At 69.8% G+C, this 86,618-nt stretch carries 81 protein-coding genes, 1 tRNA gene and 1 rRNA gene; 23 read left to right on the top strand and 60 right to left on the bottom strand.

From position 1 onward, the window contains the following. Positions 1 to 522 (bottom strand): winged helix-turn-helix domain-containing protein (locus AW272_RS39345; RefSeq protein ID WP_066376189.1); only part of this gene is annotated, 522 nt, incomplete at its 3' end. 355 nt (positions 523 to 877) lie between these two features. On the opposite strand from AW272_RS39345, the gene AW272_RS42900 reads away from it, so the two are divergent. Continuing rightward, positions 878 to 1,102: a hypothetical protein gene (locus AW272_RS42900; RefSeq protein ID WP_157519309.1), complete on the top strand. Its 225-nt coding sequence runs from the start codon at positions 878 to 880 to the stop codon at positions 1,100 to 1,102. Here AW272_RS42900 and AW272_RS39340 read toward each other — a convergent pair. Next, the gene (locus AW272_RS39340) at positions 1,020 to 2,012 is read right to left on the bottom strand and encodes an ADP-ribosylglycohydrolase family protein (RefSeq protein ID WP_083959162.1); all 993 of its coding nucleotides are present in this window, start codon (positions 2,010 to 2,012) and stop codon (positions 1,020 to 1,022) included. The genes AW272_RS42900 and AW272_RS39340 overlap by 83 nt on opposite strands. Before the next feature lie 104 nt (positions 2,013 to 2,116). On the opposite strand from AW272_RS39340, the gene AW272_RS39335 reads away from it, so the two are divergent. Next, the gene (locus AW272_RS39335) at positions 2,117 to 2,881 is read left to right on the top strand and encodes a DUF817 domain-containing protein (RefSeq protein WP_066376188.1); all 765 of its coding nucleotides are present in this window, start codon (positions 2,117 to 2,119) and stop codon (positions 2,879 to 2,881) included. Here AW272_RS39335 and AW272_RS39330 read toward each other — a convergent pair. Together AW272_RS39330 and AW272_RS41520 are read right to left on the bottom strand one after the other, a co-directional pair. Further along, positions 2,868 to 3,782 (bottom strand): WD40 repeat domain-containing protein, encoded by a 915-nt coding sequence (locus tag AW272_RS39330; protein ID WP_157519307.1) that lies wholly within the window; start codon positions 3,780 to 3,782, stop codon positions 2,868 to 2,870. The two genes, AW272_RS39335 and AW272_RS39330, sit on opposite strands and share 14 nt — an antisense overlap. A 54-nt stretch (positions 3,783 to 3,836) precedes the next feature. After that, positions 3,837 to 4,118, bottom strand: coding sequence for a tyrosine-protein phosphatase (locus AW272_RS41520; protein ID WP_245657964.1), 282 nt, complete (start codon positions 4,116 to 4,118; stop codon positions 3,837 to 3,839). A gap of 208 nt (positions 4,119 to 4,326) precedes the next feature. Here AW272_RS41520 and AW272_RS39325 point away from each other — a divergent pair, with 208 nt between their 5' ends. The 5 genes from AW272_RS39325 to AW272_RS39305 all read left to right on the top strand — a co-directional run bounded on the left by AW272_RS39325 (position 4,327) and on the right by AW272_RS39305 (position 9,668). After that, entirely contained in the window at positions 4,327 to 4,995 is a 669-nt protein-coding gene (locus AW272_RS39325) for a class I SAM-dependent methyltransferase (protein ID WP_218011223.1), read from the top strand. 1 nt (position 4,996) lies between these two features. After that, positions 4,997 to 6,463, top strand: coding sequence for an ATP-binding SpoIIE family protein phosphatase (locus tag AW272_RS39320; RefSeq protein WP_066376185.1), 1,467 nt, complete (start codon positions 4,997 to 4,999; stop codon positions 6,461 to 6,463). A 28-nt stretch (positions 6,464 to 6,491) separates the two neighbouring features. Further along, the gene (locus AW272_RS39315) at positions 6,492 to 7,211 is read left to right on the top strand and encodes a hypothetical protein (RefSeq protein WP_218011222.1); all 720 of its coding nucleotides are present in this window, start codon (positions 6,492 to 6,494) and stop codon (positions 7,209 to 7,211) included. Between the two features lie 96 nt (positions 7,212 to 7,307). Then, on the top strand, positions 7,308 to 8,792 hold the full coding sequence (locus AW272_RS39310; RefSeq protein ID WP_083959161.1) for a ricin-type beta-trefoil lectin domain protein: 1,485 nt from the start codon (positions 7,308 to 7,310) through the stop codon (positions 8,790 to 8,792). A 135-nt stretch (positions 8,793 to 8,927) separates the two neighbouring features. Next, entirely contained in the window at positions 8,928 to 9,668 is a 741-nt protein-coding gene (locus tag AW272_RS39305) for a hypothetical protein (RefSeq protein ID WP_066376176.1), read from the top strand. Here the strand turns inward: AW272_RS39305 and AW272_RS39300 are convergent. The 3 genes from AW272_RS39300 to AW272_RS39290 form a co-directional block, all read right to left on the bottom strand. Next, positions 9,665 to 10,729 (bottom strand): SMP-30/gluconolactonase/LRE family protein, encoded by a 1,065-nt coding sequence (locus tag AW272_RS39300; RefSeq protein WP_157519303.1) that lies wholly within the window; start codon positions 10,727 to 10,729, stop codon positions 9,665 to 9,667. The genes AW272_RS39305 and AW272_RS39300 overlap by 4 nt on opposite strands. A 69-nt stretch (positions 10,730 to 10,798) precedes the next feature. Further along, a complete protein-coding gene (locus AW272_RS39295) occupies positions 10,799 to 11,446 on the bottom strand; it encodes a response regulator transcription factor (RefSeq protein ID WP_066376169.1) in 648 nt (215 codons plus the stop codon). Continuing rightward, the gene (locus tag AW272_RS39290; protein ID WP_066376166.1) at positions 11,437 to 12,831 is read right to left on the bottom strand and encodes a sensor histidine kinase; all 1,395 of its coding nucleotides are present in this window, start codon (positions 12,829 to 12,831) and stop codon (positions 11,437 to 11,439) included. The genes AW272_RS39295 and AW272_RS39290 overlap by 10 nt, the downstream gene beginning before the upstream one ends. Positions 12,832 to 12,916: 85 nt before the next feature. Between AW272_RS39290 and AW272_RS39285 the strand changes: the two genes are divergently transcribed. Then, positions 12,917 to 14,731 (top strand): HelD family protein, encoded by a 1,815-nt coding sequence (locus AW272_RS39285; RefSeq protein ID WP_245657962.1) that lies wholly within the window; start codon positions 12,917 to 12,919, stop codon positions 14,729 to 14,731. Here the strand turns inward: AW272_RS39285 and AW272_RS39280 are convergent. After that, positions 14,718 to 15,326: a TetR/AcrR family transcriptional regulator gene (locus tag AW272_RS39280; RefSeq protein WP_066376161.1), complete on the bottom strand. Its 609-nt coding sequence runs from the start codon at positions 15,324 to 15,326 to the stop codon at positions 14,718 to 14,720. The two genes, AW272_RS39285 and AW272_RS39280, sit on opposite strands and share 14 nt — an antisense overlap. A gap of 63 nt (positions 15,327 to 15,389) precedes the next feature. On the opposite strand from AW272_RS39280, the gene AW272_RS39275 reads away from it, so the two are divergent. Further along, positions 15,390 to 16,736 (top strand): FAD-dependent oxidoreductase, encoded by a 1,347-nt coding sequence (locus AW272_RS39275; RefSeq protein ID WP_066376159.1) that lies wholly within the window; start codon positions 15,390 to 15,392, stop codon positions 16,734 to 16,736. Here AW272_RS39275 and AW272_RS39270 read toward each other — a convergent pair. Together AW272_RS39270 and AW272_RS39265 are read right to left on the bottom strand one after the other, a co-directional pair. After that, positions 16,720 to 16,920, bottom strand: coding sequence for a ferredoxin (locus tag AW272_RS39270; RefSeq protein WP_066376156.1), 201 nt, complete (start codon positions 16,918 to 16,920; stop codon positions 16,720 to 16,722). The genes AW272_RS39275 and AW272_RS39270 overlap by 17 nt on opposite strands. Beyond that, positions 16,920 to 18,131 (bottom strand): cytochrome P450 family protein, encoded by a 1,212-nt coding sequence (locus AW272_RS39265; RefSeq protein WP_066376151.1) that lies wholly within the window; start codon positions 18,129 to 18,131, stop codon positions 16,920 to 16,922. The genes AW272_RS39270 and AW272_RS39265 overlap by 1 nt, the downstream gene beginning before the upstream one ends. Positions 18,132 to 18,232: 101 nt before the next feature. Here AW272_RS39265 and AW272_RS39260 point away from each other — a divergent pair, with 101 nt between their 5' ends. From AW272_RS39260 to AW272_RS39240, 5 genes are read left to right on the top strand one after another with little or no spacing between them, the layout of a single operon-like run. Then, positions 18,233 to 18,757 (top strand): RNA polymerase sigma factor, encoded by a 525-nt coding sequence (locus tag AW272_RS39260; protein ID WP_066376149.1) that lies wholly within the window; start codon positions 18,233 to 18,235, stop codon positions 18,755 to 18,757. Then, positions 18,750 to 19,460 carry a hypothetical protein gene (locus AW272_RS39255; protein ID WP_066376147.1) on the top strand — a complete coding sequence of 237 codons (711 nt, stop codon included), beginning with the start codon at positions 18,750 to 18,752 and terminating at the stop codon, positions 19,458 to 19,460. The genes AW272_RS39260 and AW272_RS39255 overlap by 8 nt, the downstream gene beginning before the upstream one ends. Before the next feature lie 33 nt (positions 19,461 to 19,493). Further along, complete coding sequence (locus AW272_RS39250) at positions 19,494 to 20,159, top strand: hypothetical protein (protein ID WP_066376145.1); 666 nt, start codon at positions 19,494 to 19,496, stop codon at positions 20,157 to 20,159. Further along, positions 20,156 to 20,944, top strand: coding sequence for a hypothetical protein (locus AW272_RS39245; protein WP_066376140.1), 789 nt, complete (start codon positions 20,156 to 20,158; stop codon positions 20,942 to 20,944). The genes AW272_RS39250 and AW272_RS39245 overlap by 4 nt, the downstream gene beginning before the upstream one ends. A 3-nt stretch (positions 20,945 to 20,947) precedes the next feature. After that, positions 20,948 to 21,817 (top strand): ABC transporter ATP-binding protein, encoded by an 870-nt coding sequence (locus AW272_RS39240; protein ID WP_066376138.1) that lies wholly within the window; start codon positions 20,948 to 20,950, stop codon positions 21,815 to 21,817. Positions 21,818 to 21,820: 3 nt separating this feature from the next. Here the strand turns inward: AW272_RS39240 and AW272_RS39235 are convergent, their stop codons facing one another. The 6 genes from AW272_RS39235 to AW272_RS39210 form a co-directional block, all read right to left on the bottom strand. Then, on the bottom strand, positions 21,821 to 22,555 hold the full coding sequence (locus AW272_RS39235) for a DUF899 domain-containing protein (RefSeq protein ID WP_066376135.1): 735 nt from the start codon (positions 22,553 to 22,555) through the stop codon (positions 21,821 to 21,823). A 54-nt stretch (positions 22,556 to 22,609) separates the two neighbouring features. Next, a complete protein-coding gene (locus AW272_RS39230) occupies positions 22,610 to 26,392 on the bottom strand; it encodes a type I polyketide synthase (RefSeq protein WP_066376132.1) in 3,783 nt (1,260 codons plus the stop codon). A gap of 20 nt (positions 26,393 to 26,412) precedes the next feature. Beyond that, positions 26,413 to 27,456, bottom strand: a complete 1,044-nt coding sequence (locus AW272_RS39225; RefSeq protein WP_066376126.1) for a ketoacyl-ACP synthase III family protein — start codon at positions 27,454 to 27,456, stop codon at positions 26,413 to 26,415. Continuing rightward, on the bottom strand, positions 27,457 to 27,708 hold the full coding sequence (locus AW272_RS39220; protein ID WP_066376124.1) for a phosphopantetheine-binding protein: 252 nt from the start codon (positions 27,706 to 27,708) through the stop codon (positions 27,457 to 27,459). It lies immediately after the preceding gene. Beyond that, positions 27,705 to 28,703 (bottom strand): ketoacyl-ACP synthase III family protein, encoded by a 999-nt coding sequence (locus tag AW272_RS39215; RefSeq protein ID WP_245657960.1) that lies wholly within the window; start codon positions 28,701 to 28,703, stop codon positions 27,705 to 27,707. The genes AW272_RS39220 and AW272_RS39215 overlap by 4 nt, the downstream gene beginning before the upstream one ends. 373 nt (positions 28,704 to 29,076) lie before the next feature. After that, complete coding sequence (locus AW272_RS39210; RefSeq protein ID WP_066376120.1) at positions 29,077 to 30,375, bottom strand: cellulose binding domain-containing protein; 1,299 nt, start codon at positions 30,373 to 30,375, stop codon at positions 29,077 to 29,079. 542 nt (positions 30,376 to 30,917) lie between these two features. Between AW272_RS39210 and AW272_RS39205 the strand changes: the two genes are divergently transcribed. Next, positions 30,918 to 31,136, top strand: a complete 219-nt coding sequence (locus AW272_RS39205) for a hypothetical protein (RefSeq protein WP_066376116.1) — start codon at positions 30,918 to 30,920, stop codon at positions 31,134 to 31,136. A 105-nt stretch (positions 31,137 to 31,241) separates the two neighbouring features. Here the strand turns inward: AW272_RS39205 and AW272_RS42895 are convergent, their stop codons facing one another. The 3 genes from AW272_RS42895 to AW272_RS39190 all read right to left on the bottom strand — a co-directional run bounded on the left by AW272_RS42895 (position 31,242) and on the right by AW272_RS39190 (position 34,030). Then, positions 31,242 to 31,724 carry a flavin reductase family protein gene (locus AW272_RS42895; protein ID WP_066376113.1) on the bottom strand — a complete coding sequence of 161 codons (483 nt, stop codon included), beginning with the start codon at positions 31,722 to 31,724 and terminating at the stop codon, positions 31,242 to 31,244. Beyond that, entirely contained in the window at positions 31,721 to 32,944 is a 1,224-nt protein-coding gene (locus AW272_RS39195) for a styrene monooxygenase/indole monooxygenase family protein (RefSeq protein WP_066376111.1), read from the bottom strand. The genes AW272_RS42895 and AW272_RS39195 overlap by 4 nt, the downstream gene beginning before the upstream one ends. A 102-nt stretch (positions 32,945 to 33,046) precedes the next feature. After that, entirely contained in the window at positions 33,047 to 34,030 is a 984-nt protein-coding gene (locus AW272_RS39190) for an AraC family transcriptional regulator (protein WP_245657958.1), read from the bottom strand. 341 nt (positions 34,031 to 34,371) lie between these two features. On the opposite strand from AW272_RS39190, the gene AW272_RS39185 reads away from it, so the two are divergent. Next, positions 34,372 to 37,065, top strand: a complete 2,694-nt coding sequence (locus AW272_RS39185) for an RICIN domain-containing protein (protein WP_066376106.1) — start codon at positions 34,372 to 34,374, stop codon at positions 37,063 to 37,065. 65 nt (positions 37,066 to 37,130) lie between these two features. Here AW272_RS39185 and AW272_RS39180 read toward each other — a convergent pair whose 3' ends face one another. Together AW272_RS39180 and abc-f are read right to left on the bottom strand one after the other, a co-directional pair. Next, entirely contained in the window at positions 37,131 to 38,765 is a 1,635-nt protein-coding gene (locus AW272_RS39180; RefSeq protein WP_245657956.1) for an ABC-F family ATP-binding cassette domain-containing protein, read from the bottom strand. Continuing rightward, positions 38,762 to 40,396 (bottom strand): ribosomal protection-like ABC-F family protein, encoded by a 1,635-nt coding sequence (gene abc-f, locus AW272_RS39175; protein ID WP_066376103.1) that lies wholly within the window; start codon positions 40,394 to 40,396, stop codon positions 38,762 to 38,764. The genes AW272_RS39180 and abc-f overlap by 4 nt, the downstream gene beginning before the upstream one ends. 815 nt (positions 40,397 to 41,211) lie before the next feature. Here abc-f and AW272_RS39170 point away from each other — a divergent pair. Next, a complete protein-coding gene (locus AW272_RS39170) occupies positions 41,212 to 41,472 on the top strand; it encodes a MafI family immunity protein (protein ID WP_066376093.1) in 261 nt (86 codons plus the stop codon). A 482-nt stretch (positions 41,473 to 41,954) separates the two neighbouring features. Here AW272_RS39170 and AW272_RS45835 read toward each other — a convergent pair whose 3' ends face one another. Both AW272_RS45835 and AW272_RS39160 read right to left on the bottom strand, forming a co-directional pair. Continuing rightward, the gene (locus tag AW272_RS45835) at positions 41,955 to 42,506 is read right to left on the bottom strand and encodes a hypothetical protein (RefSeq protein WP_066376092.1); all 552 of its coding nucleotides are present in this window, start codon (positions 42,504 to 42,506) and stop codon (positions 41,955 to 41,957) included. Between the two features lie 598 nt (positions 42,507 to 43,104). Continuing rightward, positions 43,105 to 43,177: transfer RNA gene (locus AW272_RS39160), tRNA-Ala, on the bottom strand. 367 nt (positions 43,178 to 43,544) lie between these two features. Between AW272_RS39160 and AW272_RS39155 the strand changes: the two genes are divergently transcribed. Continuing rightward, positions 43,545 to 44,195, top strand: coding sequence for a slipin family protein (locus AW272_RS39155; RefSeq protein WP_066376089.1), 651 nt, complete (start codon positions 43,545 to 43,547; stop codon positions 44,193 to 44,195). Here the strand turns inward: AW272_RS39155 and AW272_RS39150 are convergent. Together AW272_RS39150 and AW272_RS39145 are read right to left on the bottom strand one after the other, a co-directional pair. Further along, positions 44,167 to 44,658 (bottom strand): DnaJ family domain-containing protein, encoded by a 492-nt coding sequence (locus AW272_RS39150; RefSeq protein ID WP_066376086.1) that lies wholly within the window; start codon positions 44,656 to 44,658, stop codon positions 44,167 to 44,169. The two genes, AW272_RS39155 and AW272_RS39150, sit on opposite strands and share 29 nt — an antisense overlap. Next, positions 44,655 to 45,437 carry a MarR family winged helix-turn-helix transcriptional regulator gene (locus tag AW272_RS39145; RefSeq protein ID WP_066376083.1) on the bottom strand — a complete coding sequence of 261 codons (783 nt, stop codon included), beginning with the start codon at positions 45,435 to 45,437 and terminating at the stop codon, positions 44,655 to 44,657. The genes AW272_RS39150 and AW272_RS39145 overlap by 4 nt, the downstream gene beginning before the upstream one ends. Before the next feature lie 62 nt (positions 45,438 to 45,499). Here AW272_RS39145 and AW272_RS39140 point away from each other — a divergent pair, with 62 nt between their 5' ends. Next, on the top strand, positions 45,500 to 46,099 hold the full coding sequence (locus AW272_RS39140) for a hemerythrin domain-containing protein (protein WP_066376078.1): 600 nt from the start codon (positions 45,500 to 45,502) through the stop codon (positions 46,097 to 46,099). A gap of 45 nt (positions 46,100 to 46,144) precedes the next feature. After that, the gene (sigJ, locus tag AW272_RS39135) at positions 46,145 to 47,005 is read left to right on the top strand and encodes an RNA polymerase sigma factor SigJ (RefSeq protein WP_066376223.1); all 861 of its coding nucleotides are present in this window, start codon (positions 46,145 to 46,147) and stop codon (positions 47,003 to 47,005) included. A 710-nt stretch (positions 47,006 to 47,715) separates the two neighbouring features. Here the strand turns inward: sigJ and AW272_RS42890 are convergent. The 11 genes from AW272_RS42890 to nadD all read right to left on the bottom strand — a co-directional run bounded on the left by AW272_RS42890 (position 47,716) and on the right by nadD (position 57,693). Continuing rightward, positions 47,716 to 48,438, bottom strand: a complete 723-nt coding sequence (locus tag AW272_RS42890; RefSeq protein ID WP_245657950.1) for an alanyl-tRNA editing protein — start codon at positions 48,436 to 48,438, stop codon at positions 47,716 to 47,718. Further along, positions 48,329 to 49,681 carry a CynX/NimT family MFS transporter gene (locus tag AW272_RS41515; RefSeq protein WP_245657966.1) on the bottom strand — a complete coding sequence of 451 codons (1,353 nt, stop codon included), beginning with the start codon at positions 49,679 to 49,681 and terminating at the stop codon, positions 48,329 to 48,331. Before AW272_RS41515 ends, AW272_RS42890 begins: the two co-directional genes overlap by 110 nt. Positions 49,682 to 49,867: 186 nt before the next feature. Beyond that, positions 49,868 to 50,440 (bottom strand): SRPBCC family protein, encoded by a 573-nt coding sequence (locus tag AW272_RS39120; RefSeq protein ID WP_083959156.1) that lies wholly within the window; start codon positions 50,438 to 50,440, stop codon positions 49,868 to 49,870. A 31-nt stretch (positions 50,441 to 50,471) separates the two neighbouring features. Further along, on the bottom strand, positions 50,472 to 50,864 hold the full coding sequence (locus AW272_RS39115) for a hypothetical protein (protein ID WP_157519301.1): 393 nt from the start codon (positions 50,862 to 50,864) through the stop codon (positions 50,472 to 50,474). Next, positions 50,861 to 51,211 (bottom strand): hypothetical protein, encoded by a 351-nt coding sequence (locus tag AW272_RS39110; RefSeq protein ID WP_066376218.1) that lies wholly within the window; start codon positions 51,209 to 51,211, stop codon positions 50,861 to 50,863. Before AW272_RS39110 ends, AW272_RS39115 begins: the two co-directional genes overlap by 4 nt. A gap of 57 nt (positions 51,212 to 51,268) precedes the next feature. Then, positions 51,269 to 52,363 carry a carboxylate-amine ligase gene (locus AW272_RS39105; RefSeq protein WP_245657948.1) on the bottom strand — a complete coding sequence of 365 codons (1,095 nt, stop codon included), beginning with the start codon at positions 52,361 to 52,363 and terminating at the stop codon, positions 51,269 to 51,271. Positions 52,364 to 52,402: 39 nt separating this feature from the next. Then, entirely contained in the window at positions 52,403 to 54,211 is a 1,809-nt protein-coding gene (locus tag AW272_RS39100; RefSeq protein ID WP_066376069.1) for an ABC transporter ATP-binding protein, read from the bottom strand. After that, on the bottom strand, positions 54,208 to 55,932 hold the full coding sequence (locus AW272_RS39095) for an ABC transporter ATP-binding protein (RefSeq protein ID WP_066376067.1): 1,725 nt from the start codon (positions 55,930 to 55,932) through the stop codon (positions 54,208 to 54,210). The genes AW272_RS39100 and AW272_RS39095 overlap by 4 nt, the downstream gene beginning before the upstream one ends. 40 nt (positions 55,933 to 55,972) lie before the next feature. Beyond that, positions 55,973 to 56,614: a histidine phosphatase family protein gene (locus tag AW272_RS39090; protein WP_066376066.1), complete on the bottom strand. Its 642-nt coding sequence runs from the start codon at positions 56,612 to 56,614 to the stop codon at positions 55,973 to 55,975. Beyond that, complete coding sequence (rsfS, locus tag AW272_RS39085; protein WP_066376060.1) at positions 56,611 to 57,012, bottom strand: ribosome silencing factor; 402 nt, start codon at positions 57,010 to 57,012, stop codon at positions 56,611 to 56,613. Before rsfS ends, AW272_RS39090 begins: the two co-directional genes overlap by 4 nt. Before the next feature lie 81 nt (positions 57,013 to 57,093). Next, positions 57,094 to 57,693 carry a nicotinate-nucleotide adenylyltransferase gene (gene nadD / locus AW272_RS39080; protein WP_083959155.1) on the bottom strand — a complete coding sequence of 200 codons (600 nt, stop codon included), beginning with the start codon at positions 57,691 to 57,693 and terminating at the stop codon, positions 57,094 to 57,096. A 48-nt stretch (positions 57,694 to 57,741) separates the two neighbouring features. Between nadD and AW272_RS39075 the strand changes: the two genes are divergently transcribed. Then, positions 57,742 to 58,761 carry a M48 family metallopeptidase gene (locus tag AW272_RS39075; protein ID WP_083959154.1) on the top strand — a complete coding sequence of 340 codons (1,020 nt, stop codon included), beginning with the start codon at positions 57,742 to 57,744 and terminating at the stop codon, positions 58,759 to 58,761. Positions 58,762 to 58,797: 36 nt separating this feature from the next. Here the strand turns inward: AW272_RS39075 and AW272_RS39070 are convergent, their stop codons facing one another. Genes AW272_RS39070 through AW272_RS42885 form a run of 3 tightly spaced genes read right to left on the bottom strand, consistent with a single transcriptional unit; the run spans position 58,798 to position 61,533 of the window. Beyond that, a complete protein-coding gene (locus tag AW272_RS39070; RefSeq protein WP_066376055.1) occupies positions 58,798 to 60,945 on the bottom strand; it encodes a serine/threonine-protein kinase in 2,148 nt (715 codons plus the stop codon). A gap of 52 nt (positions 60,946 to 60,997) precedes the next feature. Continuing rightward, positions 60,998 to 61,381 (bottom strand): DoxX family protein, encoded by a 384-nt coding sequence (locus tag AW272_RS39065; RefSeq protein ID WP_066376053.1) that lies wholly within the window; start codon positions 61,379 to 61,381, stop codon positions 60,998 to 61,000. Further along, positions 61,378 to 61,533: a hypothetical protein gene (locus AW272_RS42885; protein ID WP_157519299.1), complete on the bottom strand. Its 156-nt coding sequence runs from the start codon at positions 61,531 to 61,533 to the stop codon at positions 61,378 to 61,380. Before AW272_RS42885 ends, AW272_RS39065 begins: the two co-directional genes overlap by 4 nt. Before the next feature lie 85 nt (positions 61,534 to 61,618). Between AW272_RS42885 and AW272_RS39060 the strand changes: the two genes are divergently transcribed. Beyond that, positions 61,619 to 62,263, top strand: a complete 645-nt coding sequence (locus AW272_RS39060) for a LuxR C-terminal-related transcriptional regulator (protein WP_066376050.1) — start codon at positions 61,619 to 61,621, stop codon at positions 62,261 to 62,263. Here AW272_RS39060 and AW272_RS39055 read toward each other — a convergent pair. From AW272_RS39055 to AW272_RS38960, 20 genes are all read right to left on the bottom strand, one after another. Next, the gene (locus tag AW272_RS39055; RefSeq protein ID WP_066376048.1) at positions 62,260 to 63,510 is read right to left on the bottom strand and encodes a glutamate-5-semialdehyde dehydrogenase; all 1,251 of its coding nucleotides are present in this window, start codon (positions 63,508 to 63,510) and stop codon (positions 62,260 to 62,262) included. The two genes, AW272_RS39060 and AW272_RS39055, sit on opposite strands and share 4 nt — an antisense overlap. Positions 63,511 to 63,518: 8 nt before the next feature. Continuing rightward, complete coding sequence (gene proB, locus AW272_RS39050) at positions 63,519 to 64,628, bottom strand: glutamate 5-kinase (RefSeq protein ID WP_218011220.1); 1,110 nt, start codon at positions 64,626 to 64,628, stop codon at positions 63,519 to 63,521. A gap of 23 nt (positions 64,629 to 64,651) precedes the next feature. Then, the gene (gene obgE, locus AW272_RS39045; protein WP_066376047.1) at positions 64,652 to 65,995 is read right to left on the bottom strand and encodes a GTPase ObgE; all 1,344 of its coding nucleotides are present in this window, start codon (positions 65,993 to 65,995) and stop codon (positions 64,652 to 64,654) included. An 81-nt stretch (positions 65,996 to 66,076) separates the two neighbouring features. Further along, positions 66,077 to 66,334: a 50S ribosomal protein L27 gene (rpmA, locus tag AW272_RS39040; protein WP_066376044.1), complete on the bottom strand. Its 258-nt coding sequence runs from the start codon at positions 66,332 to 66,334 to the stop codon at positions 66,077 to 66,079. 6 nt (positions 66,335 to 66,340) lie between these two features. Continuing rightward, positions 66,341 to 66,655, bottom strand: a complete 315-nt coding sequence (gene rplU / locus AW272_RS39035) for a 50S ribosomal protein L21 (protein ID WP_066376040.1) — start codon at positions 66,653 to 66,655, stop codon at positions 66,341 to 66,343. Positions 66,656 to 66,825: 170 nt separating this feature from the next. Then, the gene (locus AW272_RS39030; protein ID WP_439649183.1) at positions 66,826 to 69,669 is read right to left on the bottom strand and encodes an Rne/Rng family ribonuclease; all 2,844 of its coding nucleotides are present in this window, start codon (positions 69,667 to 69,669) and stop codon (positions 66,826 to 66,828) included. Positions 69,670 to 69,832: 163 nt separating this feature from the next. Then, on the bottom strand, positions 69,833 to 70,558 hold the full coding sequence (locus tag AW272_RS39025) for a TIGR03936 family radical SAM-associated protein (RefSeq protein ID WP_066376211.1): 726 nt from the start codon (positions 70,556 to 70,558) through the stop codon (positions 69,833 to 69,835). Between the two features lie 103 nt (positions 70,559 to 70,661). Further along, positions 70,662 to 72,587: a TIGR03960 family B12-binding radical SAM protein gene (locus AW272_RS39020; protein WP_066376038.1), complete on the bottom strand. Its 1,926-nt coding sequence runs from the start codon at positions 72,585 to 72,587 to the stop codon at positions 70,662 to 70,664. A 19-nt stretch (positions 72,588 to 72,606) separates the two neighbouring features. Next, positions 72,607 to 73,491 carry a phosphotransferase family protein gene (locus AW272_RS39015; protein WP_169807725.1) on the bottom strand — a complete coding sequence of 295 codons (885 nt, stop codon included), beginning with the start codon at positions 73,489 to 73,491 and terminating at the stop codon, positions 72,607 to 72,609. Then, a complete protein-coding gene (locus tag AW272_RS39010; RefSeq protein WP_066376036.1) occupies positions 73,488 to 74,903 on the bottom strand; it encodes an NsdA family TPR-like regulatory protein in 1,416 nt (471 codons plus the stop codon). Before AW272_RS39010 ends, AW272_RS39015 begins: the two co-directional genes overlap by 4 nt. A 54-nt stretch (positions 74,904 to 74,957) precedes the next feature. Beyond that, positions 74,958 to 75,209, bottom strand: a complete 252-nt coding sequence (locus tag AW272_RS39005; RefSeq protein WP_157519297.1) for a hypothetical protein — start codon at positions 75,207 to 75,209, stop codon at positions 74,958 to 74,960. Between the two features lie 108 nt (positions 75,210 to 75,317). Beyond that, entirely contained in the window at positions 75,318 to 76,481 is a 1,164-nt protein-coding gene (rodA, locus tag AW272_RS39000) for a rod shape-determining protein RodA (RefSeq protein WP_066376205.1), read from the bottom strand. A gap of 52 nt (positions 76,482 to 76,533) precedes the next feature. Further along, entirely contained in the window at positions 76,534 to 78,579 is a 2,046-nt protein-coding gene (gene mrdA / locus AW272_RS38995; protein WP_066376203.1) for a penicillin-binding protein 2, read from the bottom strand. Then, positions 78,576 to 79,085, bottom strand: a complete 510-nt coding sequence (gene mreD / locus AW272_RS38990; RefSeq protein ID WP_066376201.1) for a rod shape-determining protein MreD — start codon at positions 79,083 to 79,085, stop codon at positions 78,576 to 78,578. Before mreD ends, mrdA begins: the two co-directional genes overlap by 4 nt. 5 nt (positions 79,086 to 79,090) lie before the next feature. Beyond that, positions 79,091 to 80,260: a rod shape-determining protein MreC gene (mreC, locus tag AW272_RS38985; protein WP_066376030.1), complete on the bottom strand. Its 1,170-nt coding sequence runs from the start codon at positions 80,258 to 80,260 to the stop codon at positions 79,091 to 79,093. A gap of 5 nt (positions 80,261 to 80,265) precedes the next feature. Further along, positions 80,266 to 81,294 carry a rod shape-determining protein gene (locus tag AW272_RS38980; RefSeq protein WP_066376028.1) on the bottom strand — a complete coding sequence of 343 codons (1,029 nt, stop codon included), beginning with the start codon at positions 81,292 to 81,294 and terminating at the stop codon, positions 80,266 to 80,268. Positions 81,295 to 81,476: 182 nt separating this feature from the next. After that, positions 81,477 to 81,887, bottom strand: a complete 411-nt coding sequence (ndk, locus tag AW272_RS38975) for a nucleoside-diphosphate kinase (RefSeq protein WP_066376026.1) — start codon at positions 81,885 to 81,887, stop codon at positions 81,477 to 81,479. Positions 81,888 to 81,891: 4 nt separating this feature from the next. Further along, entirely contained in the window at positions 81,892 to 83,415 is a 1,524-nt protein-coding gene (locus AW272_RS38970) for a hypothetical protein (protein ID WP_066376023.1), read from the bottom strand. A 38-nt stretch (positions 83,416 to 83,453) separates the two neighbouring features. Next, positions 83,454 to 83,795, bottom strand: coding sequence for a DUF4233 domain-containing protein (locus tag AW272_RS38965; protein WP_218011219.1), 342 nt, complete (start codon positions 83,793 to 83,795; stop codon positions 83,454 to 83,456). Then, on the bottom strand, positions 83,792 to 85,105 hold the full coding sequence (locus AW272_RS38960; RefSeq protein ID WP_066376016.1) for a bifunctional folylpolyglutamate synthase/dihydrofolate synthase: 1,314 nt from the start codon (positions 85,103 to 85,105) through the stop codon (positions 83,792 to 83,794). Before AW272_RS38960 ends, AW272_RS38965 begins: the two co-directional genes overlap by 4 nt. 36 nt (positions 85,106 to 85,141) lie before the next feature. On the opposite strand from AW272_RS38960, the gene AW272_RS38955 reads away from it, so the two are divergent. Continuing rightward, positions 85,142 to 86,287, top strand: coding sequence for a Mur ligase family protein (locus AW272_RS38955; RefSeq protein ID WP_066376014.1), 1,146 nt, complete (start codon positions 85,142 to 85,144; stop codon positions 86,285 to 86,287). Positions 86,288 to 86,508: 221 nt separating this feature from the next. On the opposite strand, the gene rrf is transcribed toward AW272_RS38955, so the two are convergent. Beyond that, a 5S ribosomal RNA gene (gene rrf / locus AW272_RS38950) occupies positions 86,509 to 86,618 on the bottom strand; the annotation flags it as partial.

Below are 86,618 nucleotides of genomic sequence, written 5' to 3'. Positions count from 1 at the left end.
CTTCGAAGCAGAGCCAGGCCCCCAACCGGGTCGCGGTCCTTTTATGATCGGCCACTGCTCGTCCTTCCAGGCGGCAATGGCCTGTTCATCGCGTTCGGCCGCCCTGCGGGAGGGCGCCTGCCAGGACCATCCCGCCCGCCGCAGCAGGTACCAGATCCCGGCCGGGGTGTAGCCGACCCCGAATCGGCGGCGCACCACCTCGGCGATCCGGGACAACGTCCAGCACTGATCGTCCCACCCGTGCACGGCCGGTCCGGCCTCCAGCGCTGTCTCCAGCTCCGCCACCTGGTCCGGGTCGAGCCGGCAGACCTCCCCGCCCGGCCCCTTGGACAGCAGTCCTTCACGGCCGGCGGACTCAAAGGCGTGCCGCCACCGGTTGGCCGACATTCGCGACACCCGGAACTCCCGCGCCACCTGTGCGTCGGTGGCGCCTTCGGCGAACCGGTCGGCCGCCCGTAACCGCACCACTTCCCGCTTCACACGCTGCTCGGCGGTCAGCCCGCCACTGTCGGGATACCTCATCCCACCTGCATAACCCCGCAACCAGTCGCGGTCAGCTCTCCCAGACCACCACAAGCCCGTAACCCAAGCCCTTAACGCTCTCTAGATGACCGCGCGCCGTTCGCCGACGATGAGCTGGCTGCACTGGGTGTGGCGCTCGGGCACCCCGTGCGGCAGGTCCTGGCTCACATCTGAGCTCACAGGACCACGGTCCGCGTCCGGACGCCAGAAACAGAGCCTGCGTCGGCCGCCGATGCGGATGCGCGGCGCAGGGTGGGTTCGCCGGCCGAGGCGATCTGTCGGTCCGGTTTGCCAAGATCTTCGGGACCCCCGCGAAGGGGACGCTCGTGGACGATTCGCGGCCGACGGTGAACTCGTGCTGAGGCTCGACGCGTTCGCCCCCTACCTCGCGGACGAGCACAGAGAGAGGTGGCCGGAGTTGAGCGCGATGACCGACTTCTTCGTCGACTTTGAGGAACGCGACGACGACTACGACTGGCGGGCCGCCTGGCTGGCGCTCATCGATCGGACCACAGGGGCGAGCCTGCCCCGCGAATGGCTGAACCAGGCCCAGCCCTATGTGGCGGTACGTCTCCCCTAGCGAGCGCCTCGGCGAGGTTCAGTAGTTGGGGCAGGCGGAGGACCCGGCCGCCACTGCCGGGGAGAGGAACGTGGAGGGGGTCTGTCCACCGGGCGGGGATCGCGGACAGACCATGGACGGCTCCGGCCAGGGCGCCGGTGACCGCGGCCACGGTGTCGGTGTCGCCGCCCAGGTCGATCGCGGCGCGGAGGGCCTCTTCGTAGTTGCCGGTGGTGCGCAACGCCCATACCGCCGAACCCAGGCAGGGCCAGACGGCGCCGTTGAACTCCGTCGCGTCGTCGGGGTGCCACGTGGGAGAGGTGACCGTGGCGTATCGCCCACGGTGGTCGGGGTGGACGGCGGCGAGGGTCTCCGTCAGGTCCTCCAGGGGATGGGCGCCGGTCAGGGCGGTGCGCAGGAGGTCGTGGAAGATCGCGACGCCCTCGCCCGCCGCCGGGTCGCCGTGGGTCAGGGCCGAGATGCGGCGAGCGGCGTCCACGGTCGTCTGGCGGCCCTCGGGGGCGAAGTGGACCGCCGCGGTGGTGGCCCGCATGAGGGAGCCGTTGCCCGCGGCGCGGTGGGTCGTTCTGTAGTGGGCGGCGGCTGCTTGGTCCCAGGGCAGGCCTCGGGTGAGGACGTCCTCGGTCTGCAGTCCGATGTCCTTGGGGTCGTCGGCCGCCCAGCGCTGGAAGCGGGCGAAGATGTCGGCCGGGTCCAGGCCGCCGCGCTCCAGCAGTGATTCGGCGACCTGGATGGCCATCTGGGTGTCGTCGGTGGCTTCGCCGGGGTCCCAGCCGCCGCCTCCGCGCATCTCGCCTCCGCCGTCGGAGGCGGAGAACATGCCTGCGGGGCCGAACTCGAACGGCGCGCCCAAAGCGTCGCCCACCGCCGAGCCGACGATCGCGCCGGCGACACGCTCCCTGCGGTTCACTCCGGCAGGCTAACCGGGATCGGCTCTAGTGATTCCAGAAATTCTTCACATGACCTCCCCACAATCCGGGGGACCTCCGGATCCCGGGCCAGATCGAATATGGCATGGGGTTATTCGTCGCGCAGGTGGTTCGATTCGCGTGGGCCGAGGCCAGGGCGTGTGCTTTCGCGGTCGCGCTGTTCGCGGGGCTGGCCGTCTCTTCGGTTGTGCCGCTGCCGATTCCTCGTTATGACGCGCTGCTCGTGTACGCCGTCACACTGACCGTCGCCTTTCGCGCGCTCCGGTGGGAGACGACCAGGGAAGTCGCCTTCATCGCCGGATTCCACCTGGTCGGGCTCGCCTTCGAGGTCGTCAAGGTGCGGCTCGGGTCGTGGAGTTATCCCGAGGACGCCTACACCAAAATCCTCGGGGTGCCCCTGTACAGCGGATTCCTCTACGCCGCCGTGGGGAGTTACGTGTGCGCCGCGTGGCGGATTCTGGAGTTGCGGCTGGTGAATTACCGGAAGGCGCCGGTGACCGCGGTGGCGGTGGCGATCTACGTCAATTTCGTCAGCCAGCACTGGTGGGTCGATCTGCGCGTTCCGCTGGCGATCCTGCTGGTTCTGGTCACCTGGGGAACGACGGTGCACTTCACCGTCGGTGAATATCGCCATCGGATGCCGCTGTCACTCGGGCTTCTGCTCACCGGGTTCTTCCTGTGGATAGCGGAGAACATCGCCACCTACCTCGGCGCGTGGGAGTACCCCTATCAGCAGGAGGCCTGGCGGCTCGTCCACGTCGGCAAGATCGGGGCCTGGGCGCTGCTGGTCAGCGTCACCTTCGTGATCGTCGCCTCCGCGCAGGCCAGGCGGCCCGTCATCGCTTCGTGAAGTCGAGGTCCAGGCGGTTCTTCGTGAAAGTGGACACCGAACCGTTCACGAGGACGCGGGTCACCTCTCCGGCCATGTCCACCTGCACGATCTCGTACTTCTTCCCGGACGCCCGCCCGATGATCAGGTGGCTGGAGTCCCACCAGCCGTACACGCCGTAAGAGCCCGTGTGCACCGTGCCGACCGCCTCGCCTGTCTTGACGGACCAGATGCAGATGCCGCCGCCGGGACACACGGTCAGGAAGCGGTCGCCCGACGGGGAGAAGGTGTGTTCCTCGCCGGCCAGCGAGCCCTTGCCGGTCAGGGTGCGCTTGAGTTTTCCGTCCGGGGAGAGGAAGCGGATGCTCTTGTTGTCGTAGGCGACGATCTGTTTCGCGTCGGGGGTCCAGATGAAGCGGGAGTTCTTGTACGACTTCGGCATCGCCACATATCGGGTCCTGCCACTGGCGGCGTCGACCGTCAGGTAACCCGTCGTTCCGCCTTTCACCGTGAAGGCCAGCTGAACGACCTTCTGGTTGTTCGGCGACCAGCTGAAATAGCCACCGGCGAGTTTTCCGCACAGGCCCGACACCGGGATCCGGCGGGTGGCGCCGGTGCGGCGGGTGATCAGGTCGAAGGTGGGGCAGCCCTTGGCGTCCACCAAAGATCTCGCGGCCATCGCGCGTTTGCCGTCCGGGGAGACCGCGACCCGCCAATGGTCGGGTTTCTTCGTGAACGAGTTACGCCCGCTCGCGCGCAGGTACGCCTGCGCGGTTTTCTTGAACTGGTAGTACGTCGACACGACCAGACGGTCCGACGGCCGTTCGTGCACGGTGAGGTCGGTGTCCGGGAGGCGGACGTCCGCGGCGGATCCCTGCAGGGCGATGACGCCGGCCAATGCCAGCGAGATGGTGCTCAACACCCGGGGAGGATAGAAGGCGTGACTTGATCAGGAGAAGCACGGGACGGTAACTGATCACAGCCGGACCCATCCCGGCTCCGAGGAGATACTTCCCCGCGTCGAAGCCCTCCAGAGCGTCGTACACAGCGGCCTTGAAGCCGGGTCGATGCGGATCGTGGTCAGGTCAGGGGACGCCGCCTCCCGGAGGTCGACCACGGTGCTCACCCCGTGGGCCGTCAGGTGTTCCGGGTTGTCCGAGCGGATCAGCGCCTCATGAGGAGTTCGGCCACCGTCGTGAAGTGGGAGACCTCCCAGGTCTCGGGTGTTGTGGCAGCCTTCCCACGCCAGATGGGACACGATGGGCCCTTTCGGGTTCGAGGGCAATGGTGAACATAAACCGACATTTACCTGACCCACAGCATTGACGTTCCCGACACGCCCAGTCAACACTGTTGTCGCAGGTCGCTTGCGTGAAATGTCAATTTAACGCAGAAATATCTTGACTTGTGAGCGCGGAGGGCCTATCACTTGGTGGGCAGAAGTCGGCGATCTCCCTTATGGCGGCATGATGACAACTGAATCCGGTTCGGCTCAAAGTCGCGACGAATACCGGGCTATGCAAGCCGAGGCGTTCAACCGCATCGGATCCCGGTACGACGACGCTTTTCCCCACAAGGAGGGGCAGGTCGCTGCCGGGGAGTGGCTGATCAAGCAGCTCCAGCCGGGTGCCCGCGTCCTTGACGTCGGGTGTGGCACCGGGGAGCCGACCGCCAAGCAGTTCGCCGAGGCGGGCTGTGAGCTGACCGGGATCGACATCTCGCCCGTCATGCTCGATCTGGCGCGCAAGAACGTGCCCGAGGGGACCTTCCTGGAGCGTGACGTCACCGAGATCGACACGTCGCTCGGACGGTTCGACGCGGTGGTGGCGTTCTTCTCGCTGCTCATGCTGCCCCGGGCGGACATCGCCACGGCGCTGCAGCGGATTCACGACGTGATCGTGCCCGGAGGGCTGCTGGCGCTGAGCATGGTCGAGATCGACCTCGACGACGTGCCGTTCCAGTTCCTCGGCGCGCCCGTGCGGGTCACCGGCTACCTGCGGGAGGACCTGCGGGCACTCGTCGAGGAGATCGGGTTCACCGTGGTCGTCGAGACCGACATCTCCTACGCCCCGGCCACCACGCAGGCGCCGCCGGAGATCCAGCTGTTCCTCAACTGCCGGCGTAACCAGTTCTGAAGTGATCGACACCGAGGGTCTGGCGTTTCTCGGTGACACGGCCCGGGCCATCGGTGACTGCCTCGATCCGGAGCAGGTCGCGCGCCTGCTCTGCGAGGCGGCCGTGCCCCGGCTGGCCGACGCCGCCGCCGTCTATCTCGACGGCGGTGCCGTGCACCGGCTCGACCCGCGGGGGCGGTTGCCCTCGCGCTGGTCGGGTGATCTTGCGGCCACGGTTCCCGAGCTGGTGGGCGGGCGGCTGCTGACCGTACCGCTGCGAGCCTACGGCGAGGCCGTGGGGTGCGCGGTGCTCGCCCGGGACCGTGAACGCGACGAGTTCGACCAGGACGACGTGCTGGTCGCCGGTCAGCTTGGGGTGCCGGCGGCGCTGACGATCTTCCACGGACGATTACATCGGCAACAGCTCGAGACACTCGAGATCCTGCAGCGCGGGATCCGGCCCGGACAGCCTCCCTCTCTGCCCGGTCTGGAGATCGCGTACCGCTACCAGCCCGCCGCCGCGCGCGTGGGCGGCGACTGGTTCGACGTGATCCCGCTGCCGGGGTCCCGGGTGGCGCTGGTCGTCGGTGACGTCATGGGCCACGGGCTGGACGCGGCAGCGATCATGGGGCAGCTGCGCATAGCCGTACAGACACTTGCTTCTCTGGATCTTCCGGCCGAGCAGGTGCTGCAGTCGCTCGACGAGATGGCGCAGCGCCTGGCCGCTCAGACGATCACGACCTGTGTCTACTGTGTGTACGACCCCGTCCTGCGCCGCTGCACCATCGCGAGCGCCGGTCATCTGCCCCCGATCCTGGTGAGCCCCGAAGGCAAGGCCGACGTGCTGGATCCGCCCGCGGGCACCCCCATCGGGCTCGGGCGCAACGCGTTCGAGACGGTGGAGATCGCGGCCGACGACGACAGCATGCTCGTCCTCTACACCGACGGCCTGGTCGAGGAGCGCGGCGAGGACATCGGCGTCGGGGTCGAACGCCTGCGGCGCGGGCTGATCGGTGTGCGGCCTCTCGAAGAGGTCTGCGAGAGCGTGGTCCCGAACAGGCCGATGCGCGACGACGTGACGATGATGGCGATCCGGTTCACCGGCATCCCGAGCGAGAACGTCGCGCAGTGGCTGCTGGAGCCGCAGGCGCAGACCCCCTCCCGGGTACGGGGGCTGGTGCGGCGCACGCTGGCGGCGTGGGGGCTGCACACCCTCATCCCGACGGCGGAGCTGCTGGCCTCCGAGCTGGTCACCAACGCGGTGCGGGCGACGGCCCGGCCGATCACGGTACGGCTGCTGCGCACCGACAGCCTGCTGTGCGAGGTCAGCGACGACGACCACCGCATGCCGAAGATGCGCGAGCCCGGACGCTACGACGAAGACGGGCGCGGCCTGTTCCTGGTGAACCACTTCGCCGAGCGGTGGGGGACGAGCCGGGTGGCGGGCGGCAAAACGGTCTGGTTCAGCCTTCCGGTAAAGGGGGTCTGACAGGGCGCCGGCCGCGAGGATGGGATTCGTGAAGCGCCTGGCGACGTTGGTCCGCGACGACAATCTCGACCTCTACCTGCTGGCGGTGGTCGCGCTGGTGTTCACCGTGCTCGGCAGTGTCGGCCTCGCCGACACCTCGGTGCTGATCTCGGTCACGCTGGCGGTGCTGGCGCTCCTGGCGTTCTCGCAGATCAAGTCGCGTAAGCAGGTCGCGGCCGTGGCCGCGGAGGCCGGCCTGCTGCGCGACGACTTCCCCGCCGACCTGCCCGCCCGCCGGGCGGGCGCCCGCGACTTCCTGTTCATCGGCCGGTCGATGGCGCGCACCGCCAACACGATGCGGGGTGACCTGCGGCGGATGCTGGCGGCCGGCGCGCGGGTGCGGGTGCTGGTCGTCGATCCCGGCGACGAGGTCATGGTCGCCTCGTCGGCCCGCCACAGCGGCGCCGACGTCGACCCCGCGCTGCTGGCCGGGCGCATCAGGTCGGTGCTCGCCGAACTCGCCCACCTGCGCGAGACGACCGGCGGCGACCTCCAGATCCGGGTCGCCGGATTCGTGCCCTCGATCGGGGTGAACGCGATCGACACCGCCACCCCCGGCGGGCTGATCTGCGTGCAGCACTTCGAGCACCGTCCGGAGATCGAGTCCGGCCCCATTCTCACCCTCCGTCCCCACGACGGCCTCTGGTATCAGCGCTTCGCCGCCGAGGCCGAGCGGATGTGGAATGACGGGACCCCTTGGCCCGAATAGTCAGGACCGCTTGACACCGCTCGTCACCAATGCAAAGTTTCTTTACTGAGAGCGCTCTCACGGTCTCGTCCATCCCGCTGCCCCCAAGGACCTGTCGTGAGAAGAACCATCCTGACCAGCGCCGTCTTAGTGCTGGGGGTGGCCTTCGGGCTGCCCTCCGGCCCTGCCTCCGCTGCCGCCCCAGAACCCGCTTCCCCGGAAAAGGCACTCCAGCGCGACCTCGGCCTGACCCCGGCCGAGGCGCGGATCCGGCAGGCCCACGAGGCCGCCGCGATTCTCGTCGAGAAGAGCGTCAAGTCGAAACTCGGCGACCGTTTCGGCGGCGCCTGGTACTCCCCCGGATCCGAACGGCTCCAGGTCGGCGTCCTCAACGAGACCGACGCCGCGTTGGTCACCCAGGCCGGTGGAGCCCCCGTACAGGTCGGGCGCAGTGAGAAGCAGCTCGCCACGATGAAGTCGGCCCTCGACCGGGTGAAGCCCGACGCGAAGGTCCACGCCTGGTACGTCGACCCCGCGACCAACTCGGTCGTCGTGGCCGCCGCCGACCAGGCCGGCGGCGCCGAGTTCGCCCGGAAGGCCGCCGTCGACGCGAAGATCGTCGTCACCCAGGCACCCAAGCCCCTCTACGACATCCGGGGCGGCGACCAGTACGTCATCAACGGCAACACGCTCTGCTCGGTCGGCTTCTCGGTGAACAACGGCGGCTTCGTCACCGCCGGCCACTGCGGCGGCACCGGCTCCCCGACCCTGGGCTACAACAACGTCTCCCAGGGCAACTTCGCGGGCAGTTCGTTCCCGACCAACGACTACGCGTGGGTCCGCACCAACGCCAACTGGACCCCGCGCCCGTGGGTCAACAACTACGGCGGTGGCAGCGCCTCGGTCGCCGGCTCGAACGAGGCCGCGAACGGCTCGTCGATCTGCCGGTCGGGTCGCACCACCGGGTGGCGGTGTGGCGTCGTTCAGGCCAAGAACGTGACCGTCAACTACGGCAACGGCCAGCTCGTGTACGGCCTCACCCAGACCACCGCCTGCGCCGAGGGCGGCGACTCGGGCGGCGCGTGGATCACCGGTGACCAGGCCCAGGGCGTCACGTCCGGCGGCTCGGGCAACTGCTCGACCGGAGGAACGACGTTCTTCCAGCCCGTCAACGAGATCCTCGGCGCCTACGGCCTCACGCTGACCACGACCGGCGGCGGCGGTGCCACGAGCCGCCTGATCGGCTGGCAGGACAAGTGCGTCGACGTGCCGAACAGCAACGGCGCCGACGGCCAGCGCCTCCAGCTCTGGGACTGCAACGGCACCAACGCCCAGAACTGGACCTTCCCCGGCGACGGCACCGTCCGGGCCTTCGGCCTCTGCATGGACGTCGCCTGGGGCTCGACCGCCAACGGCGCGGTGGTCCAGCTCGCGACCTGCAGCGGGAACGCGGCCCAGCAGTTCGTCCTGTCGGGCGCGGGTGACCTGGTCAACCCGCAGGCCAACAAGTGCGTGGACGTGACGGGCTGGGGCGGACCCGGCACCCCGCTGCAGCTCTGGGAGTGCAACGGCGGCGCCAACCAGAAGTGGCGCCGAGCCTGATGACCTGACGTGTCGCCGCCTCAGCCCCGGGGCGGCGGCACGTCTCGATTTCGCGACCGAACTAGTGCTGATTCCCCACTCAGTCTGAGTACGAAAGCGCTGCACCGACATGCCCAGATAGAAGATCCTTTGGGCATGAAATGGTGGATTTTCCTGGTTTCCCTGTCCTTTGCGATATTCGCCGCCTGGCTGACCTTCTCGACCGGCGTGGCCCCCAGCACCGTCCTGGCCATCGGGGTCGGCGCGCTCAGCCTGATCTGGCTGCTGGTCCTGCTGACCCTGCCGTGGAACCTGTATTTCTCGGCGCGGCGGGTCGTCCACGAGACCCAGCTGTCGCGTGAGCGGGGCATCGAGGTCCCGCAGGCCCGTGAGGACGAGGCCAGGGGGATCGCGAAGCGGATGCTGCGCCTGGCGGTGCTCGGGCATGTGGTCTCGGCGGCGGTGATCGCGGCGATCACCTACTTCTCGGGTGAGTACGTCGGGTACTACTTCGCCGGGTTCTACCTGCTGGCCACCTTGTTCCGGCCCACCGGGGCGTACCTGACGCATCTGAAGGAACGGGTCGGCACCCTCATGGAGGAGCTGCACTACCCGAGGCAGGACGTCGCGACGCTGCGGGGCGACGTCAAGAGCCTGGTCGAGGCCCGGACGGCCTTGGAGGCGTCTGTGCAGGAACTGACCGAGGACCTCCAGCGGGCCCGCGACGAACTCGCGGCGGCGCGGTCGGCCCTGGAGGACGCCGACCACGACCTGAACCGGCGGATCACCCTGATGACGCGGCGCTTCGACGAGACGGTCGACGGGCTGAGCGACAACCAGGAACTGATCACGGGGCTGAAGGCCTTCCTCCGGTTGGTACGTTCCGAAAGCGCCTAGCCGGGCGCGGGCATCGTCCGCAGGTGACGGCCCTGCAGCGACCCCAGCAACCATCCGCCCGGGTAGGGCACCACGTTGGCGGGCGCGGGGTCGAGGCCGGACAGACGGCGTTCGATCGTGCCGTTCCGGCTGAGCAGCAGGATCGAGCCGGCGGGCGGGTTCTCCTCGTCGGCCAGGAACGTGGCGGGCAGCCGCACCGCGAACTGGCGGGTCCACGTGCCGGGGAGGATCTGACTGTCGAGGAGTGACACCCGGTCGTACACGGCCAGGAGCAGTCTCCCGCCGGGCAGCAGGGTGAAGCCGTCGCCGATACCGGGGACGTGGTCGAGGAAGGTCGTGGTGGTTCCGTCGGCCAGTGAATATCGGGTGATGCGGTAGCGGGTCGACTCGACCACCAGCAGCGCTTTCTGGTCTTCGGTCACGACGATGCCGTTGGGGAAGTACAGGTCCTCGACCAGGGTGGTGGTCGACTTTTCCACTGGGTCGTAGCGGAGGAGCCTGCCTCGGGGGCGGCCCTCCAGGAAGTCGTACACAGAGAAGGCGGAGCCCTCCAGCGTCGAGTTGTTCCACCTGCTGTTGGAGTCGGAGAAGTAGACCATCCCGTCGTCGGCCACGGCGAGGTCGTTGGCGAACCTGATCGGCTCGCCGTCGGCGGTGCCGGTGAGCAGGGTGACGCTCCCGTCGGGGGCGACGGACTGGAGGCCGACGCCGTGGTTGGCGACGAGCAGGTTCCCGCGCGCGTCGAACGCCAGGCCCAGCGGACGCCCGCCGACCTGGGCGAACACCTCTGATCGCCCGGAAACCAGCCTGACGATGCGGCCGTCGATGACCCCCGTGTACACGCGGCCTCGGGCGTCGACGGCCATGTCCTCCGGACCGTGCAGGGTGCCGAGCGAGGTCACCCCGGCGGCGGGCGTGACCTCCGGAACTTCAACGGGCGGTCCGGGATCCCAGGCGACGGGGTCGAAGGGTTCGAGGGGCGGGCGGAGGAAGACGAAGAAGGCGCCGATCAGCAGCGCCACCGCACTTGCCCCGACAAGAGCTGATTTCCTGAGGTTCACCCGGCCGAGTCTCCGGCCGCTTTCAGAAGTGCGGAAGCGTGTCTGTACGCACCCGGGGTGCGGCTGGCCTCACCCGTTCAGGTAGCGCAGCACCGCCAGAACCCTCCGGTGGTCGTCGGGGTGGGCCGGCAGCGTGAGCTTGGTGAAGATGCCCGAGCAGTGTTTCTCGACGGTCCGTTCGGCGATGCCGAGGCGGGTGGCGATGGCCTGGTTGGTGCGGCCCTCGGCCATCAGCGACAGCACGGTCCGCTCGCGTTCGCTGAGGTCGCGGAGGGGGTCGTCGCGCCGGTCGCGGCGGCCGACGAGCTGGTCGATGACGACGGGATCGAACGCCGCCCCGCCGCTCCCGACCTGCCTGACCGCCGCGGCGAGCTCGGCCAGGTCGGTCACCCGGTCTTTCAGCAGATAACCGACGCCGCTGGCGCCGCCCTCAAGCAGTTCGGCCGTGTAGGTGACCCGGACATACTGGGAGAGCACGAGCACCCCCGTACCGGGATAGAGCCGTCGAATCTCCCCCGCCGCCCGCAGCCCTTCATCGGTCCGGGTCGGTGGCAGCCGGATGTCGACGACGGCGACGTCGGGACGGTGTTCGTCCACCGCTTTGAGCAGCCCGGCGGCGTCCTCGACCGCCCCGACGACCGAGAACCCGGCTTCGGCGAGCAGCCGGACCAGGCCCTCGCGCAGCAGCGCGCTGTCTTCGGCGATGGCTACCCGCACGGCAGCACCGCTTTCACGACGGTTCCCCCGTCGCCGGTCACGTGGAACGACCCGCCGCAGACGGCCACACGATCGGCCAGCCCGCGCAGCCCGCTGCCACGCGAGGGGTCCGCACCGCCGACTCCGTCGTCCCGGATCTCGACGGACAGCACACCGCCGGCCAGCACCACCCGAACGACGGCCTCGGTGGCGTCGGCGTGTTTGGTCACGTTGGCCAGCCCTTCGGCGACGACGTAGTAGGCGGCCGTCTCGACCTCGGGCGGCAGTCCGCCGACGTCGGCCGTGACCCGCACCGGCACGGGCGACAGCGCCGCCAGCTCCTTGACCGCCTCGGTGAGCCCCCGTTCGGTGAGCATCGGCGGGTGGATGCCCTGGGTCAGCGCCCGCAGATCGTCGAGCACCGCGAGCAGGGCGTGCCGGGCCTCCCTGATCAGCGGCACGGGATCGCGGGAGGCCTCGGCCAGCGAGAGCGTCATCGGGATCGCCAGCAACCGCTGCTGCACCCCGTCGTGGAGATCGCGCTCGATCCGCCGCCGCTCGGCCTCGGTCGCCCGACCGGCCTGCCTGATGCGTAATCGCAGGTCGGCGGCGAGCCGCTCGTTCCACAGCGCCAGCCCGGCGGCCGCGCACGCCGCCTCGATCAGCTCCGGCTCCGCGAAGAGAACAGGGTCGTGTACGAGCACCGCAAGCCGCTCCCCCGCCCGATCGACCCGCGTGGCCCTTCCTTCGGGAACGTCGATGGCCTTCCCGGTCATGTCGACATAGCGATCCGAAGCCCAGTAGCCGACTCTCAGCGTCGGATCCCGCAACGTCGCCGCCAGCTCGGCCTCGATCCCTCCGGCGGGAACGTCGCCCAGCCGGATGACGAGATCGGCGATCCTGCGGTGCCGCAACCCGGCCAGATAGCCGACGGGAACCAGCCCGACCGCGATCTGCAGAATGTCGGCGGCCAGCGGATCATCCGCGACCGGCTTCAACCCGAGCACCACCACAAGGGCCACCAGCCCTGACAGCGTGACCGGGTTGAACACCCGCCGCCGCGCCGCCGCACTCCCCCACCACCGGTGGACCTGAACCGCGATCACCGCCACCCCGCCGACCACCAGCCCCGCGAACGGCAACGCCCCATAGACGACCGCGACGCCCACGCGCTGCGCCGTGCTCTCGGCGCGCCCGGTGGGAAACGTGATCAGCCAGTGCCCCAGCACCGCCGCCCAGGCACTGCTGACCACCGGCACCGGCGGCCCCAGCTTGGCGAACAGCCAGAGCACCCCCACGGCGACGAGCAGCGGCCCCACCCGATATCGGGGCTGGACGAGCCATCCCACGACCCCGGCGAGGAGATATCCGGTCCCGACGAGCAGAGCCAGCTCTAAACCACCCACGAACCGAGTCTAGAAGTCGCCCGATCGACACCGGATAGTAAGTCAAGCCTTACTTTCCGTATGCCTCCTCCCCATACTTGGGCGGGTGGACGACGAACAGAAGATCGTTGACGGCCTGTACGACCGCCTCGACGCCGCCATCAGCGACACACTGGCCGCCCGTGACCAGGTGCTCTCCGCGTCCGACGATCCACACGCCCGCGACGTCGAACTGTCGCGCCTGACCCGCAGGCTCGGCGAACTCCGGGCCGCCGAACGCTCCCTCTGCTTCGGCCGCGTCGACACCGCCGCCGGCGAATCCCTGCACATCGGCCGCATCGGCCTCCGGTCGGCGGACGGCGACGTGGTCCTGGTCGACTGGCGGGCCGACGCCGCCCGCCCCTTCTACGCCGCCACCCCAGCCTTCCCGATGGGCCTGCGCCGACGCCGCCACCTGCGCCTTCAGGGCCGCGGCGTGGTGGGCGTCAGCGACGAGATCCTCGACGGCTCGGCCTTGCTACCGGGCGACGTGGTCGGCGACGGCCCATTGGTCACCGCGCTCGAGCGGGCCAGAACCGGCCGCATGCGCGAGGCGGTGTCGACGCTGCAGGCCGAGCAGGACGCGATCGTCCGATCGCCGCACCGGGGCATCACCGTCGTGGACGGCGGCCCCGGCACCGGCAAGACCCTGGTCGCGCTGCACCGCGCCGCCTACGTGCTCTACGCCTTCCCCGCCCTCGCCGAACGCGGGGTTCTCGTGTACGGCCCCAACCGCCGCTTCCTCGACTACATCTCCGAGGTGCTGCCGTCCCTGGGCGAGAACGACGTGCGCCTGGCCACCCTGGCCGACCTCGTGGTCAGGGCCCCGACCGGCGGAGCCGCCCAGGCGGACGACCTCGCGCCATGGGTCCGTGGCCATCAGCCGCGGGGAGTCCCGCTGGAGGTCGACACCCTCGTGCTGCCCACGACGGCGGTGGACGCCGCCCGCCGCCACGCCACCCGGAACGGCCTGGCCCACAACCCCGCCCGCGAGGCGTTCAAGGAGCACGTGGTCGACGACCTGGTGAACCTGCTCGAACAGCGCACCCTGGAGACGCTCACCGAGATGGACGATCCCGCCCTCGACCAGGCGGTGGCCGACGACCTCCGATCACTGGGCCTGGACACGGCCCCGGCGGCGGAACCCGAATTCGACTGGGACGCCGTCCGCGAGCAGCTCCTCGACGACCCCGCCGTCGACCGCGCGATAGAAACGGTGTGGCCCCGCCTGAACGCGGAGGCCGCCGTAGGAGGAACCGCCGACCTGGCCCTGCTCGACGAGGCGCGGGCGCTGATCGACGGCCCGCCCGATGAGGTGTACGGCCATATCGTGGTCGACGAGGCCCAGGAACTCACCGAGCTGGAGTGGCGGATGCTGATGCGCCGCTGCCCGGCCCGCTCGCTGACGGTCGTCGGCGACTTCGCCCAGGCGGGTTCGGCCACCACGATCCGCTCGTGGCCCGAGGCGGTCGGCGACCGCTTCGTCCACCACACCCTGACGGTCAACTACCGCACCACCGCCGAGATCCTGGACTTCGCCACCCCGCTGCTGGCCCGCATCGCCCCCGACCAGAAGCCGTCGCAGTCGATCCGCCACGGCGAACCCCCGCGCAGCATCGAGGTCCCCGCCGCGGACCTCGCCGCCGTCGCCCGCGACCTGGCACTCGACCCCGGCAACGGCCTCGTCGGCATCATCGCCCCGCCCGGCCTTCTGGAGGGCGCCCTCGTCGTCCCCGCCCCCGACGCGCGTGGCCTGGAGTTCGACACCGTGATCGTCGTCGACCCCGCCGCCATCGAGGCCTACCGCGCATCGGGCTCCCGGGATCTCTACGTCGCCCTCACCCGCGCCACGAAACGTCTGTTCGTCGTCAGCCCGATCTGACTCCCGACTCAAGAAGCGCGAACGCCCGGCCGGCGTCCGCGACCGCCTCGGGATGGACGTCGTCGGCGGTCCGCCCAGCCACCAGCTTCTCCCAGTTGGCCCGCGAGAGCACCCGCTGGACGACGATCACCTGCGCCGCCTGGAGCCGCGCCGTGATGTCACCGCCGAGGACGGCGGCCAGCGCCTCCTCGTCGTCGAGCATGTATCGGGTGACCCTGGCGGCCAAGCTCGGCGTGTCGAACACCAGACGGTGGAAGGCGAGCACCGTCGGATGGTCGTTGAGCCCCGTGACCGGGTCACGGCCGTCGAGACCGGCCCGGAAGCGCTGATGCAGCGCGGCCAGCGGCGAGAGGTCGGAGGGCCGGTCGCGCACCACCCGGGCGGCCTCGCCCTGGTGATCGGCGATCTGGTGCAGCAGCAGGTCCTCTTTCGCGGCGAAATAGCGGAAGAGGGTCGGCTTGGAGACCTCGGCGGCCGCCGCGATGTCGGCGACCGAGACCTGGTCGAAGCCCCGGGCGAGGAACAGCGAGACCGCCGCCTCGGCGATGGCGTCGCGGGTCCGCGCCTTCTTACGGTCCCGCAGTCCATTCGGCATGTGATCACGGTAACATATGTTACCGAGTTGCTTTTTTAACCGAGTAACAGTTAACTGCCCGCCATGGATGTTCTCGTGGTGGGGGCCGGCCCGACCGGCCTCACGCTCGCCTGTGACCTGGCCCGTCGGGGCGTCACGGTACGCGTCATCGACCGGGCCCCCGAATTCCCCCGGGGTTCACGAGGAAAGGGGCTGAGCCCCCGCAGCCTGGAGGTGTTCGACGACCTCGGCGTGATCGACCGGCTGCTGGCCGCCGGGACCACCCACCTGCCCCACCGCAAATACCGGGGCGCGGAGGTCGTCGCCGAGGTTGACCCGGAGGCGGGCAGGGTGGCGACGCCCGGAGTCCCCTACCCCGTCGGCCTGCTGGTCCCGCAGTGGCGGGTGGAGCAGATCCTGCGCGAGCGGCTCGCCGACTTCGGCGTCACCGTCGAACGCGGCGCCGAACTGCGCACCTTCACCCAGGACGTCGGCGGCGTGACCGCGACCGTGGGAGAGACCGAGATCCGGGCCCGCTACGTGGTCGGCTGCGACGGCGGCCACAGCACCGTCCGCAGGACGCTCGGCCTCCGGCTGCACGGCGAGACCCCGGACATCCAGCTCATGGCGGTTGGCGACGTCGAAGTCGACGGGCTCGGCCGCGACGCCTGGCACCAGTGGTTCGCCGACGGTGGCGCCGTCATGCTCTGCCCGCTCCCCGGCACCGACGCCTTCCAGGTACAGGCCTCCCACGAACTCGCCCCGGACGGCACCCCGCTGGAACCGAGCCTGGAAACCTTCCAGCGGACCTTCGACCGGGTGGCCGGCGTCCCCGGGGTGCGGCTGCACGACCTGACCTGGCGATCGACCTACCGCGTCAACGTGAGGATGGTCGACCGGCTGCGCGTGGGCCGGGTCTTCCTCGCCGGGGACGCCGCGCACGTCCACCCGATCGCGGGCGGCCTGGGCATGAACACCGGCGTCCAGGACGCCTACAACCTCGGCTGGAAAATCGGCCACGTCCTGGCGGGCGAAGCCGGCGAGCCGCTGCTCGACACCTACGACGAGGAGCGCCTGCCGGTCGCGAGCCGGGTGCTCGACATCACCTCGGAACGCCTCGACGCCGTCCTGGCCGCGATCAAGGAGTCCGGCGGCGGCGTGGACGCCGTGTCCGCGCCCGAACTCACCCAGCTCCAGCTCGACTACCGCTGGAGCCGATTGTCCCGCAACCTCACGAGCCACCCCGACGGACTCCGAGCGGGCGACCGGGCACCCATGTCCGGCCTCTCCCGGGGCACGCACTTCCAGGCGTACCAGGTGGGGAACACCCAGGTCCTGGTACGCCCGGACGGCTACATCGGCCTGATCGCCGACGTGAACGACACATCAGCGGCCGCCGACTACCTGCGCTCCCTCAGTCGTGAAGAATGATCGCCTCGCGGGGACAGCACTCCGCCACCTCCTGCGCCAGGGCGACCTCGGCCGGATCGGTGAGCTCCCCCTCGCGCGCGACGGCGAGCCGGTCGGGACCGAGGGTGAACAGCTCGGGTGCGGTCGCGGAGCAGAGCCCGGTGCCGAAACACAGACCCCGGTCCACCTCGAGACGCCCGGCCATCAGAGGATGACCGGGAGGGCGCGGTAGTCGTTCAGCGCCCAGATCTCGTGCCGCCGCACCTCGTTCCGGGGAATGGCCAGCCGCAGCCCGGGGAACCGCTCGACAAGCGTGGCCAGGGCCATCTCGCTGATCAGCCGGGCCGCCGCCGCGCCGAGGCAGTTGTGGATGCCGTGCCCGAGCCCGAGATGCCGCGCTCCACTACGGCTGAGGTCGAGCCGATGGGGATCGTCGAAGACCTCGGGGTCGCGGTTGGCCGAGGCGACCATGACCATGACCGGCTCCCCGGCCCCGATGTCCTGCCCGCCCACCCGGATGTCCTCGCTGGGGAACCGCCAGGGCACCGAGGCGACCGGCGACTCGTAGCGGAGCAGCTCCTCGATCCCGGTCCCGCCCAGGATCGCCGGGTCGTCGGCGATCATCTTGAGCTGGTCGGGATGGTCGAGCAGGGCGAGCATCGCGTTGGTGATGAACATCTTGGTCGTCCCGACCCCCGCGATGATCATGATGATGACCAGCGCGTCGAGCTCGTCCTGCGTGATCCTGCCCTCCTCGTCGGCGGCCCGGATGAAGGCTGAGGTCAGATCGTCGCCCGGCTCGGCCCGCTTCAGCGCGACGAGCTCGCGCCCGTAGGCGATGATGCGCTCCCGGGCGTCGGGGATCCGCGGGAAGTCGGCGGGGTCGGTGGAGATGAGCAGGTCGATGTCCAGCGCGAGCTGCTCGCGCCGCTCCAGCGCGAACCCGAGCCGCGTCGAGATCACCTCGGACGGGACCAGCGCCGCGAACTCCGCGACCAGGTCACGCTCCTGCCCCGGCGCCCAATCGGCAATGGTCTGATCGACGACGCGCCGGACATCCTCCCGCCACCGATCGACGCTCCGGGGAGTGAACGCGCTCATGGCGCAACGGCGCACTTTCGTGTGCTGTGGCGGGTCGAGCCCGGGAATCGTCTGCGCCAGGACGGTGCCCGCGCTGATGGACAGCCCCGACGCCTGGAATTCGGCACTGCCCCGCCATTCGGCCGTGCTGAACCGGGTGTCGCCGAGAATCGTCACGGCGTCGTCGTACCTGGTCACGACCCACATGGGGACGTTTCCGAGTGGAAAGACATATTTGTGGACGGGCGAATTCACCCGCAGCCAGTCGAGGGCCGCATAGGGATCTCGGAAATAGTCGGAGCTGAATAACTCGAAGGGGACGACCGTATCTGCCATGCGAGGATTCCTCCCGCTGAAGAGATCGCCCGCATCGTACCTTCGTATTTTTATCCCGAACAGGTGAACCCTGGAGGGGCGGCGGTGCTACTCACGTACCGATGAATCGGACCGAGCCGGATGCGCGGGTGCTGGCCAGGGTGGCCGACGGGGACGCCGGGGCGCTGGCCGAACTCTACGAACGTTACGGGCGCCCGCTGCTGGCGTTCCTGTTCGGGCTCGCCCAGGACCGGGGCACCGCCGAGGAGATCCTCCAGGACACCCTGCTGGCGGTATGGCGGTCGGCGGGCACCTACCAGGGCCGGTCGAGCGTGAGCACGTGGCTGTTCGGGGTCGCGCGGCGCCAGGCGCACAACCGGCTCCGGGGGAAGCCGCCGCCGGACACCGCGGAGCCCTCCGACCGGGCCGATCCACTGCCGGGCCCGGAGGAACTGGTCGTGGGCGGCGAGTGGCTGACGACCACGCTGGCGCGGCTGCCCCTGGCGCAGCGGGAGGTGGTCGCCCTGCACTCCCTCCACGATCTGACCCACCACGACATCGCCGAGGTGCTCGGCATCCCCGTCGGCACGGTGAAGAGCCGCCTGCACCTGGCCCGCGCGAAACTCAGGGAGTGCCTCGATGGCTGACGTCGACCCCCCGCCGGTCGGGCGGATCATTCCGGCGGTGCTGACCGCCTCCGCGCTCGGCGGCGACCTCGCGGCACCCGGCATGCACACCGTGCCGGCCTGGCGCCGCGCCTGGAACCTGCTGATGGCCGAGGCACGGCTGCTGCACCCGGCGGTGTGGGCCGCGTCCTTCGCCGTGATGGCGGTGTGCGCGGTGTTCTCGCTGCTCAAAGGCTCGATGGCGGCGGCCGCCCTGGGTGCGCCGCTGGTGGCCGGGCTGGGCGTCGCCGGTCTGTACGGCCCCGAACGCGACCAGGCGTTCGAGGTGGTGGCCGCCACGCCGACCTCGCCCAGGGTGCTCCTGCTGGCGCGGGTCACCCTCGTGTTCGGTTACGACCTGGCGCTGGCGTCCCTGGCCGCCGGGCTGATCGCCGTGGCGGGGGTGCCGACGGGTGGCGTGGCGGGGCTGGTGCTGTCGTGGCTGGGGCCGATGGCGCTGCTGGCCGCCCTGAGCCTGCTGCTGTCGGTGTGGTGGCACCCGAACGGCGCCATCGGGGTGGCACTGGCGGTGTGGAGCATCCCGGCCATGGATGCGGCGGGGGTGGCGATGCGGGGGACGTACAGCACGGTCTGGAGCAGTGGCCCATGGACGATCGCCGTGGCTGCCGTCCTTGGACTGGTGGCCTTCGTGCTGGCAGATCGCCGCGAACCGCTGCGGAGGTGAACCCGGGAGTCCTCGCGGCGCTACTCACCGGGTGTGAAACCCATTGAACTGTGGCGATACGAAGCCCGGCGGGCCGGGCTGCCCGCGCTGCTCGGCCCCCCTCTGCTGGCCTCGGCCATCCTGCTGCTGGCCGTCTTCGGCGGCGCGCTCGGCTCCGCAGAGGGGAACACGCGCCGGCTGCTGCTGAGCGCGTTGGAAGCCGGCGTGCCCCTGCTGGCCGGGGTGGCCGCCGCCACGCTGCCGGGCCGGGACGCGACGGCCGAGTTGCGGCTGACCATTCCCGGCGGCTACCGCCCGGCGCTGATACGACGTCTGGCGGTCACGCTCGGCTCGACCGCGCTGTCGGCGGTGACGGTGTCGTCGGCACTGATGCTGAGCGGATGGTGGGACTTCGCCTACTCGGGCCCGGCCGGTCAGCTCGTCTGGCTGGCGCCCTCGGTCTGGCTGGCGGCGCTGGGGTTCTGCTGCGCCGCGGCGCTGGGCGGGACGGTCCCGGCCACGTCGATCGTGGCGGCCGTCTGGGTGGCCGAGCAGCTCAGCTCCGGCCCGCTCCGCCTGTTCGCCACCACGACCTGGCCCGATGCGGAGGGCTGGCCGCTGAACCGCGCCGCACTGCTGGCCACCGCCCTGCCACTCGTCGCCACGGGATGGCTGCTGCTCGGAAACTCCGAGCGCGTCCTGCGAGGAGAACCCGGATGATCGCCACGCTGCGCTACGAGTTCCTGATGCAGATCCGCCGCCCGTCGCTGTGGATCGTGTACGGCCTGGTCTTCGCCCTCCTGCTCATCACGATGCCGTTCTGGTCACTGGACATGGGCCTCCCCCTCGAAGGAGGCACGGCCCGGCAGGACATGACGACCGCGGCGATGATCCTGATCACCCTGCTGCCCGTCGTCTACGGTTGCATGCTGGCCGACCGCCCGGGGCGCGACCGGCTCCTTCATGTGGACGGCGTCCTCGACGCCACCCCGACCTCCGGCACGGCCCGGCTCCTCGGCAAGTGGGCGGGGGTCTGCCTGGCCACCGCCGTGCCGTTCGCCATCGCCTACTTCGGCCGGGCCGTGCTGTGGGCGGTCACCGAGGGCGACCCGGCGGCACTCGGCTGGGCCGTGGTGACGTTCCTCGCCATGATCGTGCCCGGCCTGCTGTTCCTCGGCGCGCTGGCGTTCGCGGGCTCGCTGGTCATGCCGTCGATCATGTTCCGGGTGGTGTTCGTCGCCTACTGGTTCTGGGGCAACCTCATCCCTCCGAACACGATGCCCACCCTCGCGCACACGATCTTCTCCGCGACCGGCGACTACGTCAGGTGGGGCCTCCTCCATCCGCTCCCCAGCGGCATGGTGGCGTACGGAGAGGCCACCCTCGACGTCCTGCGCCCCGCCCACAGCCCCGCCACCGCCTGGCTGTGGATCGCCGTCATGATCGCTCTGGCCGCCGTCCTCCTGTCCGTGGTCCGCCTGCACGCCCTCAGAAGAGAGTCCTAAGCCATGCGAATCGACGTCACCGGCCTGACCAAGACGTACAAGGGCGGCGTCCGCGCACTCGACGACCTGACCCTCACCATCCCCACCGGCATGTACGGCCTCCTGGGCGCCAACGGCGCGGGCAAGACGACGCTTCTGCGCATCCTCGCCGGCCTCCTCCACCCCACCGAGGGCCGCGTCGTCATCGGCGGCCACGACGTGACGACCCAGGAGGGCAAGCCAGCCGTCCAGCGGAAACTCGGCTACCTCCCTCAGAACCTGGGCGTCTACCCCGACCTGACCGCCCGCGCCTTCCTCGACTACATCGCCCTGCTCAAGGGCCTGCACAACCGCTCGGGCCGCCGCCGCAGAGTCACCGAACTCCTGGAGGTCGTCGCGCTCACCGACGCCGCCGACCGCCGTCTGAAGGGCTTCTCCGGCGGCATGCTCCGCCGCGTCGGCATCGCCCAAGCGCTGCTGGCCGACCCCGAACTCCTGATCGTGGACGAACCCACGACAGGCCTGGACCCGGAGGAACGCATCCGCTTCCGCACCCTGCTCTCCCGCCTGGCCGGAGACCGGACCGTCCTGCTGAGCACCCACATCGTCGACGACGTGGCCCAGACCTGCCGAACCCTGGCGGTCCTGGCGAACGGCCGCCTGGCCTTCCAGGGTTCGGTCACCGACCTGGTCTCGGTGGCGAACGGGAGGGTCTGGACGGTGACGACCAACGGCCCGCCCCCGACGGAGGGCCGGGTGGTCTCGGCGCTACCGGAGGCGGCGGGGATGCGCTATCGGGTGGTGTCCCGGCAGTCCCCGGACCTTTCCGCCAAGCCCGCCGAACCGACATTGGAGGACGGCTACCTGGCCCTGATGGACCAGGTGCCGGTCTGAGGATCAGCCGAGGTCGTCGGCATGGCCGGCGTTGATTCTGGGCCACTGGGCGGTCGGGCGGCCGTCCAGCCGGAACTGGCCGCCACGGGAGCCCCAGTGCTGCGGCCAGCCCTCCGGCGAGTCCTCCCAGGACTCCTGACGGCCGTGGACGGTCAGATCGAGCAGTCCATACGACGGCGCCATCGGTTCGTTGCCCCGGCCGGTGGTCCAGTAGGTTTCGTAGACCTTGTCGTCGTCCCGGAGATAGGCGACCAGGATGCCGAAGTGGCGGTTCGCGACCAAGCGGTCGACGGAGTCGGGCGGCACCGAATACCAGGGGATCGTCCACCCCATGAAGTCGCGGTAGCGCGAGCTCTCCTCGTAGGGGCCCTGGCAGAAGGTCGCGTAGGAGACGTCCCGTGAGGCCAGGTAGGACAGTTCGGTGATGTGACTCGTCGAGAAGGTGCAGCCTTCGCACTGCTCGGCCGCAGGCTTGCCGGTGTGCCACATCTGGAAGTAGGCGATCAGCTGGGATCGGCCGCCGAAGACGTCGATCAACGGCACCGGGCCGTCGGGGCCGATCAGCGGGGTCCGCGGATCGACCTCGACCATCGGGAGCCTGCGGCGTTCGGCGGCCAGAGCGTCGCCGGCTCTGGTGTGGGCCTTCTCCTTGACGCGGAGTTCGTCGATCTTCGCCTGCCAGGCCTGCCGGTCGGTGATCGGCGGATGGGTACGTCCACCTGCTGATGTCTCTGCCATGACACCTGTCTAGTCCATGGCCGGGCGGCCCGATGGGCCGCCCGGCCGTAGAGATCAACCGCCGAAGGCGGGCACGGCCTCGGGAGCCTTCTCCGCCGCGACCTCCGATTTCGCCGTCATCAGCAGCTCCACCACACGGTTCGCGATCGCCGAGATGGTGGGCTGCTGCCACAGCAGGGTCGTGGGGAGTCGGCAGCCGAAACGCTTCTCCAGTCGCCGCCGGACCATGACGGTCATCACCGAGTCGAGGCCCTGCTCCACCAGGGGACGCCGGACCGAAAGGTCCTCCGGCGCCAGTCTCATCACGGCCGCGATCTCCGCGCTGATCTCGGGCAGGACCCGCTCGCGCAGGGCCTCGGGCGCCAGACCGGCGAACGACTCCGACGGTCCGCCGAGGTCCTCATCGGCCTGGATCGGGGCGTCGATCACCGGGTAGCGCAGGCCCGTGAGGTGGCCCACCACCCGGCCGTCCACGTCGGCCAGGAGTGCGCGGCAGGTGTCCTCGGCGGTCGGGTCGACGGCCGCGTCGATGATCACTGTTGTGGGCGGTGCGCCGGTCAGGACCATCTCGTCGATGTGGACGACCATGCGCAGCACCGGGTCGCCCGGGAAGACGCACGGTGCCACGGACATGACCGCGTCCAGCGCGGGGGCCCAGCTTCCCGCGTCCTCGGTGCGGACCGTCGCCCGCAGCGTGCCGTCCGCGCTCAGCAGGGTCTCGATCGTCCAGTCGAAGCCCGTCGAGGGCACGCCGACGGCGGCCAGGCGCTTGTGGACGTAGCCGGGGTCGATCTCGGTGAGACCGCCGGAGTCCGGCAGCAGGTCGGGTTTGACCTGGCCGGGAGCGGCCACGTTCGCGGTGACGTGGACCAGCCAGGCGGGTTCCGGCTCGTCGGGGGCCGCCGGGGTGCGGGCCGCGAGGCGTAGTGCCGGGGGCTCGTGGACGACCTGGATCTGCCTGCGTTCCGCGGTCATCAGCGGGTGCATCATCTCGACGTCGGTGAGGGTGACGTCCACGTCCTCGGCGGCGTGCAGGAACGTGTTGACCAGCACGGCGGCCGGCACGATCTCGATGCCGTTGAGGGTATGGCTGCCGGGGTAGGGGCGGTTGGCGTCCTGGACGCTGGTGCGCCACACCCGGGTCCGGCTGCCCGCGAGGCTGGTGCCGGCTCCGAGCAGGTTGAAGGAGTGCACGTCGTGCCCTCGGTTGTCGACCTCGGTGTACGACTCGCGCCAGTGGCGGCGGTGCTGCCAGGCGTACGGCGGCAGGTCGGCCAGGCCGCCCGACGGCTGCAGCCTGCTCCAGTCGACGTCGACGCCGTGGCAGTGGGCCGTGCCCAGCGCGACGAGGAAGGTCTGCCGCTCCGGCTGGTTGCGGCGCAGGGTCGTGCCGACGAACACGTCCTCGAAGCCGTTCTCCGAGAGCGTCTCGGAGACCGAGTGCGCGACGACCGGGTGAGGGGAGATCTCCAGGAACACGCGGTAGCCGTCCTGCGCGGCGGCCGTGGTCGCGGCGGCCAGCCGGACCGGGTCGCGGAGGTTCGCGGCCCAGTACGTGCCGTCCAGGACCGGCGTCGACCGGGGGTCCTCCAGCGCGGTCGTGTACATCGGAATCCGCGGCGTGCCGAACGTGAGGTCGGCGACCTCGGCGGCCAGCTCGACGGCCAGCGGTTCCATGTGCGGGCTGTGGAAGGCGACGTCCGAGGCCACCCGGCGGGTCACGATGCCCTCGGCCGGCCAGTCGTTCACGACCGCCTCGACGGCGGCGATGTCGCCGGACAGGACGGTCGAGCCGGGGGCCGACGAGATCGCGGCCACCAGGTCGGTGCGGCCGGCCAGTCGCGCCGCCGCCTCCTCGAAGGGCAGGTCGACCATGACCATGGCGCCCTTGCCCTCGGCCTGGCGCAGCAGCACGGAGCGGCGGCAGATCAGGCGGGCGCCGTCGGCGACGGACATCGCGCCGGCGGTCACGGCCGCCGCGATCTCGCCGACGGAGTGGCCGATGACGGCCTTCGGGACGACCCCGTGAGCGTTCCAGAGCCGGGCCAGGCCCAGCTGCATCACGAAGATCATGGTCTGGACGCGGTCGATGGTGTCGAGATCGCCGTCGGCCAGGACCTGGCGGGGCGAGAAGCCGATCTCCTCGACGAAGATCGGTTCGACCTCGTCGACCAGCGACGCGAACTCCGGTACCGCGAGGAGTTCCCGGCCCATCCCGCGCCACTGGCAGCCCTGCCCGGAGAAGACCCAGATCGGCCCGGGGCCGAGGTCGGGCAGCACGTCACCGGTGATGATGGCCTCGCCCGGCACGTCGTCCGCGAGCCTGCGCAGGCTCGCGGCCAGTTCGTCCCACTCCGACCCGATCACGACGGCGCGCCGGGTCAGGTGGGTACGCCGCAGGGACAGGGTGTGCCCGGCCGACGCCAGGTCGAGCCCCTTCTCGAACCGGCCGGCGAGCTTGCCGGCGTACTGCCGCAGCGCCTTCTCCGACGCGGCCGACAACGGGTACAGCCGCTCCCCCGGCTCCGCGCCGGGAGTCTCCTCCGGTACGGCCGGAGCCTGCTCCAGCACGATGTGCGCGACCGTGCCGCCGTACCCGAAGCTGGAGACGCCCGCCCGGCGGGGGTGGTCGCGCTCGGGCCAGTCGGTCTGTTCCGTCACCACGCGCAGGCCCGAGGTCTCCCACTCGATGGCCGGGTTCAGGCTGGTCAGCACGCTCGGGGGGATCGTGCCGCGGTGGAGGGCGAGGACCGCCTTGATGACGCCGGAGATGCCGGCGGCGCCTTCGAGGTGACCGATGTTCGACTTGACGGAGCCGATGAGACACGGGTCGTCGGTGGAGCGCCCGATGCCGTACACGGAAGAAAGGGCCCCCGCCTCGAGCGGGTCGCCGAGCCGGGTGCCGGTGCCGTGGGCCTCGATGTAGTCGACGGTGGACGGGTCGACGCCCGCCTGCTTGCAGGCCCGGGTCATCACGTGGGCCTGGGCCTCACCGCACGGCGCCATGATGCCCTGGGTGTGGCCGTCCTGGTTGACCGCGCTGCCGATGACGAGCGCGAGGATGCGGTCGCCGTCGCGCTGGGCGTCGGAGAGACGCTTGAGCACGACCACGCCGACACCTTCGCCGCGTCCGTAGCCGTCGGCCGACGCGTCGAACGACTTCGAGCGGCCGTCGGGGGCCAGGGCTCCGGCGGTGCCGAGCGTGATGGTCTGGCCCGGGGTGACGAGCAGGTTGACGCCGCCGGCGAGGGCGACGTCGTTCTCGTTCAGGCGCAGGCTCTGGGCGGCCAGGTGCAGCGCGACCAGCGACGCCGAGCAGGCGGTGTCGATCGCCATGCTGGGTCCGCGCAGGTCCAGGGAGTAGGAGATGCGGTTGGCGACGGCGCAGGTGGCCGCGCCGATCCCGGTCCACGCCTCGATCTGGGGCAGGTCCTCCAGGAGGCGGCCGCCGTAGTCGCCGGTGCAGACGCCGACGAACACCCCGGCGTCGGTGCCGGCCAGCTGGTGCGGCGGCAGTCCGGCGTGCTCCAGGGCCTCCCACGCGGTCTCCATCAGGATCCGCTGCTGCGGGTCCATCAGCTCGGCCTCGCGGGGCGACAGGCCGAAGAACTCGGCGTCGAAGCCCTCGATGTCGCTCAGGAAACTGCCGTGACGGACGGCGTCGCGCAGTGCGGCGGCGTTCTCGGGGCTGCGGTTCTCGTCCCGGCGCCAGCGTTCGGCGGGCAGCGGGCCAGTCGTGTTCCGGCCGGCGCTCAGCAGGTCCCAGAACTCATTCGGTGAGTGGACGTCACCGGGCAGGCGGCAGCCAATCCCGATCACCGCGACTGGTTCGACCATCTGCGTTCGTTCCCTTCGGTTCAAACCCATTGAGGATTGTCAACGATCTTGATCACGGCGCAGGAGACGGTCACTCCCGGCCCGGTGCCGAGCATCAGCATGTGGTCGCCGGGACCCAGCTGCCCGGTCATCAGCAGGTGGTCGAGGGACAGGACCTGGTCACTGGCCCCGCAGTGGCCGATGGTGCGGCCGTAGTCCCAGGTGGAGCGGGACATGGGCAGGTCGAGCATGGCCATGCACCGCTGTTCGACGATCTCTTCCGAGTAGTTCATGAACGCCACCCGGGTGAGATCGCCCGTCGTGATGCCGCTCTCGTCCAGGGCGCGTTCGACGACCTCCATCAGCGCGCGCTGGATTTTGAACAGCGCCGCGGTGGCCTCGCCCTTGGACATGACCTGCTGCCGGAACTGCTCGTTCCTGGCCGAGAAGCTCATCTTGCGCCCGACCGTGACACCCGGGGGGAACAGGGGTTCGCTGCCCCGGTGCAGTTCCTCGGCCTCGGTCACCGTCGTCGTGCAGACCGACGTCAGGCGCGCGAAGCCCGTCTCCTTGGAGAGCACGAGAGCGCTGGCGGCGTCCCCGCCGATGAATCCGGGGCCCATCCGCCACCGGTCCATCAGGGGGGTGCCGTAGTTGTCGGCGGCGACCAGCAGGGCGGCCCGCCGTCCGGGGGCCGCGTCGAGGTGACCGGCCGCGAGTTCCAGGGCGATGAAGATCCCGTTGCAGCCCTGCCGGATCTCGGTGGCCAGGACGTCCCCGCCGACGAGCTCGCGCTGCAGGTAGGAGTGGGGGGGCCAGCCGTCCGGTCCCTGGTGCCACGTCGAGGCGTACAGGAGGAGGTCCAGATCGGCGGGTGCCCGTCCGCTGCGCTTCAGCGCGCTGCGCGCGGCGTGCAGGGCCATCTCCGGCGCCGGTAGATCACCGGCCACCACCGCTCCGGCCAGGTGGTGCAGCTCGACCTCTTCGGCCGGGTACCAGCCCTTGGCGACGGCCTTCTCGACGCTGACGACGGTCCTGGGGATGAAGGCTCCCACGCCGCTGATGTACGTGTCCGCGAACCGCATTTAGACCGTTTCTAACTCTCTGAGCATGGCCACGATGGTCGTGACGTCCTGGAAGTTCTCGGAGTCGAGCTTCGCGGCGGGGACCGGGACGCCGACGTCCTTGCGGAGGAAGTTCAGCAGCCGCGCCGTCCGCAGGGAGTCCAGGAGACCCGAGGTGAGGAGCGGGGTCGTCTCGTCGACCTTGATGTCGTCGCCGGCCTGGACGAGGTTGTCCTGGATGAAGTCGACGAGCTTCTGCGTGAGCTCGGTCATGCGCGTGCCCCAGTCGTGACGGGAGAGGTGGACAGGACCTTGAAGACGGCCGCGGCGCAGGACGTGCCGGAGCCGAACCCGACCATGAGCAGGTGATCGCCCTCGACGAGCCCGCCGGTCGCGATCAGGTGCTCGAAGGCGATGAACTGGTCCACCGCGCCGCAGTGGCCCACGCGCCTGCCGTAGTCCCAGGTCGTCTGGTCTTCCTCGATGCCCAGCCAGGACATCTGCCCGTCGAGGTCCTCGCGGCGGCCGTGCGGCAGCGCCACCTTGGTGATGTCGGAGAGCCCGATCCCGGCCTCGTCGAGGGTCTTCTCGACCTGCTGCATCATCGTCTTCTGGATCGTCAGGTGGATCCCGGTGCCCTGCTTCTTGAGCAGCTTCTGGCGGAACTCCTCGTGCCGGTCGCCGAAGCTCAGCCCCACGCCGACGGTGGCGTCCGGCGGGAACAGCGGGTAGCCGCCGTCGTTGACGGCGTCGGCCTCCGGGATCACCGTCGCGTTCACCGACAGGAGCTCGGCCATGCCGTAGTCCTTGCCGAGGAGGAGCGCGGCCGCGGCGTCGCCGATCAGCGCGCCGGGGGTCATCGTCCAGCGGTCGACCAGCGGGGTGCCGTGGTTGTCGGAGGACACGACCATGGCCGTCTCCCGCTCGGGTACGGCCTGCAGGTAGCTCGCCGCCAGCTCCAGCGAGCTGATCATCCCGACGCAGCCGCTCCGGATCTCGAACGCGGGCACGTTCCCGCCGAGGAGGTGCATCTGCAGGTAGTGCTGGGGCTGCCAGCCGTTCGGGCCCTGGTGCCACACCGACGGGTAGAGCAGCAGGTCGAGCTCTCGCGGAGAGGACTCTTTCCATCGGTCGTACGCGTCCAGGACCGCGAGCCGCGCCATCTCGGGCGCGGGCATGTCGCCGGCCACCGCCGCGCCGATCTGGCGGAACTTCTCGGCCTCCTCGGCCGGATACCAGCCTTCGCGGACCGCGTGCTCGACGCTCACGCTTTCAGGTACGTAAACGCCGAGACTCCTGACGAACATGTTGGATGTACGCACACGTCCCCTAACTCATCATGATCTGGGAAACGGCTCTTAGGAAGAAAGGGGCGGCTCATCCGATTAATCTCGGGCCCCGGGATATCAAAAGATTCCGACCGGTATGAAAAAGACGGTAAATAGGCTGGGAGCCGCCAGGGGAAACCATAGGGGCCGACCGTGGTTAAGGCAATATGAAGGCCGACGACATTCCGTGAGCATTACCCGACAGTACGTGTCGAGTTTGGAAATGCGTCTCATCGCTTCACAGCCCGGTTTTCCCGGATGCAAAACGGCGCCGGGCCGTCGCCATTCAGCTCGGGCCCGGCGCGTCGTCGTGTCAGGGCACTCGTGTGCAGACGATGTTGTTGAGCTTGAACTGGGCCGGAATGGCGTTCGACCCGGTGGCGGTCGCCGAGAAACCGAAGCTCTGGCTGGAACCGGGGCCGATGTAGGAGTTGTGGCCGGCGTCACGGGCGGTGACCGCGGTGCCGACCTGGGTCACCGTGGCGTTCCAGGCGGTCGTGATGGCCTGGTTGCCGCCCCACGTCCACTGCAGGGTCCAGTTCTGGATGGGGGTCGTGCCGGTGTTCCTGATGGTCGCGGTGCCGTTGAAGGCGCCGTTCCAGGTGCCGGTGGCGTAGGTGACCTCGCAGGCGTTGCCCAGCTTGAGCCCGCTGCGGATCCAGGTCGTGAAGTTGGCCCAGGTGGGGTGCAGCGTGCCGGTGCTGACGGTCTCGCCGCAGCTGGCGGTGGTGCGGACGGTCTCGTTGCCGTACTGGGCGGGGTCCATGATCTGGACCATCATGTGGTCGGCGGCGGGCACCGAGATGAAGGTGGCGTTGCCGCACTGGGCCTTGATCCGGTTGAAGAGCAGGACGCTCTGCCCGTGCGGCACCAGGAAGTCGGCCTGGCCGTGCATGAACATCAGCGGCGGGTCGCCTGAGTCGACGTAGGTCATCGGATTGGCCAGGGCCGTCGCGGCCGGACAGGTCTGGATCGGGCAGCCGACCAGCAGGGATTCCGGGGAGGCGGGCGAGTTGTGGTCGAGCCCCCCGGTGGGCAGGTTCTGCGAGTTCATCTGCAGGAAGTCGGTCGGGCTGTAGAACGCGAGCCCCACGTTCACCGCGCTGGAGACGCCGGTCGTGCCGACGGTGCCCTCCAGTGCCGCGACGCCGCCGGAGAAGACGGCCATCTCCGTCAGCCAGGCGCCCGACGAGTCGCCCGCGATCGCGATGCGGTTGGGGTCGATCTGGTAGGTGGCGGCGTTGGCACGCAGCCAGCGGATGGCCGACTTGATGTCGTGCACCTGGGCGGGGAAGATCGCCTGGGCGCTGGACCGGACGTTGACGCCGGCCACCGCGAAGCCCAGCGGGTTGAAGATGGCCGCGATCGCGGCCGCGTCGGCCTTGGTGTCGTCGCTCGTCCACGCCGAGCCGCTGTGCCAGATGATCAGCGGCCGCGGCGTCATGCCGGTGGACGGCAGGTGGAGGTCCAGCAGATGCCCCCTGGTGCCGGCCGGTGATGCGGACGCGTAGGCGATGTCACTGATCACCGCTGCGTGCGCCGGTGGCGCGATGGCCACGGTGACGCCGATGGTGGCCAGCATGGTCATGACCATGCCGACAACCATGGACATGCGGGTTCGATCTTGCATTCTGCGACTCCGGTCAGTCGGATGATCGCCGCTTTCCCCGGTGACCGTCCGTGTCTCCTCCGGTGCCGGGACAGCCGCGATCAGCACGCCGACCGTAGCGCCTGCGAGAACGACGTGTTCGAGTGTCGCGGCTTACATCGATATGGGCGGGGCGACGATATGCCAAGAAAGTGACGACGGTCAAAGTGTTGTTTACATCGATTCATTCGAACAGGAAGAGCAGCACGAATCGGACGGTAGACATCACACACGGCGCGAAGATGTACAGATCATGCATGCCCTGCACACGCCGTCGGATACGCACCTGCGAGGCCTTCCTGGGCCCGCCGTGTCCGGAATTGGACAGGAGCCGGAAAGTAATTCCGACTTTACTGACGGTGAATTACCGCGCACACCTGCATCCGGTGGCGTCCGCCGATGAAACTTTCAACGAATCCGCCGCCCTGAGCGACCGTGACAATTTTCCTTGCGCGCAGTTGGTGATAATGTCCGCCGTCATGATCTCCACAGTCACAGGAGGACGAATGCGAAAGGCACGCGCTGTTCTCGTCTCGACCGTCGTGGTCCTCGGAGCGTTCCTGACGATCGGCGCCGCCCCCGCCCAGGCCGACAGGCTGGCCGGCGTCTTCAGGTACGAGTCGGAGTGCGAGCGAATCGGCACCCAGGGCGTCCACCAGAACTGGTGGAACGACTACGACTGCGAGTGGGAGGAGCGGTACCGCTACTACTTCCTCTACGCGTGACCCGAACAAGCTGAGGCCGGCCTTTCGCACGTCACCGGGACGACCAAAAGCGGCGGTGTCCCAAGACACCGCCGTCCATGGTCTGCTCCGCTGTCTTACCCGGGGTTACGCGGCCCCGCCGACCGTCACCTCGGGCCAGAACTCCCGGTATCGGCCGGAGTGGAAGACGAGCGGCTCCCCCGCGCCCCGCTGGTAGCGCTCCACCTCTCCGACGAAGATGTGGTGGTCACCGCCGTCGTACACGCGCTCCGTACGACAGACGAAACTGGCCAGCGCGCCCGCGAGGATCGGCAGCGGAGTGCCGAGCAACTCCACCCCGGCGAACTTGTCGGCGGACGGTGTGGCGAAGCGCCGGGACAGATGGTCCTGGTCGGCCGCCAGGACGTTGGCGGCGAACCGCCCCGCCCGCAGGAAGATCGACGCGCTGGGCGCCCGGTTCGACAGGCACCAGAGCACCAGCGGCGGATCGAGCGAGACCGAGGTGAAGGAGTTGACGGTCACCCCGGCTCGCTCACCGTCGTCGGTCACCGTCGTGATCACCGCCACCCCGGTCGCGAACTGACCGAAGGCCTCCCGCAGCGATCTCATGCCGCGACCCTGTTCAGGTAGGCCCCGGCCCGGCCGGCGTCCATGAACCACTCGGCGTAGTCGGTCGGGTCGTCGAACCCGTTGACGAACCGGGAGGCGATCTCCGGATGCTGCCCGGCGGCGCCGAGAAGCGCCAGGTGATGGGGTTCGGCCGGGGCCAGCAGGGCGTTGGTCCAGTTCGTGGCGTGCTGGGCCCGCGTCCAGAAGAGGTCGAAGGTCCGCCCCATCCAGTCGGCGTCGAACGGCTGCCCGCCCCGTTCCACGATGGCCCGTAGATAGGTGGCGGCGCACTTGGCCGCGTTGTTGCTGCCTTGCCCGGTGATCGGGTCGTTGAGCACCACGACGTCGGCGACCCCGAGCACCGGCGCGCCGGAGGGCAGCACGGCGACCGGACGGCGGACCGTGGGCGCGAAGCGGCCGGTCAGGACGGCGTTGGCATCGGTGAGCTCGATCCCGGCGCAGCGCTCGGCCTCCCACGGGAAGAAGGTCTCCAGGATCTCGCGGCTGCGCGCCAGGTGCTCGGCCGGGCCGCGCACGTCGCCCCAGCAGTCCATCGGACCGCCCGGCACGCCCTCGAACACCATGATCTCGCAGGGCCCGGTGTGCGTGAGCGCGGGGAAGACGAAGTACTCCCCCACCCCGGGGAGCAGGTTGAAGCAGACCGCCGAGTGATCGGGCCGGGGAGCCAGGCCGTTGACGTAGGTGACCGCCAGCGCCCGCTGCGGAGCGGTGTACGGAGAACGCGCGGGGTCGCGCTCGAAGAGCGAGGCGATCGGCCCCTTCCCCGCGGCGACCAGGACCAGGTCGTATCGGGCGGCGTAGCTCTCCAGGTCCTCCGGGGTGGCGTCGTGCAGGACGAGCTTGCCGCCGAGCCGCTCGAACTCGCCCAGCCAGGCCGGCATCTTCAGCCGCTGGTCGACCGACCGGGCCGGGACGTCGAGCGGCGCCATCCAGTCGAGCGCCTTGCCGCCGTCCGGGCCGGGAACCGTGAGGGCGATGCCCTCGATGGGCGGGCACACGTCCGTCCACCAGTCGAGGCCGAGCTCACGCTCGTGGGCCTGGGCGGTGCCGAACATGGCCTGGCCCGACATCACCCGGCCGTCGCGGATGTCCTCGGCGGTGCGGTTGGAGATCACGGTGACGTCGTAGCCGTGCTGGAGCAGGCCGATGGCCAGGTGGAGGCCGGCCTGACCGGCGCCGACGATGAGGATGTCGCGCATGGTGAGGTGTTCCTTCTGTGTCAGGAGTGGAGATGTCGATCGGCGCCTGACAAGAACGGTACGGTCGCCGCGTCCACCCCGGCTATCCACTGAGCGCGGATCTCATCCACCTGACGCCGAGCCCGTGCGCAACGTCTCCGACGGCGGCATCCCGTACCGCGCGCGGTACAGCGCGGCGAACCGTCCCTGGTGCAGGAACCCCCACCGGGCCGCCACCGTCGTCACCGTGGCCCTGGCGGGATCGGCCGCCCTGAGCTCGTCGTGCACCCGCGCCAGCCGCACCTGCCGGAGATAGGCCGTCGGAGTCAGCCCGGAATGCGCGCGGAACCCCTCCTGGAGCGAGCGGCTGCTGACCGCGACCGCACGGGCGATGTCGGACGTGGTGAGCGGCAGGTGCGCGTGCCCGTCGATGAACTCCATCGCCCGGCGCACGACCTTCGGCAGCGCGGCCGGCCTGGGCGCCCGGAGCCGTTCCAGATAGTTGGACGGCTGCATGGTCAGCAGCAGCGTGATCAGCGCGTTCTCCAGATGCGCGATGGCCAGCGGATGCCCGGTCAGCCCGTCGTCGCGTTCGGCGTCCCTGACGAGCAGATCGGCCATGTCCCGCCAGGACCGCGTCCACCCCATTCTCAGATCCATGCCGAGATCGAAGACGACCGGATCGCCGAGCCGCTCCCCGAGCATCTGCTCCAGCGAGCGCTCGATGGAGGTCCGCTCGAACTTGATCACCAACTGGGGACACCCCGCGGCCCACCGCATGTCGAGGTGACGCGTCGGCGAGGGCATCGCGGCCAGCGAGGGGGTGGAGACGACCTCCTGGTCCCCGGCCCTGATCAGGCTCCGCCCCACGAGCGGGATCATGACCAGGAAGAACGTGTCGAGGTCCCCCGGTTCGATGTGCACGTCGGCCCCGTAGTCGAGGTAACTGACCCGCACCGAGCCGAGCTGGACGGAGTTGAACCGGGCCGCCAGCAGATCCGCATCCCCGACCAGGTCCAGCCGATGCGGGCAGAACACCTTGGCGACCTCGACCCGGACCTCGTCGAGGTCGGAGCTGGCGAAGACCGCGCGATTGCTCAGGAGCACACCAGATGATCGTCGCTCCCGGCCCCGGCGTTCCATGGAAAAGTACGCGCACGAGAGCCCCCGCTGTGCGGGATCGGCGTATCGGTCCACGTCGGGACAGCGGTGTCACTGGTCGCCCATGACAGTCGCCATGGACCGATCGTGTTGATCGTCTCGGCCGGGCACCGGCGACGTTTCATGAAAGTTACATCCGTTGCCTGCTCCGTCTCTGTCCACTGTTGCCAGACACCCATGTTGGTGCGACATTGCCCCCAGACATTAGTCGGCATACGTCATACGTTTGGCCCTGGCCGACGTGTTAGCGCGAACATTCTGCCTGGAACCAGCGAGAGGAACAGAGCGTGAAGTCAGCCTTATCCACGACCGGGAAGGCGTTAGCAGCGCTTACGGTCTTCGTCGCCACCGTGTTGCTGCCGACCTTCGCAGGTGGCTCGGCGGCCTCGGCGGCGACCCAGGCCACCTACTACGTCGCCCCCGACGGCAACGACGACAACACCGGAACGATCACGTCACCATTCAAGACCGTGCAGCGCGCGCGGGACGTCGTCCGCACGATCAACTCCGGCATGACAGGCGACATCTACGTCTATCTTCGCGGGGGCACCTATCCGGTCAGCAGCACCATCGACTTCACGCCGGCCGACTCCGGCACGAACGGCTTCCGGGTCATCTACGCCGCCTACCAGAACGAGACGCCGATCCTCAGCGGCGGCGTCCAGGTGACCGGGTGGACGCAGCACAGCGGCAACATCTGGAAGGCCCCGCTGAACCGCGCCAACAAGCTCCGCGCGCTCTACGTGAACGACAAGCGGGCGTACATGGCCTCGAAGACCATCAACTCGGCGGGCTGCTACGGCACCTACAACATCACGGCCGGGCAGGCGTCGTGGGCATGGGAATCGGGTTCGCAGTGCGCCGGATCGAAGTACAGCCTGAGTGACTTCCCCGCCGTCTCGAGCAACCAGAACGACATCGAAATCGAGACGGGCACGACCTGGACCACGGCCATCGTGGGGGTCCAGCAGGTCACCTCCGACGGCTCGAACCGCATCGCGACGTTCCAGCAGCCGGGCGCGGCCATCGCCCAGGGCGCCTACAACGGGAACGCGCAGGTCGGCGGCACGCACAAGGTCAGCAACGCCTACGAGTTCCTCGACACGGCGGGCGAGTTCTTCTTCGACAAGACGACCAAGACGCTCTACTACTACAAGGCCGGCTCCGAGAACATGTCGACGGCGGCCGTCTTCGCCCCGAACAACGTGACCACCCTCATCAAGGTCGCCGGCACCTCGACGAGCGCCCGCGCCAAGAACATCACTTTCTCGGGCCTCACGATCCAGCACTCCGACTGGAACCTGTTCAACGTGAACGGCTCGGTGCTCAAGCAGGCCCAGCAGGGCAACCTCGGCGCGACCGTCTACGCCAAGCAGAACTTCCACGCCTACTCCTACCGCAACGTCGACACGGCGCCCGGCATCGTCCAGATCGACAACGCCGACGGGCTCGTGCTGCAGAACAACCGGATCCAGCACACCGGCGTCGACGGCATCAACATGGTCAACGACGTGGTGAACACGCAGCTGATCGGGAACTACACCAACGACGTCGCCGGATCGGCCATCACCGTGGGCCATCCGCAGCACGTCTACATCGGCGACCACACCTCGTCCAACCGCGAGAAGTACACCGCCGCGGTCGAGGGCGCGCCCAAGAACATCGAGATCAAGAACAACTACATCTACGACAGCGCGGTGCTGTTCAACGGGCACAGCCCCATCTCGGCCTACTTCGCCGACACGCTGTCGATCCAGCGCAACCGCATCGAGAAGACGCCGTGGTCCGGGGTGACGCTCGGCTGGGGCTGGTGGAACTTCGACGGGTCGTCCGGCTCGATCCGGCCCAACGTGCCGACCACCGTGGCGAAGAACAACACCATCAGCTACAACCACTTCATCGACACGGTGCAGCGCCTGAGCGACACGGCTCCCGTCTACACGCTGGGCAACCAGCCGGGAACCACGATCACCAACAACTACATGCAGGGCGTCCCGTCGGGTCACAAGTACGGACTCCACCCGGACGAGGGCTCGGGCAACATGGTCTTCCGCGACAACGTCCTGAGCGTGGACAAGAACATCACGTGGCTCGTCAACTCCGACGACTGGGGTCGTAAGCACGACCTGAGCATCACGCAGACCTACGGGCCGATCAACAAGGTCTCCAACAAGGTCCTGCCGAACAGCACGGTCCACGACATCATCGTCTCGTCCGACTATGTCTGGCCGGCGGCCGCGTACGGCATCGCCGTGAACTCCGGGCTCGAGGACGCCTACCGGAACATCATCCCGCAGAGCAACCTGTCCCTGCCGGACTACGTCCTGCCCGCCAGCACGTACACCAGCAGCGGCACGACCTCGATCCCCATCCGCAGCACCGGCGACTCGTCCAAGAGCGTCTGGCTCGCTCCCTCGGGCACGACCTCCTTCACCGCCGGCGCCACGATGACCAGGGCGGGCGGAACCGCGACCTCCATTGCGGTGCCGACGACGAACGGCGAATACCGGCTCTTCGTGGTGGACGCCCAGGGCAACCGCTCCGCGGCGTCGGCGTCGCTGGTCAGGCAGGGCAGCGGCGGCAGCAGCGGCGGCGGCCAGCAGATCGTCGGCGCCCAGTCGAACCGATGCGTGGACATCACCGGCAGCTCGTCCGCCAACGGCACGCAGGCGCAGCTGTACGACTGCGGCAGCGGCACCAACCAGCGCCTGACCTACACCTCGGGCAAGCAGCTGCAGGTGTTCGGCAACAAGTGCCTGGACGCCAACGGCCAGGGCACCACGAACGGCACCCAGGTGATCATCTGGGACTGCAACGGACAGACCAACCAGCAGTGGAACGTCAACTCCAACGGCACCATCACCGGCGTCCAGTCCGGCCTGTGCCTGGACGCCTCCGGCGGCGGCACCGCCAACGGCACGAAGCTCATCCTGTGGTCCTGCAACGGCGGCACGAACCAGCGGTGGACCCTACGCAACTGACATGAGACCCGGTGGGCCGCGGACGATCGACCCCACACCGCCCGCGGCCCGCTCAGCATCAGAGTTCACAGTCGGATTTCGCGGCCTGACCAGCGGGATCGCAGCCAACGGTCATGGCTGGCGATCACGATGGCGCCGGGCCCCGTGCCCAGGGCCTCCTCCAGGTCGTCGCAGAGACCGGGCGACAGGTGGTTGGTGGGTTCGTCGAGCAGCAGCAACTCCGGCGGGCCCGCCACGAGCAGCGCCAGGGCGAGTCGCCGGCGCTGGCCGACCGACAGCTCCCCGACCCGCCTGCCCAGGTCTCGTGAATCGATCAGGCCGAGAGAGTCCAGCGGGACCGACTCGGCACGATCAGAGCCGAGCGCCAGCTCGTAGGTTCTCCGCACGGTACGGTCCGGCCGGTCGAACAGCGTGTCCTGGGCCAGCAGGCCGACCGTGAGCCCGTCCCGCCGTCGCACCTCTCCGGAGGCGTCCAGCCGCCCGGCCAGCACCGCGAGGAGCGTCGACTTCCCCGCCCCGTTCGCTCCGGTGACCAGCAGCCGATCGGTGGACGACACGTCGAGGCGATCCAGCGTCAGCCGGCCGGGGACGCGGACGCCCCGCAGTGCCAGCAGGATCCCCTCGGGAGATCCGGAGGCGAGTGCGGCGGCCCGGAACCGCAGCGGTTCCGGCGGTTCGGCGACCTGGTCGCGCTCCAGCTCCTCCAGCCGGCGGGTGGCGTCGCGTACCCGCCGCGAGATCTGGTTCTGCACGCGGCCACTGGTGTGGCCGTAGCCCATTTTCTCGTTGTCGCGCTTCACGCGGCCCGGCGCGATCCGGTACGCGGTCAGGGCGGCCGAGCGGCGCAGGGCGGCGAGTTCCTCCTGTTCCCCGGCGAAGCGCCGCTGCCACCGTTGCCGCTCCGCGCGCTTCTCGGCCTGGTAGGCGGTGTAGCCGCCGCCATAGCGGACGGGGCCGCCCACCGCCGGATCAAGGCCGATCAGGTCCGTGCAGACGGCGTCGAGGAACGCCCGATCATGGCTCGCCAGCACGACGACTCCGGGCAGGCGGCGCAGCCGCTCCTCCAGAAAGGCCGTCGCCGCGTCGTCGAGATGGTTGGTGGGTTCGTCGAGCAGCAGCGCCGCGGGACGCCGTACCAGCAGCGCGGCCAGCGCGAGCCGGCTGCGCTGCCCGCCGGACAGGGACCCGAGTGCGCGATCGTGCGGTGTCCTCCCGAGGCCGAGCCCGGCGAGGACGATCTCGGCACGCCGGTCGGCGTCCCAGGCCTCGTGTTCCTGCGCGTGGTGGAGCCGCTCGCCGTACCGGCCGAGAAGACCCGCGTAGTCGGGACGGTCCTCGGGGACGTCGGCGAGCGCTCGGCTGAGCCTGTCGAGTTCGGCGAGGTCCTCACGGGCTCCGCGCAGGCTGTCGTCGAGCACGTCGGCGATGGTCGACGCGGCGTCGAACGGCATTTCCTGGTGCAGGAAGCCTAGGTCAGCGGGCCGGACGACGGTGCCGGAGTCGGGTTCGTCCGTCCCGGCGAGCAGCCGCAGCAGGGTGGACTTCCCGGCACCGTTGTCACCGATCAGCCCGATCCGGTGCCCGGGGGCGGCGGTGAGGGAGACCCCGTCGAGCACCCGCCGGGTGCCGAACGTGCGGACGAGATCGTGGGCGAGCAGAGCGGAAGGGGACCCAACGGGATCGGAGTGCGGGCCGATCACGACGAGGTCGTCCCCGTCTCCGTCAGCCGGCCCTCGGAGAGCCGCAGCCAGCGGTTCACCCCGATCTCGGTGAGGAACCGCTCGTCGTGGCTGACCACCACGAAAGCGCCTTCATAGGCGCTGAGCGCGCTTTCCAATTGGGAGACGCTGACCAGGTCGAGGTTGTTGGTCGGTTCGTCCAGCAGGAGAAGCTGGGGCGCCGGTTCGGCGTACAGGACGCAGGCCAGGGTGGCGCGCAACCGCTCGCCACCGGACAGCGCGCCGACAGGCAGGTGGATGCGGGAGCCGCGGAACAGGAAGCGGGCGAGCAGGTTCATCCGCTGCGCCTGGGGCATCCCGGGCGCGAACGCGGCCAGGTTCTCCGCCACGGTGCGGTCCAGGTCCAGCAGGTCAAGCCGTTGGGACAGGTAGGCGACCCGGCCATCGGCCCGCCTGGTCTCGCCGCCCGCCGGCTCCAACTCGCCATTGATCACGCGTAGCAGGGTGGACTTGCCGACGCCGTTGGAGCCGGTCAGGGCGATGCGCTCGGGCCCCCGGATCGTCAGATCGGCGCCCTCCCCGGCGAAGAGTGGCCGGTCACCGTAGCGGACCTGCATCCCCCGTCCGAGGAAGACCGTGCGCCCGGCCGGAACGTTGGTCCCGGGCAGCTCCAGCGCGATCTTCTGCTCGTCGCGCAGGGCACGCCCCGCCTCGTCCAGCCGGGCTTTAGCCTGACTGACCCGAGCGGTGTGCGTCTCGTTCGCCTTCCCCGCCGATTCCTGGGCGTTGCGCTTCATCGTCCCGGCGAAGATCTTCGGAAGGCCGGCGTTCTTGAGGTTGCGGGCGGCGTTGCCCGCTCGGCGTTCAGCGCGCTCGCGAGCCTGCTGCAGCTCGCGCTTCTCCCGTTTGACCTCCTGCTCGGCGTTGCGGACGTTCTTCTCGGCGGCCTCCCTCGCCACGCGCACCGCTTCCTCGTACGCGGTGAAGTTCCCCCCGTGGAACCGGACCTCGCCCCGGTCGAGTTCGGCGATGCGGTCCATGCGGTCGAGCAGCGCCCTGTCGTGGCTGACCAGCAGCAGGCAGCCGCTCCAGTCGTCGAGCACCGCATAGAGCCGGTGGCGGGCGTCGAGGTCGAGGTTGTTGGTCGGTTCGTCGAGCAGCAGGACATCGGGCCGCTTCAGCAGCTGCGCGGCCAGCCCGAGCGAGATGACCTGCCCGCCGCTGAGGGTGCGCAGAGGCCGGTCGAGGGAGACGTCGCCGAGGCCCAGCCGGTCGAGCTGGGCACGGGTGCGCTCCTCGACGTCCCAGTCGTTGCCGATCGTGGTGAAGTGCTCCTCGCTCGCGTCTCCGGACTCGATGGCGTCCAGGGCCCTGATCACCGCGGCGACCCCCAGGACCTCCGCCACGGTCAGATCACCGGCGAGGGGCAGCGTCTGGGGCAGATACCCCAGGATCCCCTCCACCATGACCGAGCCGGCCGCCGGGCGAAGCGCGCCGGCGATCAGCCTGAGCAACGTGCTCTTGCCGGCGCCGTTGGGCGCCACCAGGCCGGTCCGGCCCGTAGGCACGGTGAACGAGAGCTCCTGGAACACCGGGGTGTCATCGGGCCAGGAGAAGGACAGGTGGGAACAGACGATGAACGCATCGGACATGCGAGAACCTCGTACGTGACGCGGGCGCGCCGAAGCCGCCCAGCAGGAAACAGGAATGGAGGAACGACGACATGGCCACGGCGGCAGCGTTCTCACGCGCCTGCCTGCGGCCGATCCATTCCGGGATCACCCGGAGATGTCGTCGTCAACCACCATGTCTGGTCTCCTGGATTCTGATCACTCGAGGTTCGGCGCCGCAGCAAGCATCCGCTTGAGGTACGAACGCGAACCCGCTCTACGTCACGATCGATTCGGCTCTCGGACGGACGTGCCGAGCACAGGAGGCGAGAGCCCCAAGGTCCATCACCGAAAAGGCGATAAGCGGACGAATCGCCAACATAGTGCCAAGGGCCCGATGCTTCGTCAACACGCGTCTGCCCACCCCGAGACACCCTCACCCCCGACGAGAACGCGCGGGCATCCATGTGACTGGCGTGGAGGATGAGACGGGCACCCGCCGCGACGACCCGTCAACAGCTGTTCGGTGCCGGTCCCCACCCGCGTCCACCCACCGAATGGCACGGTCACGCGGTCCCCGAGGGTCGGCGGACCCTTGAAAGCCGGGGAGTCCTCCAACCATTCGAGCCAAGCGACCTGTAGCTTTCGTTTCGGCGAGGCCGGGAACTCGCGCCGCCTACGCAGGCGACACACCCCGCCGCACCGGCACGGAATACGCCAAGGCTCATTCACCAGGCGCTATTGAAGGCCACGCAGACCGGTCCTGACCTGGAAACTCGGCGGCAACACCACCTGGCGACCGACGCACCGCCGTCACCGGAGATCAAAGAGTCTATGCGGGAAAAGGACCCTGAAAGATGGAGCGATATCAGTACCTCCGAGCCCTCATCTCACAACTTCTTGAGGACTCTCCCCTGACGTCGGAGGAGGTTATCGCCGATGTTCGTTACTTGATGAGCGTGGGCGAGGAGGAACTGGCCTTTGACACGATGTGCTCGTGGATCTATGAGGACGAACTCCCCATTTCTTCGGATTACCACAAGCGTCTGACGTCTGCCGCCCAGGAACTGGGCACACCGAGATCAGTAGATAAACTCGACGAACTCATCGAGTCATAGTTGAAGGTTCGAAGTCGGGGCCGCCTTCTCGGAAGCAAAGACCGTGACCGAGCGAAGCGAGGCCCAGCCGGGGATCACGAGGGGCGGAGCCCTTAGCAAGGAGCGCAGCGACCTGGAGCAAAGCGACGCCAGGACGCGAAAGCGGCTAGGGGGAGCGCGAGGGGGCGCGAGCCCTCTCGCATCGGGGGTTCGACGGGTCGTCCCCCGTGTACGCAAACGCGAAATGGCCCGCGACAGTTGGCTCCGAAGGGCCGACAACCACGAGCCATCCATTTCGCAAGGAGCCAACGCTCGTCTACTCGACTCGATCAGCCGGACCGAGATGCCTCATGAATGATGGCGTCGCCCACGCCACGCTGCAGGTCAAGACGCGCGAACACCGGGCCTGCAACGAGATCGGCTGGAAGGCCGGTCCGAATGAGGCCGGCCTCGGCAACCCTGGGGACCCTGTCGAGCCCTACCGGGTCCGATGTCCTTCGGTGTCACGCCTCGCCCTCGCAGGTGGTCTCCTTCTCGGCCGTGCACAGGTCTGTGCCCGGACCGCCGAAGACCTGGTCGAATCCGCCCTCGTCGCCGATCAGGACGTCATTGCCCACGTTGCCGTCAATGAGGTCGTTGCCGCCCTCGCCTGAGACGAGGTCGCGGGCCGAGCCGCCGTAGTAGAGGTCACCGTCCGGCCCGAGAAAGGCCTGGGCCGGGAGGGCGGTGTTGTTCCGCACCGTGTCGGCCCCTGTGTTGGTGCGCACCAGCATCTTGGTGATGCCCGCGCCGGCGCACCGGACCGTGCGGGGATCGACGTTCGTGCAGGTGACGCTGCCTGCGAAGATGGCGTCGTTGAAGTTCCTGACGACGAGGAAACCGCCTTCGACGTTGATGGAGATGTCGTCGTCGGCGAAGCCCGCGCTGACGAAAAGCTGCCCGCCGGACGCCACGACATTGGTGGCGGCCATCGCGGGCGTGGCGCTGACGGCCGCGATGGGGACGGTGAGCAGGGCTCCCATCGCCAGCGCGCGGAGACCGTTCTTGAGTGTCACGATTGTTCCTTCCTGGTGAATACGACGGTTGTCACCCAGGAGTACAGCGATGTCGGCACCGACGGAGTACGTCGAATTACCCGCTGTGGAAATAGGGAGCTCACACGGAAATTCACACGACGGAGGTGGGAAAGCATCACCCGAAGGTTCACACCTGAAGCACCCTGCGGCCGACGAGCCGTTCCATCGGGCCCGTTTCCATGAACTCATCCACGTTTATCGCGTCAACTTCGCTCAACGCTTATGCCATGAAGCGATCCACCAGGCCGCAGTAACTCAGTTGGTCACTCAGAAGATCAAATCGACATCTCAGCCGGTCCGGCGCGGCTCTAATCCATCATCCGAGCGAAGCGAGCTCCACCCGAGCGATAGCGAGGCCCTTCCGGGGAGAGCGAGGGGCGGAGCTCTTCGCAAGGGAGCGCAGCGACCCCAGAGCGACAGCGATGCCGGGCCGCGAGAGCGGCCAGGGGAGCGCGAGGGGGCGACAGCCCTCTCGTATCGGGGGGTTCGGGGGGTCGTCCCCCCGTATGCAGAAATGGCGAATGGCCCGTGGCAGGTGCCCCGAAGGGGCAACAACCACGAGCCATCCATTCGCCAGTGGAGCTATGGGGATTCGAACCCCAGACCCCCTCCATGCCATGGAGGTGCGCTACCAGCTGCGCTATAGCCCCGCCGCACTCGCTTGCGCGAAGTGCTGTGCCAGCATAGCGGATTCTGGAAGGAGGGGTGAACGCGAGCCGCGCCCCCGAAATCCCTTCGCATACCGCGCAACTCACCCCTACCGTTGATCTCGGTGCGGCACAGCAGGGGCGCCCCGGACATCGCCGGTCCGCGTTCCCCGTATCGCGTCGCACCATCCTTCTCTGGCAGGTCACTAGACCATGGGTTCGACTCCCTAAGGCGACCTCCGGCGGGTCGAGTTCGATGCGGTTGTGCGGGCCCTGCGGGCTCCCGTCCACGGACGGAGTGCCCCCGCCCAAGCTCCGCGCGTCCCGCCGGAGGCCGTCCTCCGCAAAGCGACGAAAAGGGGTGAGCAAGATGGCGACGATCACGGTGATGGAGTGGCAGCGCGTGCTGGCGTTCCGCGACGGCAGGTTCGAGCAGGTCCTGGGCCCGGGCCGGCACCGGTACAACCCCCGGCGGACGTCTCACGTCACGGTGGACGTCAGGCCCCAGCTGATGCACGTCCCCGGCCAGGAGGTCCTGACCCGCGACGGCGTCTCGATCCGTGTCTCGGCGACGGCGTCGTGGCTGGTCACCGACCCGGTCGCGTTCACCAACGGCGTCGCGAAGCCGATCCAGGTCCTGTACGCCGCCCTCCAGGACGCGATCCGCGTCAAGGTCGCCGGGGTGGATCTCGAAGCGCTCCTGACCGACCGTTCGGCCCCGGATCTCGAGCCGATACGCGCTGAGGCGACCCCCCTCGGCATCGAGGTCACCGAGTTCCGGATCCGCGACCTGATGCTCCCCGGCGAGCTGCGCCGCGCGGCGATGGACGCGGTCGTGGCGCGTGAGCGGGGCAAGGCCGTACTGGAGGAGGCCCGTGCGGAGGCGGCGGCGCTGCGCTCCCTCGCGAACACGGCCCGCCTGCTGGAGGAGCACCCGGCCCTCCTGCAACTGCGCACCCTGCAACTCGCGGGGGAACGCTCGACGACTCTGATCATCGACCCCCGTACCCCCTCGGCCTAGCCCGGTACAGCAACCGCCGCCACCACGCACGTGGTGGCGGCGTCGGTGCGATGACCTTCGGTGGGGTGGGCGGATGTGCCGACCGCCAGGCCGCGATCACTTCGTCCTCGTCGATGAGGGGGACGATCACGGGCGGCCCGGCCATCGGATGGCGCACCGCGTCCTTGATCCGCTCGTTCATCTCCTCGACGAGCTCCCGGGCCCGCGCCTCGGACGGAGCGGCGACGGCGGCCGCCCGGACCTTCTCGGCCTCCCGCCGCAGGCCCAGCCCTCCGGGCAGCGGGAACTCGAGTCCTTCCTCGTCGAGTTTCCGCTTGACCCAGCCCATCTCGTCGTCCCGCCCGCGCGGCAGCGGTTTCCCGGCCCCGGGCAGGTTGTCGAACTCGCCTCGCGCGGCGGCCTCGCGGATCTGACGGTCGATCCAGGTCTCGAAATCCATCCCAACGGGCTTGCGGTCGGTCACACCAGCCTCCGGAGCAGCTCCCCGAACTCCTCGCCCTCGGCCGGGCCTCCCAGGGCGGCGATCACTTCTCCCTGCAGCGTATCCGCCGCGCTCTGCGCGGTTTCGAGCCGTTCCATCCCGGTGGGGGTGAGTTCGAGGGCGTACCGCCGTCGGTCGAGAGGGTCGTGTCCCCTGGCCACGGAACCGGACGCGACCAGCTCCTCGACGACCTGGGCGGCGGCGGCCTCGGTGTAGCCCATCACCTCGGCGAGCCGCTGCTGCGGGCAGGGGCCGTGGTGTCCGATCGTCCACAACGGCCCGAAGTAGCGCATCTTCATCCCGGCCCCGGCCAGCAGCGCGTCGCCCCGGCGGCGCGCCATGAAGTGGGCCTGGGAGACCAGATGCTCCGCGCTCCCCGCCGATCCCACCAGCCGGGCGAGCAGCTCGGTGAAGCGGTCGCGCTCGGCGGGGGTGAGGGCGGCGGTCAGCTCGCTGTCGCGGGCGGCCATGGCCGCCCGCATCCCCTCAAGGACGTCGCGGCCCTTGGACGTGACCGAGATCACATGGGACCGCCGGTTGGCCGGATTCACCGTCCGGACGACGAGCCCCTCCTCGGACAACCGGTCGATCAGCCGAACCATGATCGTCCGGTTGATGCCGAGCCCCTTGGCGAGTTCCTGCTGCGATTCCGCCGCCTGGTCGGCCAGCGCCTCAAGGAGCACGTAGTCGCGTGGCCCGGAGCCGTCGGCGGCGAAGCGGGCGTAGAGGGTCCGCAACAGAAAGCCGATGTACTCCCGCACCTCGACAGCATAAGATAGTTAAGTTGTTGACGGTTAATCGAGTTGATAATAAAGTCCGCGACATGAGCATCGACATGACGATGATGTACGTCCTCCACGACGCCCTCAGACGCGAACTCGACCGGATCGCCCGGCTGACCGAGACCCCCGCCGACCACCCCGGCACGCTCCTCAAAGCCTCCGTGACCTGGGAGTTGTTCACCGCCTACCTGCACATCCACCACACGTCGGAAGACGACGCCCTGTGGCCCGCCCTGCGCGAGGTGGTCCCGGAGACCGATCTGGCCCTCCTCGACGCCATGGAGGCCGAACACGCGGTCATCGACCCCGCCCTGGCCGCCGTCGAGTCCAGCGCCACCCCCGAGGCCCTGGCCGAACACGTGGCGGTCCTCCGTGACCGGCTCACCGCGCACCTGACGCACGAGGAACGCCAGACCCTGCCCCTGATCGCCGCCACCGTCTCCCCCGAGGCCTGGGCCCGCTTCGGGGAACTTCACCGGCAGCGGGTGGGCGCCGACACCCGGCGCTACCTGCCGTGGATGCTCGACTCCGCCGACGAGGAGCTCACGGCCCGCATCCTGGGCTCCCTGCCCGGCCCCATCACGACGGCCTACCGGGACGACTGGCTCCCGGGCTACCTCGCCGCCCGCGCGAAGCCCTAGCCCGGTTAGTGTCACGCCCCGCGCGCGTGATACGTCTGTGTGGTCATGTTCAGTGAGCACCGGAAGGTCCTGCTCGGGGTCGCCTACCGCATCCTCGGCAGCGTCACCGACGCCGAAGACGTCGTCCAGGAGACCTGGCTGCGCTGGTCGCAGCTGCCCGAAGGCCACGCCGACGACGAGCGCGCCTATCTCGTCCGCATCACCACGAACCTCGCCATCGACCGGCTCCGCCTGGCCAAGACGCGCCGCGAGTCCTACGTGGGCCCCTGGCTCCCCGAGCTGATCGCCACCCCCGACGTCGCCGACGAGGCCGAACTCGCCGACACGGTGGAACTGGCGCTGCTGGTCGTCCTGGAGACCCTGTCGCCGCTGGAGCGGGCGGTGTTCGTCCTCAGAGAGGCCTTCGGCTACAGCCACGCCGAGATCGGCGCGATCCTCGGCAGGGACGAGGCCGCGATCCGCCAGCTCGCCAAACGGGCCCGTGACCACATCAGGGAGCGCCGTCCCCGCTACGACGTCGACCGGGGCGAGCGCCGCGCGATCACCGAGCGGTTCGTCAACGCCGCCGCCGGGGGCGACCTCGACGGCCTGACCGCCCTGCTGGCCAAAGACGTCACGCTGGTCGGCGACGGCGGCGGCAAGGCCAGGGCGCCGCGCAACATCCTCGCCGGGGCCGCGAACGTGGCCAGGTTCCTGGTCGCCATCACCACGGAACGCGGCATCAGCCGCTTCCTTGAGGGTTCCTCCGCCGACCTCACGATCGAGATCGCGAGCGTCAACGGCGGCCCGGCGGTCGTGGTCCAGGCCGACGGCAGAACGGTGGCGGTCTTCTCGGTGGTGGTGGCCGACGGGCTGATCCAGACCGTCTACGTCGTGGCCAACCCGGAGAAGATGTCCCATCTGTGAGCCCGTCCACGTCCACGGACTGGCCGGCCCTGAGGGAACCGCGAAATTCCGGGTTCTGTACGCGCACAAGAGCCCTCCACGCCCCCTGGTCGAGGCTCTCCTGAAAACGAGGCCGCGAAGGCCCCCGTACACGAGAGCTTCGCAACATGGGCGGGGAGGCCGGCCTTTTGGAACGGTACTCATCCCGGATCCCTCCCTCGCGCCCGCCGGAAAGAGCCTTGTTCAGGCCCAGATTCCGCCGCGTCCCGAAGAGAGCAAGATCGCCGCGATCACCCGTTTGGAGAAGCTCGCCGATCTCGGCGGCGGAACCCCGTCACCTGGCGCGGGGAAGCCCTCGTCTCCAGCCGGACCGGTGCTCTTGACCTGCCAGGACACACTTGGCGGGACCGTCCGGCCATCGACCGGGGCGACGGTGTCCGGTCTGCCGGAGACGCGGTCGCGGCCCCCGGTCCGCTCGGTGAGGTGGCGGTCGACGGCTGCCTCGAAGCGGCCCGCCAAGCGGTCGGATCGATCAGGAAGGTGCGACTGGTGATGCAAAGGATGGGGGGCAGATTGGCCCGATCCACCTCCCATGGCCTAGGCTTGTTAAGTGGTCGCCCGAGGCGAGGTCAGGTCGCCTCGGGCGGCCACCCTTATGTCCAGGCCAGGCAGCTCTTCACGACCTGCCTCCGCCCCCGAATCCAAGGCCTGATCTCCGGCCCGGGCGAGGCCTACTTCCGCGACACCCGCGTCGTCATCGCCAGTTCCTCGCCGTCGAAGGCGAGGTCCACCGCGACGGCGTTCAGCTCTCCCGTGCTGGTCAGGTGGGTTCCGCCGCACGGAATCGCCGCCTCGGCCCCGGGCAGCAGGCAGCGCCAGGTGCGGCGGGCGGTCAGATCCTCGTCGGGGCAGTCGACCCACACGGGCGCGTCGGCCGCGATCCACTCCTTGATCCGCTCCCGGACCTGGGCGGTCACCGCGGCCAGATCGAGGCCGGCAGCGTCGAAGCCCTTGCGCCGCAGCGACTTCCCGAGCCGGTAGACGTCCCGGCTGCCGTGGTTCAGAATCCGCGACGACGTGATCGCCAACTGGTCGAAATCGGGGTGGCCGAGGCTGTCGGTCCTTGCCTCTTTGCGCCAGAACGGCGCCAGCGCCTCGTTGAGCGCCAGCGCCGTCAGATGGCACGCGGTGTGCCCGGCCGAGAAGCCGTGCCGCCGGTCGGGGTCGACCCACAGCTCGACCTGACCTTCGATGGGCTCCTCCATGATGTGGACGACCAGCCACTTCCAGCCCTCGGCCCCCCGCTTCACCGGGATCTCGTCGCCGATGTAGAGGAATTCGCCGTCAGTCGCACCGGTCTGGCAGTCGACCACCCGGGCGCCGGCGAGCAGGCCGGTGTCGGCGGGCTGGTCCGGCCAGGCGTGGTCGAGTGGGTGGAACGGCGTCCGGGCCACGATCACTCCGTGGCCGCCCCCCAGCGGCACCCGCGCGACCACTTCCGACGACCCGGTCAGCCCGCCCTTGGGATAGGTGACCTGGGTCGATGCGCGAATGTCCATATTTTCCATTATCGGGTACGTCATCCAGAACCCGATCGCCCCCCGCGTACCATCCCGTGACGGCCTGGCCCGCGACCACCACGAAGAGCAGCGCGAACGGCAGCGTCCAGCCGCCGGAGACCTGGTAGAGCAGGCCCACCAGGAGCGGCCCGGCCCCGGCGATGAGGTAGCCGGCGCTCTGCCCGAACGCCGACAGCGCGGCGGTGGCCTCGGCGGTCCTGGTCCGCAGCCCCAGCAGCGCCAGGGCCAGCGGGAACGACCCCATGGCCAGCGACAGGACGATCGTCCACAGCACGATCGCGTGCCCGGTCATCAGCCCGGCGAAGCCGATCGCGTAGATCGCGACGAACACGAGCACGAGAGGCCGCTGCGAGCGCATCCGGGACGCCAGCGACGGCACCACGAGCGAGACCGGGATGCCGACCGCGGCGAAGATCGCCATGATGGTGCCGGTCTGCTCACCGGTGAACCCGTGGTCCAGCAGGAACTGGGGGAACCAGCCGAAGATGACGTACGCGATCAGGCTCTGCGAACCGAAATAGCCGGCCATGGCCCATGCGAGCTTGTTCCTGACCAGGTCACCGGGCTTGATCCCACCGGCCGCCCCACGCTCGGGCTCGGTGCGCAGCAGCGCGAGCCACGGGATGACCGCCACGGCCGCCAGTGCCGCCCAGACCCCCAGGGCGATGTGCCAGTTCCCGTCGGCGGCCTTCTGGATCGGCACCGTGGCGGCGGCCGAGATCATCGTCCCGAAGGCGAGCCCGACCGAATAGAGCGTGGTCAGCGGCCCGGGACGGCCCGGGAAGTGCCGCTTGATCAGCGTCGGGATCAGCACGTTGCCGATCGCGCCGCCCGACAGGGCGACCGCGCTGGCCAGCAGGAACACTGGGATGTCGGCCACCAGCGACCGGACCAGCAGCCCTACGCCGGTGAGCACCAGCGCGACCACCAGCAGCCGGTGTTCCCCGGCCCTTCGGGACAGGGCCGGGGTCACCGCGCCGAATGCCGCGAAACACAGGACCGGCAGCGTGGTGAGCACCCCCGTGGTCACCGCCGACATACCGAGAGAGTCTCTGACCTGGTCCAACACTGGGCCGACACTGCTGACCGCGGTGCGCAGGTTCAGCGCGGCCAACACGATCCCCAAGGCGACAAGCCAGGCAATCGATCCTGTACGACTTCGGCGGGCGGCGATCGCTGCCATGCCTAACTCAATCCCCCACTCATCGAATCATCCTATGATTCGACAAAGTTTAGGACCTTTTTGTCCCGTTAGGCAAACTGGCCGTAACAAAATGGGCGGCCCGAAGGCCGCCCACGCAGGTCAGCCGATGGGCGGAGTGAGGGGCGGGCCCTCGTCGTAGCGGGGATTGCCGTACGCGCGAGGGGTCGGTCCGGGCGCCGGGAGGCCGGTGTCGGCCGGCAGCGTGCCGCCGGGCTCGTGCCGGTCGTCGACCGTGCCACGCCAGCCGCCGGTCTCCCCGCCGCGCGACTCGATGTACTCCTTGAACCGGTCGAGGTCGCCGTTGACCCGCATGTGCACGATGTGCAGCGCGTCGCCGACGGTCTCGGCGAATCCCTCGGGGTCGTACTCCATCCGCAGCGACACCCGGCACGCCGCGGCGCCGAGCGTCTCGAAGGTCACCGTGCCGGAATGACGCGGACGCTCCATCGACCGCCACTCGAGGCGGTGGTCGGGCGTCTGCTCGGTGATCTCGGCCTCGAACTCGCGCCGGATCCCGGCGATCTCGACGACCCAGTGCGTCCGGCGGTCGTCGAGCTGTTTGACCGACTCGACGCCCTCCATGAACTCGGGGAAGGACTCGAACTGGGTCCACTGGTTGTAGGCGGTCCGGATCGGCACATCCACGTCCACCGTGTGTTCGATCGTGCTCATTCGCCGTTCCTCCTGAACTAGGGGGGAACGGTCACACCTGCCCGAGTCTGCGGTTTCTGAACAGCCAGAGAAGCCCGACCACGGGCAACACCAGCGGGATGAACAGATAGCCGCTGCCGTAACCCGACCACACGGTCGCGTGCGGGAACGCCTGCGAGTCGACGACCGAGAGCGTCCCGACGACCAGCACCCCGGCCAGCTCGATCAGGCACGCCGCCAGCGCCAGCCGCCCGTTCCCCCTGGCCAGCGCCACGGTCAGCACGATGTAGACGGCCGCCGCGAACGCGGAAAGCGTGTAGGCCAGCGGAGCCTCGGAGAACTTCGAGGCGATCTGCACCCCGGCCCGCGCCGAGGCCGCCAGCGCGAACACGCCGTAGACGGCGACGAGCAGGCGGCCGGGACCGGTGTTGACGCGGGTGTTCACGCCATGTTCCAGAGCTGGAGCAGCCGCCCGGTCATGACCCCGGCGGTGAACGCGCCCACGGCGATCACGGCGGGTCCCCATCGGGTGCGTTCGGCGCGCCCCCACCACAACGCGGCCGGCGGGATGACGATCGTGCCGAGGAGATAGCCGACGAAGGTGGCCTGCTCGGTCACCTCACCGGCCCTGGGGAACGCGATGACGGCCTGCACGACGAGGGCCACCTCGACCAGGACCAGCCCGGCCAGGATGACGACCCCCATGGGCCGGTTCCGGATCGCCGTGACGAGGGAGACGACGGCCAGCAGCAGGGCCGCGCCGATCACCCATCCGGAAAAGGCGGAGAACATGCCCAGCAGGTTACCGGTGGGCCGTGCCGGTCCGCCTTCCACGGCCCACCGACGCCATCAGCCCTCGGCGGTCTCCCCCAGCAGCAGGTCCACCACATCGGTGGCCTGCCCCTTCTTCTTGTACGCCGCCCGTTGCCGCCCCGCGGAATCCCCGCGCCGCAGGGTCTCTGCGGCGAGCGCCGAGACGGTCTCCCAGTCGCCCACCGCCTCCAGGGTCGGGCGCAGTTCGTTCAGCAGCGTGTCCACCAGCGCCGGCGCCGGGACCGGTTTCCCGGTGAGCGGCGAGATGAGATCGCCGCCCAGCCCGGAGCGGGCCGCCCGCCAGCTCGTGGCGCGCAGCATCGCGGGCCGCAGGTCCAGCCGGGGCGGCGTGCCGGCCTCGACGGCGTCGGTCTCCCGGACGACCAGGGCGCGGAACAGCCCGGCCAGCAGGACCACGTCGTCGACCCGGGGCAGCGAATCGCACACCCGCAGTTCCATCGTCGGGACGTGCGCCGACAGCCGGATGTCGAAGTAGACCATCCCCCGGTCGTCGATCACCCCGGAGGTGACCAGGTCGGCCACCGCCCGGTCGTATTCGGCCGCCGACTCGAACGGCCCGAGAGGACCGGCGGTCGGCCAGCGCTGCCAGGCCAGGGCCCGGCTGCTGGCGTATCCGCTGTCGGTCTCGAACCAGTAGGGCGAGCTGGCCGAGACGGCCAGTAAGGCGGGCAGCCACGGCTGCACCCGCTGCGCCACGAGCACGGCCAGGTCGCGGTCGGTGATCTCCACGTGGAACTGGCCGCCGCAGATGAACTGCTCGCGCGCGATGAACTGGTAGCTGTCGAGCAGGTATTGGTAGCGCTCGTCGGGGGTGAGCGCGAACCCTCCGGCGCCGTGCAGGGGTGCGGTGCCGGAGCCGATGATGCCCAGGCCATGGGGTTCGGCGGAGGCGATCAGCTGACGGCGCAGGTCGACCAGGTCGGCACGGAGCGCCGCCAGGTCGAGGGTCGGGGTGCTATTGGTCTCGACGACGGCCTGCTGCAGCTCGGCCGAGAAACTCGTGTCGGGAAGCCCGTCAAGGACGACATGGGCCTGAGGGGTCAGCCGACGGCTGACGAGGTCGACGACGTGGAATTCCTCTTCCACGCCCAGCGCCACCAAGCGAGTCATAAGGGGTGATCTACCCATCATCCGGAGAATGAGCACGAACTAGGTCAAGCTCTCGATCCAGGCCTGATGAAGGCCCGCGTACCGGCCCGACGCGGCGATCAGCTCGCCGGGCGGGCCGTCTTCCACCACCCGGCCGCCGTCGATCACGAGAACGCGGTCGGCGATCTCCACGGTCGACAGCCGGTGGGCGATGATCAGGGCGGTCCGGCCGGTCAGCACGGTCCGCAGGGCCCGCTGCACGAGCCTTTCGCTGGGCACGTCGAGGCTGGAGGTGGCCTCGTCGAGGATGAGCACGGCCGGATCGGCCAGGAAGACCCGGGCGAACGCGACGAGCTGCCGCTGCCCTGCCGACATGCGGGCGCCCCGTTTGCCCGCCTCGCCGTCGAGCGAGGCGACGAAGCCGTGCACGCCGACCGCCGCCGCGGCCGCCTCGACCTCGGCCGTCGTCGCGGACGGCCGCCCGAACCTGATGTTGTCGGCGACGCTGCCGCCGAACAGGTAGTTCTCCTGGGTGACCATGACAATCGCACGCCGCAGCGCGGCCTCGCCGAGGTCGCGCAGGTCGACCCCGTCGAGGGTGATCCGGCCGGTGACGGGGTCGTAGAACCGGGAGATCAGCTTGGCCAGCGTGGTCTTCCCGGCCCCGGTCGCCCCGACGACGGCGACGATCTGGCCCGCGGGGATGACGAGATCGAGGCGGTGCAGCACGGGGACGTCGGGGTGGTAGTGGAAACGTACGTCCTGGAACCTGACCTCTCCCCGGCCGGCCGGCAGTGTGGTCGGCAGTGTGGTCGGCAGGGCCACCGCGACGAGGGGTTCGGCCACCCCGGGGCGTTCCTCCAGCACACCCGACAGCTTCTCCAACGCGGCTCCCGATGACTGGAGCGTGTTGTAAAAATTGGAAATTTCCTGCATCGGCTCGTAAAACTGTCTGAGGTACAGCAGAAAGGCGGCGAGCACCCCGACGGTGACCTCGCCCTCGATGGCCAGCCAGCCGCCGTACAGGAGAACCGCCGCGATGGTGACGTTGCCGAGCAGCTTCACCCCGGGCTGGAACAGCGCGATCAGCCGCATGCTGTCGAGGTTGGCCGCCCGGTAGCGCTCGTCGAGCTCCTCGAAGATCTCCTGGTTGCGCGGCTCCCGGCGGAAGGTCTGGGCGGCCCGGATGCCGGTCATCGACTCGACGAAGTGGACGATCACCGCCGCGACCGCCTCACGGCTGCGGCGGTAGGCCGACCGGGAGGCCCGCCGGAACCACCGCGTCATCAGGAACAGCACCGGGAACGGCGCCAGCGCCACCAGGCCGAGGTGCACGTCGAGGATCAGCAGCATCGCGGCCGTGCCGAACAGCGTCAGCACGGCGGTGATCAGCCCGTCGAAGCCGCCTTCGAGCAGTTCGGCGATGGCCTCCACGTCGGAGGTCAGCCGCGAGATGACCCGCCCCGACGTGTACTTCTCGTGGAAGGCCGCCGACAGCCGCTGGAACTGCTCGAACACCCGGCGGCGCAGCTCCAGCAGCGTCTCCTGCCCGATCTGGCCGGAGAAGCGGAGGAACGCCTGCCGGGTCAGCGCCTGGGTGACCGCGCACCCGAGAATGGCGCCGACGATCATCAGCAGGGTGCGGTTCCCCTGGGGGATGCCGGTGTCGATGCCGACCTTCACCAGGTAGGGGATCGACAGCCCCGCCGCGTTCGACACCACGATCAGCCCGACGAGCAGCCAGATCGCCCTGCGGTGCGGCCGCAGCAGATCGCCGAGCAGCCGCCGCGACCGGGCCCGGAGCAGGACGTTGGCCTCGTCGTCGAGGTCGTCGCGGTTCTCCGCCGCGACCCCGCGCCAGTCGGTCAACTCAGCACCTCCTCGGCCGCCAGGAGCGCCCGGTACCCCGGCACCCCCACCAGTAACTCCCGATGGGTGCCGACATGGGTGATCGTGCCGCCGTCGAGGAGGGCGACCCGGTCGGCGAGCAGCACGGTCGAGGCCCGGTGGGCGACCACGATCCCGGTCGCGTCGGCCAGCACGTGGCGCAGCGCGTCTTCGACCAGCGCCTCGGTCTCGACGTCGAGCGCCGACAACGTGTCGTCGAGAACGAGGATGCGCGGCCGGCCGAGCACCGCGCGGGCCAGCGCGAGCCGCTGCCGCTGCCCGCCCGACAGCGACATGCCCTGCTCGCCGATGCGGGTGTCGAGCCCCCAGGGCAGGTCGAAGGCGAAGGTCGCCTGCGCCACCTCCAGCGCGGCCCGCACATCGGCGTCGGTGGCGTCGCGGCGGCCGAGCGCCACGTTCTCCCGGACGCTCATCGAGAACAGCGTCGCCTCCTCGAACGCGGTCGCCACGATCGAGCGCAGGCACGGCAGCGTCAGGTCGCGCACGTCGTGGCCGTCGACGGTCACCCTCCCCGAGGTGACGTCGAGGAGCCGGGGCACCAGAGAGGTCAGGGTCGTCTTGCCCGAGCCGGTCGCCCCGACCACCGCGATGGTCTCGCCCGGCCGCACCTCCAGCCAGAGATCCTCCAGCACGGCCCGATCGGCGCCCGGGAAGCGGAACCCGGCGCCCTCGAACCGCAGGTGCCCGCGCGGCCGGTCGAGCACGAGCGTGCCGCCGATGATCGTGGGCTCGGTGTCGAGCACCTCGAGCACCCGGTCGGCGGCGGTGATCGCCTCCTGCCCCATCGCCAGGATGAAGCCGAGCGAGGACACCGGCCAGACCAGCTGCAGCACGAACGTGGTGAACGCCACCAGCGCGCCCAGCGTCAGCGATCCCCCGCCGACCGCCGTCGCCCCGAGCAGCAGCACCAGCGCGAGGGTGACGCTCGGCACGATCTCCAGGAAGGTGAAGAACCGGGAGGAGAGCCGGACCTTGGCCAGCGCGGTGTCCTTGGCGACGACCGCGAGGCCGTCGTACCGGGAGAAGACGTGGCCCCCGCGGCCGAACGCCTTGATGGTGCGGATCCCGAGCGCCGACTCCTCGACGTGGGTGGCCAGGTCGCCCTGGCGGTCCTGAAGGGTCCGGGAGATCACCCGGTAGCGCGTCTCGAACCGGGCCGACACCACGATGATCGGCACCGCCGCCAGCGCGACCAGCAGGCCGAGCGGCCAGTAGAGCCGCAGCAGCAGGATCGTCACCACGACGAGCTGGATGACGTTCATGACGAGGAACAGCGCGCCGAACCCGAAGAAGCGGCGGATGGTGCTGAGGTCGGTGGTGGCCCGGGAGAGGAGCTGCCCCGACTGCCACTCGTCGTGGAAGCTCATCGGCAGCCGCTGGAGGTGGGCGTAGATGTCGTCGCGGAGGGCGGTCTCGACGCCGAACACCGCGATTCCCTGCTGCCAGCGGCGGAAGCAGATCATGGCCGCCTCGACCACGCCCAGCGCGAGGGCGAGCAGGCCGAGGGGCAACAGAGCGGTGAGGTCACCGGCGGCGATGGGCCCGTCGATGATCTCCTTGCCGACCATGGGGATCGCGAGCCCGGCGGCGATACCGGCTACGGCGGCGATCCAGCTGACGATGACGACGGTCTTGAAGGGCCGGAGATAGGACTTGAGTCGCCAGAGGGACAACAAGTGCATGTGCCAACTCTTGCCGACTCACCCCGTTTCCCGGGGGTGACTATCGCGTGCCGTCGTCCTGGAACTCCGGCTTGTCGTCGCTGCTGACGGGCTCGGGGAGGGTGCCGGCGTTGTGTTCCGCCAGCCGCCAGCCCTTGCGGCCGAGCTGCAGCACCGACCACGAGCAGTTGCCGAGCCCGCCGATCATGTGCCACAGCGGCTGGGGAACCCCCAGCACGCCGAGCATGCCCAGGCGCAGCGCGGCGCCGTGGGAGGCGACGACGAGCAGCCCGTCGTCGTCGATCTCCTCGGCCCACCGCAGGATCGCCGCCGACACCCGGGTGGCGACCTCGACCTCGGTCTCGCCGCCCGGGGGCTCGAAGGCGGCGTATTCGGCCGGCCAGCGGGCCTTCATCACGTCACCGGTCAGGCCCTCCCACTCACCGCCGCCGCGTTCGCGCAGTTCCTTGTCGGTGGTGACCGGCAGACCGGTCAGCCGTCCGAGCGCGAGAGCGGTGTCGTGGGCCCGGCTCAGGTCGCTCGACACGATCTTCGTGGGGCTGAGCGCCGCCAGCAGCGACGCGGCCCGGGCCGCCTGGGCGACCCCGGTCTCGTCGAGGGGGATGTCGGTGTGCCCCTGGAAGCGGTGTTCGGCGTTCCAGCTGGTCTGACCGTGCCTGAGGCAGACGATCCGACGGCTCACCCCTCACCCCGCGCCCTTTGGGCGGCCGCCTCGGCGACGCTCTCGGGCAGCGGGATGGCCGGGCAGTCCTTCCAGAGCCGCCCGAGCCCGTAGAAGTCGTGCTCCTCCTCGTGCTGGACGTGGACCACGATGTCGATGAAGTCGAGCAGCACCCAGCGGCCCTCGCGCTCCCCCTCGCGGCGGACCGGCTTGGCCCCCGCTTCGACGCGCAGGCGGTCTTCGATCTCGTCGACGATCGCGCGGACCTGGCGGTCGTTGGAGGCGGAGCAGACGACGAAGGCGTCGGTGATGAACAACCGGTCGCTCACGTCGTAGGCGACGATGTCGTCGGCGAGCTTGTCGGCCGCGGCCTCGGCGGCGACCGAAACGAGCTGGATTGAGCGTTCAGATGCGGTCACGATGCGGTTTGTTCCTCCATGACGGGGATGGTGATCCCAGAGTGCCCACCCCTCGGCGTGCTCATCAAGCCTATTGCCGCCCTATCGGTAAAGACCCCGCTTGCCGATGTACTGGACGATCCCGTCGGGAACCAGGTACCAGATGGGCTGCCCGGAGGCGACCCGGTCGCGGCACTCCGACGACGAGATCGACAGCGCCGGCACCTCGATCAGGCTGACCTTGCCGCCGGGCAGGCCCGGATCCTGCAGGGTGTGGCCGGGACGGGTGCAGCCGACGAAGTGGGCGATCGTGACCAGTTCCTCGGCGTCCCGCCAGCCCAGGATCTGGGCCAGGGCGTCGGCGCCGGTGATGAAGTAGAGCTCGGTGTCCGGCCCGTAGGACGCCGCGAGGTCTCTCAGGGTGTCGATCGTGAAGGTCGGCCCCGGCCGGTCGACGTCGACCCGGCTGACCGAGAAGCGCGGGTTCGACGCCGTCGCGATCACCGTCATCAGATAGCGGTCCTCGGGGGCCGAGACCGTCCGCTCGGCCTTCTGCCACGGCCGCCCGGTCGGCACGAACACCACCTCGTCGAGATCGAAATGGTGCGCGACCTCGCTCGCGGCCACCAGGTGGCCGTGGTGGATCGGGTCGAACGTGCCGCCCATGACACCAAGCCGCCTGGTCGCGGCTCCGTTTCTCATAGCTCGGACGATAACGTCGACGCGCGGCGAGGGAAGCACCGACGTAGCATGCCGAGCATGACCACTCCCGATCGCAGCCGCACGCCGCTGCCCGGCATCAGCTCCCGCGCCTACGAACACCCCGCCGACCGGTCCGCCCTCGTGGCGATGCGCTCGCTGACCGGGTTCGACTCGGTGCTCAAGCGAACCTCCGGGCTGTTCTCAGAGCGCCGCCTGCGCCTGATGTTCCTCGCCTCGGCCGTCCGCACGTCGGAGACCCAGTTCCGGGCGCTGTACGACATGGGCCGCGACAGCGCCTACATCCTCGACCTGGCCCGGATCCCCGAGGTCTACGTCCAGCAGGATCCCAAGGTCTACGCGATGGCCATCGGCTTCGACGAGCCGTTCATCGTCGTCTCGACCGGCTGTCTCGACCTGCTCGACGACGAGGAGCTGCGCTTCGTCATCGGCCACGAGACCGCCCACATCCTGTCGGGCCACGCGGTCTACGGCACGATGCTGCAGATCCTCACCCGCCTGGCCACCCGGGTCGCCTGGATCCCGCTCGGCTACATCGGCCTGCGCGTGATCGTCGCCGCCCTCGAAGAGTGGGCCCGCAAGGCCGAGATGTCCGCCGACCGTGGCGGTCTCCTCGCCGGCCAGGACCCCGACGCCGCGCTGCGCGCCCTGATGAAGCTGGCCGGCGGCTCCCGCCTCCACGAGATGAACATCGAGGCGTTCCTCGACCAGGCCCGCGAATACGACACCGCCGGTGACGTCCGCGACGGCCTGCTCAAGGTGCTGAACCTGCTGGGCACCACCCACCCGTTCGCGGTCACCCGGGTCGCCGAGCTCGACCGCTGGCGCCGCAGCGGCGAATACGACCACATCCTCACCGGCGACTACCCCCGCCGCACCGACGACCACAACGCCAAGCTCTCCGACGAGGTCAAGGCAGCCGCGGCGTCCTACCGCGAGTCGTGGTCGCAGTCGCAGGACCCGTTCATCGGCGTGCTGCGCGACGTCGCCGAGGGCGCGGTCAACGCCGGCGAGCGGATCTTCAACCGCTTCTCCCGGAGGGAGAACTAAAGACTTGGTTCTCGTCGCGAGAACCAACCGCGCGGGCTAGAAGAGCGATCCGACGATCCGGACCGCCGCCGCGCAGATCGCGACGAACCCGCCGAGCACCGCCAGCGCGCGCAGCCCTTCCCTGCGCAGCTCCGGCAGCTCGGCACCGACCTTCTCGACCTCGCGGCCGATGATCGCGCCGCAGACGACGCTGAAGACGAGCCCCGCGACCGTGACGGGCACGGCCTGGTCCCACCAGTCGTGGGCCAGGCGTCCCCCTGCGGTCGCCCACATCGCGCCGAACGCCAGCGCCCCGGCGGGCAGCCCCGGCCAGGCCACCCCGGCGATCAACGCCCCGGAGAACGACACGGGGAACAGCCCGATCCGCAGGGCCTTCTTGAGCCGTCCGGGGCGGCGCTTCTTCGTCAGCCAGTGCCCCACCCAGAGGGCACGGGCCAGCACGACGAACACCCCGGTCACCGCGAACGTGGCGACCGGGTAGACCACACACCCGATCACACAGGGCACCGACACCGCCGCCAGCACCAGCAGCGAGTTGCCGCCCGTGGGGACCGTCTCCGGCGGCTTGACGGCCCGTTTACGCCGCGTCTGCACGACGGCCTCGGCCCCGAGCTTCGAATCGGCCTCTTTGTCCTTGCCCCGCCGCGGCTCGACCGACACAGCGGCGGAATCGGCACCGACCTCCCGACCGGCGGCATCCCGTCCCCGGCGCCCGCCGTCGGCGGAACCGGTCCCGGCGGCCTCCCGGACACGACGCCCGCTCTCAGCCGCCCCCGCACCGCTTTCCCGGCTCCGGCGCCCTCCATCGGCCGAACCGGCCCCGGCGGCCTCCCGAGCCCGGCGGCCAGGATCGGCCGGCCCCGCGCCGGTTTCCCGAGCGCTCGAGTCCCGGCTCCGGCGCCCACTATCAGCCGAACCGGCCCCGGCGGCTTCCCGAGCGCGGCGCGCGCCATCAGCTGATCCCGAGCCGCTCTCCCCGCTGCCGGCATCCCGCGCCCAGCGCCCGCCCTCAGCCGAACCGGCGCCGCCTTCCCGACTGCCGGAAGCCCAGCGCCCGCCCTCAGCCGAACCGGCGCCGCCTTCGCGGCTGCCGGAAGCCCGGCGCCCGGCATCGGCCGAACCTGCGGCGCTCTCCGAGGCCCGCCTGCCGCCGTCGGTGTCCCGGCCGCCGGAGTTCTTGGCGGCTTTGTCCTTGGCCGCTTTGTCCTTGACACCGCCTTCCGAACCGCCGCCCGCGCGGCCCCGCCGCGAGATCTCGCCCGGCCCCGTGTCGCGGCCGCGTTCCGACCCGCCGGTCCCCCGGCGGTCGCCGGTCCCGCGTGCCGATCCGTCGGCGGCCTCCCCGCCCTCGGCCTGGGATTCCTTCTCGCGTACCTCATGCTCCTCGGCCGCCCGCGCCAGCCGGGTCATCCGGTCGGCGAGGATCGCGGCGGTCGGGCGTTTGGCCGGGTCGCGGTTGAAGGCGGCCCTGATCTGCGGCAGCAGGGCGGGCGGCACGTCCTTGAGGTCGGCTTTGCCGTGCAGGATGGCGTACATCTGCGACTCGGCGGAGCCACCGCCGAAGGTGGGGCGGCCGGTCGCCGCGAAGGCCACCGTCGCGGCCCAGGCGTGCAGGTCGGCCGGTTCGCCGACCTGTTCGCCGGCGAAGAGTTCGGGCGCGGCGTAGCCGGGGGTGCCGAGGAAGGTCCCGGTCTGGGTCATCCGGGTCGCGTCGAGGACCTGGGCGATGCCGAAGTCGATCAGCACCGGACCCTCGTCGCCGATCAGCACGTTGGCCGGCTTCAGGTCGCGGTGGACGATCCCGGCGGCGTGGATGATCGCCAGCGCGGTCGCCAGGCCGCGCGCGAGGCGGATCAGCTCGACCTCGGGCATCGGCCCGTCGCGCTTCACCACGTTCAGCAGGTTGTCGCCCGCGATGTGCTCCATGACCAGATAGGGCCGGTCACCGGAGAGGTCGGCGTCGAGGACCCGCGCCACGTAAGGGCTCTCCACCCGGCGCAGCGCGCGAACCTCGCGATCAAGCCTTAATCGGGCGTCGGCATCGCCTTCGATGGGCTCACGGAGCATCTTCAGGGCGACCTGCTCACCCCGTTTGGTCGCCGCGAGATAGACCTCGCCCATGCCACCACGACCCAGGCGCTCCAGGAGCGCGTATGGGCCGACCCGCCCCAGACGTCCACCCATAGGTCTGGTCACCATAGTGAAGCGCCACGACATTTCCCCGGAGGCGCGCCGGTCACCGCCGGAAGATGTACCGATCCAGCGATATCCGGCCGGGACCGGCAACGGCCAGCATCACCGCCACCGCGCCCAAAGCCGTGACGAGTTCGAACGAGCCGTCCTTGACGTGGACGAAAAGGAACGCTCCCGACATCACCGCGAACAGCATGGCCCCGGCGACGGCGGTCAGCAGCCCCAGCACGAGCAGGACCCCGCCGCCGAGCTCGGCGACCGTGGCGAACCAGGCCGACATGCGCGGCGCGGGCACGCCCGCCTGGGTCATCGCCTGGGTGGTGGCGTCGATGCCGCCGCGCGCCTTGGCGTAGCCGTGCTGGATGAACGTCGTCCCCAGCGCGATCCGGCCGAAGAGGGCGGCGGCGTCGTACAGGGCGGGCCTCACCGGAGCAGGTGGTCGAGGCGGGCGCCGCGTTCGGCGGGGCGGGGGGCGGAGAGCCGCCAGCGAATCAGCCCATGCCGCTCCATCGCGAGCAACAGCCGATCGGCCCCCGCGACGACGGCCACGATGAAGCTCAGCGTGACGAGAAGATCCATGGACCTAATGTCTCACCGACGGTCACGGAGAGTGACTGAAGTGGTCGCCAAGTCATTCTCAAGAGAGGTAAGCCACCCTTTGACCATGAGCGAACCCGTTACCGTCGTCGTGGCCGGCGAGACCTACCTGTACACCGAGGGTGTCCGCTGGGCGCTGACCGACGCCCCCGGGATCAAGCTGCTGGCGCTGGCCGACGACGGGCCCGACGCGCTGAGGGCCGCTGTCCAACTCGGCCCCGACGTGCTGCTGATCGACCTGACCCTGCTGCACGAAGTCGACTACATCGCCCGCCGCTGCCCTGACGTGAAGATCATCGTCGTCAGCCAGAACGCCGACGAACTCAGCCTGATGGCGGCCATGCGGGCGGGCGCCCGGGGCTACGTCATGACGAGCGCCCACCCCGGGGAGCTGGCCGCCGCGATCCGCGCCGTCGGGGTCGGCCACTTGGTGTTCGCTTGTGAGGTGGCGGCCGGGCTCCGTACGAAACTGACCACACGGTCGACCCGGACCACCTTTCCCGAACTGACCCAGCGTGAGCACGAGGTGCTGGAGCACCTGGCCGACGGCCGCAGCAACGCGGAGATCGCCAAGGAGATGTGCCTGGCCCCCAAGACCGTGCGCAACCACGTCAGCAACGTCCTGACGAAGCTGGAGGCCGAGAGCCGGTTCGACGCCGCCCTGCGGGCCCGCGACGCCGGCCTCGGCACCAGGGTCCTCGTCAGGGCCTAACCCCGGATGTGACCTTCACCGACGTAGACGAACTTGGTGGAGGTCAGCTCGGGCAGGCCCATCGGGCCGCGGGCGTGCAGTTTCTGGGTGGAGATGCCGATCTCGGCGCCGAAGCCGAATTCGCCGCCGTCGGTGAACCGGGTCGACGCGTTGACCGCCACGGCGGCCGAGTCGACCAGCGCGACGAACGTCTTGGCCGCCGACTGCGAGTCGGTCACGATCGCGTCGGTGTGGCCCGAGCCGTAACGGGTGATGTGGGCGACCGCCGCCTCCAGAGAGGGCACCACGGCGGCGGCGATGTCGTAGGAGAGGTATTCGCTGCGGAGTTCCTCTTCGGTCACCGGAACCACCTCGCCGCCGCCCAGGGCCGCGATCGCCGGGTCTCCGTGGACGGTCACGCCGGCCTCGGCCAGCGCCGCGATGGCCTTGGGCACGAACTCGGCGGCGATCGACTCGTGGACGAGCAGCGTCTCGGCGGAGTTGCAGACCGACACCCGCTGGGCCTTGGAGTTGACCAGGATCCGCAGCGCCATCTCCTGGTCGGCGGCGGCGTCGACGTAGACGTGGCAGACGCCCACGCCGGTCTCGATGACCGGCACCGACGACTCCTCGACCACGCTGTTGATCAGCGACGCGCCACCGCGCGGGATCAGCACGTCGACGAGCCCGCGCGCCCGCATGAGCTCCTTGGCGGAGTCACGGGTCAGACCCGGAACCAGCTGAACCGCCCCGGCAGGGACGAGAGTGGGCTCCAGCGCCTCCTGCATGATCTTCACCAGCGCGGTGTTCGACGAGTAGGCGCTCGACGACCCGCGCAGCAGCACGCCGTTGCCGCTCTTCAGGCACAGCGCGGCGGCGTCGACGGTCACGTTGGGACGGCCCTCGTAGATGATCCCCACGACACCCAGCGGAACGCGGATCTGCCGCAGTTCCAGGCCGTTCGGGAGGGTGGAGCCCCGGATGACCTCTCCCACCGGGTCGGGCAGCTCCGCGACCTCCCGGACCGCGTCGGCGATCTTCCCGATGCGCGGCACGTCGAGCCGCAGCCGGTCGATCATCGCCTCGGAGGTGCCGTCGGCACGGGCCTTGGCCACATCGGCGGCGTTGGCCTCGACGATCTCCTCGGCGCGGGCGACCAGGGCGTCGGCGATGGCCCGCAGCGCGGCGTCCTTGGCCGCGCGCGGCAGCGGGGCGAGGAGCCGGGCGGCATCCTTCGCCGCATTGGCCACCTGCAGAAACTCACTCATGGTCGCTCCTAGAGGATGACGATGTCGTCACGGTGGATCAGTTCACGCTCGTATTCCGGCCCCAGGCTGCTGGCCAGCTCCCGGGTGGAGCGGCCGAGCAGGTCGGGGATCTCGCCGGAGTCGAAGTTGACCAGCCCGCGCCCGACCAGCTCCCCCGCGGGCCCGCACAGGTCGACCGGGTCACCGGCGGAGAACTCGCCTTCCACCTTGAGAACACCGGCGGGCAGCAGGGACATCCGCCGCCCGATCACCGCTTTCACCGCGCCCTCGTCGAGGTGGAGACGACCGCGCCCGGTGGCGGCGTGGGCGAGCCAGAGCAGGCGGGTGCCGGGGTGGCGACCGCCCGGGTGGAAGTACGTGCCGACGTCGTCCCCCGCCAGCGCGTGGGCGGCGTGGGCCGAGGCCGTCAGCACGACGGGGACCCCGGCGCCGGTGGCGATCTTGGCGGCCTGGACCTTGGTGATCATGCCGCCGGTGCCCACCCGGCCGGAGGTGCCGAGCTCCACGCCTTCGAGGTCTTCGGGGCCGCGTACCTCGGTGATGCGGTTGGCGCCGCCCGGACGCCGGGGGTCGCCGTCGTACAAGGCGTCGACGTCGGAGAGGAGGATCATCGCGTCGGCGTGGGTCAGGTGCGCGACCAGCGCCGCGAGGCGGTCGTTGTCGCCGAATCGGATCTCGTCGGTGGCCACGGTGTCGTTCTCGTTGACGACCGGGACGATGCCCAGCTCCAGCAGCCGCGCCAGGGTGCGCTGCGCGTTGCGGTGGTGGGAGCGCCGCATCATGTCGTCGGCGGTGAGCAGCACCTGGCCGACGCGCAGGCCGTAGCGGGCGAAGGAGCTTGTGTAGCGTGCCACCAGCACGCCCTGGCCGACCGAGGCGGCGGCCTGCTGGGTGGCCAGGTCCTTCGGCCGGGCCTTCAGCCCGAGCGGGCCGAGCCCGGCCGCGATGGCGCCGGAGGAGACGAGCACGATCTGGGCGCCGGCCGCGCGGCGGGCCGCCAGCACGTCGACCAGCGCGTCGACGCGGTCGACGTCGATCATGCCCTGTGGGGTCGTCAGCGACGACGATCCCACTTTGACGACGATCCGCCCGGCTGCGCCGATGCGCTCCCTGACCACGTTTCCCCCTGGATGCGGTTGCCCTAGATACGGTTGTCGGTGCCTCTGGGCCCGGCGACCCTGGCGCCCGCCGAGGGCTGCCAGTCGAAGATGTAACCGTTCTCCATCGACCCGATGACGACCTCGGCGCCGATGGTCGCCCCGGCCTTGATCAGCGCCTCCTCGACCCCCAGCCGCTCCAGCCGGTCGGCCAGGTAGCCCACGGCCTCGTCGTTGGTGAAGTCGGTCTGGCGGATCCACCGCTCGGGCTTCTCGCCGGTGATCTGGAACATGCCGTCGTTGACCTTGCGTACCGAGAACCCGGTCTCGCCGTAGTTCTTGGGCCGCAGGACCAGCCGCGTCGGCTCCTCGACCGGCCGCTCGCGACGGGCCTGCTCGACCATCTCCGCCATGGCGTAGGAGAACAGCCGCAGCCCCTCGTGCGAGCTGGCCGACACCTCGAACACCCGCAGCCCGCGCTCCTCCAGGGTGGGCTTCACGATGTCGGCGAGCTCACGCCCGTCGGGCACGTCGACCTTGTTCAGCACCACCATGCGGGGCCGGTCCTGCAGCGAGCCGTAGGCTTCCAGCTCGGCCTCGATCACGTCGAAGTCGGTCAGCGGGTCACGGCCGGGCTCCATGGTCGCGCAGTCGAGCACGTGCACGATCGTCGAGCAGCGCTCGACGTGGCGCAGGAACTCGTGGCCCAGGCCCTTGCCCTCGGACGCCCCGGGGATCAGGCCGGGCACGTCGGCGACCGTGTAGATCACCTCGCCCGCCGTCACCACCCCGAGGTTGGGGATCAGGGTCGTGAAGGGGTAGTTGGCGATCTTCGGCCGGGCCGCCGACAGCGCCGCGATCAGCGACGACTTGCCCGCGTTGGGGAACCCGACGAGCGCCACGTCGGCGACCGTCTTCAGCTCCATCACGATGTCGATCTCGTCGCCCGGCTCGCCGAGCAGCGCGAACCCGGGGGCCTTGCGCTTGGTGTTGGCCAGCGCCGCGTTGCCCAGGCCGCCGAACCCGCCCTGCGCGGCCACGTAACGGGTGCCCGCCCCGACCAGGTCGACCAGCACCTCGCCGGTCTTGGCGTCCTTCACGACGGTGCCGTTGGGCACGACCATCACCAGGTCCTCGCCCATCGCGCCGTCGCGGTTGGAGCCGGCGCCCTGCTTGCCGTTGCCGGCCTTGCGGTGCGGCCGGTGGTGGTAGTCGAGCAGGGTCGAGGTGTTGGCGTCGACCTCCAGGATCACGTCACCGCCCCGCCCGCCGTTGCCCCCGTCGGGACCGCCCAGCGGTTTGAACTTCTCGCGGTGGACGGACGCGCAGCCGTTGCCGCCATCCCCCGCCTTGATGTGCAGGAGGACGTTGTCCACGAAATCCGCCACAGCGGTCAAATCCCTTCGATTAACAAAACAACAAGGCGGATCGGTTACCCGATCCGCCTCGTCCTTTCCGGTGCTGCGGATCTACTCCGCGACCGGGATGATGCTCACCGCGCGACGACCGCGCTTACGGCCGAACTCCACGTGGCCTGCGGCCAGCGCGAACAGCGTGTCATCCTTGCCACGGCCGACCAGGTCGCCGGGGTGGAAGTGCGTGCCACGCTGGCGGACGATGATCTCGCCGGCGTTCACGAGCTGGCCACCGAAACGCTTGACACCGAGACGCTGGGCGTTCGAGTCACGGCCGTTCCTGGTGGACGAGGCGCCCTTCTTGTGTGCCATGAGTCACTACTTCCCAGAGTCGATGCCGGTGACCTTCACCTGGGTGTACCGCTGGCGGTGACCCTGGCGCTTCTTGTAACCGGTCTTGTTCTTGTACTTGAGGATGCGGATCTTGGGGCCCTTGACCTCACCGAGAATCTCGGCGGTCACCGCAAAACGGGCCAGGGCGGCGGCGTCATGCGTGACATCGCCGTCGTTGACGACGAGGACCGCCGGCAGCGTCAGTGAGGAACCGACCTCACCCGCGACCGTGTCGACCTCGATGACGTCTCCGACGGAGACCTTCTGCTGCCTGCCGCCGCAACGAACGATCGCGTACACCGCGGAACCCTTCTTCTCTACTGGATGCTGCGCCCCGACATCCGATCGCTAACAGATAAACCGGCGAACCAGGGGGGCGCGCGAAGCCAAGCGCGCCACCAGGCGCGCCGATTGACTAGGGTACCGGGTTACGGCACCGAGGTCGAACCGAGCGGCCCGCCGGTAATGAATTAATCCGCTGACCTGGACCTTCGTGACCGGCGCCGCGAACGGGGCTGGTCGTCGACGGTGTCGGTCACCGAGTCGCGGGAGTCGTGGGCCGCGACCGCGTTACCGCCGGTCTCGGTCTTCTCCAGCTTGTCGGCCACAGCCTTCTCGATGGCCATCTTGCCCTGCGTGCCGCGCGGCTCGGGCTTCCCCTCGACCGGTTCGGTCGAGACGATCACCCCGCGCCCGTGGCAGCAGTCACACGGCGTCGAGAACGCCTCCAGCAGCCCCTGGCCCACTCGCTTACGGGTCATCTGGACGAGACCCAGCGAGGTGACCTCGGCCACCTGGTGCTTGGTGCGGTCACGCGCCAGGCACTCGAGCAGCCGGCGCAGCACCAGATCGCGATTGCTCTCCAGCACCATGTCGATGAAGTCGATCACGATGATGCCGCCGACGTCGCGCAGCCGGAGCTGACGCACGATCTCCTCGGCGGCCTCCAGGTTGTTCCTGGTGACCGTCTCCTCCAGGTTGCCACCCTGGCCGGTGAACTTACCGGTGTTGACGTCGACGACAGTCATCGCCTCGGTCCGGTCGATCACCAGCGAACCGCCCGAGGGCAGCCAGACCTTGCGTTCCATCGCCTTGGCGATCTGCTCGTCGACCCGGTAGGCGGCGAAGACGTCGACGTCCTCGTCCCACTTGGCGACGCGGTCGCCGAGGTGCGGGGCGACGTAGTCGACGTACTCCTCGACCGTCCGGGCGACCTCGTCACCCGAGACGACCAGGTTGGCGAAGTCTTCGTTGAAGACGTCGCGGACCACACGGACCGTCATGTCGGGCTCGGCCGACAGCAGCTCCGGCGGGCTGGCCGACTTGGCCTTGCGCTGGATGCTCTCCCACTGCGCCGACAGCCGCGAGACGTCGCGGGCCAGCTCCTCCTCCGAGGCGCCCTCGGCGGCGGTGCGCACGATCACGCCCGCGTTCTCGGGCATGACCTTGCGCAGGATCTGCTTGAGCCGGGTGCGCTCCTTGTCGGGGAGCTTGCGCGAGATGCCGGTCATCGAGCCGTCGGGCACGTAGACCAGGTAACGGCCGGGAAGGCTGATCTGGGAGGTGAGCCGGGCGCCCTTGTGACCCATGGGGTCCTTGGTGACCTGCACCAGCACCGACTGGCCCGACTTCAGCGCGGCCTCGATGCGGCGCGGCTGGCCCTCGAGCCCGGCGGTGTCGAAGTTGACCTCACCGGCGTAGAGCACGGCGTTGCGGCCCTTGCCGATGTCCACGAACGCCGCCTCCATCGAGGGCAGCACGTTCTGGACCTTGCCGAGGTAGACGTTGCCGACGTAGGACTGGCTGGCCTCGCGGTCGACGTAGTGCTCGACCAGCACGTCGTCTTCGAGCACCGCGATCTGGGTGCGGCCGCCGTGGCGGCGCACGACCATCATGCGCTCGACCGACTCGCGGCGGGCCAGGAACTCCGACTCGGTGATGATCGGCGGACGCCGGCGACCCAGCTCGCGCCCCTCGCGACGGCGCTGCTTCTTGGCCTCCAGCCGCGTGGACCCGCGGAAACCCTGCACCTCGTCGACCGACGAGGTGGTGGTGCGCCCGGCGCGCGGCGCCCGGATGCGCACAACGGTGTTGGGCGGGTCGTCGGCGACGACCGCCTCGTCCTCGCCACCACGACGGCGGCGACGGCGACGGCGGCGCGAACCGCCCTCACCGTTCTCGTCGTCGCCGTCGGAGTCCTCTTCGGGCTCCTCAGCGGCAGCCTGGGGCTCCTCTTCGGCGTCCTGGTCCTCGCCGTTCTCCTCGCGGCCACGACCGCGCCCACGGCCGCCACGGCGGCGCCGGCGACGGCGGGACCCCTCACCGGACTCCTCGTCGCCGTCGTCGTCGGAGTCTTCTTCGGACTCCTCGGCGACGACCGTCTCGGGCTCGGGCTCAGGCTGGGGTTCCGGCTGCGGCGCGGGCTGCGGCCGGGCGGGAACCGCCGCGGCGGCGTCGGGCGCCTGGAACAACGGCTGGAATATGGCGGCGGGCCGCTGGAAGGTGTACTGCGGCCGCTCGGCGGCGTGGAACCCGAACGGGTCGGCCAGCCGCGACGGCTTGCCGCCGTCCTCGATGTCTTCCAGATCCTCACCGGCCGGCTCGTCGTCGAGCGGCTCCTCGGTGGGCAGCGAGATCAGCATCGCGGCGGCGACCTCGGCCTCGGCGGCGTTGAGCGCGCTGGATCGTTCCGCGGGAACCTCTTCGTCCCTCTTGCGGGTGCGGCGCCGTCTCGTCGGCTTCTCGTCCTCGTCGGAGGCCGCCTCCGGCGTCTCCTCGATCTTCTTTCTTGTACGACTCCGCCGGACGGGCTTGGCCGTCTCGGCGTCGGCCGCGCCCTGGTCCTGAGCCACATCGCTCTCAGCGACGTCCGGAACGACGGGTTCCGGCGTGACCGCCTTCTTGGTGGCGGCGCGGGTCCTCGTGGCGCGGCGGCGCGTGGGGGTGCTCTCGGCGGCCTCGGCCTCGGGGGCGGGCACGTCAGCGGGGATCTCGGCCGGGGTCTCAGCCACGGCCTCGGCCAGCGTCTCGGCCGGGGCCTCGGGCTCGGCGGAGCGGGTGCGGCGCCGGGTGCGCTTGGGCTTCTCCGCGGGCTCGGCGGCTTCCACGGCCGAATCGGCCGTGCTCTGCGCCTGGACCGCCGGTGCGGCCGAACCGTTGGCGCCCGAATGGGCGACAGCGGCCGGAGCGGCCGTGCCGAGGGCTTCCGCCACGGCCGCCTGGATGGCAGGGGCAGGGGGGATCTCGTCGGGTTCCGGCGGCGGTCCCGCCGGTCGGCTGGCCGACCGTCTGCGGACCGGCTTCGCCGTTGTCACCGAACTCGTCGTATCTGCGGTTGTCGTATCGCCGACAATGGGCTCGTTGTCGAGCATGCGGGCGCTCTCCCGTCAGCCCCCGGGCGCGTTTCCGCGCCGCGCGGGGGCTCTTCTCGTCTCTCGCGGTCCGCCCGGCCACCTTCCGGGGCCATGGCGGCAAGTCCTAGTGGTCTCCACCAACCCGGTCGGCTTCGAGCGGGTCGGCGGGCTCACCGGTCAACGCGTCGAGTGGCCCCTGCGCCAGCCTGGTCACCGAAGGCGGTGACGGCGGCGCGAAGTCGGCCACGAGACGCAGACCCATGAGCACGTCGTCGGGTCGGACGGCCGGAGTTTCGTGCCGAACAACCATGCGAAGTATGACACACGACTGATTCGGCCCTCCCTCCACGTGATCGTCCTGGTCAGCGGACAGCGACTCCACGGCTCCCCGTGCGTCGAATTTCCGCATCCCCTTTTTGGTCAGGCGTTCGACCGCGACCTCCGCCGCGGCCATGAACTCCTTGACCGCTCCCTCGGCCACACCGGGATCGGCTCCCGGCAGGCGCACCTCCCACAGCGAGCACTCCAGCCGGTCGGCCAGGCCGCCGACGCGCGCCTCGACCACGTCGACGACGTCGAGGCCGGGCGGCAGCGAGGTGTCGAGAGCGACGCGGAACGCCTGCGGGTCGCAGATGCGGGTCACCGCGATCTCGAGATATTCGGCCTCGCTGGCCACCCCGGTGGGGGCGGCACCCGCGTAGGAGATCCTCGGGTGGGGGCTGAACCCAGCGCTGAAGGCCACCGGGATATCAGCTCGCCGGACCGCCCGTTCGACGGCTCGCGAGATGTCGCGGTGACTCGTGAAGCGCAGCCGCCCCCGTTTGGCGTAGCGCACACGCAGGCGCTGCACCACCGGAGCGGGCGGGGGTCCATCAGGAGCGTTTTTCAGCGGTCCGTGTTCCTTCCAGTCTCGTACGTTTCACCTCGGGGAAAACGCTCCCCGGGGCATCTCCTCAGGATACGACCGTGAGCGGGAGCAGTTTCCGGCCCGTGGGGCCGATCTGGATCTCCGTGTTCATGGTCGGGCAGACGCCGCAGTCGTAGCAGGGCGTCCAGCGGCAGTCTTCGACCTCGACGTCGTTGACGGCGTCCTGCCAGTCCTGCCAGAGCCACTCGCGGTCGAGGCCGGCGTCGAGGTGATCCCACGGGAGCACCTCGTGCTCCTCGCGCTCCCGGACGGTGTACCAGCCGACGTCGACCGGTTCCCCGTCGAACGCCTTGTCGGCGCAGGCCATCCACCGGTCGTAGGAGAAATGCTCGCTCCAGCCGTCGAAACGGCCGCCGTCTTCCCAGACCGCCTGGATGATCTTGCCGACCCGGCGGTCGCCCCGGGACAGCAGGCCCTCCACGATCGAGGGTTTGCCGTCGTGGTAGCGGAAGCCGATCGACTTGCCATATTGCTTGTCGTTGCGCAGGTTGTTCCGCAGGGCCATGAGCCGCCGGTCGACGGTCTCGTGGTCGGCCTGGCCGGCCCACTGGAACGGGGTGTGCGGCTTGGGCACGAACCCGCCGATCGACACCGTGCAGCGGACGTCCCGCGACCCGGTGACCTCACGGCCGGCCTTGATGACCTTCTTGGCCAGGTCGGCGATGCCGAGGACGTCGATGTCCTCTTCGGTCGGCAGACCGCACATGAAGTAGAGCTTCACCTGCCGCCACCCCTGGCTGTAGGCCGTGGTGACGGTGCGGATCAGGTCTTCCTCGCTGACCATCTTGTTGATGACCTTGCGCATCCGCTCCGAGCCGCCTTCGGGGGCGAAGGTGAGCCCGGACCTGCGGCCGTTGCGCGAGAACTCACTGGCGAGATCGATGTTGAACGCGTCGACCCGGGTCGACGGCAGCGAGAGCGACACGTTGGTGCCCTCGTAGCGGTCGGCCAGGCCCTTGGCGATCGCGCCGATCTCCGAGTGGTCGGCGCTCGACAGCGACAGCAGGCCGACCTCGGTGTAGCCGGACTCCTTGACGCCGTTGTCGACCATCGCGCCGATCGTGGTGATCGACCGCTCGCGCACCGGACGGGTGATCATGCCCGCCTGGCAGAACCGGCAGCCGCGGGTGCAGCCGCGGAAGATCTCCACGCTGAACCGCTCGTGGACGGTCTCGGCCAGCGGGACCAGCGGCTTCTTCGGGTAGGGCCACTCGTCGAGATCCATCACGGTGTGCTTGAACACCCGCGAGGGAACCCCGGAACGGTTGGGCACGACCCGCTTGATCCGCCCGTCGGGCAGATATTCGACGTCGTAGAACCGGGGCACGTAGACCCCGCCGGTCTCGGCCAGGCGCAGCAGCACGCCGTCACGCCCGCCGGGCTCGCCCTCGGCCTTCCACTCGCGGATCACCTCGGAGATCGCGATGGCGATCTGCTCGCCGTCGCCGAGCACGGCGGCGTCGATGAACTCCGCGACCGGCTCGGGGTTGAACGCCGAGTGGCCGCCGGCCAGCACGATCGGGTCGTCGTCGCCCCGGTCGGCCGACTGGAACGGGATGCCCGCCAGATCGAGCGCGGTCAGCAGGTTGGTGTAACCGAGCTCCGTCGAGAACGAGACGCCCAGCACGTCGAACGCGCGCACCGGACGGTGGGCGTCGACGGTGAACTGCGGGACGCCCTCGGCCCGCATCAGCGCCTCCAGGTCGGGCCAGACCGCGTAGGTCCGCTCGGCCAGGGTGTCGGGCAGCTCGTTGAGGATCTCGTAGAGGATCTGGACGCCCTGGTTGGGCAGACCGACCTCGTAGGCGTCGGGATACATCAGCGCCCAGCGGACCGTGGCGTCGTCCCACTCCTTGACTGTGGAGTTGAGCTCACCTCCGACGTACTGGATCGGCTTCTGCACCTTGGGCAGCAGGGCTTCCAGACGGGGAAACAGCGACTCGACAGACATGTGACCCAGCGTATAGGAGCTAGAAGGCGCGCCAGGTACGGTCGTCGCCCGCCCGGAGCGAGGCCAGCCTGAACCGCAGCACACCGAGGGCGTCAGGATCGCGGTGGGCGTTCCTGAGCAGGGCCGTCAGGGTCTGGAGTTCCCGGGTGTCCCGGAGCACCGGATAACCGGCCCAATTGCGGATGTCATAGCCGTAGGCCTCGACGAATCCGTCGCGCTGCGCCTCGGTCAGACCGAACCTGACCCCGACCATCGTCGGCGCCAGGTCGATCTCTCGTGGCCCGGCGCTCACCGAATCCCAATCGCACAGCAGGTAGCCCCCGGGTGCACGGAGCAGGTTTCCCCGGTGCGCGTCACCGTGAACCAGTCCGTACGGCAGGGAGAACTCCAGCCGCTCGTAGTAGGCGTCGGAAAGCGCCGAGCACCGTTCGGTCAGCCACTCGCGCTCTTCGGGACGGATCGCGCGGGCGTCCGCGATGGCCCGCCTGATGGTCCCGAACGGGTCGTAGGTCGGCAGGTCGAACGGCACCGGCGGCAGCGCGTGCAGCCGCCGGAGCAGCAGGCCGAGGGGGACGGGGCCGGGGGCCGGGCCGTCTTGCTCCTCGTAGTGCCAGAAGGTCACCAGGTAGCCGTCGATCGCGATGGGCTGGCGGCATTCGGCGGGCCGGGTAGCAGGGAAACCCTGCGCGGCCAGCCACCGGGTGACCTTGATCGAGGTCACCAGGCGGTCGTACTTGCCGGGGGTGGTGGCGGTCGCCAGGCGTACCACCAGACCCTCTTCCGGCAGGTGGTAGACGACGCTGGCGAAGCTGCGCAGGAGCCGGGCTCCGGTGGAGTCGAGGCCGGCCTCACGGCAGGCCTCGATGAGGGCCGCCGGGATCCCGGCGACGAGGGGGATGGTCACGAGGTGAGCCTCCGCTGGTCGGATACGGCCAGGGTGTGGGTGAGGCCGACGGAGCAGAACCCCTCGATCTGCCGTGCCATCCGGTCGGACACCAGCGACCGGCTGGCCGCGAGGGTGGCGCCGAGACTCTCGATCCGGCGGTCGGGGGGCAGTTCGAGCAAGGGCGCCACGGCCTGCTCGGCGCCCTCCTGGTCGTCCTGCATGACATAGGCGATCGCCAGGTGGGCGCGGGCCATGGCCTCACAGCCGTAGGAGCGGTTCTCCCGCTCGTCGATCGAGTAGAGCGCGATCGACTCCCCCGCCTCCTGGATCGCCCGGGGGGCGTCGCCCAGGTGAAGGTGGGTGACGGCCGCGTAGTAGTGCTGTTTGGCGGGACGGAACGCGAACTCCCCGGCGATCTCGTCGTGCAGCTCGTCACGGTGGCCCTGGGCGCGCGCCTCCTCGGCCCGCAGCAGCGCATCCCGCGCGTCGGCGGTCCGGCCCAGCATCGCGGCCGACCGGGCCCGGAGCATGAAGAGCCTGGCCCCTCCCGACCCCTCGTTGAGGTGGGTGAGCGCGTCTCCGGCGTACCGGAAACTGTCTTCGTAACGCCGGTCCCACAAGGCCACCGAGGCCTGCATCCCGCGCGACCAGCCCATCAGGGACCGGTGCCCCGCGATGCGTCCGTACGTCCACGCCGCGCGGGCGAGGGTGTCGGCGGGCAGCCGGCGGCCCATGTCCATGCTGGCGTTGGCCATCAGGCCGCACAGGGCGCCGGTGAGGAAGTAGAGGTCCTGCGCCTGCGTGGGGTGGATGCGCCGGTCGAGGGCCTTGCGGGTCTGCTCCTGCAACACCCGCATCTCGACGAACAGCGGGAGAGGTGACTCCCACACGTATCGCCTGCCCACCCAGACCACCTGGGTGCGTAACCGCTCCAGCGCGCCGGCGCCGAGTTCGCTGTTCTCGACCTCCTCGGCGTGCTCGCTGGCCTCACGCGCGGCGTCTTCCACCGGGTCGGCGGCCCCGGCCGCGGTGTGCGCCCGGCGGGCCTCCTCCGGCGTGTAGTCACGGGCGAAGCCGAGCTGCACCGGACCGGTCGCGAACAGGCGGCACAGCAGGTCGGTGTACTCGCGGTCGGGCCGCGCCCCGGCCTCCCATTCCCGCCAGGAACGTTCGGACAGGCCGCGCCGCTTGATGCCGGCCCGGTCGCACATGTCGTGGAACCGCTCGATCGCCTCTTCGACGGTCCAGCCGTTGGCCAGGCGCATGCACTTCAGCCGGGAGGTCTGCGGGGAACCCGCGTGGATCTCCTCGGCGATCTGATGGATGATCGCCGTCGAAGGGGGCTCGCCCAGAGCCGCGAGGGTGCGATCGCGTATCGCCGAAGCGAACTGGATCGCGGAACGGTCGGCGCCGCGGGCGGAGTACGTCATGCTCTCTCCAGGTGGGGACAATTCCACGCTAGCGTCGCGATGGTCACGAAACGGTCACCGCGCAGCCTGCGAGCCGCTCTCACGGCTCGCCAGGAAAGGGCCGACGTCACCGCCGCTCCGGACCTGAGCCATGAACAACTGCCCGCAGAGGCTGCCCGGCGTGTCGGCGAACCACACCATCGGTGGGCTGCCGGCGGCCGCGGCGGCCCACCGGCCGTTGCCGTACACGATCCGGTAGTCGGGAAAGGCCTTGCGAAGCAGGTCCAATGCGCGTAGTCGCTCACGCGCCTCGTCATCGGGGGTCACGCTTCCTCCGTCTGCGGAGTCACCGCCTATTCAAGGTTCGTTCCCAGAATGTTCGCCGACAAGTAGCGCCACCAGTGAGAGCCCGCCGCACCTTCATGCGGATCGCTCTCAGGTACGCCGACCGCTGTGGATGGCCTGCAGAAGGCCCACGCCGATCATGTTGGCGAACGTGGCGGTACCGCCGTAGGAGACGAACGGGAGCGGCAATCCCGTGATCGGCATGATGCCGATCGTCATCCCCACGTTGATGAACGTCTGGAACGCGAACCAGCAGACGACCGCCGCGGCGACCAGGGCGCCGAACCGGTCGTCGCTCTGCCGGGCGATCGCGATGCCCCGGACCAGCACCACGCCGAGCAGCACGACCACCGTGAGAGCCCCGAGGAAGCCGAACTCCTCGCCCGCGACGGTGAAGATGAAGTCGGTGTGCTGTTCGGGCACGAACCGGCCGGTGGTCTGGCCGCCCTCGAACAGGCCCTTGCCGTAGATCTCGCCGGAGCCGATCGCGATCAGCGCCTGGGTCGCGTTGTAGCCGACGCCGCGCGGGTCGCTGGCCGGGTTCATGAACGCGGTGAACCGGGCCACCTGGTAGGGCTGCAGCAGCCCCAGGAACCACACGAGCCCCGCCACCGTCACGGCGACCAGCACCACCGCCGCGATCCACCTCTTGCGGATGCCCGAGAAGATCAGCAGGCTCGCGGTGATCACCGTCAGCACCATCGTGGTGCCGAGGTCGGGCTGCAGCATGACCAGCCCCATCGTCAGCCCGGCCGCCAGCAGCGCCAGCACGACGTCGAGCGGCCGGGGCCGGTCGGTGCCCTCGGCGGGCTCCGACAGCAGCATCGCCAGCAGCAGGATCAGCGCCGGTTTGGCCAGCTCGGAGGGCTGCATCGCGAAGCCGCCGCCGAGCATGATCCACGAGTGGGAGCCGTTGACGGTCGAGCCGACCGGCGTGATCACCAGCGCCAGCGCGAGCAGCGCCATCATGTAGGCGACCGGCGCGTAGGCCCGCAGCCGCCGGTGGTCGACCATCGAGATCAGGCCGCACAGGATCGCCCCGACACACAGGTTGAGCAGGTGTTTCTTGAGCAGTCCCGTCGGCTCGATCGCGGTCCAGGTGCGGGTGGAGCTCCAGACCAGCAGGGTCCCGATCGTGCACAGGGCGGCCACGGCGACGAACAGGATGCCGTCCATCCGCCAGACGGCGGCGTCGGTGCCGATGGCGCGGCTGGCCAGCGACCGCTTGCGGATGCGGGTGATGGGCGCGGACATCATGGGCGCACCGTCCGGTCAGGGGCGAACGCCCAGCGGATCGCGGCGGACATCAGCGCTTCACCGTCCCATCAGGGCCGATGACCGGCAGGCGCTCGGCCGGGTGCCCGGCGGGCAGCGCGGGCGGCTTCCCGGTCAGGCCGAAGATGCCCTCGTAGATCTGACGCACCGCCGGGGCGGCGGCCGAACCGCCCATGCCGCCCTGGGAGACCATGACGACGACCACGAACCTCGGGTTCTTGGTGGGCGCGAACGAGGCGAACCAGGAGGTGTCCTGTTTGCCGTAGACCTCGGCCGTACCGGTCTTGCCGCCGATGCGGACGACGTCCATCGGGAAGCCGCCGAAGGCGCCCGCGGCCGTACCGTCGGAGGCGACCTCGCTCAGCGCGCCGCGGATGTAGTCACGCGTCTTCTTGTCGATCGGCAGCTTGCCGATCACGGGCGCCTCGATGACCTTGTGGGAGCTGCCGTCGGGACGCGTCAGCGCCCAGCCGATGCGCGGGCTGCGCACCTTCCCGTCGCTGACCAGCGCGGCGTAGGCGTTGGCCAGTTGCAGCGGGGTGACCAGCACGTCGCCCTGGCCGATCGAGAAGTTGGCGGCGTCACCGGGACGCCACTGGAACCCCTCCAGGCAGTTCTCGTAGGCGAGCTGCTTGAGGAAGGCGGCGCGGGCCGCGTCCTTGACCTCGGGGTAGCCGGTCTTGGACCGGGTGCAGTTCGTCTTACGGGTGGCCGCCCACAGCTCCTTCTTCCAGAAGCGGTCGGGGATCCGGCCCGGCGACTCGCCGACCAGGTCGACGCCGGTGAGCTTGCCGAAGCCGTAGGCGCGGGCCATCGCGGCCATCGGGTCCTTGGCGGTCGACTTGGGCTGCATGCCTCCGTCGCGCTGCCACATCTCGTACGCCGCCCGATAGAAGATCGTGTCGCACGACTTCACCAGCGCGGTGTGCAGGTTCATCGGGCCCAGGCCGATGCCGCGGAAGTTGTTGAACGGCCGGGCGCCGACCATGTAGGAGCCGGGGCAGTCGTAGGTGCCGTTGATCGGATAGCCGTCGGCGACCATCGCCGAGACCGAGCTGACCTTGAACGTCGAACCGGGCGCGAAGGTGCCCTTGATCGCCCGGGAGACCAGCGGCTTGCCCGCCTTCTCCGACAGCAGCCGCTGATATTCGGCCTCGGAGATGCCGCCCGTCCAGACTCCCGGGTCGTAGGTGGGCACGCTGCCCATCGCGATGACCCGGCTGTCACGCGCGTCGAGCACGACCCCGGCGGCGCCGTCGGCCTGGGGCGCCTTCTTCATCGCGTCGGCCAGCGCCTTCTCGACGAGCTCCTGGACGCGCGCGTCGATGCTGGTGATCAGGGTGTCGCCGGCCACCGGCGAAATCTGCTGCTCGACGCCGATGGCCTTGCCCATGCGGTCGACCTGGACCCGGCGCAACCCCGGGCTGCCGCGCAGTTCGTGGTCGTAGACGGCCTCCAGACCGTCGCGCCCCACGAGGTCGACCCCCGAATAGCTGGCCTTCAGGCCCTGCCGCTTCTCCAGCTCCTGCTGGGTGACCGGCTGAAGGTAGCCGAGCACCTGGGAGGCGTCGGCCTTGCCCGGGTAGTCGCGCACGGCCTGCGTCTCGGCGGTCACCCCGGGGAACTCCTCCTGGCGTTCCAGGATGGTCAGCGCCTCACGCTGGGTGACCCGGTCGTCGACCGGAATCGGCTGGTAGGGCGAGCCCGTCCAGCACGGACGGCTCACGCCGGGACCGCACGACCGCAGGCGCTCCCGTAGCTTGGCGACCGGGATGGCGAGCACGGCCGACAGCTTTTCCAGAACTTCCTGCCCGCCGCGCGGCATGCGCTCCAGGCGGGTGCGGTCGACCGACACCACGAGACGGGTCAGGTTCCGCACCAGCGGCCGCCCGGTCGAGTCGAGGATCTGCCCCCGCACGGCCGGCACCACGACCGCGCGCGTGCGCGTCTCGGTCGCGTCGGCCACGAACTCCTTACCCCGCACGACCTGCACCTGGTAGAGGCGCACGCCGAGGACGACGAGCAGCGCCAGCACCGTCAGGTGGAGGACCACGAACCGTGTACGCATCCGCGTCATGCCCGCCTCCAACCCGGCACGGCGGCAGCCGTCGCCTTCTCGGCCCGTGGCCCGTACAGCTTCAGCACGGCCCACACCACGATCGGCGCGGCCAGCAGGTTGACCAGCGCCGCCATCGGCCACACCACCTCGAACGTCTGCAAGTCGACCCCCGGATCACCCAGCAGCCCGCCCACCGCCAGCGCGAAGGCCGGCGCTCCCGCCGCGCAGACCGCGACGGTGAGCAGCGGCCATCGTTCGGCCCATCTGCCGACCGCGAAGCCGACCAGGCACAGCACCAGCGCGTGCTGGCCCAGCGCGTGGTCGGCGGGCGGCAGCAGATCGGCGCCCAGACCGGAGAGGAACCCGATGGTCGCCCCGGCGACCGGCCCACGGATCGCGGCCAGCGCGATCACCACGAGCAGCACGAAGTCGGGTACCACCGACACCGGCAGCCGGTTGACCACGGTCACCTGCAGCACGAGGGCGGTGAGCACGAGCAGCGTGGTGAGCAGGATCCGGGGCATCGAGATCACGCCGCCTCGTCGTCCGGTGGCGTCGAGGCGTCGTCGCGTCCCTGCACGGGCGCGAGCGGGTCACGCGGAGACTCGACCCGGTTCTGGCGGTCGATGTTCCGCGGACCCGTGTCTCCGGGAGCCGTGTTCACGTCTTCCGGAGCCGTGTTCTCAGGGCCCTGGTTCGCGGGACCGGTGTTCCCCGGAACGTTCCCGGGGGCGCCGGTTCCGGGCCGGGCGATCTGCGGCGGCGCCTGCTGCCCCGGCATGACGGGGGCGGCGGGCTTGGGTTTGGGCTTGGCGGCCGGCTTGGGCGCGGGCGGCAGCAGGGCGTCGCGCGGATCGCGCTTCGGCCCCTCGACCACCACCCCGACGATGTCGACCGAGCTCAGGTCGGCGAACGGCTTGGCGTAAGCGGTGCGGGTGAGCTCACCCGGCGTCGCCTCCACCTTCTCGACGGTCCCGATCGGCACGCCCGCGACATAGGGCACACCCTGCTGGGAGCCGAAGCTCACCAGCCGGGCCCCCGCCGCGAGCGGCGCGGTCGCGTCGAGCAGCCGGAACATCACCCGACGGCCCGAACCGCCGTTGGCGCCGAGGCCGCTGACGACCCCGAGCTCACCGCTGGCCTCGAGCCGGGCTCCGGCCGAGGACGCGGGATCGCACAGCAGCACCACGGTCGCGGTCGACGCGGTCGCCTTGACCACCCGGCCGACGAGCCCCTGCCCGTTGAGCACGGTCATGTCGGGCTTCACCCCGTCGGACGTGCCGGCGTCGATCTCCACGGCGTCTTCGAAACCGGGAGACGCGCGGCGCGCCACGACCTGGGCCGGGACGATCTTGTAACCGCCCAGGCCCGACAGGCCCAGCATGGCCTGCAGTTCGGCCGACCGACGCTTGTCGATCCGCTGCGAGGACAGTTCTCCCTCGAGCTTGGCGTTCTGCGACTTCAGGTTGGTGATCTGCTCCCGCGAGCCCTGCGCGCCGGCGAGTGCGCCGACGAAGCCGCCGATCGGCTCGGTGACCGTGGAGACCCCGCGTTCGACCGCGCCGAACGCCGAGGTGACGACCGTGCGCATCGGCCCGAACACGGGCATGTTCTCGCTCCGGTGGTCCACCGTGATCAGGACCAGGGCCGCGGCCAGCAGCAGGCCGAGGAACAGGCGGGAGCGGCGGCTGTCTTTCATGTTCTTCAGTTCCTCGCCTCGGGCACGAGCACCTGCTGCAGGGCGTCGAAGTCCTCCACGCAGCGGCCGGAGCCGAGCGCGACCGAGTCGAGCGCGTTGTCTACCAGGTGGACGGGCATGCCGGTTTCCTCGCGCAGCAGGGCGTCCATGCCCTTGAGCAGGCCGCCGCCGCCGGTCAGGGCGAGGCCGCGGTCCATGAGGTCGCCGGACAGTTCGGGCGGGCACTTGTCGAGGGTCGACTTCACCGCGTCGACGATGGAGCTGACCTGCTCGGCGATCGCCGCGCGGATCTCCATCGACGACACGACCACGGTCTTCGGCAGGCCGCTGACCAGGTCACGGCCGCGAATCTCGGCCTGCGGCTCCTCGGCGGACGCGCACGCCGAGCCGATGGCGATCTTCACTTCCTCGGCGGTGCGCTCGCCCAGCATGAGCGAGTGCTCCTTCTTGGCGTACGTGATGATCGCCTGGTCGAGCTCGTCGCCGCCGACCCTTATCGACTGGCTGGTGACGATACCGCCCATCGAGATGATCGCCACCTCGGTGGTGCCGCCGCCGATGTCGACGACCATGTTGCCGGTCGGCTCGTGGACGGGCAGGCCCGCCCCGATCGCCGCCGCCATGGGCTCTTCGACGATGTAGACGCGCCGGGCGCCGGCCTGATAACCGGCCTCCTTGACGGCACGCTGCTCGACGCCGGTGATGCCGCTCGGCACCGCGACGATGATGCGTGGCTTGGCGAAATGACGCCGTTTGTGCACGCGCTGGATGAAATATCGGAGCATACGCTCGGTCACGTCGAAGTCGGCGATCACACCGTCTTTGAGCGGTCGAACCGCGACGATGTTGCCCGGTGTTCGCCCGATCATCCGTTTCGCCTCGATACCGACCGCGACAATGCGGCCGGTCGAGGTGTTGATCGCCACGACGGACGGCTCGTTGAGCACGATGCCGCGCCCCCGCACGTAGACCAGGGTGTTGGCGGTGCCGAGATCGACCGCCATGTCGCGGCCCAGGAAAGCAAAGTGGCCCATAGGGAAGGAGGCCTTCCTTCAGGTGGTTAGCGGGAGTAACGCATCGCACTCGAATCGTAACGGGTCGTACCCAACGCCGAGCACACCGACCCCACTCTCAGCACATAAATCCGCTGGTCACGGCCTTTCCCGCGGCGAAAACACAGAAAGCCCCGGCGTGGCCGGGGCTTTCGGAGCGGAGCTCAGAAACGGTCGGGGAAGAAGATCTTGATCTCCCGCGCGGCGGACTCGGCCGAGTCGGAGCCGTGCACGACGTTCTCGCCGATCTCCAGGGCGTGGTCACCCCGGATGGTGCCGGGAGCCGACTTCACCGGGTCGGTGAGCCCGGCCAGGGCGCGGAAGGCCTCGACGGCGCGCGGGCCCTCGACGACCAGGGCGACCAGCGGCGCGGAGGTGATGAAGTCGACCAGCTCACCGAAGAACGGCCGCTCGGAGTGCTCCGCGTAGTGGGTCTTGGCGGTGTCGGCGTCGAGCTGGCGCAGCTCCATGGCCGCGAGGGTCAGACCCTTGCGCTCGATGCGGGCGATGACATCGCCGACGAGGCCGCGGCGGACACCGTCCGGCTTGATGAGGACGAGCGTGCGCTCGGACACGGGATCACTCCTTTGTGAAGGCTTCGTGGGAATCCGAGGAGAGCTTACCGGTCGATTCGTCGCTCTCCGGCGTCGCGACCACGGGCGCTTCTCCGACGTCGGCCGTGACCACCCGGTTCCCCCGGCGGGTCGACAGCGCGGACAGCCCGAGGACGAGCACCACACCGAACCCGCCCACCAGCGCCCACACGTGCAGCGCGTCGACGAACCCGTCGACCATCCCCTGGTAGGTAGCCATCCCGGAGGGCGCGGCCGACCGGAGCCACATGACCTGGATGCCCGTGCCGAGCAGGAATCCGGCCAGCATGGCCGGGAAGAGCAGGCTCAGCCCGAACAGAGCAGCCACCGGACCGGCCAGCCGCAGCGCGCTCACCAGCGCCACCGCCGCACCGGCGGCGACCAGCGTGAACGGCACCGTGAGCAGCAGCCCGTCGACGGTCGGCACCAGCAACCTGATCGCGCACAGACCCACGACCAGCACGACCAGCCCGGCCCCCACGAGCTTGGCGCTCTTCTCATCGTCGGCCCGACCGGCGGCCACAGCGGCCGCGAGGGCGCCGATCACCGCGACCGCGAGCGGCCACGCCATCGCCTCCAGCCCAGGCCCACCGAGCCAGGGCATCTCCACATAGGTCACCTGGGCCGCCGTCGGCAGTACGACCAGCCCGACCGCCACACAGGTGAAGCCGAGAGTGCGCGCCCCCGGCGTGGCCGCCGACACCGCGAGCCCCAGCATCGCCACGAGCGCGAGCCCGGCCACCGCCACGACCAGCCCGGACGGCCAGTCATAGGTGGTGCCGACCGCGAGCACCGCGATGCCGGCCGAAGGAACCGCCGCCATCAGCAGCCGGGACCGTTCCGCCGAACCGGGTGGCGAGGAGATCAGCAGCCGGTCGGTCGACGCCGCCGTGGTCTCCCAGGCCAGCCGCCAGAGCACGAGGTAGACGGCGGCCAGGCTGAGCGCGATCCCCGTCAGCAACGGGAACGGCTGCAGCGTGACGGCCCACGACCGCACGTTGTCGATCGGCCACAGCGCCAGCGCCTGGGCGGTGACCAGCGACACCGCGAGCATGCCCGCCCACAGCGCCAGCAGCCCGCGCCGGGCCCGGCGCTCCCCGGCCGCGACGAGCGTCGCCGGGATCAGCAGCCCGGCCCCGATGCCGTGCATCACCCGGAGCACCCCGACGAGCGCGGGCCCGTCGGCATAGCCTCCACCGGCATCGGCGGTGGCCAGCATCGCCAGCCCCAGCACCAAAACGGGTGCCGCCTTGTATCGGCGCACCGCGACCGCCGCCAGCGGCACGGTCAGCAGCATCACCGGGAGCGCCAGCCCATGGGCCCGCATCATGTCGATTTGCGAGACACCCGGCGGCAGCAGCGCCGCCACCTGCGAGATCGTGTTGGGAATCGACACGATGGCCAGCGGCAACGCGACAGCGATCAGCATCCCGACGACGGCGTCGGTGACCATCGGCCGCCGGGCCAGACGCACGACGTCGACCGCGAGCGCCCGGACCCGCTGGGACACGGCTGGCTGAAAAGGGGGGACGGCCATGGCGACCGACTTTAGCGCTTCGTCGCGCCTTCGACACGGCGAGCAACGATAATCGCGGTGACCCAGAGTGCCGAGAAGATGATCCCGAGGAAGAACATGGTCGGCACCATGAACCCCGAGGCGATCGCGAGCACCTGGACGACGCTGCCCACGACGTAACCGGAAGGCTTCCTGAGCAGCCCGGCGGCCACGACGCACAGGACGGCGAGCCCACAGCCGATCCCGACGGCGATCGGCGGATCGACCTTGCCGACCATGATCGCGACCGGCGTCATCAGCGCGACGACGATCGCCTCCATGCCGAGCACCGAGGCGCCCAGCCGGCGCATTCCTGGGGTCACATCGAAGTTCATGAACCGGCCTTCAACAGAATTCGGGCATCACCTGCGGTTACCACCGAACCGGTGATGAGCACACCGGAACCATACTCGTCACCCTGGTCGGCCAGCCCGATGGCCACGTCGATCGCGCCGTCGAGCCGGTCGGACACGTGCACCCGGTCGGTCCCGAACACCTCACGCGCGTGTTCGGCCAGCTCCTCGGCCTCCATCGAGCGCGGCGAGGAGTTCCGGGTGACCACGACCTCTTCGACGACGGGCTCCAGGAGCTCCAGCATCGTCTCGACGTCCTTGTCGGCCATGACGGCCAGCACCGCGATCAACCGGGTGAACCCGAACGACTCACCGACCGCGTCGATGGTCGCCTCCATGCCCCCGGGGTTGTGCGAGGCGTCGACGAGCACGGTGGGCCCGCGCCGCACGACCTCCAGCCGCCCAGGGCTGGTCACCTGGCCGAACGCCTGCCGGATCAGCTCCTGACCCAGCGGCTCGGCCGCGGTGGAGAGCGCCTCGACGGCGGCCAGCGCGGTCGCGGCGTTCCCGGCCTGATGCGCGCCGTAGAGCGGCAGCAGCACCTCTTCATAGGTGGCGTTCAGCCCACGCAGATGAAGCAACTGCCCGCCCATCGCCAGCTCGCGCCCGAGCACCCCGAACTCGATGCCCTCCCGCGCGACCGGCGCCTCGACCTCAGAGGCCCGCCGGATGATCGCCTCGGCGGCCGGAAGCTGCTGCTGCGCGAGGACCACGATCGAACCGGGCTTGATGATGCCGGCCTTCTCCCCCGCGATCGTCTCGACGTCGTGCCCGAGATACTCGGTGTGATCCAGTGAGATCGGCGTGATCACGGCGACCGCGCCGTTGGCGACGTTCGTCGCGTCCCAGGTGCCGCCCATGCCCGTCTCGATGACCGCGACGTCGACCGGCGCGTCGGCGAAGGCGGCGAACGCCATCGCGGTGAGCACCTCGAAGAAGCTCAGCCGCCCGAACTTCTCGTCGATGATGGCGAAGTAGGGCTCCAGCTCCTCGTAGACCTCGACGAACCGTTCCTCGGAGATCGACTCCCCGTCGAGCGAGATCCGGTCGCGCATGTTGGCGAACTCGGGCGAGGTGTAGCGCCCCACCCGCAGGTTCCGCTCCTTGAGCAGCGACTCCACCATCCGCGCCGTGCTCGACTTCCCGTTGGTGCCGGCGATGTGGATGATCGGATAGGCCGCTTGGGGATTCCCCAGCAGATCGACGAGCCCCGCCATCCGGTCGAGCGTCGGATCGATGTCCCATTCGACACCGCGAGCACGAATAGCGGCCTCAACAGCGTGGATCGTCACCCATCCAGCCTAGTGGCGTTCAATAAGCTGTCGGGAATGAGCTCCGACGAGGCATTCTTCGCGGAATGGACTTCCCGCCGCCCGGGATCCACCCGCGACCTGACCCGGGCACGTCACCTGGCGGAGGCCGTGGGCGCTGTTCCCCCCGCGCCGGTGCTGACGGTCGTCGGCAGCAAGGGAAAGGGCACGACGGCGACCTACGCGTCGGCCTACCTGGCCTCAACGGGAGCCCGCGTCCTGACCGTCACCAGCCCCGGCCTGCGGAACAACCGCGACCGCATCCGCGTCGACGGCGTCTCCATCTCCGATGAGGACCTGGCCGCACTGGGCACCCGCCTGACCTCGGCGGCTCTCCCTGATTCCAACGGATACCTCTCCCCAGCGGGCCTCTTCACCATCGCGGGGATCCTCCACGCCCAAGACGTCGGGGCGGACTTCGTCGTCCTGGAAGCCGGCATGGGCGGCGCCTCAGACGAGGTGTCCCTCTTCCCCGCGGAGGTGGTGGCCATCACCGAGATCTTCGCCGAACACATCGGCATCCTCGGGAACACCGTCGCCGAAATAGCCAGGGAGAAGGCGGGAGTAATAACCGAGGAGACCAGGTCGGTGGTGACCCTCCCTCAGTCTCCCGAGGTCCGCGCCGAACTGTCCGCGCGGGCAGGCAGCCGGCTCCACCAGATCACGCCTCAGGCGGAACCCTGGACCAGGAACGCCCTCCTCGGCCGATCTGCGGCCGCTCAGCTCACCAGCGCCGAGCCTGAAGAAAAGACCCTCTTGTCGGTACGTCTTCCGGCCCGCTTCTCCCACCACGACATCGGCGGCACAAGCCTCATCATCGACTCTCCGATCACCGGGGCCGGCGTGGCGATGTCCGTGCGGCGCGCTCTGGCGGAGTGGGCGACCATCGACCGTGTCCTGCTGTGCCTCCCGGACCACAAGGACCTGAGCGGAGCCATCGCCGAACTGGCGGGCCAGGCCGTCACCTTCGTCCGACTCCCCGGCACCCACCTGAAATTCACCCGTGAACTACCGCCGACCTGGGACGTCACGACCATCGACAAGGTCGACGCACGCTCTATCGAGGCTGCCGGCAGGCGAGTCCTGGCCCTCGGCACGATCTATTTCACCGGCCATCTCCTCGACAACCTCGACATCCCGACAGACCGCCTCTTCGAGGTCTGACTGAGACCACCTCAAGGGCAAGAGCCGGCGCCGGACCTGCGGTTTAACCCTAAGCGCCACAGCCGGGCCGCGAATGACCCCCAAACGCAGAAAGCCCGGCCGCAATGGCCGGGCTCTGAACGGCCCCGGAAAAGCGAAAAGCCCGGCTGTCACAACCGGGCCTCAGTCTGTAAACAACGAAAGCCCCGACCACAAATGGTCGGGGCTTTCGCATAAAAATTGTCCGGCGGTGTCCTACTCTCCCACACCGTCCCCGGTGCAGTACCATCGGCGCTGGAGGGCTTAACTTCCGGGTTCGGAATGTAACCGGGTGTTTCCCCTCCGCCATAAC

The sequence above is a fragment of the Herbidospora mongoliensis genome (assembly GCF_001570545.1).
Classification (GTDB): domain Bacteria; phylum Actinomycetota; class Actinomycetes; order Streptosporangiales; family Streptosporangiaceae; genus Herbidospora; species Herbidospora mongoliensis.
Note: the sequence above shows the minus strand (reverse complement) of the source record. Positions and strands in the feature narration are given on the sequence as shown.

Bases quoted from the DNA above. Each gene is read 5' to 3' on its own strand.
- AW272_RS39335 (WP_066376188.1), top strand. From the start codon at position 2,117: ATGGGGTTATTCGTCGCGCAGGTGGTTCGATTCGCGTGGGCCGAGGCC.
- AW272_RS39325 (WP_218011223.1), top strand. From the start codon at position 4,327: ATGATGACAACTGAATCCGGTTCGGCTCAAAGTCGCGACGAATACCGG.
- AW272_RS39305 (WP_066376176.1), top strand. From the start codon at position 8,928: ATGAAATGGTGGATTTTCCTGGTTTCCCTGTCCTTTGCGATATTCGCC.
- AW272_RS39280 (WP_066376161.1), bottom strand. From the start codon at position 15,326: ATGCCGAATGGACTGCGGGACCGTAAGAAGGCGCGGACCCGCGACGCC.
- AW272_RS39275 (WP_066376159.1), top strand. From the start codon at position 15,390: ATGGATGTTCTCGTGGTGGGGGCCGGCCCGACCGGCCTCACGCTCGCC.
- AW272_RS39270 (WP_066376156.1), bottom strand. From the start codon at position 16,920: ATGGCCGGGCGTCTCGAGGTGGACCGGGGTCTGTGTTTCGGCACCGGG.
- AW272_RS39265 (WP_066376151.1), bottom strand. From the start codon at position 18,131: ATGGCAGATACGGTCGTCCCCTTCGAGTTATTCAGCTCCGACTATTTC.
- AW272_RS39260 (WP_066376149.1), top strand. From the start codon at position 18,233: ATGAATCGGACCGAGCCGGATGCGCGGGTGCTGGCCAGGGTGGCCGAC.
- AW272_RS39255 (WP_066376147.1), top strand. From the start codon at position 18,750: ATGGCTGACGTCGACCCCCCGCCGGTCGGGCGGATCATTCCGGCGGTG.
- AW272_RS39245 (WP_066376140.1), top strand. From the start codon at position 20,156: ATGATCGCCACGCTGCGCTACGAGTTCCTGATGCAGATCCGCCGCCCG.
- AW272_RS39240 (WP_066376138.1), top strand. From the start codon at position 20,948: ATGCGAATCGACGTCACCGGCCTGACCAAGACGTACAAGGGCGGCGTC.
- AW272_RS39235 (WP_066376135.1), bottom strand. From the start codon at position 22,555: ATGGCAGAGACATCAGCAGGTGGACGTACCCATCCGCCGATCACCGAC.
- AW272_RS39230 (WP_066376132.1), bottom strand. From the start codon at position 26,392: ATGGTCGAACCAGTCGCGGTGATCGGGATTGGCTGCCGCCTGCCCGGT.
- AW272_RS39225 (WP_066376126.1), bottom strand. From the start codon at position 27,456: ATGCGGTTCGCGGACACGTACATCAGCGGCGTGGGAGCCTTCATCCCC.
- AW272_RS39220 (WP_066376124.1), bottom strand. From the start codon at position 27,708: ATGACCGAGCTCACGCAGAAGCTCGTCGACTTCATCCAGGACAACCTC.
- AW272_RS39210 (WP_066376120.1), bottom strand. From the start codon at position 30,375: ATGTCCATGGTTGTCGGCATGGTCATGACCATGCTGGCCACCATCGGC.
- AW272_RS39205 (WP_066376116.1), top strand. From the start codon at position 30,918: ATGCGAAAGGCACGCGCTGTTCTCGTCTCGACCGTCGTGGTCCTCGGA.
- AW272_RS42895 (WP_066376113.1), bottom strand. From the start codon at position 31,724: ATGAGATCGCTGCGGGAGGCCTTCGGTCAGTTCGCGACCGGGGTGGCG.
- AW272_RS39195 (WP_066376111.1), bottom strand. From the start codon at position 32,944: ATGCGCGACATCCTCATCGTCGGCGCCGGTCAGGCCGGCCTCCACCTG.
- abc-f (WP_066376103.1), bottom strand. From the start codon at position 40,396: ATGTCCGATGCGTTCATCGTCTGTTCCCACCTGTCCTTCTCCTGGCCC.
- AW272_RS39170 (WP_066376093.1), top strand. From the start codon at position 41,212: ATGGAGCGATATCAGTACCTCCGAGCCCTCATCTCACAACTTCTTGAG.
- AW272_RS39155 (WP_066376089.1), top strand. From the start codon at position 43,545: ATGGCGACGATCACGGTGATGGAGTGGCAGCGCGTGCTGGCGTTCCGC.
- AW272_RS39140 (WP_066376078.1), top strand. From the start codon at position 45,500: ATGAGCATCGACATGACGATGATGTACGTCCTCCACGACGCCCTCAGA.
- sigJ (WP_066376223.1), top strand. From the start codon at position 46,145: ATGTTCAGTGAGCACCGGAAGGTCCTGCTCGGGGTCGCCTACCGCATC.
- AW272_RS39120 (WP_083959156.1), bottom strand. From the start codon at position 50,440: ATGAGCACGATCGAACACACGGTGGACGTGGATGTGCCGATCCGGACC.
- AW272_RS39110 (WP_066376218.1), bottom strand. From the start codon at position 51,211: ATGTTCTCCGCCTTTTCCGGATGGGTGATCGGCGCGGCCCTGCTGCTG.
- AW272_RS39105 (WP_245657948.1), bottom strand. From the start codon at position 52,363: ATGACTCGCTTGGTGGCGCTGGGCGTGGAAGAGGAATTCCACGTCGTC.
- AW272_RS39095 (WP_066376067.1), bottom strand. From the start codon at position 55,932: ATGCACTTGTTGTCCCTCTGGCGACTCAAGTCCTATCTCCGGCCCTTC.
- nadD (WP_083959155.1), bottom strand. From the start codon at position 57,693: ATGAGAAACGGAGCCGCGACCAGGCGGCTTGGTGTCATGGGCGGCACG.
- AW272_RS39075 (WP_083959154.1), top strand. From the start codon at position 57,742: ATGCCGAGCATGACCACTCCCGATCGCAGCCGCACGCCGCTGCCCGGC.
- AW272_RS39070 (WP_066376055.1), bottom strand. From the start codon at position 60,945: ATGGGTGGACGTCTGGGGCGGGTCGGCCCATACGCGCTCCTGGAGCGC.
- AW272_RS42885 (WP_157519299.1), bottom strand. From the start codon at position 61,533: ATGGATCTTCTCGTCACGCTGAGCTTCATCGTGGCCGTCGTCGCGGGG.
- AW272_RS39060 (WP_066376050.1), top strand. From the start codon at position 61,619: ATGAGCGAACCCGTTACCGTCGTCGTGGCCGGCGAGACCTACCTGTAC.
- AW272_RS39055 (WP_066376048.1), bottom strand. From the start codon at position 63,510: ATGAGTGAGTTTCTGCAGGTGGCCAATGCGGCGAAGGATGCCGCCCGG.
- rpmA (WP_066376044.1), bottom strand. From the start codon at position 66,334: ATGGCACACAAGAAGGGCGCCTCGTCCACCAGGAACGGCCGTGACTCG.
- AW272_RS39020 (WP_066376038.1), bottom strand. From the start codon at position 72,587: ATGTCTGTCGAGTCGCTGTTTCCCCGTCTGGAAGCCCTGCTGCCCAAG.
- AW272_RS39010 (WP_066376036.1), bottom strand. From the start codon at position 74,903: ATGACGTACTCCGCCCGCGGCGCCGACCGTTCCGCGATCCAGTTCGCT.
- rodA (WP_066376205.1), bottom strand. From the start codon at position 76,481: ATGTCCGCGCCCATCACCCGCATCCGCAAGCGGTCGCTGGCCAGCCGC.
- mrdA (WP_066376203.1), bottom strand. From the start codon at position 78,579: ATGACGCGGATGCGTACACGGTTCGTGGTCCTCCACCTGACGGTGCTG.
- mreD (WP_066376201.1), bottom strand. From the start codon at position 79,085: ATGCCCCGGATCCTGCTCACCACGCTGCTCGTGCTCACCGCCCTCGTG.
- mreC (WP_066376030.1), bottom strand. From the start codon at position 80,260: ATGAAAGACAGCCGCCGCTCCCGCCTGTTCCTCGGCCTGCTGCTGGCC.
- AW272_RS38980 (WP_066376028.1), bottom strand. From the start codon at position 81,294: ATGGGCCACTTTGCTTTCCTGGGCCGCGACATGGCGGTCGATCTCGGC.
- AW272_RS38965 (WP_218011219.1), bottom strand. From the start codon at position 83,795: ATGAACTTCGATGTGACCCCAGGAATGCGCCGGCTGGGCGCCTCGGTG.
- AW272_RS38955 (WP_066376014.1), top strand. From the start codon at position 85,142: ATGAGCTCCGACGAGGCATTCTTCGCGGAATGGACTTCCCGCCGCCCG.